This is a genomic window from Streptomyces maremycinicus (assembly GCF_001184025.1).
In the GTDB taxonomy this organism is placed as follows: domain Bacteria; phylum Actinomycetota; class Actinomycetes; order Streptomycetales; family Streptomycetaceae; genus Streptomyces; species Streptomyces maremycinicus.
The window spans coordinates 166,768-280,649 of record NZ_BBYG01000015.1; the positions used below are offsets into that span (position 1 = coordinate 166,768).

A 113,882-nucleotide genomic window follows, 5' to 3' on the forward strand; every position below is an offset into this window, starting at 1 on the left:
GACACCGACCTGTCGCGCTTCTTCGCGACCGACCCGACGGCTCCGCGGAGCGAGGGTCGGAGTCAGGGCCAGGGTGAGGGTCAGTCGAAGTAGTCCGGCTGGGTCTGGACGTTGAGCTCGGGGACGCGGACCCGCTTGGCCGGGTCGGTGCGCCGGTCGCTGAGCTTCAGCACGTCGAAGCCCTTGGCGATGTCGTTGGAGTAGATGTAGCCGTTGTAGTAGTACGCCGACCAGGAGCCGCCGCCCACCAGGGTGCTGGTGGAGATCGGACCGCGCTCGAAGTAGGCGATCTCCTTCGGCTTCGAGGAGTCGGTGAAGTCCCAGACCGAGACGCCGCCCTGGTACCAGGCCTGGACCATGATGTCCTTGCCCTTGACCGGGATCAGCGAGCCGTTGTGGGCGACGCAGTTCTCGGTGTCCGCCTGGTGGCGGGGGATCTTGTAGTAGCTGCGGAAGACCAGCTTGCGCTTGTCCCCCTTGCCGACGATGTCGTAGATGCCGTCGGCGCCCTTGTCGGGTCCGATCGCCGCGTTGCACGTGGCCGCGCCGCCGCCGCCGAGCTCGTCGGTGAACACGACCTTGTTCGCCTTCTGGTTGAAGGTCGCCGAGTGCCAGAACGCGAAGTTCACGTTGTCCTGGACCTGGTCGATGACCTTCGGGTGCTCCGGGTCCTTGATGGAGAACAGGATGCCGTCGCCCATGCAGGCGCCCGCCGCGAGGTCCTCGGAGGGCAGGACCGTGATGTCGTGGCAGCCGGTCGTCTTGGAGACGCCCGGGTTGGTGGGCGAGCCCGGGTTGCCGCCGCCGTCCGGGCCCTCGCCCGGGAAGAGCACGGGGAAGCTCACGATCGCCGCCTTCTCCGGCGACTTGCGCGGCACCTTGATGACCGAGATGCCGTCGTGCGGGGGCTGGCAGTCCGGATAGGCGGCGTTCGGCGAGTACGAGGAGACGTAGATGTAGACGTTCTTGCGCTCGGGCACCAGGGTGTGGGTGTGCGAGCCGCACGCGGTCTCGACGGCGGCGACGTACTTCGGGTTCGCCTTGTCGCTGATGTCGAAGACCTTCATGCCCTCCCAGGAGGACTTCTCGGTCACCGGCTGCGTGGTGCTGTTGCAACTGCTGTCGCTGCGCGAGGAGTCGGTGGACAGGAAGAGCAGGTCACCCGAGACGGAGATGTCGTTCTGCGAACCGGGGCAGAGCACCTGGGCGATGGTCTTCGGCGACTTCGGGTTGCTGATGTCGAAGACGCGGAAGCCGTCGTAGTTGCCGGAGAAGGCGTACTTGCCCTGGAAGGCGAGATCCGAGTTGGTGCCCGGCAGGGCGTCCTTGGGGATGTTCGTCAGGTGCTCGATGTTGTCCGAGTGGACGATCTCGTCCTGCCCGGGTATCTCGCCGTCGGCGATCGCGGCCGCCGCCTCGGCCCGGGCGCCCTGGGACACCTCCTGCTGTACGGCAGGTCCGTCGCCCGGGTCGGGGGTCGCGGCCGCCGGCACGGCCGTCAGGAGTGCGGCCAGCAGTCCGGTACACGCGGCGGCCACTCCCAGCCGTCTGCGGCGCGTTCGAAGGTCGTTCAACAGGGTCACTGCGTCCTCCCTTGTAGCCGTTCACGGGGGAACGGTTCGCGGTGCTCCGAAGTATCGTCTTCATCATGCACATATCAAGGGCTGGCAACGCACTCGTAATGAATCTTTCCGTTGGGTAGGGCGATCCATGGTGCGAAGATCCAGAGGACGACGGCAACCCCGTCCTCAACTCATCTGCCTCAGGAGGTCGTTGTGCTCGTCCGCCGCGTACCCCTCGTCTCAGCCGCGCTGCTGCTCGCCCTGGCCCTCGCGGGGTGCGACTCCGGTCCTGACACCGGGTCGGGTGCGGCGAGCGGCCCTTCGGTGATCGCGCCGGGCAAGCCGGGCGAGACGAACCGGACCCTCTCGGCCCAGGACGCGGCCGAGCAGCGCGCCGACGACGACACGCCCAACTCCGCCGACGTGGCGTACGCGCGGATGATGATCCAGCACCACGGCCAGGCCCTGGAGATGACCGGGCTCGCGGCGAAGCAGGCCGGGTCGGCGGCCGTGAAGGGCCTCGCGTCGCGGATCGGCGCCGCGCAGGGACCGGAGATCGAAGCCATGAAGGGCTGGCTCACGACGTACGGCGAGGACGAGACGGCAGGTGGGCACGAGCACACGGCGATGCCCGGGATGGCCACCGAGGCACAGCTGAACGAACTGCGCGCGGCCCGCGGCAAGGCGTTCGACGCGCTCTTCCTCACCCTGATGATCACCCATCACGGGGGCGCGCTCACCATGGCCGCGGACGTCAAGGCACAGGGCAACAACGTGCGGATCGAGGAGATGGCGGACGATGTGATCGCGCAGCAGACGAGCGAGATCACCCGGATGCGCGGGATGCAGTAGCCCCCCGGGCGGGGCCCCGAGTCGAAGCCCGGGCCCGTAGCCCTGTTCAGCGGCTCTGGGCCTCGGGACTGGACAACAGGACTGCTCAGCGCCGGGTGTGACGTGGCGCCAGGTAACCGGCGTCCCGCGCCTGGGAGATCAGCCGCAGCGATCGGCGGCGGCTGTGCCCCGTCGCGCACATGACCGCGAGGACGGGGTCCGCGCCCTCCTCCTGGGCGGCGCGGTACTCCTGCGCCACCAGCCACCGCCCCTCGACGCCGCGCGGCCAGGCCGGACGGGCCCGCCGGGGGCCGATCGACTCGTCGGCGACTCCGGCGACTCCGGCGACTCCGGCGACTCCGGCGACTCCGGCGACTCCGGCGACTCCGGCGAGGGAGGGATCCCACCCGTCGTCCGCGCCATGTCCGCCGTCCGCGCCGGTGTCACGCCTGCCCTCCGCGCCGTAGACGCCGTACGCGTCCTCCGCGTACTCCATGTCCTCGACGCCCGCCGCCTCGAGCCCGCCGCCCTCGTCGCACCTCTCGAACAGCGGCCCCTCGATCCAGTCCGCGAGCACCGTCAGGTCCACGAGGGACAGGGGTGGCTGGGCACGGACGTCCTCGACCGAGACCCGCCCCTCGCAGACGACGGCCAGCAGCTCGACGCGGGCTCCGTCGACGAACCCCAGCCGCACATGGAACCAGGACGTGGCGCTCCCGGCTTCCTGAACCTGCCACGCGGGCCACACCGACACCGTGCCGTCCTCGGCGGAACGATCAGAAAGATTAAGAAACGATGCTTCTAGCACACACGCAACGTAACCGCATGATCACTTTCCATACGAACGGACACGCACGCGGCAACCGCGCACAGCACCCTGTCAGCGGAGCCGCGCCGGTGCGATGCTGGAGACACCTGCGATCTCCTCCGTCCCCCTGGGTAAGGAGTTCCGCGTGCTGCGTGTCGCCGTCGTCGGCTCGGGGCCGAGTGGGGTCTACACCGCCCAGAGCCTGGTCCAGCAGGACCCCGAGGTGCTGGTCGACGTCCTGGACCGGCTGCCCTGCCCGTTCGGGCTGGTGCGGTACGGCGTCGCTCCGGACCACGAGAAGATCAAGTCGCTCCAGAGCAACCTGCGCACGGTGCTCGAACACGAGCGGGTGCGCTTCCTCGGCGGGATCAGGATCGGGGCGGGCGGGGTGCCGCCGGCCCGGTTGCGCGAGCTGTACCACGCGGTCGTGTACTGCGTGGGGGCCGCGACCGACCGGCACCTCGGGGTACCCGGCGAGGAACTGCCCGGCAGCTGGTCGGCGACGGAGTTCGTGTCCTGGTACAGCGCGCATCCGGACACCGTCGCCGAGGGGTTCCTGTCCGACGTCCGCTCGGCCGTGGTCGTGGGCGTGGGGAACGTGGCGGTGGACGTCACCCGGATCCTGGCCCGGCGGACCGCCGAACTCAGCCCGACCGACATGCCCCAGGCGGCACTGACCGCGCTGGCCGCGAGCGAGGTCGGCGAGATCCACATGGTGGGTCGGCGCGGCCCGTCCCAGGCCCGTTTCACCACCAAGGAGCTGCGCGAACTGGGCGGCCTGCCGGACACCGAGGTGGTCGTGGACGAGGCCGAGCTGGCGCTGGACCCGGCCTACGGCGATCCCTCCGCGCTGCCGGCGGCGCAGCGGCGCAACGTGGAGGTGCTGCGCGACTGGGCGGCCGCCGCGCCGGGACGCGGCGCCCGGCGGCGGATCCGGCTCCGCTTCTTCCTGCGACCCGTCGAACTGCTCGCCCGGCAGGGCCGGTTGGGGGCGGTGCGTTTCGAGCGGACGCTGCCCGACGCGCACGGCGGGGTGACGGGCAGCGGACGGTACGAGGACATCGAGGCACAGTTGGCGCTGCGGTCGGTCGGTTATCGCGGGGTGCCGCTGGAGGGGCTGCCGTTCGATCCGGAGCGGGGCACGGTGCCGCATCTGGCCGGACGGGTCCTGCGCGAGGGCGCGGTGGCACCGGGCGAGTACGTGGCGGGCTGGATCAAGCGGGGCCCCACCGGGGTGATCGGCACCAACCGGCCGTGCGCGAAGGAGACGGCGACCTCGCTGCTGGCGGACGGCCCCGTCCTCGCGCGGCGGGAGCTGCCCCGCGATCCGCTCGAACTCCTGCGGGCCACCGGCGCCGAACCCGTCGGGTGGGCGGGATGGCTGGCGATCGAGCGGGCCGAAGCGGCGCTGGGCGCCTCGCTCGGGCGGGGTGTGGTGAAGCTGCCGGACTGGGCGGCCCTGCGGCTGGCGGCGGGCTCCGCGGAGATCTGTGTACAGGACACACAGCAGCAACATCGATGAAATCAACAAACTGTTCAATTCCCGTACGTTCTCATGCTGTTCAGCCTGCCCCAGCCGCCCAGCCCATTCAGCCCTTTCATCCCGTTCAGCCGATTCGGGCCGTTCATCCTGTTCGACTGATTCAGGCTGTTCAGTCCATTCGACCCATTCGGCCCGTCCGAGTCGCCTGATTCGTCTGAGTCGTCCACCCCTCCGGACTGTCCCGCCTGCCCGTCCAGCATGTCCGGACTCTCCGGCCCTCCGGCCTGTTCGGCCTGTTCCACCGTTCCGCCCGTTCCACCCGTTCGGATTCCCCGCCGCCGCTCTGGAGTGCCCATGACCACGACCGCGTCCGTTCATCCCGTCGACGAGGTGCCACCCGCACGGCAGTTGGCCGCCTTCGGCCTCCAGCACGTGCTCGCGATGTACGCGGGCGCGGTGGCCGTGCCCCTGATCGTGGGCGGTGCGATGAAGCTCTCGCCCGCCGACCTGGCGTATCTGATCACCGCCGACCTGCTGGTGTGCGGGATCGCCACACTGATCCAGTGCGTCGGCTTCTGGCGGTTCGGCGTACGGCTGCCGATCATGCAGGGCTGCACGTTCGCGGCGGTGTCCCCCATGGTGCTGATCGGGACGACGGGCGGCGGACTGCCCGCGATCTACGGGTCGGTGATCGTCGCCGGGCTCGCGATCATGCTGCTGGCGCCCTTGTTCGGCAGACTGCTGCGCTTCTTCCCGCCGCTGGTCACCGGCACCGTCATCCTGATCATCGGGATCTCGCTGCTGCCGGTCGCGGGCAACTGGGTCGCGGGCGGCGCCGGTTCGGCGGACTTCGGGGAGCCGAAGAACATCGGACTGGCCGCGTTCGTCCTCGCCGTGGTGCTCGCCGTGCAGCGGTTCGCACCGGCGTTCCTGAGCCGGATCGCGGTGCTGATCGGCATCGTGGTGGGGCTCGCCGTGTCGGTGCCCCTCGGGTTCACCGACTTCGACGGGGTCGGGGACGCCGACTGGGTCGGGATCAGCACGCCGTTCCACTTCGGCGCGCCGACCTTCGAGGCGTCGGCGATCATCGCGATGCTGGTGGTCGCGCTGGTCACCATGACCGAGACGACCGGTGACCTCATCGCGGTGGGCGAGATGACCGGCCGCAGGGTCGAGCCGCGCAGCCTCTCCGACGGGCTGCGCGCCGACGGTCTCTCGACCGTCCTCGGCGGCGTCTTCAACACCTTCCCCTACACCGCGTACGCGCAGAACGTCGGCCTGGTGGGCATGACCCGGGTGCGCAGCCGCTGGGTCGTCGCCGCCGCGGGCGGCATCCTCGTACTGCTGGGTCTGCTGCCCAAGCTGGGCGCGGTGGTGGCCGCCGTTCCGGCGCCGGTCCTCGGCGGGGCGGGCCTGGTGATGTTCGGGACGGTCGCCGCGAGCGGTCTGCGGACGTTGGCCGAGGTCGACTTCAAGGGGAACCACAACCTGACGGTGGTCGCCGTGTCGGTCGCGATGGGCGTCCTGCCGGTCGGCGTGCCGACGATCTACGAGCAGTTCCCCGACTGGTTCCGGACGGTGATGAACAGCGGTATCAGCGCGGGCTGTCTGACCGCGATCGTCCTGAACCTGCTCTTCAACCACCTGCCCGCGAAGGGCGGTCCGGCGCCGGAGAGCACCACCCTGCCGGTCGGCGGCGGGGAGGAGCCCGTCGGCGCCGTGGCGGAGAAGTCCAAGGAAGAAGCCGTCTGACCTCACGACCGTGGGCGGCCGGCTCACCGGCCGCCCACCCCGCATGCCTCCGACCGGGCACGAGGGGCGTGCCCTTGTCGCACGGCGGCACGCGCACGCTTGCCATGGAAGCCCTGTAAGTCATGGAAGCGCTCCCACACTCTTTTCCAGCAAGCCCTTGCTGGTCGGTCGAGGCCTGGCCGGGTGGCCGAATGTCTTCTGCGCAAAGCGTTGACCAGAAAGCGCTTACCCCCTACGTTCCGTTCAGCAGTGTGACCGAGCCGCTCACATCGACCCCCAAAGGGCCGAACTCGCCGTGTACGCGATTCAGCATGGCGTACGACAATCACATACTCGTCCATCCCCCCTACCGGAAGGAGACGCCGCACCTGCGGCACGGACCCTCGCGTACACAGACGCAACGGTTCGCCCACGTCGCGCCGCAGGGCTCCGGCCGCTCGCCACACCACCCCCATCCCCCACCTGGAAGAAGGCATCGGGACATGACTTCCCCAGCACTGCCGCGTCGGCGGCGCACCCTCACCGGCGCACTCGCCGCCCTCACCCTCTCGGTTGGCATGATCATGACTACCGGGGCACTGACCCCGGCGAACGCGGCCACCTGGCCCAGCGCGACCGGCAGTCAGGCGGTCTCCTCCACCATCGCCGTGTCCGGCACCAAGGACTACGGGATGATCCGCCTCTACGGCACGGGTGACCTGGGCAGCGGCAGCCAGGACGAGGACCAGGGACCCATCCTCGAACTGGCCGCGGGCGCGGTGCTCAAGAACGTCATCATCGGCGCCCCCGCCGCCGACGGCATCCACTGCAAGGGCGCCTGCACCCTTCAGAACGTCTGGTGGGAGGACGTCGGCGAGGACGCGGCGACCTTCCGCGGCTCCTCGTCGTCCAACGTGTACACGGTCTCGGGCGGCGGCGCGCGGTCGGCCAGCGACAAGGTGTTCCAGTTCAACGGCGCCGGCACGCTGAACGTCTCCAACTTCGCCGTGCAGACCTTCGGCACCTTCATCCGCTCCTGCGGCAACTGCTCGACGCAGTACAAGCGGACGATCAACCTCAACACCATCGAGGCGACCTACTCGGGCAGCAAGCTCGTCGGCATCAACACCAACTACGGCGACAGCGCGACCCTGAAGAAGATCACGATCGTCGGGGACAGCAGCAAGAAGATCATCCCGTGCCAGAAGTACATCGGCAACAACACGGGAGCCGAGCCGACCACCAACGGCACCAGTGCGGACGGGACCTACTGCAAGTACGCGTCCTCCGACATCACCTACAAATAGGCCCGGCCGATCCCCCCACGGTAACGAGGCGGCCGTACGAAGCGTCCCCGCACGGCGCTTCGCACGGCCGCCGCACCTATGCGCCGGCCGCCGACACCGCGGCGACGAGCTCGCGTTGGTGGTGACCGTAGGCGGTGCGCAGGGCCTGCCCCGGCCAGTCGGCGGGCAGGAGTCCGGCCGGCAGCACCGGGTCGGCCAGGAGATGCCGTACGACCGCCGCGAGGGCGGTGAACAGGTCGGCGGGCCGTCCGGCGCCCTCGACATGGGCCAGCAGGACCCGGGCAGTCCGCGCCCACGCGTCGAGCGGCCACAACCCCGCGGCCAGGTCCTGGGCGGGCTCCTGGGGGCGGACGGCGAAGTGCTGGAGCACGCCCCCGAGGTCCGCGGGCCAGGGCCGGCCGAGGTTGGCGGGTCGCAGCCAGACCCCCTCGCGGAGTTCGGCGAGCCGCAGGGCGCCCAACCGGCCGCGCAGTTCGGCGCGCTCGGCGGCGCCACGGCCGGTCGCGGTGATGACGGCCATCTCCCACTCGCCGTCCCACGCGCGCGTGTCCGGGTGCACGGCGTCGTCCTGACGGCGCTGGCGCTCCAGCAGTCGGTCGCTGAGCCGGTAGACGCCGTCCGTCCGCCGCAGGTCGCCCGCGGCCACCATCCTGCTGAGCGAGGCCCGTACCGTCGAGCCACCGACACCGAACGGCTCCACGCCGCGCACCAGGTCCTTCGCCGCCATCTCGGGCGGGTGCGTGCCCAGCAGCAGGCTCAGGACCACCGACCGCGCGGACAGCGGCGGCAGGTCGACCTCGCCGGGCTGCGCCGTCACGTTCCTCCGCATGAGGCCGTACTTTACGTCCCGCATCGATGTTGCACTATTGCTACACCCGTAGGGAAAGTGCAACATAGCCGCATGGCCCAGATACTCACCCAGGCACAGGCACAGGCACAGGCAGAGGCACAGGCACAGGTCCCGGCGCCGGATCAGGCACAGGTCCAGGCGCCGGTGCGAGCGCCGAACCGGACGCCGGCGCAGCCGAGGTCGGCGCCGCCCGTCTCGTCGTTCGCCACGCACGAGGTCACCAACCAGCCTCCGCCGCTGGCCCCGTACGACGCCTCCGACGACCTGGCCCTGCTGGAGGGGCTGCGGCGGGAGGGCGCGGGGTGGGCGGAACCGGACGTCCGCCGGATCGGTCTGCTGGCGGGCGGCGTCGAGGCGCAGGAATGGGGCGAGCTGGCCAACCGGCACGAGCCCGTCCTGCGCACCCACGACCGGTACGGCCACCGGGTCGACGAGGTCGACTTCCATCCCGGCTGGCACGAGCTGATGCGGGTCGCGGTCGCGGAGGGGCTGGCCGGCGCGCCCTGGGCGGACGACCGGCCGGGCGCCCATGTGGCGCGCACGGCGGGCGGTCTCGCCTGGGGGCACACGGAGGCCGGGCACGGCTGCCCCACGTCGATGACCTACGCGGCCGTCCCCGCGCTGCGCCACCAGCCGGAACTCGCCGCCGTCTACGAGCCGCTGCTGACCAGCCGGGAGTACGACCCGGGGCTGCGGGTGCCGACGCAGAAGCGCGGGCTGCTCGCGGGCATGGGGATGACCGAGAAGCAGGGCGGTTCCGACGTCCGGACCAACACGACGGCGGCCCGGCCCACGGCGGAGCCCGGTGTGTACACGCTGCGCGGGCACAAGTGGTTCACGTCGGCGCCGATGTGCGACGTCTTCCTGGTGCTGGCGCAGGCGCCCGGCGGGCTCTCGTGCTTCCTGGTGCCGCGCGTGCTGCCCGACGGCACCCGCAACACGTTCCGCGTCCAGCGGTTGAAGGACAAGCTGGGCAACCGCTCCAACGCGTCCTCCGAGCCCGAGTTCGACGGGACCGTGGCGTGGCTGGTGGGGCCCGAGGGGCAGGGCGTCAAGACCATCATCGAGATGGTCAACTGCACCCGCCTGGACTGCGTGATGATGTCGGCGACGCTGATGCGCAAGACGCTCGTCGAGGCGGGACATCACGTGCGGCACCGCAGCGCGTTCGGGGCGCGGCTGCTGGACCAGCCGCTGATGCGCAACGTGCTGGCCGACCTGGCGCTGGAGTCGGAGGCGGCCACCACGCTCACCCTGCGGCTGGCCGGGGCGGCCGACCGGGCGCTGCGCGGGGACGACGACCGAGGGACCGAGCGGGCCTTCCGCCGGATCGCCACCGCCGTCGGCAAGTACTGGGTGACCAAACGCGGGCCGGCCTTCACCGCGGAGGCCCTGGAGTGCCTGGGCGGCAACGGTTACGTGGAGGACTCCGGTATGCCCCGCCACTACCGCGAGGCGCCCCTGCTGTCCATCTGGGAGGGCTCGGGCAACGTCAACGCCCTCGACGTACTGCGGGCGTTGACCCGCGAACCGGCGACCGCGGACGCCCTGTTCGGCGAACTCGACCTGGCGCGAGGGGCGGACGCCCGGCTCGACGCCGCCGTCTCGCGGCTGCGGACGGGACTGGGCCGGACGACGCAGGCCGGCGCCCGGCGGCTGGTGGAGCAGATGGCGCTCACCCTCCAGGCCTCGCTCCTGGTCCGGCACGCCCCGGCCGCCGTCGCCGACGCGTTCTGCGCGACCCGGCTGGGCGGCGACTGGGGGTACGCCTTCGGTACGCTCCCGGACGGCGCCGATCTCGACGGGATCCTGGAGCGGAGCCTTCCCGGCACCGGCTGAGGTTCCCGAATCGACCGCGGGCCGCACGGTGGTACCGGTGCCGCCCGCCCGGCCGTCGGTGTCCGACCCGGGCTGGTCGCCGGCGTCCGACCGGGCTGGTCGCCGGTCTCGGGTCGGGTCAGCCCGTCGGGCGGCCCCAGAGCGCGTCGAAGCGGGCCCAGTCGGTGTCCCACTGCTCCACCCGCCGGCGTTCCAGGCGGCCCCGCAGCACCCGGCCGCCCGCGAGGGGGAGGGCGGCCGCGGCGACTCCCGCGAGACCGCCGACGAGCGAGGCGCGCAGTCTGGCCTGGGCCGCGGAGGCCGGTTTCGTCACCAGGCGGCCCCGCGGGTCCGTCCACACCGTGACGGGGGTGCCCGCGGCGCTGCCGGGGCCGACCCTGACCTGGCCGTTGTGCACGGAGCCGTCCGGACCGGTCCAGCCGACTCTCGCCCACACCCGGTCACCGGCGGACGATCCGTTCACGGCGGCTCTGCCCGGGGCCCGTTCGGTCAGGTGCCCCAGCAGGGGCCGCCACTCGACGCGTTCGCGCGCCAGCCCGTGCTCGACGGACCCCGCGGTCGCCCACCCCGCCAGCACCCCGACGAGGACGGTCAGCGCCCAGACGCCGAGCACGACCCAGGCCTCCACCGTGTCGGCGCGACGCTTGAGCGGGTTGCGCCGCCAGCGCCACAGCCACACCTTCGGACCACGGAACGCCATCGAAGGCTTCCTCCTCATGAGCGCATGAACATCCCGGCCGCCCTCCCATACGGGGCCGGCGGCCCCGATGCTCAGGCCGCTTCCCCCGTCCCGACGGTCCCACGGGCCCGGCGCCCGCGCGGGCGTCCCCGCGAGAATGGCCGATCTCTTGCGCTCCGGGCCACCGTCGCCGCTGTGACCTGCGGCGACGGCGTTTCCGGAGGTGACTGTCAGTGGCGGGGTGCAGACTGGCCGGTGTCTGGGACAAAGACGTCAAGGACACCGCGGAGGTGATCGACATGACCGAGACACTGCTCGCCGTGGGCACGCGCAAGGGTCTGTTCATCGGGCGACGGCGCAGTGGCGCATGGGAGTTCGACGAATCCCCCTACTTCAACGCACAGGCGATCTACTCGGTCGCCATCGACACCCGCGGCGACCGCCCGCGGTTGCTGGCCGGCGGCGACAGCGCGCACTGGGGCCCGTCGGTGTTCCACTCCGACGACCTCGGCCGGACGTGGACCGAACCGGCCTCGCCCGCCGTGCGGTTCCCGCAGGACACGGACGCCTCGCTGGAGCGGGTCTGGCAGTTGCATCCGGCGGCCGCCGAGCCCGACGTGGTGTACGCGGGCACGGAACCGGCCGCGCTGTACCGCTCGCGCGACCGGGGCGAGAGCTTCGAGCTGGTCCGCCCGCTGTGGGAGCACCCCACCCGCTCGAAATGGGTTCCGGGCGGGGGCGGGGAGGGCCTGCACACGGTCCTCACCGACCGCCGCGACCCCCGTTCGGTGACGGTGGCCGTGTCGACGGCCGGGGTGTTCCGCACGAGTGACGGCGGCGCGAGCTGGGCTCCGGCCAACTCCGGTGTCTCCGCGGTGTTCCTGCCGGATCCGAACCCCGAGTTCGGCCAGTGCGTGCACAAGGTGGCGCGGGACGCGGCGGACCCGGACCGCCTCTACCTCCAGAACCACTGGGGGGTCTACCGCAGCGACGACAAGGGCGGGCAGTGGACCGACATCGGCGCGGGCCTGCCCTCCACCTTCGGCTTCGCCGTCGCCGCGCACCAGACGCGCGGGGACACGGCGTACGTGTTCCCGATCAACGCCGACGCGGACCGGGTGCCCGCCGACCACCGGTGCCGGGTCTTCCGCACGTCGGACGCGGGCCGGAGCTGGGAGCCGCTCACTGCGGGCCTGCCGCAGGAGGACCACTACGGCACGGTGCTGCGCGACGCGCTCTGCACGGACGACGGGGACCCGGCGGGCGTGTACTTCGGCAACCGCAACGGCGAGGTGTTCGCCTCGGCCGACGACGGCGACAGCTGGCGGCAGTTGGCCTCGCACCTGCCGGACGTCCTGTGCGTACGGGCCGCGGTGGTGGGATGAGCCGACCCGTGCGCGAGGTCCGGCCGTCCGGCCTCGGCCTCCGGTTGATCAACGCCATGTGTACGGCAGTAGGGTGACGCCGTGGCACCACGACCCTTGCATGAAATCGTCGAACCGGGCTGGGCCGAGGCCCTCGCACCCGTCGCCGGGAAGATCGCCGAGATGGGCGACTTCCTGCGCGCGGAGATCGCCGCGGGACGCACCTATCTCCCTGCCGGACAGAACGTCCTGCGGGCCTTCCAGCAACCGTTCGACGACGTCCGCGTCCTGATCGTCGGACAGGACCCGTATCCGACGCCCGGGCACGCGGTGGGTCTGTCGTTCTCGGTCGCTCCGGAGGTCCGTCCGCTGCCCGGCAGCCTGATCAACATATACCGGGAGCTGAACACCGACCTGGGCCTGTCCCAGCCGTCCAGCGGCGATCTGACGCCGTGGACGCGGCAGGGGGTGCTGCTGCTCAACAGGGCGCTCACCACGGCCCCGCGCAAGCCGGCGGCGCATCGCGGGAAGGGCTGGGAGGAGGTCACCGAGCAGGCGATACGGGCGCTGGCGGCGCGCGGGAAGCCCCTGGTGTCCATCCTGTGGGGGCGGGACGCACGCAACCTGCGTCCGCTGCTCGGGGACCTGCCCTCGGTGGAGTCCGCGCACCCCTCCCCCATGTCGGCGGACCGCGGGTTCTTCGGCTCGCGGCCGTTCAGCAGGGCGAACGACCTGCTGGTCCGGCAGGGAGGTCAGCCGGTGGACTGGCGCCTGCCGTGACCGTCCGCGCCGGTCCGGGCGACGGGGCCGGGACGGGGACCGGCAGCGCGGGCGGCTCCGACGGGGGCATCCTCGCCGTGGACTCGGGCGGTTCCGGTCTCCGGGTCGCGCTCGGGACCGCCGAACGCGGTGCCCTCGCCCGGCGCTCCTCCCGGGTACCCGTACGCACCGGCGCGCGAGGCATCGACCCGCAGCACCTGATGGCCCTACTGGCGCCGCTGGTCCAGGAGTTGTCGGCGGAGACCGGTGTCCTCCGGCCCGCCACGGCGGTGGTCGGCGCGGCGGGCCTGGGCACTCTGGGCGACGCGCTGCGCGCCGAGCTCCCGGGCGCCCTGGCACGGGAGTTCGGCGTCCGGACGACCGCGCTCGCCGCCGACGCCGTCACCGCCTATGTCGGCGCGCTCGGACTCCGGCCGGGCGCCGTGGTGGCCGGGGGCACGGGCCTGATCGCGATCGGCACGGACCTGACGGCCTGGCAGCGGGCGGACGGCTGGGGCCACCTGCTGGGCGACTGCGGCGGCGGTGCGTGGATCGGGCGGGCCGGTCTGGAAGCCGCCCTGCGCGCCCACGACGGCCGCCCCGGCGGGTCGGCCGCGCTGCTGGCCCGGGCCGAGGCGCGGTTCGGGCCGATGACCGGGCTGCCGGGTCTGCTGTACCCGCGCCCCGACCGCCCTGCCGTCCTCGCCTCCTTCGCGCCGGAGGTGGCCACCTGCGCGAAGGACGACCCGATCGCCGCCGGAGTGCTGCGCGACGCGGCCCGGCACATCGCCGAGTCGGCCGCCGCCGTCTGCCCGGCGGGCGGTGCGTCCCGGATCGCCCTCACCGGCGGTCTGGTCAAGCTGGGCGATCCCCTCCTGGTCCCGCTGGAGGGGGAACTCGCGCGGCTGCTGCCGCGCGCCCCGCGGGTGCCCGCCGAGGGCGATCCGCTGGACGGCGCCGTACGCATCGCCACCGGACTGGCGACCGGCACGCTCGCGCCGCCGAGCCAGGAGGGGCTCTTCTCGGTGGAGGGCCCGGCGCATCCCGTCTGATGCATCGTGCGTAGGGAACGTACGTCATGCCCCATAAGGGGGATTACCGCCTTCGAGGGCAAGTCACCCGGAAAACACGCTGATCACTTCTGATCCGTACGTAACTCATCCGACAAAACCGGACGGATACCGCTCACGTGCACCCTCCCCGAACAGGGGAGCCCAGGAAGCCAGTAACATGCGTCGCCATGAGCTCCCCCACTGGGCCCGCGTCCGGCCTGCCAGTACGAATGCCGCGGCCTCGCCAGCCCGGGCGGCACCGCCGACCCGAGCCGCTGGCGGCTCCCGAGGGCGCGCCCGCGCTCGTCCTCGCGGTGCCTGGTCCGCCGAGCGCCGCCACCCGCGGCCTCGCCGAGGAGATCGTGAGCATCGCCCGCTCCGAGCTGCCCGGCCTCGACGCCCGTATCGGTTACCTGGACGGGGACGACACAGATTTCCCCACCCTGCGGTCCGTTCTCGCGCAGGCCGCCGAGGAACGCACCGCGCGCTTCGAGCAGGCCCGTGCCGCCGGACTGGACGTCAAGGAGCCCGACGGCCCGGTGGGTGTCGTCGTGCCCCTGCTGGCCGGCCCCGACGGCGCGCTGCTGCGCCAGGTCCGCCAGGCCGTCATGGAGAGCCGGATCGCGGCCGAGCTGACCGATGTGCTCGGCCCGCACCCGCTGCTCGCCGAGGCCCTGCACGTGCGGCTGTCCGAGGCCGGTCTGGCCCGCGCCGACCGCGCCCGGCTGTTCACCGTGGCGACGGCCGCGGACGGCATCATCCTCGCCTCCGTGGGCGGCGAGGAGGCCGTGCAGGCCGCCGGGATCACCGGCATGCTGCTCGCCGCGCGCCTCGCCGTGCCGGTGATGGCCGCGGCTCTCGACCAGGAGGGTTCCATCGCCTCCGTCGCCGAGCAGCTGCGTTCGTCCGGCTCCCAGCAGCTGGCGCTGGCGCCCTACCTGATCGGCCCGGAGATCGACGCCACGCTGATCGAGGAGGCCGCCCGGGAAGCCGGCTGCGCCGCCGCCGAGGCGCTCGGCCCGTACCCGGCCATCGGCAAGCTCGCGCTGGCCAAGTACACGACCGCCCTCGGTATCGCCCCGCCGCAGCCCCAGGGCGCGCCGGTCCGCTGAACCCCGCACGGACGCCGTACGAACGAAGGGCCCGCTCCGGGTGTGGAGCGGGCCCTTCGCGTCGGCACGGCGGTCCGGCGCGAGGCCGGCACCGGTGGCACGCGACACCGAGCGGTGCGGTCCCGGGGTACGCGCCGGGCCATGGGCCCGTGGCGGGGTACGGGGCTCGAAGTACGCGCCCGGGGCGCGGGTCAGCCGAGGACCACGCAGGAGGCGGCGGGGACCGGGACGGAACCGCCGCGCCGGGGCAGGCCGGTCGCCGGGTCCAGGGAGAACCAGGTCACGTCGCCCGAGCGTTCGTTCGCCACATACAGGAAACCGCCGGCCTCGGCGACGGCCCGCGGCCAGTGTCCGGCGCAGGGCACCGTCCCGACCAGCCGCAGCGCCTCCCCCGCGCCCTCCACGGCGAACACGGAGAGCACGTCCTCGCCGCGCGTGGCGGTCCAGACGAACCGGCCGTCGGGCGAGACGACGAGACCGGACGGGTAGGCGTCCCCGGCCGGGGCGCCGGGCAGCACGGCGGCCTCGGACAACGGCTTCAACGAGCCGTCCGAGGCGTCCCAGCGGCAGACGGTGACCGTCGGGGTGAGTTCGTTGACCACGTAGGCGTAGCCGCCGCCCGGGTGGAAGGCCAGGTGGCGCGGCCCCGAGCCGGGCCGCAGCGCGTGCTCCCCGTGCAGGACGGGAGTGCCGTCGCGCAGGGCGCACACCCGCACGGAATCCGTCCCGAGGTCCACGCTCACCACCCACCGCCCGCTCGGGTCGGGCTGCACCTGGTGGGCGTGCGGCCCCTGCTGGCGTCGTGTGTGCGGGCCCGAGCCGGTGTGCCGCAGGACGCCGGAGGCGACACGGGCGAGGCTGCCGTCGGCGCGCACCGGGACGGCGGAGACGCTGCCGGAGCCGTAATTGGCGGTGAGTACGTGTCCGTCGAACACGCTGAGGTGCGTGGGGCCGCTGCCGCCGACCGGCACGGGCGGTCCGGTCTGCTCCGGCGCGTCGCCCGTCACCCGGTACGCGGCGACCGCGCCGTCCGCCGTCTCGCTGACCGCGTACAGCGTGTCCCCGGTGGCCGACAGCGCCAGGTACGAGGGGTCGGGGACGCCGTTGACGCTGCCCAGGACGGTGAGCGCACCGCTGACCGGGTCCACCGCGGCGGCCACGATCCCGGGCCCTCCAGCCGCCGTGAACGAGCCGATGAACGCCCGCCGTCGCCTTCCGCCGAGGTCTGCCACCGCTGTCCCCTCCCGGGTCGCCGCTGCCGCTCTGACGCTGCTGCTCGGGGTGACGGTAGCAGTCGATCACCAGCGGTCTAGACCAGGCGCGCACACCCGCCCGGTCACCGGGCCCGCCCGGCGGCACGGCGACAGCCCCGGCGGGCGAGACCGACCCTCGGGCCGGGAAGGCCGACGGCGCCCGGCCGAGGGGGCCGACGTGAACGACCGCGGGGGACGTCGCGGACGGTCGGGGGCCGTCGTGGACGGTCGGCCCCGTCGGGGGCGGCCGGGGTTCGGCGCCGTCGTGGCCGGGGCCGACGTGAACGACCGCGGGGCCGTCGCGGACGGTAGGCGCCGTCACGGACGGCCGGGGTTCGGCGCCGTCGCGGACGGTCGGGGCTGCGGAGTCGGCGATCCGGGTGCGTTCAGGCGCCGATTCGGATCCGGGACGCGCCGCGCAGGGGTACCGCGAGTTCGAGAAGGGCCTGCTCCAGGGCGTGGAGGTGGGCCAGCATCGGCTCGGCCGTGGGGCCGGGCGGCGCGGCGGCGGTTTCGGCGGGACGGGGCCGTGCGTCGGCCGGTGACGTGGTGAGCGCCTCGACCGCGGCCTCCACCCGCCAGCAGGCGGCGACGAGGCGGGCGTCGTGCGAGGCCTCGGGGTCGGCGGCGACCGAGGCCAGTCCGCGCACCTCACGGGCGCAGTCGTCGAGCAGCTCCAGCACGTGCCGGGCCCGGCCCCTGCGGGCCCGCAGGGGGCTGAGCGGATGCACCAGCGGGGCCAGGGACAACCGGACCCGGGCGAGGATCTGCTCCAGTTCGGCCACCCGCCGGGCCGGGTCCGCCACCGCGGAACCCGCGAGCCGGGCAGCCGCCTCGGCGGTGCAGAGGTGCACGCAGCGCAGCGCGCGTTCGACCCAGGCGTCGGTGACGGAGTGCGTGGTCACCGGGAGCACCAGCAGCACCGCGAGCACGGCTCCCAGCGCCCCGACGGCCGTCTCGGTCACCCGCAGGGCGAGCAGCGCCGGGTCGAGCAGCCCGAGCAGCCCGTAGAGCGCGCTCGCCATGACGGTGACCGCGAGCATCATCCAGGTGTACGACACGGCGGCGGAGTAGAAGATCCCGAAGACGCCCACCGCGACGACCACTGCGGTCGCCACCGGCTGCCCGTGCAGGGGCAGGGCGACGACCAGTCCGAGCACGATCCCGAGGACGGTCCCGAGGAACCGCCGGAACCCGCGCACGAGGGTCTCGCCGCGCGAGGTGGTGTTCACGAACACCCACCAGGTGGCACCAACGGCCCAGTACCACCGCTGGTCCGACAGGGCCTGCCCGACGACGAGGGCGAGCCCGGCGCCGACGGTCGCCTGCACCGCCTGCCGCGTGGTGATCCGCGCCAGCCCCGTGCCACCGGCCGGCGGGGCGAGGGCGGCGGGGGCCGGCAGCCGTCGCTCGTAGGGCCACACCCCGAACCGCACGGCGGAGGACGCCGCTATGGACAGCAGGACGGCCGCGCAGAGCTCGGGCAACTGACCGGGGACGGTGTGCAGGAACTGGGCGGCGAAGAAGGTCATGAACGCGAACACTCCGAGCGCGTGCCCGCGCGGCCCCCAGCGCCGTGCGTACACCCCGGCCCCGACCACGGCGAGAAAGGCCGCGTCGCGGGCGACGGGCACCTCGTGCAGCAGGGCCGCGAGAGTGAGCACCGGCAGCCCGACGACCGGCAGCAGGGCGGTCGTCACGGCCTGGCCCCGAACCGTCGCGTCCGTCACCGTGAACAGCGCGAGCAGCGCGGCCAGGCCACCGGTGATGGCGGCCACCAGCGAATGCCCGGCGGCCCCGCACAGCGCGACGGCGAGCCCGATGCCGAGTACCGCCCGGGAGGCGAACCGCAGTCGCACCCGTCCGGGATCCGGTGCCACGAACGCCCTCTTCAGCAAGCTGCCCCGCCCTTTCCCCACCCTGACGCACCGCGGACGCACCGCGACATGAGAAAGGCGCCGCGGGGGTCCGCAGCGCCATCGACTCCGCCATTTGAGCATCCGGGTGGCTGGTGGTTCAACAGGGCTCGGATCGACTGGGCCATTGGCTCATCAAAGATGCCATTGACGTGCCATCCGCCTGCCAACGGCACACTTTCGCGGCCGGGCGGCTTCGGCCGTTGATACAGTCGGCGCCGATCACGAACGCGCGAGGAGGTCCGCCGGATGGCCGTGGACGAACTGGACACCCGCATCCTGCGCCTGCTGCTCGAACAGCCGCGGACGAGCGTGCGGGAGTACGCCCGGCTTCTCGGTGTCGCCCGCGGCACCCTCCAGGCCCGTCTCGACCGGCTGGAGCGGGACGGCGTGATCACCGGCGCGGCGCCGTCGCTCTCCCCCGCCGCCCTGGGCCACCCGGTGCTCGCGTTCGTGCACATCGAGGTCACCCAGGGGCACCTCGACGACGTGGGCGACGCGCTGGCCGCCGTGCCGGAGATCGTCGAGGCGTTCTCCATCACCGGCGGCGGCGATCTCGTCACCCGGGTCGTGGCGCGCGACAACGCCCACCTGGAGGACGTGATCCAGAAGCTGATCAGTCTGCCGGGCGTGGTCCGCACCCGCACCGAGGTCGCGCTGCGCGAGCGCGTGCCGTACCGGCTGCTGCCGCTGGTGGAGTCGGTCGGGCGAGCGGCCTCCAAGTAGCGCCGGGTTCCGCGACGTTCCGGCCCGTGAGGGCCGTCGACGCTCCGCCCCCGGTGACGCGTACCGCGCGCGGGGCGACCTCCGCGCCCTGAGGGGCGGGCGGACGCCACGGGCCGGCGACTGCGCGGGCGGACGCCACGGCCGGCGGTTGCGGGGGGCGGACGCTACGGTCGGCGGCGGGGCTTGCCGCCGCCGGTGCCGCGCCGACCGCCGCCGCTCTTCGCGGCACCGCCCTTCGCCGCACCGCCCTTGGCGACCCCGCCCTTGGTGCCGCCGCTGCGGCCGCGCGCGCCGCCGGCGGTGCCCTTGCCCGCACCGGCGCCCGCCTGCGGCTTGCGACGCTCGCGCTCGCCCTTGCGCTCCGCCGCCGGTGCCTGCGCAGCACGGCCCCGCGTGCTGTTCACGGTGCGGCCGCGGACGATGCCGATGAAGTCCTCGACCAGCTCGGTGGTCGCGTCCTCGGGCCAGGCGAGGGCGACATCCGACTGCGGGGCGTCGACGACCGTCCGGTAGGTGAGGTCCTTGCGGTGGTGGAGGCGGGCCAGGGACTGGGGCACGACCAGCACGCCGATGTTCGCGGCGACCAGCTCGACCGCGTCCTCGGTGGTCGCGGGGCGCTCGAAGGCGGCCTCGCCGGGCGGTTCCTCCCAGCCGATGACGTCGTCCAGCGGGTGGAGGACCACCTCGTCGGCGAGGTCGGCCACCGTGACCTCCTCGGCCGCGGTGATCACATGGTCCCTGGGGACCACGACGACGGTGGTCTCGGTGTACAGGGGGATCGCGCTGAACACCGTACGGTCGACCGGAAGGCGGACGAAGGCGGCGTCCGCGGTGCCACCGCGCAGGACGTCGGAGGCCTCCGCCGGGGTCACCTGGAGGAGGCTGAGAGGGGTGTCGGGCAGGCGCTCCGCCCAGATCCGCACCCACTTGGCGGGCGTCACTCCGGGGACGTAGGCGAGCCGGAACGAGGAGGAGTCCGCCGAGTCGGTCATCCCGCCAGGTTACCGGCTGTGGTCGGGGGTCTCCGCCGTGGCCGATACCCTTGACCGTATGAAGTCGCAGCAGAACACCCAGACGATGAAGCCCGCCACCGCGGCGAAGAAGCTGGGTGTGCACCTCCCCGCCACGCCCGCCGAGTTCCAGGAGGGCGTCGTCTCGCGCGCCGAACTGAACGAGCTCCAGGCGAACCCGCCCCAGTGGCTGCTCGAGCTGCGCGAGACCGGCCCGCACCCCCGTCCGGTGGTCGCGGCCAAGCTGGGCGTCTCCATCGCGGGCCTGGCCCGCGGCGGAGTGACCGAGGCGCTCACCACCGAGCAGATCGAGGCCGTCAAGGACGCCCGTCCCGAGTGGCTGGAGAAGGAGCGCGCCACGCAGGCCGAGGTCCGCAAGGAGACCGTCCGCATCAAGAAGCGCAACGCGGAGCGCGCCCGGTCCTGACCCCGGTCAGCGGCGCGGCACCAGCATGCTGAGGGCGTTGGCGCCGACGACCGCGGCGATCGCCGACCAGTCGACCGGGCCGATCCCCTGCCCTAGCCCGAAGCGGCCGACCAGCGCGGCGAGCACCGGGTTGACGCTCATGAACAGGCCGAACGCGGCGGCGGGCACCTGCCGCAGCGTGAACAGATCGGCGAGGTAGGGCACCGCGGAGGACAGCACCCCGGCGGCCACCGCGAAGCCGACGGACTGCCCGGTCGGCGGGTGGCGCAGCACCAGGACCACGCCGACCGGCAGGAACAGCACGGCGGAGACGGCAGCGGCGGCGGCCGCTCCCTGGGCGCCGGGGACTCGTCTGCCGACCGTGCGGTTGAGCAGGATGTACGACGCCCAGCAGACGGCGGCCAGCAGGCCGAGCCCCATCCCCGCGTAGTCGGCGGAGGGCCGCGGACGCATCAGGGCGACCGCGCCCGCAGCCGCTGCCAGCGCGCAGCAGACGTCGATCCGGCGGCGCGTGGCGGCCAGCGCGACGCTCAGCGGCCCGAGGAACTCCAGGGTCACCGCGAGACCGAGGCCGATGCGGTCGATGGCCGTGTAGAGCGACAGGTTCATCGTGCCGAACACCAGCGCCAGCAGCAGGACCGGGCCCCACTGCGCCCGGGTGAAGGAGCGCAGCCGGGGACGGCCCACGGCCAGCAGGACGAGCGCGGCCACGTACTGACGTATCGCGACGACCCCCGCGGGGCCGAGCACGGGGAAGGCGAGGGAGCCGATCGCGGCGCCGGTCTGGTTGGACAGACCGCTGCCGACCATGGTGGCCACCCCGGCGAGCCGCCGCGCGCCACGGGGCTCGGGTGCCGCAACGGCAGCGGGCAGGGCGGCGGTGACCGCCGCGGGGACGGTCGACGAGGGCGTGGGTACGGACGACGCTGCTGGCATACCGGGATCGTCCTCCCGGACATTCCTTGCGCAAAATGCATGACGCGCTCCATCTATACGATGAAGTCATGGACAGACGTGGTGCTGGGCCGGGCGTGGAGCTGCGGCAGCTGCGGTGTCTGGTCGCGATCATCGACGAGGGCGGCTTCACGGACGCCGCGGCCGTGCTCGGGGTCTCCCAGGCGGCGGTGTCCCGGACCCTTGCCTCGCTCGAACAGGCGCTGGGCGTAAGGCTGTTGAGGCGCACCTCCCGAGTGGTGTCGCCGACCGCGACCGGGCTGCGGGTGGCGGCGCACGCGCGCCGGGTGCTCGGCGAGGTGGACGCCCTGGTGCAGGACGCGACCTCCGGACACACCCGGCTGCGGATCGGCTACGCCTGGTCGGCGCTCGGCCGCCACACCCTCGCCTTCCAGCGTCAGTGGACGGCGCAGCGCCCTGAGACGGAGCTCCAGCTGGTCCGGGTGAACTCCCCGAGCGCGGGCCTCGCGGAGGGTGCCTGCGACATGGCGGTGGTGCGCAGGCACCTGGAGGACCGGCGGTTCGACGCGGCGATCGTCGGCCTGGAACGCCGCCTGTGCGCGCTGGCCGCCGACGATCCACTGGCCCGGCGCCGCTCGGTGCGGCTGGCCGACCTCGGCGGACGCACCCTCCTGATCGACCGCCGCACCGGCACCACCACCCCCGAGCTGTGGCCGCCCGACGCGCGTCCCGCCACGGAGGAGACCCACGACGTCGACGACTGGCTGACGGTGATCGCCACCGGCCGCGGGGTCGGGATGACCGCCGAGGCGACCGCCAACCAGTACCCGCGGCCCGGCGTCGTCTACCGGCCGGTGCGCGACGCCGAGCCGGTCGCCGTCCGTCTGGTGTGGTGGCGCGACGACCCGCACCCCGCGACCCAGGCCGTGGTCGAGCTGCTCACCACGCTGTATCGCGCGCCGTGAATCCCGGCTCGCCCGTGGCGCGCCGCTTTGACTACGATCTGGGCAGGTTCACCGACGAGGGTGTTTCGAGGTTGCTGGGGGTTGGGATGGTTGCTGGTCGTGTGGTGCGGTTCGACAGTCAGCGGGGCTACGGCTTCATCGCCCCCGACGACGGCGGGGAGGACGTCTTCCTGCACGTCAACGACATGCTGATGCCCGAGTCGCAGGTGCGCCGGGGCATCGTGGTGGAGTTCGAGATCGAGGACGGCGAGCGCGGTCCGAAGGCGTCCGACGTACGGCTCGCGCGGGGCGCGGACGGCAAGCCCCTGGCCGCCGACGACGACGTGCTGTGCGATGTGCTGAGCACGGAGGAGTTCACCCGGGACGTGACCGAGGCGCTGCTGACGGCGGCGCCCTCGCTCACCGGTGAGCAGATCGTCCAGGTGCGGGCCGGGCTGGCGCAGTTCGCGAAGAACCACGGCTGGGTCGAGGGCTGACACCCCTGGCCGGCCGGGGCGGGCGTGGTCCCGGGCGGGACACCCCTGGCCGGCCGGGGCGGGCGTGGTCCCGGGCGGGACACCCCTGGCCGGCCGGGGCGGGCGTGGTCCCGGGCGCGGCCCCGCTACAGGGCGCTGAACCAGGGTTCCGTCCTGCCGGCCCCCGGCCTGCCGCCCCTGCCTTCGCCCTCCGGATCCCGTTGTCAGTGGCCTGATCTACAGTTCCCGACACTTGATCACTGCGGGTGCGGGAGGCACGCATGGGGTGGGTGTCGGCCGGCGACTACGAAGTCGCCCTCGATGACGGCAAAGTGGTGTGCCGCAACGCGGCGGGGCGGCGGTTGAAGTCCGTGCCGCCCAAGATCGCCGACGAACCGGCGGTGGTGGGCCTGCGCCAGCTCACCGAGTGGCTGGAACGGCACGAACGCCAGTGCCTGGCGGACGTGGAGCGGTGGATGGTGCGCTCGCTGCCGGTGCCGTTCGCCGTCGTCGCCCAGGTGTGGCCCGACCCCGCCTGGCAGGCGGCCCTGCGCGACCTCGTGGTCACCGGGGCCGACGGCGAGGTGGCCGGGTTCCTGCGGGACGCCGACTCCGAGCGCGGACTCGGTCTGGTCGACCTCGACGGCGACACCGTCCGCATCACGCCCGACCTGGTCCGCCTCCCGCACCCCGTACTCCTCGACGACCTGGAGGAACTGCGGGAGTTCGCCGTCGAACTCGGCGTCGAGCAGCGCGCCCAGCAGCTGTTCCGCGAGGTCTGGCGGCGTCCCGCGACGCTCGACGCGGAGGGCACCGCGGTCGAGGAATACGCGGGCGGCGTGTTCAAGGAACAGCGGTTCCTGCACGGCCGGGTCACCCAGCTCGGCTACCGGGTGCGCGGCGGCCACGCCGTCACCTCCGTCCTCGAGGAGAACCGCACCGTCGAGGCCCGGGTGTGGGTCGGCGACTACGAGGGATACGAGCAGGCCGAGACCGGGCCCCTGCTGTTCACCGACCCGGCCGGCCGGGTGCTGAAGCTCGGCGCGATCGGGCCGGTGGCCTGGTCCGAGGGCATGCGCATGGCGTCCGCGCTGTACGCCGGGCGGGACATCGAGGACGAGGAGCGGGCGGCATGACGACCTACGACGAGACCACCGCCGGCGCGCTGCTCGAGGCGGGCGCGGTGCTGCCTCCGGGCAGCACCGCCCGCGAGGACGCCGACACGCTCACCGCCCGCACGTACACCCACCCCGCGCTGGACGACCGGCAGATCGTGCGGCTCGTACCGGGCACCCTGGGCGAGGCCGAGGACCTGGCGCTGGACTTCCTCGGCCTGGTCCGGGACGCGGAGACCCCCGAGGTCGGCCAGGTGCGCCGGGAGACACTCGGATTCCCCGCCTGGGCGCTGGTCAACGACCCGGCCAACGGCCACCACGCGCTGGCGCTGGTCAAGGACGTCGAGCGGCTCGCACGGCAGGCCAAGTCCCGCCCCGGCAACGCCAAGGACGGTTTCGAGGCGCTCGGCACCCGGCTCGGCCGGGCGGTGCCGCACTTCCTGCCCACCTTCTACGAGCAGGCCGCCCGCGTCTTCCTCCAGCACGAGAACACGACGTACGCCTCCGCCTTCTTCGGCAAGGCCCGGGAGGCCGAGCGGGTGCACGCGCTCACGGTGGACGAGGAGCGGCAGCGGGCCGTGTTCCTGGAGTTCGCGTTCGCCGGGGCACTCACCGTCAAGGCGCTCAAGGAGCACGTCAAGGCCCTCGCCGCGCGGCTCGACGCGGCCGAGGCCTGGGCGCAGTTCCGGCAGTTGACGGTGGAGCGCTGCGCGGCCGGGATGCCGCCGTACGCGTCGCTCCCGCAGGACGCGCGCGGGCTGATCAAGGCCGCCGGTCTCGACCGGGTCGCCGAGGAGTGCGCCCTCGTCGCCGATCTGCTCTCCTCGCCCGCCGCGGTGCGGGCCCCCGCCTCCTTCTGGAACGCCTACCGGGGAACCCTCGCCGTCCTCTCCGAGCAGCGGCCGGAGGTGCGCGAGCGGCTGCTGGAGATCATGCCGGCCGGATTGGGGCGCTCCGTCGAGGACGACGAGTTCTGGCTGGCGCTGCTCGTGGAGTGCGGGGCGGACCAGCTCCTCACCGGCGCGGTGGCGGCCGACGCGGACCCGGCGGACTGGCTCGGCCGGTGGGCCCTGCACCGCAAGCACGGCGGCAACGTCAGCGGCCGTTCCCCGGCCACTCTCGCCCTGGTGGAGCGGATGGCGCCGCGGCTGCGTGAGCTGGGCCGTCCCGTCGATCTGTGCTCGGGCCGCTGGCACGCCGGCGCCGATCTCGACCTGCTCGACCTGTGCGCGGCCCACGGCGTGCCGCTGACGCTGCCCGGCCCCGACCAGGTCGTGTACCTGTCCGTGGACCGGTGGCTCCGCGAGTCGGTCCCCGGCCGGCGCGACCTGACCGCGATCGCGGCGGACCCGCGCCTGCGCCGCCTGCTGTACGCCGACATCGGCACCCTGAGCGGCCACCGCCCCGCCCCGGAGGTGCTGGCGGAACTGGCCGCCCACCCGGTGCTCAGCGCGGTGCTGCGCGAGTGGCTGGACGACGCGGCCGGGGAACTGGCGCGCGCGGTCGGCCTGCCCGCCGCCCGGGCGGCCCTGGAGCGGCTGCGGCCCTTCCGCACGGTGGCCGCCCGGGTCAGCCCGGCGGCCGTCGCCGTGGTCGCCGCGCACGCGGTCGCGCCGCTGCTCGGGCACACCCTGCGGGCCGGCCTGCTGGACGAGCTCGGCTGGCCCGCGCTGGACGAGGCGCTGGGCCGGCTCGACACCGAGACCAAGCGCGACCGCGACGACACCCTGAGCGTCAGCGAGGCCTGGCCCGCGCTGATCCTCGCCCGCGCGCACAAGGTGATCGTCGTCGGTCCCGAGGAGATCCTGCTCGAGCACGACCTGCGGCTGCCCGTGACGCTGGACCGCTGGCAGCGCCCGAGCTACCGCTACACCGACGGCGAACTCCTCGTCATGTGGCGGCAGGACGGCAAGCAGCTCGGCTACTGGTCGGCCCGCCCCGCCGACGTCTTCCCTCTCGGCGGCGAGCAACTGCCGCACTGGTACGGAGGAAACGACGCGGGCGACCCCTCGATCCCGCTCCCGGCGGGCGGCCGCGCCACCGGCGGGCGCACGCTGCACGCCGGTGACACCGTCGTGCCGCCGAGCCGCCGCATCCTCGGCGACGGCAGCTCCTACTGGCGTCAGGGCAGGCAGGGCCGGCAGCAGGTGTGGCTGGAGTACGACCCGGCCACCGGCACCCACGGGCGTGCCTCGCTGCCCGCCTTCCTGTCGTCCGGTATCCGGGAGGACGCGACGCTGCTCCAGCAGCACTGCGAGGTGCTGCCGCTCCAACCCGGCTTGGAGGGAAGCCCGTTCGGCACGGACGGCACCGTGCTCGGCCGCTGGGTGCGCGTCGAGGGTGAGGGCGCCGAGGCCCGCACGGTCGCCGGCACCCCGGACGGCCGGACCGTCACCCTGCCGTGGGCCGACGGGCGGGCGCCCGGCGTCCTGCTCGGCGCGCTGCGGCTGCCGGGCGGGGCCGAGCCCGTGGCCGTCGCTCTGCACCGCCAGATCGCCCTCTACGCGGGGGGCGACCCCTCCGCCGCCGAGGAACTGGGCCGGGTCACCCCGATGGAACGCGGCGGCGAGTTCGCCGCCGGCACCAGGTTCGTGCCGCCGGTCGACTTCTGGCACGCGCTCCGCCCGCGCGACGAGCGCGCGTCGGGGGTGCTGCGTGCCCTGACCGACGAGCAGGCCGCCGGCCTGCTGGAGACCGCGAAGGAGGCGCTGACGCGACGGCAGGCGAAGCTGGCGGCGGCCAAGGTCGTCGACGGGACCTCGGAGAGCGCGGCCCTCGTGCCGTCCGCCGACGAGGCGGTCCGGGAGACCGTCTCGCGCTGTCTTCCCGCACTCGGCGACGAGCGCCTCGTGCGGGGTGTCGCCGCGCTGGTGCGCGCGGTCCTGCGGCTCGCGGAGTCGACCGCCGCCTTCGTGGCGCCGCCGGTCGAGCGGCCCCAGGCCGAGCGGCGCCGGATCGACGGCATGTTCGCCGACCTCGTGCCCGAGCACGGCGACGACGCGACGCTGCGCGAGGCCACCACCGGGATCACCGAGATGCACGGATGGTGGGGCAGCGAAACCCGCTGGAGCACCCTGCGCCAGGTCCGCGCGGTGAACCACGTGCTGTCCGGGAAGCCGGCCGACGGCAAGCCCTTGGCCGAGGCCTCCCGGTCCACCGGAACCGCCGACGGATGGCGCAGCGACGAGTTCACCCTGCCGGGTATCGGACTCGTGTGGACGCCGGTGCTCGACGTGCTGCGCCCGCTCGCGTACCGCGCCGCCTCCGCCACGGTGACCGAGGCGCACCGCGAGGCGCTGCTGCTGCTGTGCGAGGCGATCGCGGACGGTCCGCTGGCGGCGCCCGGGGCCGCCCTGCGCGAGGTCGTGCTGAGCGAGCCGCACGACAAGCAGGAGCGCGCCGGCCAGGTGCTGCGCCGGGACGGCCGTACCGTCGTCGTCCTCGGCTGCCGGAACCTGGACCGGCAGGCGGGACGGGTGCACTGGCTCGCCCTGGACCACGATCCGGCCGGTACCTTCGGCGCGATCGCCCACTTCACACTGGAGCGGGAGACCGCGCACCCGGCGGTGTTCCCCGCCGACGCGCTGAGCGCTCTCACCGGGCTCGTCCGGGACAAGGGCCCGGCTCCCTGGCAGCCGGAGGCGCCGGCCGCCCTCGCCGCCGCGACCCGCGGCCGGCTGGGCGTCATGCAGGCGGCGCTGCTGCTCGCCGGCCAGCCGAAGCAGCTCACCGCCGAGGTGATCGCCGCGACCGGCCTGAAGCCGCGTCAGAAGGAGCTGGCCGACGCCCTGCTGTCCTCGGTCGGCGGCGGCGACCGGGCGGCCCTCGTCGGCGCGCTGCTGCCCGCGAACCCCGGTGACCTGTGGACGGCCGGCCCGGACACGGAGGCCGCGGGCGGGGTGTGGAGGGAGCGGCTCGGCGAGGTCGTCCGGCTGCCCGAGGACCTCGCCGGTGAACTGTCGCTCGGCGGTCTGTCCACCGGCTCCGCCGAGGACGTCCTCAACCCGGGACGGACCCCCTGGATCAGCCGCACCACCGTCCAGCGGCCGGACAAGGACGGCAACCTGGTCGCTGCCGACCCGGCGGCGCTGCCCGGCCGGCAGCACCTGACGGGTGCCGTCGCCGCTCTGGCGGGCCTCGCCTACTCCCTGCCGTACGGGCACCCGCTGCGGGCCCTGCTGCCGGAGAGCCTGGCGGCCCTGCGCCGCCGTGTCGCCGACCGGGGCCTGTTGCTGGACCTGGACGTGGCCTGGACGGAGAAGGGCTCCTCGTCCGCCGTCGAACTGCGCAAGGCGTACGGGCTGCCCGCCACCGGCGGCGCCGACGCCCACGGTCTGACGCCCGTGGGCGAGGCGCTGGTGCTGCGCCCCTGGTACGGCGACCAGGAGACCGTCCTGGTCCGGCCCGGCGCGCTCGGCGCTCCCGACGACCCGGTGTTCGGGCTCCTGGACGGGCTGGTCGGACCGGGGCGGGGCGAGGGCATGCGGGCCCTGCGGACCCTGCTCGACGACGAGCTGGCCCGCGCGGTGGCGGCCGGGGTCGATCCCGAGGGACCCTCGGGGCACGCCCAGGACCCGGCCTTCAGCGTGCCCGGTCTGGTCGCCGAGGTCGCCGCGCGGCACGGCCTCGGCGAGGACGCGGCGGCGCTCTACCTCCAGTTGCTGGCGCTCCCGGACCCGACGGACCGCAACTGCGCCCGCTGGACCGGCTGGAAGCCCGCCCGGATGAAGAAGGCCCGCGCCGAACTCGCGGCGAGCGCACTCGTCGTCGAGGCCAAGCGGGCGCGCGCCGGACGCACCCTGTTCCTGCCGTGCGGCTGGCTGGACCTGTCCGCCCCCGCGCTGCCGGTGGAGATCTGGAAGGAGGGCCTCTACCCGGTCCGCGCCTACGGGCGCGTGGTCCCGCTGGTACCGGTGCCCGAACTCTTCGCGCGCGCCTGGGAGCGCGTCCGCTCCGGCGACGCCCCGGCCTACGAGCAGCTCACCACCCGCGCCACCCGTAAGGGCCGCCGCCGATGACCACCGTCCCGCCCCAGCTGGAAGAACCCGCGCCGATGACGACCACCGCCCTGTCCCCCGACTCCGGCTCCACCGCCCCCGTCCGCCAGATCGTCCCGCCCGAGGAGCGGTACGCCGGCGAACTGGCCTTCCTGGCCGCCTACGACGACGGACCGCGCCCGCCCGCCTGGCGGCTCACTCCGCGTGCCGTCGTCACGTTCGTCATGGGCAGCGACGGCCGCGCCCTGAAGCTGCCCGAGGACGCCGTCGCGCCGGACGGCGTGCCGCGCCGGCTGGTGGTGGAGGGGAAGTTCGTCGGCGACCGTGCTCTGGTGGAGCGGTGCGTGGTCACGCTCGCCGGTGAACGCGGGCTGCTGCTCGTCGGCGAGCCCGGTACCGCCAAGTCGATGCTGTCCGAGCTGCTGTCCACCGCCGTGTGCGGTACCAGCGGGCTGGTCGTGCAGGGCACCGCGGGCACGACGGAGGACCAGCTCAAGTACGGCTGGAACTACGCACTGTTGCTGGCGCAGGGGCCGAGCCGGCAGGCGCTGGTGCCCTCGCCGGTGCTCACCGCCATGTCGCGGGGCGCCATCGCCCGGGTCGAGGAGGTCACGCGCTGTCTGCCCGAGGTGCAGGACGCGCTGGTCTCGCTGCTCTCGGAACGGCGCATCGCCGTGCCCGAACTCTCGGGCTCGGCCGACGCGTTGGCGCATGCCGCGCCCGGCTTCAACCTGATCGCCACGGCCAACCTGCGGGACAAGGGCGTCTCGGAGATGTCCGCCGCCCTCAAGCGCCGCTTCAACTTCGAGACGGTGGGCCCCATTCCGGACCTCGACGCGGAGACCGCCCTGGTGCGCAGCCAGGCACGGGCCTCGGTGGAGCGGGCCGGCGCGCCCTTCCAGGTCGACGACGCGGTGCTGGAGGCGCTGGTCACCGCCTTCCGTGATCTGCGCGAGGGCCGGTCGGCGGAGGGCTGGGAGGTGGAGCGGCCTTCCACGGTGATGAGCACCGCGGAAGCCGTGTCCGTCGCCGGTGCGCTGGCGCTCGCGGCGGCGTACTTCCCGGGCGACCGTGATGTGCTCGGGCTGCTGCCGGGCCATCTGCTGGGCGTGGTCCGCAAGGACGACCCGGCCGACGCGGCCCGGCTGCGTGGGTACTGGGACGGGCCCGTCCGGCGCCGCGCCGAGCAGGGGTCCGCCACCTGGCGCACCCTGTGGGACCTGCGCACGGTCCTGGAGGGCTGACGGCCGTGTCCCCGCATCCCACCACCGCGCCGGGCACGCAGGACTCCCCGGCCTCCCCGGACTCCCCGGACTCCCCGGACTCCCCGGACTCCCCGGACTCCCCGGACTCCCCGGACGAGGCTCTCGCGGTTCTCACCGACCCGGGCGCGCCCTACCTCATCGGGGTACGGCACCACGCGCCCTCGCTGGCCGCCGCCGTGCCCGCGCTGCTCGACGAGGCGAAGCCCGACGTGCTGCTCGTCGAGCTGCCGGCCGAGATGCAGGAGTGGCTGCCCTGGCTCGGGCACGAGGAGACCCGGGCCCCGATCGCGCTCGCCGCCGCGCCCGGTGACGGCGGGGGCGGCGGGGGCCCGGCGTTCTACCCCTTCGCCGATTTCTCGCCCGAGCTGGCCGCGGTGCGCTGGGCCGCCCGGCACGGCGTCCCGGTGCTCGCCTGCGATCTGCCCCTCACGGACCGGGCGTGGGGCGAGGGACGCGGCGGCACCGCCCCGGACGGGGCGCCCGGACTCGCCGGTGCGCTGCGTGCCCGGCTCACGGGCCGTCCCGGCGAGGATCTGTGGGACCGGCTCGTCGAGGCCACCGCCCCGGGTTCGCCGCCCGAGGCGCTGCGCCGGGCGGCCCTGCTGACGGGGTGGGCGCTGCGTGCGGACGCGGCCGCCGCCGGCGGGGTGCCCGAGCTGGATCTGCGGCGCGAGGACTGGATGCGGGCCCGGATCGCCGAGGCCACCGCACGGGGCGAGCGCGCCGCGGTGGTCGTCGGCGCCTTCCACGCCCCCGCGTTGACCGGCCCGGGCCCGGCCGGAGGCGGCGGCGTTTGCGCCCCTGCCGTCGGTCAGCGGAACGAAGGCCCCGCCCCCAGCTCGGGCGAACGGGGCGAGAGCAGCATCGGCCCGGCGATCGGCGAGCCTGCCGGAACCACCGCCCCGGCCGGTGGCAAGCAGGAAGCGGGGCCCGTTACGGGCGCCGTCCGGGCGGGCGAAGGGGCCGCGGGACGGGCGGGGTGGATCACCTCGCTGATTCCGTACGCCTACGCCCTGCTGGACGAGCGGTCCGGCTATCCGGCCGGCATCCGGGACCCGGAGTGGCAGGACATGGTGCTGCGCGCCGCGGGCGATCCGGCGGCGCTGGAGGAGGCGCTGACCGGGGCGGCCGTGCGGGTGTGCGCGGCCCTGCGGGACCTCGGTCATCCGTCCGGGCCGGCCGACGCGCGCGAGATCACCCGGCTGGCCTCGGACCTGGCGCGGCTGCGCGGCCTGCCCGCGGCGGGCCGGGGCGAGTTGGTCGAGGCCGTGCAGACGGTCCTCGCGCAGGGTGAGCCGTACGGGCGGGGGCGGGCCGTGGCCAGGGCGATGGAGCGGGTGCTGGTCGGCACCCGCACCGGCCGTCCCGCGCCGGGCGCGCCGCGCAGCGGTCTCGTCCCGGCCGTCGAGGCCGAGGTGGCGGGGCTCGGCCTGCCCGGGCCGGAGAACGCCTCGGGCCCGGCGCGGGATCTGCGGCTCGACCCGCTGCGGTCGGACCTCGACCGGCGCCGCGAACTGCTGCTCCGGCGGCTGACGGTGTGCGGTGTGCCGTACGGGGAGGCGAAGGAGGTGGTCGGCGCGGGCGGGGCCGAGGCACTCACCTCGCGCTGGGAGGTGCGGTGGACGCCGGCGACGGCCGCCATGCTGACCGCCGCCGGAGTGCGCGGGGTCACCGCGGCGCAGGCCGCCGAGGGTGTGCTGCGGGAGCGTCGCCGCGCGGAGGGGGACGCGGGCGGGTCGACCGCCGCGCAGGTGCTCCAAGGCCTCGCGGAAGCCGCGGAGTGCGGACTGCCGACACTGGCGGACGAGCGGCTCGACGATGTCGCCGAGGTGCTGCCGCCGGCCGGTACGCTGCCCGAACTCCTCGCCGGACTGGCCCTGTCGGACCGGCTGCGGGCCGGTCATGTGCCGGGGCTGGCCGCCGACGCGGCCCGTACGGCGCGGGCGGCCGCCGTGGCCGAACTGCTCACCTCCGCGGCGGTGCGACAGGTGGACGGACTGACCGGTTCGGAGGACCCGGCCGACGCCCACGCGCTGCTCGAACTCGCCCACCGGGCCGACCTGGCGGGCGGCATCCGACTCACCGACGCCCTCGCCCGGCTGGCCGCCGACGGCTCCCCGCTGATGCGCGGTGCCGCCGGAGCGGTCCGGGTGCTGCTCGGGCAGGAGAGCGCCCGGGCCTTCGGCGACCGGGTCGCGTCCTGGGTGGACGGCGCCGTCGACGCCGACTCGCGCTCGGCGCTGACGGCCCGGCTGAGCGGGCTGCTGGCCGCCGCCGGTCCGCTGCTGGAAGCCGCGGCTCCCGCTCTGGAGCCGCTCCTCGGCCGGCTGGCGGAACTGCCCGACCGGGAGTTCCTCGACCGGCTGCCCGCGTTGCGCGGCGGCTTCGAGACGCTCAGTCCCGCGGCCCGCGACCGTCTCCTCTCGGCCGTCGAGGAACGTCTCGGCACCGGGCGCGTCGCCGACACCGACGGGCTTGATCCGGCGGCGCTCGCCGCCTGGGCGGGGGCGGACCTCGCGGCCCGCGCCGCCCTGCGGTCGCTGAGGCTGCTGCCCGCCCCGGGCGGCGACGCGCAGGCGCCCGCCGCGGAGACCGAGACCGTCACCGACACCGACACCGACACCGAGACACTTGCGGAGCCCGACACCGACACCGACACCGTCGCGCAGTCCGACACCGACACCGACACGGTCGCGGAGACCGACACCGAGGCCGACACGGTGACCGACGAGGCGGGACCGACAGGAGAGGAGCGGCTCGAGCGTCGGCTCTCCCCGGCCGACCGCTGGCGGCTCCTCCTGGGGCGCCGCAGCGATCGACTCCCTCCCTCCGCACGCGCGTTGGCGACCGCGCTGGACGAGCTGTACGGCAGCGGGCGCGGCGAGGGAAGCCGCGGGGACCTGACCGGTCCGGCGAGCGGCGGGGGCCGGGAAGCGCCGTATCCCGGAGTACGGGAGTGGTCGCAGGAGCTGGCCGCGCTGTTCGGGCCGGGCATCCGGGAGGAGGTGCTGGCGGCGGCCGCCGCGTCGGGTCGCAAGGACGTGCTCACCGAGCTGGACGCGGACAGCGTGCGCCCGTCGGTCGATCTGCTGCGCACCGTGCTGCGGCACGCGGGCGGACTGCCCGAGGCCCGGCTGGCGGCGCTGCGCCCGCTGGTGCGTCGGCTCGTCGAGGCGCTCACCCGGCAGCTGGCCACCCGGCTGCGCCCCGCCCTGCACGGCACGGCGCTGCCGCGCCCCAGCCGCCGTCCGGGCGGCGGGCTCGACCTCCCGCGGACACTGCGCGCCAATCTGTCGACCGCGCGGCGCGGCCCGGACGGCACGGTCCAGGTCGTCCCCGAGCACCCGGTGTTCCGTACCCGGGCGCGGCGCGCCGCCGACTGGCGGCTGATCCTGGTCACGGACGTGTCGGGGTCCATGGAGGCCTCCACCGTGTGGGCCGCGCTGACGGCGTCGGTGCTGGCCGGGGTGCCGACGCTGTCCACGCATTTCCTGGCCTTCTCCACCGAGGTCATCGACCTCACCGGACAGGTCGAAGACCCGTTGTCGCTGCTGCTGGAGGTGAGCGTGGGCGGTGGCACGCACATCGCGGCGGGGCTGCGGCACGCCCGCGAGCTGGTCACCGTGCCGTCGCGGACGCTGGTCGTCGTCGTCAGCGACTTCGAGGAGGGCTATCCGCTCGGCGGGCTGCTCTCCGAGGTGCGTGCGCTGGTCGGCGCGGGCTGTCATGTGCTGGGCTGCGCCAGCCTCGACGACACGGGCAGACCGCGCTACTCCACCGGCGTCGCGGGCCAGCTCGTCGCCGCGGGCATGCCGGTCGCCGCTCTCAGTCCGCTGGAACTCGCCCGCTGGGTAGGGGAGAAGATCGCATGAGCCAGTACCCGCTGCCGCCGGTCGCGCCGTCCGTCACCGCCGAACTCGTCGAGGCGCTCTCCCCCCGGCTGCGCAAGCGGCTGGACGCGGGCGTCGCCAAGCTTGCGGCGCGTCCGGTCGTCAGGGAGGGCGACACCGTGCGGATCGCCGTCGACGACGACACCGATCTCGTCCTCGACGCCACCGGGGGTGCGGTGACCCGTGCGGACGCGATCCGCTGCGGTTGCCTGCTCGCGCCCGACTGTCTGCACCGCGCGGCGGCGGCCTCGGCCGCGCCGGTGGCCGAGGACATCGCCGACAGCGCCCCCGCGCAGCCGACGGCCGAAGCGGCGTCCCCGCCCCCGGACGCCGAGACCACGCGGGCACCCGAGACCGCGGGGACCACGGAGAGCGCCGCCCCGGCCCAACTCGCCGCCGCGCGGACCGTGTACGACGCGGCGGCCGCCGTGCTCGAAGCCGGTGCGGACGGATCCGGTGCCGTGCTCCAGGCGGAGCTGCTGCGTGCCGCGCACACCGCGCGGCTCGCGGGGCTCCCCCGGGTCGCGGCCGCCGCGGTCTCCGTGGTCAACGGGGTCCGCGCGGCACGCTCCGCCGACCCGGCCCACCGGTTGCCCGACCTCGCCGACGCGCTGCGCACCGTCCTCGGCATGGCGTACCGCCTGCCGTTCGCGACCGGCCAGGACCTGGCCGAACTGCGCGCCGGCGTCCGCATGCCGTACACCCCGGACGGCTCGCTGCGGCTGTACGGCCTCTTCTCGGAGCCCGTCCTGACGACGACGGGGTACGCGGGCGCCGTCACCTGGACCGCCGATGCCCAGGGCCGTCTCTACACGGTCTCCGACGTGGCTCCCGGCGGCCCCGGCAGAGCGACCGGCGCCGCCGACCGGGCCGTGCGGATCGGGGACACCGCGCTGACGCACCGTGAGCTGTCGCGCGCGGGCCTGGCGGTCTCCGGCGCCACCGTCTCACCCACGGGCCGGCTGGGCGCCGGGGCCGGGGTGCGGGCGGTGCGGGCGGCCGGTGCCGCCTGGAGCGCCGAGCCGCTCGACCGGCTGTGGGCGGTACCGGTCGGCGAACAGGTCGCCCACGCCCTGGGCGGCGGGCACGGCCTGCTCTTCCTCGACGTCACCCTGGCGGGCACGGTCCGCGAGGCGACGGGTGACCGGCTGCTGGCCGACTGCGCGGGCCTCGCGGTCCGGCTCGTCGTGGCGCACGACGATCCCGCGCTCCCCTACCGCGACAACCTCCGTCTGCTGGCCGCGGCCCGGGGCAGCCGACTGCGGATCGTCGCGCGGCTGGTGCCGGGGCCGCTCCCGCGCGCCCTGCTGCTCGCCGCCGAGCACCCGGCCCGGCCCGGCGACCGGGTGGATCTGGGCCTGGACCGTCTCCAGCACGCGGACCTGCCCACGCAGGCGGCGCCGACGCCGGCCGCGCCCGCTCCCCCGGTGGACGAGGCACCGTTGCACCTGCTGCGCCGCCGGGTGCACCAGGCCGTGTCCGGAGGCCGCCGCGTGCTGGGCTTCCCGGACAGCGGGGCGGGTGACGGCGGGCGGCTGCGTCGCGTCGGTCTCGCCACCGCGGGCGATCTGCTCGACGGACTCGGGGCCGCCGCCGCGGACCGCTCGCGGGACGCCTTCGGCCGGCTGCTCCCGGCGGACACGGACCGGTTCGCCCGCGCCTGGCTGGCCGCCGCCGTCTACACGGGCGAGGTCGAGCGAGCGCTGTGCGCGGCGGCCTGGGGGGCGGACGCGGAGGTGCTCGCGACTCCGCGGTGAACCCGGCGCCTCTAGGACAGGATCTGACCTCTATCGCTCCTAACGTGGTGCTCGCACACGGAACAGCACTCACGGAAGAAGGCGACCATGGGCAACCCCACCTCCCTCGACGAGACCGCCGCGACCTCCGCCGTCCGCGGCGAGCGCGCCGACCTGCTGGAGGCGCTCACCAAGCAGCGGCACTTCCTGCGCTTCACCACCCGTGACCTCACCGACGAGCAGGCCGGGCTGCGCACCACCGCGGGCGAGCTCTGTCTGGGCGGCCTGATCAAGCACGTCACCTCGGTCGAACGGGGCTGGGCGGCCTTCATCCTCGAGGGTCCGTCGACGATGCCCGACTTCACCAAGATGACCGAGGCCGACTTCGCCCGGCGGGCCGACGAGTTCCGGATGCTGCCCGGCGAGACGCTCTCCGGGGTGCTGAAGGAGTACGCCGAGGTGGCGCGGCGCACCGACGAACTGGTCACGTCCCTGCCCGACCTGGACGCGGACCACCCGCTGCCGGCGGCGCCCTGGTTCGAGCCGAACGCGCGCTGGTCGGCCCGCCGGGTCCTGCTGCACATCGTCGCGGAGACCGCCCAGCACGCGGGGCACGCGGACATCATCCGCGAGTCCCTGGACGGGGCGAAGAGCATGGGCTGAGGCCCGTGCGCGCGGGGGCGCTCAGCTCACCTCCAGGACATGCGTCTGCCAGGCGTCCAGGGCCACGAACAGGCCGGGGTCGGTCAGTTCGTGGCCGTCCCGGTCGTACGTCCGTGAGGTCAGCAGATCGGTCAGCCGGTGCTCGCGCCCGGGCAGGTCGTCCCAGGGCAGGGGCAGCCGTGCCTGGGCCGGGCGGTCGGAGTGGTTGACGACGACCAGGTGACGCGCGTCCGGATGCGTCCAGATCCAGGCGAGCAGGCCGCGACGGGTGTCGTTGTCCGGCCGACCCGTCGGGTCGAGCGGCCGCCATTCGCCCCGGCGGACGGCGGCCGCGGCCGTCAGCAGCCGGTGGTGGAAGGCGCGCAGCGGCTCGTCGACCGGCTCCCGCGGTCGGCGGGCGAGGAACACCGGCGGGCGGACCCGGCGCCCCTCGAACTGGCCCTCGTGCCACAGCGTCGCGCCCGGCAGGGTGGCCACGGTCACGGCCGCCGCCCGTTCCCGCGCGCCGGGCAGGGTGGCGGCCGCCCGTGGCTCGTCGTGGTTCTCGAGGAAGCGGACCAGTCCTCGCTGGTGGGCGAGGTCGGCCCGCAGGTGGGCGCGGACCGAGTCGGCGTCCTCGTGCAGCAGACGGTCGTACAGCCGCTTGTCGTAGCAGTGGTCGAAACCCTGCTGGCGAAGGGCGTGTTCGAGGTCCCAGTAGGCCTCCGCGACGAAGAGGAGGCCGGGGTGGCGCGCGCGGACGCGCGGAAGGACGTACGGCCAGAAGTCCTCGGCGGGCGCCGGTCCGGCCCGCTCGCCCCACGTCTTGGCGAAGACGTCGTTCATCAGCAGCATCGCCATGTCGCAGCGCACGCCGTCGGCCTGGTCGCCGATGGACACCAGCGTGTCCACGGTCGCCCTGCGCAGGGCGTCGCCGAAGGCGTTCAGCTGCACGACGTCGGGCCACGGCGGGAAGTACGGGTCGCGCCCCCGGGCGAGGATCCGGCCGCCGGACTCGACGAAGTCGTCCGGGGCGCGCGACAGGTCGTCCGCGGTGCCCTGGATCAGCCGGTCGGGGTAGCCGGTGACCCAGGGGTGGTCGGGGGCGACATGGTTGGGGACGAAGTCGAGGATCAACCGCTTTCCGCGGGCCGCCAGTTGCCTGCGGGCCTCGGCCAGTCCCGCCGGTCCGCCGAACGAGGCGTCGACGACGTAGTCCCGTACGCAGTAGGGGGATCCGATGATGTCCGCCTCGGTGACGTCGGGCAGGGCGGCGCGCCACGATGTCCGCAGGGCCTCGTCGCGCAGCGCGATCCGCAGCCCGGCGGGGCTGCGCTCCCAGACGCCCATCAGCCAGACGGTGTCGACGCCGGGCAGCGCGATCTCGTCCCAGGCCTCGCCCGGAACGTCCCCCAGCGTGACCCGGCGACCGCACCGGCCGCTCAACTCGTCGAGCCACACAGCGGTGTTGACCTCGTAGAGGACCGTCATGACAGGGGTTCCTCGCGGTCGCCGTCGCGCTCGGGCCGCAGTGACTCCCGGCCGCCGCGTTGCCACTGTTCGGCGGTGAGGGTGTGGAACAGCGTCGTGGTGGCCGCCACCAGGCCGGTCCAGCCGGTCTGGTGCGAGGCGCCGAGGCCGGCGCAGTACGTCTCGCCGTGCGCCTCGAAGCGGTACGGGTGCTGGCGTGAGGCGCGGCTGCGCGCCTGGTCATGGGTGAAGTACGACCAGGCGTCGCCGTCGGCGCCGTAGTCCTCCCGGACCGTGCCCCCCTGGCGCTCGCTCAGGTACGGGCCCCAGCGCCGCCAGGGCGCCGTGCCCTCGTCGGCCTCCGCCGGCCGCCGCCGCTCGGCGTCCGCCGCGTCGCCGTCCGTCATCGCCCGTCCTCCTCGCCGCCGCCCGCCCCCTGGCTCCACCCTCGGGCGTCCGGGGACGGGCCGCAATGACCCGGCGCGGGCACGGCCACGACTTGGGCCGAACGACTGACCCACGGCACCGCGCCGTCAAGGACGGCCCGTACGCACCGGCCCCGCGGCGCCGCGGCGGGTCACCGTCAAGAGCACTCGGAGCCGGGACGACCACTGGACGCTGGGCGTCCCCGTCGACATGCGCAAGGGCGCCGACAGCGTGACCTTCCGCAACGCGACGGACCTTGCCCCGCTCAGCGGCTCAGCGGCCGACGCCTATCAGTCCGGTCAGATAGCGCCACAGCGACGAGCGCCGACGGACGTCCGGGTCGGCCTGTCCCGTGTCCTGCCCGGTGTCCGGTACGGCGGCCGGCCCTTCGGCGGGTCCGGCGTCCTGTGCTGTGTTGCGTCCGGGCCCGGCCGGTACTGCGGCCGGGACCCGCGCGGTCGGCGGTTCCGGCGTCGTGGCCAGTTCGTAGCGCACGGGCAGCGAGCGCAGGCCGCGCATGAAGGGCGAGGAGCGCCAGGGCAGTTGATCGACGGGGAGGGCGAGGTCCAGGTGGGTGAACCGCTCGAACAGCCGGCCCACACCGACCGCCGCGACGGTCGACGCGAGTTCACGCGCCGGGCACTGGCGGGGGCCCGCGCCCCAGGCCAGGTGGGCCCGGGTGCTGACGGTGGCCGACTCCACGTGATCGGCGAAGAGGGGATCGGCGTGCGCCGCGGCGGAGGAGACCCACACCGGGTCACCGGCCCGGATCGTGTAGTTGCCGAGCCGGGTGTCGTGGGCCGCGAACCGCGGCACGAAGTTCACCAGCGGCGGCTTGCGCATGACCACCCGGTTCATGCTCTCCCTGACCATCCCGGCGGACAGACTGGCGCGCGCCCCGCCCTCACCCGAGATGACCTCGACCACCGTATTGGATATGAGGATGCCGACATGGTCGGAGGTCATGCCGAGCAGCATGAAGAGCTCGCGGGCGAGCTCGTCGAGCGAGAGCTCCGGATGTGCGGCCAGCAGATACGAGGGGAAGTCCTCGCCCGGCTTCTCCAGCTTGCCCGCCGCCAGTTCGGCCAGGGCCGCCAGCAGCCGTTCGAGGGCGGGCTCCGCGTCCGGGCCCGCGTCCAGGACCCGCCACATGTCCATCAGCGCGTCGTCGCCCTGCGACCCGGGGAAACCGAGCAGATGGCTGGCGACCATGAGCGGCAGCGGCCGGGAGAACTGGGCGGACAGATCCGCCCAGCCCGTGCCGCCGGCCTGCCCCACCAGGCTGATCAGTTCGTCGGCGTAGCCGCCGACGGCCGCCTTCAGCCTCTTGGCCTGCGGCCGGCGCGGGTTCTGGAACGGCTTGAGGGCCGCGTCCCACGCCGTCCGCAGCGGCCGGTAGCCGGGGCCGCCCTGGATCAGCACATGGTTGACCTCCAGGGACGGCCCGAGCGGCCAGTCGGCCGGCACCCTGCCCTCCGAGCGGGCCCGCCAGTTCTCCAGCCCCTTCGGCCATCCCGCGTCGTTCTGGAGCACCTCGAGCGACTCGCGGTAGCCGAGCACCAGCCAGGCGGGCACGCCCAGCAGGTCGACCGGCGCGACCGGACCGTGCCGCTGTCTGAGCCGCTCGTACACGAGCGAGGGGCGCGTCTCGTAGTCCCGGGTCAGCAGCGGTTCCGGAGTCATCGTCTCCAGCCGCGTGCCGTCCAGGTCCACGGCTCCGCCGTCTCCCACCTGCGATCCCATCGCTCTGCCGCCCTCCGACACTCCCCGTACCGGCGCGTCTTCCTTCGGTAGCCGGAACCGGTGGGACCCTATCCCAGGGTCGGCCCGCGGTGAATGACCGGGGCTGAGGCCCTGCGGGCTCCTGGAACCGCCGTCCCCCGGGCGCGAAGCCGCCTCAACTCGGTCGGCTGGGCTCGCGGTTGGCCACGCCGCTGCCGGGCCGGGCGCGCTTGCGGCGCGGACAAGAACCGGTGCCCGCGCCGCCCGGTCAGGCGTCCGTCACGGTCACGGTGACGGGAGTGCCGATCTCGATGGTGCGGCTCACGGTGCACAGCCGGTCGTGGGAGACCGTGACGGCCCGGGGCAGGATCGTGCGGGCCCGGTCGCCGGAGGCGCCTTCGGGGAAACGGACGGAGAAGGTGACCGCGAGATCGGTCATCCGGTTGCCGAAGTCGTCGCTGACCTTCTCGCCGGTCACGGTGACGGTGAACCCGGCGGGTTCGGCGTGCCGCCCGGTGGCGACGTCGACGTCGGCCGCGGAGCAGCCGCCGATCGCCGCGAGCAGGAGTTCGACCGGGGTGAAGTCGGTGCCGCCGTCGGCGCCGGAGCCGGTACCGAAGTCGATCGTGCCACCGCGGACGTTGGTCGCGGTGAACCGGCCGGCGCCGGTCCGCTCGATGGTGACGAGGCGCTGGGAGTCTTCGCTCATGCCGACGACACTAGTGCCGCGTCCCCGACTCGCCACGCGGACGGACCTCCGGTGGAACGCCGACGTGACTCCGTCGCGGTCGCGCGCTCGGCGGCCACGCGCTCGGCGGCCTCGTAAGACCCGCCGCCCCGCCGCCGCCGTCCGCAGGGCAGCGGGCGGCGGCACCGGCCCGCCGTCCGGCCGAGCGTTGCGGAAGCCCGGCTCGACGGCCGGGCGCCGCGGCTAGGCGCCCCGGCGCACGCGGGCCGCCGCGCGGGCCTCGGCGGTCTTGCGGGCCTCGGCGGCCTTGCGCGACTCGCCGCCGCGGCCGGGCCGCCCCGGGCGGGTGCCCATGCCTCGGAAGGGAGCGCCGCCGCGCTGCGCACCCTCCGCGGCGACCGGCTTGCTGCCGCCGAGGGGGACGCCGGAGGGGGCCTGGGCGCCGGTGATGCGGCTCAGCTCGGCCTCGCCGGAGCGGACCTGGGTGATGTGTGCCCTGATGCCCGCCTCGGACAGCAGACGGGCCATGTCGCGGCGCTGGCCGTGCGTGACCAGCGTGACCACGCTGCCGGACTCGCCGGCGCGTGCCGTGCGGCCACCGCGGTGCAGGTAGTCCTTGTGGTCGGCGGGCGGGTCGACGTTGACGACGAGGTCGAGGTCGTCGACGTGGATGCCGCGCGCCGCGACGTTGGTCGCCACCAGGACCGTGACCCGGCCGTCCTTGAACTGGGCCAGGGTGTGGTTGCGCTGCGGCTGCGACTTGCCGCCGTGCAGCGCGGCGGCCCGGACGCCGCTGCCCAGCAGATGGCGGGTGAACTGGTCGACGGCGTGCTTGGTGTCCAGGAACATGAGCACGCGCCCGTCGCGGGCGGCGATCTCGGTGGCGGCGGCGTACTTGTCGGCCCCGTGCACCTGAAGGACGTGATGCTCCATCGTGGTGACCGCGGCCGCCGACGGGTCGACCGAGTGGACCACCGGGTCGTGGAGGTAGCGGCGGACCAGGAGGTCGATGTTGCTGTCGAGCGTGGCCGAGAACAGCATGCGCTGGCCGTCGGGGCGCACCTGGTCCAGCAGTTCGGTGACCTGCGGCATGAAGCCCATGTCGGCCATCTGGTCGGCCTCGTCGAGGACGGTGATGTCCACCCGGTCCAGACGGCAGTCCTTGCGCTCGACGAGATCCGCGAGACGGCCCGGGGTCGCCACGACCACCTCGGCACCGGCCCGGAGCGCCCCGGCCTGCCGGCCGATCGACATGCCGCCGACCACGGTGGCCAGCCGCAGCTTCAGCAGCCCGGCGTAGGGGGTGAGCGCGTCGCTGACCTGCTGGGCCAGCTCGCGGGTGGGGACCAGGACCAGGGCCAGCGGCTTGCGCGGCTCGGCACGCCGGCCGGCCGTGCGCACCAGCAGGGCCAGGCCGAAGGCGAGCGTCTTGCCCGATCCGGTGCGGCCGCGGCCCAGGACGTCACGGCCCGCGAGCGAGTTCGGCAGCGTCGCGGCCTGGATCGGGAACGGCTCGTTCAGGCCTTGCGCGGCGAGCATCTCCAGCAACGCGGCGGGCATGTCCAGTTCACCGAAGGTCGCTGCGGCGGGGAGTGCGGGGGTCACGGTGACCGGGAGTGCGAACTCGGAACGGTCATTCGTGCGAGCTGAACGGTTCAACGGAGAACCTTCCTCGACGGGGCACGCATCGAGGAATTCCCGGCGGAAGCGAGAAGGAGCCGGATGAATTGCAAGCACGAGCCGAAAATGAGACTGAAAGAATTCCATCACTGTCCGAGGAATCCTTGAAAAGCAGCAAGCTGGGGCCCGCACCGAGCGGTGCGGACCCCAGCTGCCTCATACGCTTTCGCGTCAGGCGGGAGTGATGTTCTCCGCCTGCGGGCCCTTCTGGCCCTGCGTGACGTCGAAGTTCACCTTCTGGCCTTCCTGAAGCTCACGGAAGCCCTGGGTGGCGATGTTCGAGTAGTGAGCGAAAACGTCGGGGCCGCCGCCGTCCTGCTCGATGAAACCGAATCCCTTTTCCGAGTTGAACCACTTGACGGTGCCAGTAGCCATGTCACATCTCCTTCGGGGCAGTGCCCAGAGGTCCACACCGTGTGGACCCATGCGTTGCCACAATGAACCCCGTCCGGATAAGCACCGGAGATACAAAAATGCCCGGCGACAGACAGCCGCCGAGGCACTTGAAGTTTCGGGAACCACAACTGCAACTAGCATGAAGCCTAGCACGGTACATACAACCGCACTACCTTTCGCCCACGCGGCACCGGATCGGGCGCGCAAGCCTGTACGAAGTCAAATACACGCGAAAGGTTAATTTTCAGATTACACAAGGTGCGCCCCAGGAGAACTCGACCACGGCCCGAGCGCGTCCCGCCTGCCCCGGCGGGCCGCCGTGGCAGGGCGGCACGACAGCCCCGCGCGAGGGGACGACACGCGGGCGCGGCGCGGGCACCTCCCGGCACGGCGCGGGCACCTCCCGGCACGGCACCGAACCATCGGCGCCGGAAAAACCTCGTCGACAGCGCGCCGCCGCGCCCGGCACAGTAGCCGCTCGTGACGAGCAGCGAACTGTGGACCCGTGCGACCGCCGACCGCTACGACGCCGAGGAGGGCGAGAGATCCTCGGCCGCCGTTCTCGGACCGACCCTCGACTTCCTCGCCGACCTCGCCGGGGACGGCCGGGCACTGGAATTCGCCATCGGAACCGGACGCGTCGGGGTGCCGCTCCGCGAGCGCGGTGTGCCGGTGGTGGGCATCGAACTCTCCGAACACATGGCCGCCGTCCTGCGACGCAAGATCGACGAGGACAGGCTCCCGGTCACCATCGGGGACATGGCCACGACCGTCGTCCCCGGCCGGTTCACCCTGGTGTACCTCGTCTACAACACCATCACGAACCTGCTCACGCAGGACGAGCAGGTCGAGTGCTTCCGCAACGCCGCACGCCACCTGGCGCCCGGCGGCCGCTTCGTCATCGAACTGGGGGTGCCGCCCCTGCGGTTCCTGCCGCCCGGACAGATCGCCGTGCCGTTCGACGTCTCCGAACGGCATCTCGGCTTCGACACCTTCGACCTGGTCGAGCAGATCCTCGTCTCGCACCACTTCACCCGGGACGCCGAGGACGGCCGCTACCGTCGCGGAGCCTCCCGGCACCGGTACGCGTGGCCGGCCGAGCTGGACCTGATGGCACGGATCGCGGGACTCGAACGGGAGCGGCGTGTCGCGGACTGGGACGGCACCCCCTTCACCGAGGACTCCGCCCAGCACATCTCCGTGTGGCGCAAGCCGGCCTGACGCGCCCCCTCCTGCCCCTTGCCCGCGCTCCGCTCCCCTGCCCGCGCTCCGCTCCCCCTGCCTGCGCTCCGCCCCCCCCGGCCTCCGCTCCGCTCCTCGCCTCGGTCGGAGCCGCCCCCGCCGTGCGCGGGGAGGCCGGCCGGTGATTGGCTGTTCCCGGTTCCGGCAGCCAGTCCATCCACAGAAGGGCCCGTCATGAGCAGTCCCCACACACTCGAGTACAAGGTCGTCACCTTCCGCGAGTCCCTGATCGGCGACGCGCTGGACAGCGACAAGCTGGAGAAGGTGCTCAACAAGCACGCCGAGGACGGGTGGGCCCTCAAGGCGATCACGTCCGCCGACGTCAAGGGCCGGATCGGGCCCGGTGCGGTCGAGGGCCTGCTCCTCACCCTGGAGCGTCCGCGCCGCTGACACCCGCGGCCTCTTCCCGCCCAGGGGTGCCGCTCCGCGCGACTGCCGTGGAGCGGCACCGGCCCGGCTCCCGGTCGCCCGGTCCCCGGCGATGACACCTGCGGCCGATCGGCCGTCAATGAACCGGAAAGTCCCGAAGCTCCCTGTTGTATGGCTGCTGTACGGCTGCACGCACAACCGGAGCGAGGGAACATGGCGGACGACACCATCGACGCACGCCCACCCGACGGGTTGAAGGCCGACGCGATCGGGTTCGTCGACGCCCTCGTCATCGGGCTCAACGCCACCTCACCGGCGTACTCCCTGGCAGCCGTCATCGGTCCGATCGTGGCGCTCGTGGGCATCTACGCCCCCGGCGTGCTGGTCGCCTCGTTCGTACCGATGCTGCTGATCGCGTCGGCGTTCTACTACCTCAACAAGGTCGACCAGGACTGCGGCACCACCTTCTCGTGGGTCACCCGCGCGATGGGGCCATGGGCCGGCTGGCTCGGCGGCTGGGCCATCGCCATGACCGGGGTCCTGGTCGTGGGATCACTGGCGGATGTCGCCGTGAGCTTCGCGCTGCTCGCCTTCGGCCTCGACAGCTGGGTCGACAACGACTTCGTGCGCCAGCTGCTCGCGGTGCTGCTCATCCTCGTGATGACCGCCGTGTGCGTCATCGGCACCGAGATCTCCGCCAAGGTACAGAACGTCCTCATCCTGGCCCAGGTCGTCTGTCTGCTCGCCTTCGTCGTCGTGGCGCTCTACCGCGTCTACGCGGACACCAGCACCTTCGACTCCGTCGAGCCGGCGATCGAGTGGCTCAACCCGTTCGGGGCGGGCGGCTCGACCCTGACCGGGGCCCTGCTGCTGGGCGTGTTCATCTACTGGGGGTGGGAGTCCGCGGTCAATCTCACCGAGGAGGTCGAGGACTCAGCCGTCGCGCCCGGCAAGGCGGGCGTCTGGTCGACGGTCGTCCTGCTGGTCACCTACGTCTCGGTCGGCTTCGCCGTCGTGGCCTACGCCGGACCGGCCTACCTGGCCGAGAACGCCGACGAAGAGGAGTTCATCTTCGCCCTGCTCGCAGGGCAGGTGATGGGCGGCTGGGACTGGGTGGTGCTGCTGGCGGTCTCCACCTCCGCGCTGGCCTCGACACAGACGACGATCATCCCGGCGTCCCGTACGGCGCTGTCCATGGCCCGCCGACACGCGCTGCCCGCGCACTTCGCCCACATCCACCCGCGGTTCCGAACGCCCGACGTGAGCACCTGGTGGGTCGCCGGTATCGCCATCGCCTGGTACCTGGCCGTCAACCGGATCAGCGCCAACGCCCTCTTCGACTCGCTCACCGCGCTGTCGTTGCTGATCGCGTTCTACTACGCCCTCACCGGAGTGGCCTGTGCCGTCTACTACCGCCGCCATCTGACGGAGAGCGTCCGCCACTTCGTGCTCATCGGCCTCGGCCCGCTCGTCGGCGCCGGGCTGCTGACCTGGCTCCTCGTGGAATCGGTCTCCGACATGTCCGACCCCGCGAACTCCTACACCGGCACCTCGTGGCTCGGGGTCGGCCCCCCGCTCGTCATCGGCGTCGGCATCGCCGTCGTGGGCGTGGTGCTCATGGTGGTGTGGCGGCTGAGGTCACCCGTCTTCTGGTCGGAGCGCGCGGGCGTGGCCGACCCCGATCTCGTCCACGGCGTCCACGGCACCCCCGGCGCCCCCGGCGCCCCCGGCAAGGAGTCCTGAGATGGCGATCGTCCTCGGATACGACGAGTCCCCCGGCGCGGTCCGCGCCCTGCGTATCGCCATCCAGACGGCGGCCGCGTTCGGCGAACACCTCGTGCTGGTCTACGGCGCCGCGGCCCCGGGATCGGGCGGCGAGGAGTACCGGGCCCACCACGACGCCGTCCGGGAGGCCGGACGCGTCGCCCTCGATCACGCCGTCACGGCGGCCGAGGCGGCGGGCGTGCCCACGACGGTCGAGATCATCGACCAGAAGCCGGCGCAGGCGCTGATCGACGCCGCGGCACGCCATGGGGCGCGGTTCATCGTGGTGGGCAGCTGGGGCGAGAGTCCGATGCGCGGGGCGCTGCTGGGCTCGACCCCGCACAAGCTCCTGCACCTGTCGACCATCCCGGTGCTCTGCGTCCCGACCGAGGTCTGAGCCCCCGGGCCTCGCGCACGCCCCGCTCCGCCCTCGCCGGCTCACCCCCGCACGGCGAACTGGCTCCCGGTCTTCTCCCCGTCCTCCGTCATCGCGGCGGCCACACAACGGAAGACGCGCAGCCCCTTGTCCCATTCCGACGCCGTCGGCGGGAGGATGTCGACGTTCCACTCCGCCGCCATCTCCCGGCCCTCGGCGGCCATGGACGCGTTCATCACCTGCTGCGAGCACAGCGCCTCGACGTCAGGATGCCTGATCAGATCCCGCGCGTTGTTCGTCATGCCGTCCTCCGGCAGAGGGGCGATCGCGAAGGTCTCCCACACATGCCTGGCCTGGCAGTCCGCGCGACTGACGGTGATGATGCCCGAGATGTCAGTGATGCCGCTCCAGCATTCGGGCGTCGCGACGCACCGGCCGCCCACCCCGTCGACGCCGGTCGCGGGGCAGTTCCGCGTCGTGGTGGCCACTCCTCCGAAACCGGAGGCGTCCTTGCCGTCCGCCGCGGCACCGGAGGGAGCCGTCGAGCGGGAGTCCTCGCCGCCGCGGTCCTGTCCGCCGTACTGGTACGTCACCACCGTGACCGCCACGCTCACCGAGACGGCCACGGCCGCCAGTACGGCGATCAGCCGCGTGCGCCGCGCTCCCTTCCGTCCGCCGCCCTCGGCGTCGCCGCCCGGCCCGACGGCCGCGGTCGTGGGACCCGCGTCACGGACGGGCGGCGGCGTGGCACCCCCGTACGGAAGCCCCGCACCCCGTGGCTGCGGGTACGGAGGCTGCGGGTACGCAGGGGGCGGCGCGTCCCGGTACGACGGCTCGGTGGTCGTGCCGCACGCCGGCCCGAAGCCGCCGGCTCCCGCGTGGACGGTGTCCGGACCGTCCGGCCGGCCCGGGTCGTCGAGGTCGACGGCGGCGAGGGCGTCCCGGAAAGCGCCCGCGTCGGACAGACGCCGGGCCGGGTCCGAGGCCATGGCGTGCCGAAGGACCGCGTTGAGGGCCGCCGGTACGCCGGGCAGGTCGGGGTACGGCCAGGTGTGACGCACGATCAGTTCGGCGAGGCTGAGCTGGGTGCCGTCCTCCGGGTGGTGCGGCGGGCGGCCCCGCAGCAGGGCGTACACGGTGGCGGCCAGCGAGTACACGTCACCGGCCGGGGCGGGCTCCGCCATGTGGAAGGCCTCGGGCGGCGCGTACGCGGGGGTCAACGCCTCCCGGGTCACGGACAGTTCCCGCCCCGGCCGGGGCATGGCCGCCAGCCCGAAGTCGGTGAGGGCCACACCGCCGTACCGGTTGACCATGACGTTGCCGGGCTTGATGTCGCGGTGCAGCACCCCCGCCGCGTGCGCGGCCGCCACCGCGTCGGCGAGACCGACGCCGATGTCGCGCGCCTCCTTGAGCGGAAGCGGTCCCCGGCGGTGCAGCCGGTCGCCGAGCGAACCGCCGGGGCACAACTCCAGGACCATGTAGGGGCGGTCGTCGTCGAGCACCCCGGCGTCGTACACCGGTACGACATGCGGGTGTCCGGACAACTGCCCGGCCGCGGTGACCTCCCGCAGGAAACGCTGCCGGTCGCGCGGTGTGGACAGCGTCCTGCTGTCCACCTTCAGCGCGACCTCCCGGCCCACGGCCAGCTGCCTGGCCCGGTACACCGTGGCGAACCCGCCCTGACCCAGGACCTCCTGGATCTCGTAACCGGACAGTTCCATTCGTCCGAGCCCCACGTGCCGTACCCCCAGCGCCCTGTCCCGGGCAGAACATCCGACCGAGGATGAGGCGAGACTCTAGCCCAGCGGGGACCGCCCTTCGGGATCGGGACGTATCAGCCCAGGAAACTCAGCCGCACCTGACGGTCGGGGTTGTCCTTGTTGGTGTCCACCAGGCACACCGACTGCCAGGTGCCCAGTTCCAGCCTGCCGTCGACGACGGGCAGCGTCGCGTGGGGCGGGACGAAGGCCGGCAGGACGTGGTCGCGGCCGTGGCCGGGGCTGCCGTGCCGGTGCTGCCAGCGGTCGTCGGCGGGCAGCAGGGTGTGCAGAGCGGCCAGGAGGTCGTCGTCGCTTCCGGCGCCCGTCTCGATGATCGCGATCCCGGCCGTGGCGTGCGGGACGAAGATGTTCAGCAGGCCGCCACGACCGGCGGCGACTTCGCGCAGGAACGCCTCGCAGTCCCCGGTGAGGTCGACGACCCTCTCCCGGGAGCCTGAGGCGATGTGCAGGACTCGGGTGGTGAACGCATCTGACATGCCTCCCATCCTGACCCATCCGCCGGGTCGCCCGCCCGATCCCACCGTCCGGCCGGGAAGATCCACGCCGACCCCGCCGTTGGTAGAAGCGTGAACAACTTGCGTGAGGTCGAGGTGGTCGTCATCGGCGCGGGCCAGGCGGGTCTGGCCGGCGCCTATCACCTGCGGCGCACCGGTTTCGAGCCGGAGCGCGACTTCGTGGTGCTCGACCACGCCCCCGCCCCCGGCGGCGCCTGGCAGTTCCGGTGGCCCTCGCTCACGTACGGCAAGGTGCACGGGATGCACGCGCTGCCCGGTATGGAGCTGACGGGCGCGGACCCCGACCGTCCGTCGTCCGAGGTCGTCGCCGAGTACTTCGCCGCCTACGAGCAGGCCTTCGACCTGCGGGTACGGCGGCCTGTGGAGGTACGGGCCGTGCGGGAGGGCAGCGCCGGGCGACTGCTCGTCGAGACCTCCGACGGTACGTGGTCGACGCGGGCCCTGATCAACGCCACCGGCACCTGGGACCGGCCGTTCTGGCCGCACTACCCCGGCCAGGAGACCTTCCGCGGCCGGCAGGTGCACACCGCGGGATATCCGGGCCCCGAGGCGTTCGCCGGGCTGCGGGTCGTCGTGGTGGGCGGTGGCGCGTCCGGTACCCAGCATCTGCTGGAGATCGCGCCGTACGCGGCACGGACCACCTGGGTGACACGGCGGCCCCCCGTCTTCCGCGAGGGGCCCTTCGACGAGGACGCGGGCCGCGCGGCCGTCGCCCTCGTGGAGGAGCGGGTGCGGCAGGGGCTGCCGCCGAGGAGTGTGGTGTCCGTGACGGGTCTGCCGCTCAACGACGCGATCCGGCAGGGACTCGCCGACGGGGTGCTGGACCGGCTGCCCATGTTCGACCGGATCACCGCGGACGGCGTGGAGTGGGACGACGGGCGGCGGGTCGACGCCGATGTCATCCTCTGGGCGACCGGGTTCCGGGCCGCCATCGACCATCTCGCGCCGCTGCGGTTGCGTGAGCCGGGCGGCGGGATCCGGGTCGAGGGCACGCGTGCCGTCGCCGATCCGCGCGTCCATCTCGTCGGCTACGGGCCGTCGGCCAGCACCATCGGCGCCAACCGGGCCGGCCGCATGGCCGTACGGGACATCAGGCGGCTGCTCGCGGAGGACGCGGTCGCCGTCTGATGCCCTGCCTCACGCCTGATGCCTGCCCGATGTCCCGCCCGATGCCCAGCCGGGTCATCCGGCGGCCGCCGACCGGCTCTTCGGGCTCTGCTGGTTGCGGTTGAACTCGGCGACGTTGCGCTGGTGTTCCGCGTAGTTCGCCGTGAAGCGTGTGTCGCCGGGCTTGACCGTGACGAAGTACAGCCAGTCGCCCGGGGTCGGACTGAGGACGGCGCGCAGCGCCTCCTCACCGGGGTTGTCGATCGGCGTCGGCGGCAGCCCCATGCGCTGGTAGGAGTTGTAGGGGCTCTCGACCCTGGTGTCGCTCTCCGTCGTCTTCAAGGTGAAGCGGTTCAGCGCGTAGTTGATGGTGGAGTCCATCTGCAACGGCATCCCGCGCTCGAGGCGGTTGAACACGACCCGGGCCACCTTGCCCATGTCCGCCTTGGTGGCGGCCTCGGCCTGTACGAGGCTGGCGATGGTGACCGTCTGATAGACGTTCATGGCGTTGCGCTGGGCGCCGGCCGCCGTCGGGGCCGCGTTGAACTTCTTGTTGGCGGTGTCGACCATGTACGAGAGCAGCGACTGCGGCGTCGCCTTCCCCGTCAGCGGATACGTCGCCGGGAAGAGGTAGCCCTCCGGGTTGCCCTCCGCTTCGCTCGGCAGCTTCAGCCCGGCCTTCGGCAACGCGTTCCCGGTGGTGCCGGGCGGCAGGGCGAGCGCCTTGTCGACGGCTGCGTAGACCTGGCTCGCACGCCAGCCCTCCGGGATGACCAGGGTCGCCGGTTTCGGCTTCTCCTGCGGTCGGTCCAGGCTCAGCAGCGGCACCGCCACGGCGGTGCCGGCCACGAAGGCTCCGGTCGCGATGAGGACGAGACGGCCCCGGCGCGTCAGTCGAATCGTGCTCCGTGGCGGAGTGTTCATCTGCATGCGGGCACGGTAACCCTCATATCATCACAAAGCCGACACGACTTGCCATACTGTCATCTTGTCGGCTCCAGACGGGCGTCCCGTCTCACCAGAGCCGCGTACCGGCCGTTCCGCTCCAATAGCTCCTCGTGCGTACCGCGTTCGGCCACCTGACCGGAGTCGAGGACCACGATCTGGTCGGCACTCCGAATGGTGGACAGCCGGTGGGCGATGGTGAGCGTCGTGCGGTTGGCCGAGAGCGCGTCGATGGCCTCCTGGACGGCCTGTTCGGTGCGGGTGTCGAGGGCACTGGTCGCCTCGTCGAGGATCAGCACCGGCGGGTCGCGCAGGATGGTGCGGGCGATGGCCAGCCGCTGCTTCTCACCCCCGGAGAACCGGTGGCCTCGCTCACCGACCACCGTGTCGTAGCCGTCGGGCAGGGCGGCGATGTGGTCGTGGATCTGCGCCGCGCGCGCGGCCGTGTGCAGTTCCTCGTCGGTGGCGTCCGGCTTGGCGAAGCGCAGGTTGTCGGCGACCGTGGCGTGGAAGAGGTACGTCTCCTGCGAGACGACGCCGACCGCGCGCGCGAGGGTGTCGAAGTCCAGGTCCCGGACGTCGACGCCGTCGAGGGTGACCCGGCCGCCCGTCACGTCGTACAGACGGGGCACGAGGTAGCCCAGGGTGGACTTGCCCGCGCCGGTCGGGCCGACCACCGCGAGGCTGCCGCCCGCGGGGACGACGATGTCGATGCCGTCGAGGACGGGGCCGCCCTTGTCGTCGTACCGGAACGCCACGTCCTCGAAGCGGACCTCGCCCTTGATCTGGTCGAGACGGACCGGGTTCTCCCGCTCGATGATGTCGACGGGCAGGTCGAGGTACTCGAAGATGCGCTGGAAGAGGGCGAGCGAGGTCTGGATCTGCACGCCGGTCGACAGCAGGCTGACCGCAGGGCGGAACAGGCCCTGCTGGAGCGAGACGAAGGCGACGATCGTGCCGAGCGAGACATCGGTGCCGCCGAACTGGAGGGCCAGGCCCGCGGTCCAGTAGATGACCGCCGGCATGGCGGACATGACGATCCCGATGACGGCCATGCGCCAGCGCCCGGCCATGTTCGACCGCACCTCGAGGTCGACCAACTGCTCGGACTCGTCGGCGAAGGACCGCGTGAGGGAGTCGGAGCGGCCCATGGTGCGGCCGAGCAGGATGCCGCTGACCGACAGCGACTCGGTGACCGTGGCGGCCATCGCCGCCATCTGCTTCTGACGCTGGGTGGTGATCTTCTTGCGTTCGTTGCCCACGCGGCGGCTGATCCACACGAACACCGGCAGCAGGAGCAGCGAGACGACGGTCAGCCGCCAGTCGAGGGCGACCATCGCGATGATGGTGGCGACCACGCTGGTGAAGTTGGAGACCAGCGAGGTGGCGGTGGAGGTGACGGTGGCCTGCATGCCGCCGATGTCGTTGGCGATGCGGGACTGCACCTCGCCGGTGCGCGTGCGGGTGAAGAAGGCGAGGGACATCCGCTGGAGGCGGTCGTAGACGGCCGTCCGCAGGTCGTGCATGACGCGCTGGCCGACCGTGGTGGAGATCAGCGTCTGAAGGACACCGAAGACACCGCTCAGGACCGCGCTGAGGATCATGCCGAGGGCGAGGAGGGTGAGCAGGCCGGTGCGCCCCTGGGGAATGGCGACGTCCAGCGTCTCCTTCAGCAGGAACGGGGTGGCGACGGTGACCAGCGAGGCGGCGGCGACCAGCAGGCCGACGACCGCGAGCCGGGCGCGGTAGGGCTTGAAGAGCGTGAGGATGCGGCGCACCTGCCGGGGCTGTTCGGATGAGGCGCCGGGCGAGGGGGTCCATTCGATGTGATCGCGGGGCATGGCTCCTACGGAGGGTGAGACGGTGAGGACTGACGGAGCATAGCTCATTGTTACCTATACTCACAATGAACGGCGTCCTGATATTGTTCCCGTATGACCACCCCCGAATCCGACAGCCTGCTCGCCGAGCAGTTGCTGCGGCTGACGCGCCGGGTGCACCGCATCCAGAAGCACCATCTGGAGCGGAGCGGGCTCGGCGTCACCCCGGCCCAGGCCCGGTTGCTGCGCACGCTGGCGCACTGCGACTCGCCGCCGCGCATGGCCGACCTCGCCGAGCGGCTCGAGGTGGTGCCCCGGGCCGTCACGACCCTGGTCGACGGGCTGGAGGGGAGCGACATGGTGCGGCGGGTGCCGGACCCCACCAACCGGCGGGTGATCCGGATCGAGCTGACGGAGGAGGGCCGCAAGGCCCTGCGCCGGCTCCGGGGCGCGCGGGTGTCCGCCGCCGAGGAGATCCTCGATCCGCTCACGGACCTCGAACGCCAGGTGCTGAGCACGTTGCTGGACGCGCTGGTGGACGGGACAGCGGACCGAACGGCCGAGCACGGACAGAAGCCCGGGCAGCGGCACGGGCACGGACCTGGGCATGGACATGGGGACGGGCATCCGGACCGGCAGGGGGACGGGCATGGGCAGGCGCGGGGGCGTACCTGCTGAACCTGCTTCTCACGGCGGGTGCTCCATGGGGAGTCCGCTCCCCGCGAGGACGCCCCTCCGCCGCGGGCGCTATGCCTTCAGCGCTGTCCTGTCCCCCATGACCACGACAGGATGCCGATCCGGGTCGAGGGTGCGCAGCAGGTACTCCATCGCCGCTCCGGACAGGCTGACGCAGGCCGACGTGCCGCTGCCGTGGTCCATGTGCAGCCAGATCCCGCCACCCTTCGCCTCGCCTTCGGGCCGCGCAGGGTCGTTCGGCGGGACGCCCCTGACACGGTTGTAGTCGATGGCGATGACGTAGTCGAAGTCGTGCCGGTGCGACCTCGCCCACCAGCGCGGCGCCGCGAAGGAGGCGGACCGTGTGTACGGCAATCGGGTGCCGGGATCGGCCAGGACACCGCCCGCGTCGGTGAGCGTGAACACGCCGATCGGACTGCGCTTGTCCCCGGCGCGGTGCTCGGTGGTCCAGCCCTTCCTGCCGTTGTGTCCCCGCCAGCTGCGGACCCGCTTCCAGTCCGCTCCCCTTCCGGCGTAGAACACGACGGTGGCCTCCGCGGAGTCCTTCCCGTCGCCGTACACCGCCACGACCTGGCGTGAGGCAGCGGGGATCCGCCGTTGCCACCGGTCGCCGACACCCGGGAGGCCGGTCGCCGCGACCTTGCTGGACGAGGTCCCGCCGCTCCCGGCGGCCACCCCCGACGTACCGTCAGTCCCGTTTCGCGCGGCCGCACCACCGCACGCGGACAGGGCGGCGAGGAGAAGGCCGCAGATCACCGGTGCGACTCCCACGCGCCGCACAGAGCCAGGTCGCATCGGCCCATGCTCGCACCGCTTTCCGGGCGTCAGCGCCATGTTCCGGACATCCGGGCCGTGTCGGACGGCTGCCGGATCCCGCCGTCGCCACCGAAAACCGGTTGATTCTGACCACGCTGCGACGCGAACCTTGCACGGTTTGTTGCCGCTCGCCGCGCACCTTTTCGTCCGTCCGCCGCCCCTGCCCACCCGCCGCCTTCCCCTGCCCCTCTCCTGCCCCTCCCCTCTCCTCCCCTCCCCCTCCCCCTCGTCTCCTTCTCCTCCTCCCCCTGACTCGAGCCACTGGGACGTCATGCAGATCCAAGACCTTCCGTACCCCGACCCCGGCGTGCCGGACGCCCGCTCGGGGCCGCGCTTCCTGTGGTGGCTCGGCCGCAACCAGCTGGGCGGCCAGCTCAAGTCCCTGGCCTGGGGCCTGCTGCACTTCGTCGCCGTCTCGGCGCAGCCGTTCTGCGTCGGGTTCGCCATCGAGGCCGTCGTCGACCGTTCCGGTACCCGGCTCGCCCTCACCGGCGGGGTGATGGCCCTGTGCGGCGCGGCCACCGCGATCGGGGACACCTTCCTGCACCGCGCCGCCGTCACCAACTGGATCACCGCCGCCGCCCGGGTGCAGCAACTGCTCGCCCGCAAGGCCTCGCAGCTCGGCTCGGCACTGACCCGGCGGGTCGCTGCCGGCGAGGTCGTGGCCGTCTCCACGGGCGATGTCGAGAAGATCGGCTGGCTCGTGGAGGCCGTGTCCCGCTTCACCGCCGCCGCCCTCACGGTCCTGCTGGTCTGCGTGGGCCTGGTCGTCTACCAGCCCGCGCTCGGCGTCGTGGTCGCCGTGGGCCTGCCCGTCCTCGCGCTCGCGGTGCTGCCCCTGCTGCCCGCGGCGACGCGGCGCGCCGACGTCCAGCGCGAGAAGGCCGGACGCGCCACCGAACTCGCCTCGGACACCGTGGCGGGCCTGCGGGTGCTGCGCGGGATCGGCGGCGAGGAACTGTTCCTCGACCGCTACCGCAGCGCCTCGCAGGAGGTCCGGCACGCGGCCGTGCGCAGCGCTCGCATGTGGTCGCTGATCAGCGCCATCCAGGTGCTGCTGCCCGGGCTGCTGCTGATCACGGTCGTCTGTTACGGCGTCCATCTGGCCCACGAGGGCCGCATCAGCGTCGGTGAACTGGTCACGGTCTACAGCTCCGTCCTGGTCCTGGCCTATCCTCTCCGGCACTTCGAGGAGATCGCGATGGCGTACTCCTTCTCGCGCCCGTCGGCCAGACGCGCCGCCCGGGTGCTGTCCCTGGAGCGCGCCACCGACATCGGCGGCTCCCGCGCGGCCGACGTACCCTCGGGCGATCTGTACGACCCCGCCACCGGGCTGCTCGCCCCGACCGCCCGGCTCACCGCCGTGGTGTGCGGCGACCCGGACGCGGCCGGAAGGCTCGCGGAGCGGCTGGGCGGGCATCCCCCGGAGGCGAGCCCTTCGGTCCTGCTCGGCGGGGTCCCGCTGAACGAGCTGCCGCTGGACTCCGCGCGCACCTCGGTCCTCGTCCAGGACAAGGACCCGGTGCTGCTGTCCGGTTCCCTGCGGAACCTGCTCGACGTGCCGGCCTCGGGTGCGGTAACCGCGGGTACGGCGCTGGCCGCCGCCCAGTGCGGGGACGTCCTCGACGCGCTCGTGCAGGGATCGTTGGACGCCGACGACCCGATGGACGCCCGTATCACCGAGCGCGGCCGGTCCCTCTCCGGCGGCCAGCGGCAACGGCTGGCGCTGGCCCGCTCGCTGTACACGGACCCCGAGGTCCTCGTCCTGGACGAGCCCACCTCCGCCGTCGACTCGCACACCGAGGCGCGGATCGCCGACGGCCTGCGTGAACTGCGGGCGGGGCGCACGACGGTGGTGTTCACCTCGTCCCCCCTGCTGCTCGACCGCGCCGACCGGGTCGTGCTCGTGCACGAGGGCGAGGCCGTCGCGGCGGGCGTGCACCGTGAACTGCTGCGCTCCGAACCCCGGTACCGGGCCGTGGTCACCAGGGAGACCGACGAGGAAGCCGCGTCGGCCGAGGCCTCGAAGGAAGAAAAGGCCTCCCTGAGCGGTGTGTCGGAGGGCCTGGAAGACGACCGGCTCGAAGAGATCGAACGCGAAGAGATCGAGGAGACCGCATGATCGGCGTGGCGCCGCCCGCCTACGACCCGGCGGCACCGACGACGGCGAACACGCTGCCCGTCGGCGCCCCCGCGACCGTACGCGCCTACGTGGCCGAACTCCTGCGTCGGCACCGCCGCGCCTTTCTCCTCCTCCTGCTCGTGAACACCGTCGCCACCGTCGCCTCGATGGTGGGTCCGTGGCTGCTCGGCGACCTCGTGGAGCGGCTGTCGGACGGCGCGCGCGAGGTCCACCTCGGGCTCGTCGCCACGCTGTTCGTGCTCGCCCTGGTCGTCCAGGCCGCCTTCGTACGGCAGGTGCGGCTGCGCGGCGCGATGCTGGGTGAGCGGATGCTGGCCGACCTGCGCGAGGACTTCCTCGTACGTTCGGTGCGGCTGCCGCCGGGGGTGCTGGAGCGAGCCGGTACGGGTGACCTGCTGTCCCGCATCACCACCGACATCGACCGGCTGGCCAACGCGATGCGCGAGGCGGTGCCCCAGCTGACGATCGGCGTGATGTGGGCCCTGCTGCTGCTCGGCGGGCTCGTCGTCACGGCGCCGCCGCTGGCTCCCGCCGTGCTGGTCGCGGTCCCGCTGCTGGTGGCCGGGTGCCGCTGGTACTTCAAGCGGGCTCCGGCCGGCTACCGCTCGGAGGCCGCCGGATACGCCGCCGTGGCCGCGGCCCTCGCCGAGACCGTGGACGCCGGCCACACCGTGGAGGCCCACCGGCTGGGCGACCGCCGCGTCGAGCTCTCCGAGCGGCGCATCCGGCAGTGGACCGCCTGGGAGCGCTACACGCTGTGGCTGCGGTCGGTGCTGTTCCCGGTCATCAACATGGTGCATGTCACGGTGCTCGGCTCGGTCCTCATGCTCGGCGGAGCGTTCGTGCTGAAGGGCTGGATCGACGTCGGTCAGCTGACGACGGGCGCGCTGCTGGCGCAGATGCTCGTCGACCCGGTGAACCTCATCCTGCGCTGGTACGACGAGCTCCAGGTGGCCCAGGTGTCGCTGGCCCGCCTGGTCGGAGTGCGGGACATCGAGCCGGACGGCGGGGACTCCGGGCTCGTGCCGGACGGCCACGACGTGCACGCGGACCGGGTCCACTTCGGCTACCGGGAGGGCGTCGACGTGCTGCGCCAGGTGACCCTGGAGGTCTCCCCCGGCACCCGGCTGGCCCTGGTCGGACCCTCGGGGGCCGGGAAGTCCACGCTGGGGCGGCTGCTGGCCGGGATCTACGCGCCGCGCGACGGCCGGATCACCCTCGGCGGCGCCGAGCTGTCGCGGATGACGGCGGAACGGGTCCGCTCCCATGTGGCGCTCGTGAACCAGGAGCACCACGTCTTCGTGGGTTCCCTGCGCGACAACCTCCGGCTCGCGCTCCCCGACGCGCGACTGCGCCAGGGCCAGGGCCGGGATGCCCCGACGGCCCCGACGGCCCCGAGGGCCGAGGAGGGCGCCGTGAACGCCGAGGAGGCCGAGCTCTGGGCGGCACTGGGCGCGGTCGACGCGGACGGCTGGGCCCTGGCCCTGGACGACGGCCTCGACACCGAGGTCGGCTCCGGCGGCGTCACGCTCACCCCGGCGCAGGCCCAGCAGATCGCCCTGGCCCGGCTGGTCCTGGCCGACCCGCACACGCTGGTGCTGGACGAGGCGACCTCGCTGCTCGACCCGCGTGCCGCCCGCCATCTGGAACGGTCCCTCGCCCGTGTCCTGGACGGCCGCACCGTCGTCGCGATCGCCCATCGTCTGCACACCGCCCACGACGCCGACGTCATCGCCGTCGTCGAGAACGGCCGCATCAGCGAGCTGGGCAGCCACACCGAGCTCGTCGCGGCCGACGGAGCGTACGCGGCACTCTGGCGGTCCTGGCACGGCTGACGCGCGAGGAGTCGGCGACGCGACGCCGCCGGCCCGGGCTCGTGCTCGGGCCGGCCCGGGTTCGGAGGCACTCTCGGCTGCCTCCGCACGGGGTGGCGGACCGCCTGCCACGGGGGCGGGGGCGACCTCCGGTCCGGGCCTTCGCGACCGCTCGCGGACGGCCCGACCCCGCCTTCGAGCGCGCTCTGGCGTTGCGCGGTCCCGAAGCGGAGTGGAACGCTGGAGAGCGGCACCCGCGCGGAAGGCAGTCGGGATCCCTCCGGAACACACCGCGCCCGACCGGTGCCCCGTGCGACGGCACCCCGCCGCCGACCGCGATGAGAACGGGGCCGACACCCCCTGGAGGTACCCGTGAACAGTGCCGACGGATGGGGGGACGACGTCTACCAGCCCGACGCGTCCGACATCCAGGAGGACTCGGGACTGCTCGACACCGAGGACACGCTCGAGAACGACGGCGTCGAGGACCCCCTCGACCGCGGCTGGTCCCCTCCAGAACGCCCCTGGGCGGTCGAGCACGACGGTGTGACCGCCGCGGAGCGCCGACGGGGCGAGACCCTGGACCAGCGGCTCGCGGAGGAGAACCCCGAGCTCGGCGCGCCGGACGGCGACGGCCTCGGCGACTGCGACGGCACCGACGGGGAACTCCTCGACAACGAGGTCGGCTCCGCCCGCTCCGGCAGGCTCGTGGCACCGGACGAGGGAGCCCACGAGGACGAGGAGAGCGCACTGGTCGCCACCGACGTGGGCATCGACGGCGCGGCGGCCTCCGCCGAGGAGGCCGCGATGCACATCGTCGACGAGGACGCCCTGTCCGGCTGACCCGGCCCGGGCCGCCACGGCCGCCAGGGCGGTTCCCGGCGCATCGGCGTCATCGGCGCCGTCAGTGCGACCCGCGCCGTCCGCGCCGCTCGAACGGCCACCACCGCCACCACCGCCACTGCCCCCACCACTGCCAACGCCGCCATCGCCACCGCCAGCGCACGAGGAGTCCTCATGCAGCAGGACAAGCAGCCCGACTACCACGCGGTCGTGTTCCGCGACCGGACCGCCGGCTACGCCTTCCTGACCCGGTCCACCGCCACCAGCGAGCAGACCATCGAGTGGGACGACGGCGAGACCTACCCGGTGGTGGACGTGGAGATCTCCTCCGAGAGCCACCCCTTCTACACCGGCAAGGCGCGCACCGTGGACGCGGAGGGCCGGGTCGCCCGCTTCGAGCGGCGCTACGGCGACGGCGGGGCGATGACCTGACCCGGTGCGGTCACCACCGCCAACGCGACCACCGCCACTACCACCACCGCCACCGTCGGCCGCATCCGTCGTGTCGTCGTTCGTCAGATGTAGTTGAGCGCGGCCGCGCCGCCCACTCCCCCGAGCACCATGAAGACGGGCATCAGCACCTTCAGCTCGACCCAGCTGCCGGCCCGGAACCGCATAGCCTTGGGCGGACCGATCGGGTACCAGCGCTTGCGCCCGATCGGGATGGGCCACAGGACCGGGCAGCCCGAGACGGTCAGGGCGTCGCCGATGTCGTGCACCAGGGCGCCCAGCACGATCGGCAGCCCCAGCCACAGGTACTGCTGGCCCGGGTCCGTGAACAGCCAGTGCGAACCCTGGCCGGGCTTGTCCAGGACACCGGCGAGGATCCAGGCGCTGGTCGCGGCCAGCAGCCACACCAGCACATCGCTGCTCGATCCCCGGGCCGCCCGCCACAGCAGCCCCTCGATCGCCAGCACCATGTGCACGAAGAGCAGCCCGAGGACAGCCCAGCGGCCACCGGTGATCGCCAGTGCCGAGGAGCCCGCGCCGATCATGACGGCCCACAGCCAGGTGTGCGTCAGGGTGCGGTGACCTCCGGAGCGGCGCGGGTCGCCCTGCTTCCGCGTGCCCTTGTAGACGGCGTAGGAGAGCTTGTCGACGATCTCGCACAGCCAGCGCGAGACGGGTCCGAAGGCGCGCGAGATGGTGGCGGCCTTGTGGTCGAGATCCGGGGCGAGCGCTGCTCCGGCGCAGATCAGCGCACCCGCGAGCAGGACGGGCCAGGGCATCGTGTGCCCGGCGGCGGCCGCGGCCGCACCGACGCCGAGCCAGGCGGCCGCGCCCGACAGTGAGTGTGCTGGTCCCATCATGGCCGGTGCCCGCCCTGTTCCTCGTTTGCCGCTGTCCAGTTGACCGGGTGCGTTGACGCTCCGTCGGCGACACAGCGTAGCGGTCGTGATCTTCGGGCCGGCAGCCGATTCCCCCATCGGAGGCGAGGGCAGGCAAGATGGGGGCGTGACCCTCATCGATCAGTTGCCCCCGACCGCAGATCCCGACGCCCTGTACGAAGCCTTCGAGTCCTGGGCGCAGGAGCGTGGTCTGACGCTCTACCCCCACCAGGAGGAGGCGCTGATCGAGGTGGTCTCCGGGGCGAACGTGATCGTGTCCACGCCCACCGGCTCCGGCAAGAGCATGATCGCGGCCGCCGCGCACTTCGCGGCGCTGGCCCGTGACGAGGTCACCTTCTACACGGCTCCGATCAAGGCGCTGGTGTCGGAGAAGTTCTTCGAGCTGTGCAAGATCTTCGGCACGGAGAACGTCGGCATGCTGACCGGCGACGCGTCCGTGAACTCCGACGCCCCGGTCATCTGCTGCACGGCCGAGGTGCTCGCCTCGATCGCCCTGCGCGACGGCCGGAACGCGGACGTCGGCCAGGTCGTCATGGACGAGTTCCACTTCTACGCGGAGGGCGACCGCGGCTGGGCGTGGCAGATCCCCATCCTGGAGCTGCCGCAGGCGCAGTTCGTGCTGATGTCGGCCACGCTCGGCGACGTGTCGTTCTTCGAGAAGGACCTGGCCCGGCGCACCGGCCGTCCGACGTCGGTGGTCCGCTCGGCGACCCGGCCGGTGCCGCTGTCCTACGAGTACCGGTACACCCCGATGACGGAGACGCTCAGCGATCTGCTGGTCACTAGGCAGGCGCCCGTCTACATCGTGCACTTCACGCAGGCGCAGGCGGTGGAACGGGCGCAGGCGCTGATGAGCATCAACATGTGCTCGCGCGAGGAGAAGGAACGGATCGCCGACCTGATCGGCAACTTCCGCTTCACCACGAAGTTCGGCCAGAACCTCTCGCGCTACGTGCGGCACGGCATCGGCGTCCACCACGCCGGCATGCTGCCCAAGTACCGGCGCCTGGTGGAGAAGCTCGCCCAGGCCGGTCTGCTGAAGGTGATCTGCGGTACGGACACGCTCGGCGTGGGCGTCAACGTGCCCATCCGCACCGTGCTGTTCACGGCGCTGACCAAGTACGACGGCAACCGGGTGCGTACCCTGCGGGCCCGTGAGTTCCACCAGATCGCGGGCCGGGCCGGCCGGGCCGGCTACGACACGGCGGGTCTGGTGGTGGCGCAGGCTCCCGAGCACGTGATCGAGAACGAGAAGGCCCTCAACAAGGCCGGTGACGACCCGAAGAAGCGCCGCAAGGTGGTACGCAAGAAGGCGCCCGAAGGTTTCGTGGGCTGGACGGAGAACACGTTCGACAAGCTCATCGAGTCCGACCCGGAGCCGCTGACGTCCCGCTTCCGGGTCACGCACACCATGCTGCTCTCGGTGATCGCCCGGCCGGGCAACGCCTTCGAGGCGATGCGGCACCTGCTCGAGGACAACCACGAGCCGCGCAGGCAGCAGCTTCGGCACATCCGGCGCGCGATCGCGATCTACCGCTCGCTGCTGGACGGCGGGGTCGTCGAGAAGCTCGACGAACCGGACGCCACCGGCCGCGTCGTCCGCCTCACCGTCGACCTCCAGCAGGACTTCGCGCTGAACCAGCCGCTGTCCACCTTCGCGCTGGCGGCGTTCGAGCTCCTCGACCCGGAATCGCCCTCCTACGCTCTCGACATGGTCTCCGTCGTGGAATCCACGTTGGACGACCCGCGCCAGATCCTCGCCGCGCAGCAGAACAAGGCGCGCGGTGAGGCGGTGGCCGCGATGAAGGCGGACGGCGTCGAGTACGAGGAGCGGATGGAGCGCCTCCAGGACGTCACGTACCCGAAGCCCCTGGAGGAGCTGCTCTTCCACGCGTACGACACCTACCGCAAGAGCCACCCGTGGGTCGGCGACCATCCGCTGTCGCCGAAGTCCGTCATCCGTGACATGTACGAGCGGGCGATGTCCTTCACCGAGCTGGTGTCCCACTACGAACTGGCCCGCACCGAGGGCATCGTGCTGCGGTACCTGGCCGGCGCCTACAAGGCCCTGGACCACACCGTCCCGGACGACCTCAAGTCGGAGGATCTCCAGGACCTGGTGCAGTGGCTGGGCGAGATGGTGCGCCAGGTGGACTCCAGCCTCCTGGACGAGTGGGAGCAGCTCGCCAACCCGGCGGAGATGACCGCCGAGGAGGCCCAGGAGAAGGCCGACGAGGTCAAGCCGGTCACGGCCAACGCGCGTGCCTTCCGGGTCCTGGTCCGCAACGCGATGTTCCGCCGTGTCGAACTCGCGGCCCTCGACCACGTCGACGAACTCGGCGAGCTGGACGGCGAGTCCGGCTGGGACGCCGACGCCTGGGGCGAGGCGATGGACAAGTACTGGGACGAGTACGACGACCTCGGCACCGGCCCGGACGCCCGAGGCCCCAAGCTGCTCATCATCCAGGAGGAGCCGCAGAACGCCCTGTGGCGGGTGCGGCAGATCTTCGACGACCCGAACGACGACCACGACTGGGGCATCAGCGCGGAGGTCGACCTCACGGCCTCCGACGCCGAGGGCCGCGCGGTCGTCCGCGTCACCACCGTCGGCCAGTTGTGAGTACCGAAGAGGGCACAGGAGAAGCGCACCGATGACGAATCCGGCCGAGAGGCTCGTCGATCTGCTCGACCTCGAGCAGATCGAGGTCAACATCTTCCGCGGCCGCAGCCCGCAGGAGTCCCTCCAGCGGGTCTTCGGCGGCCAGGTGGCGGGCCAGGCGCTGGTCGCCGCCGGCCGCACCACCGAAGGGGACCGGCCCGTGCACTCGTTGCACGCGTACTTCCTGCGGCCGGGCCGGCCGGGTGTGCCCATCGTGTACCAGGTCGAACGGGTGCGGGACGGGCGGTCCTTCACGACCCGCCGGGTCACCGCCGTGCAGCAGGGGCGCACGATCTTCAATCTCACCGCCTCCTTTCACAAGCCTGAGGAAGGTCCCTTCGAGCACCAGCTGCCGCCGGCCCGCGAGGTGCCGGACCCGGAGTCGCTGCCGACGGTCGTCGAGGAGATCCGCGAGCATCTGGGCGCGTTGCCGGAGCAGTTGGAGCGGATGGCGCGCCGCCAGCCCTTCGACATCCGGTACGCGGAGCCGTTGCGCTGGAGCGCCGAGGACGTCAAGGGGGCGGAGCCCCGCAGCGCGGTGTGGATGCGCGCGGTCGGACCGCTGGGTGACGACCCGCTCGTCCACACCTGCGCGCTCACCTACGCCAGTGACATGACCCTCCTGGACGCCGTCCGTCTCCCGGTCGAGCCCTTGTGGGGTCCGCGCAACTTCGACATGGCGTCGCTGGACCACGCGATGTGGTTCCACCGTCCGTTCCGCGCGGACGAGTGGTTCCTGTACGACCAGGAGTCGCCGATCGCGACCGGGGGGCGCGGGCTGGCCCGTGGCCGGATCTACGACCTGGAGGGGCGCCTGCTGGTGTCCGTCGTCCAGGAGGGGTTGTTCCGGGCGCTGTAGGGCGCTGTGGATCCGGCGCGTCACCCGCCGCGGCGGCGCAGCCAGGTCAGCAGCCCGCGATTCGGCCGGTCGGGCTCACCGGGTGAGCCGGGCGGGCCGGGTGAGCCGGGCGGTTCCGACGGCGCGGCCGACCGCTTCGGGGCCGGTTTCGGGGAGGGCCGTGGCGCGGGCTGCTCGGCTCGCGCCTCGTCGACGGTGCGTTCCAGGTCGTACCGCAGCCAGTCGATCTCGTCGGGGGCGTCGGCTGTCGTGATCTTCTCGATGAGCTGCGCGGCCGGTGTGCCGGGGGTGGCGTGGGCCGGGGGTCCGGGCCGGAACCTGTTCAGGTGGGAGCGTTCGTAGGGGTCCCTGACGATCTCCGCGACCTGGAGCGGGTCGAGGAACGCGGCCAGCGCTCCGGCGCGTTGCCAGGGGCCGTCGGCCTGCCGGTGCAGGAAGCCCAGGTGGCGTCCCCGCCAGTTGCGGGGCCGCAGGTCGACGCCGGCGGCCAGCTGACTGCGCAGCACCTCGGGTGTGCGACCGGTCAGCAGGAAGGCGTTGGTCCCTTCGGTGGCGAACTGCCTCAGCTCGTCGGCGAGATAGAGCCAGACGACGACCCGGTAGCGGTTCAGGTAGAACCTGACGGGCACCACCAGTCCCAGGCGCGCGAGGCGGGTGAACCGGGCCGGGGGCACGCCCAGGATCGCGGCGGCCTCGCCGGTCCCCACGGCCAGCACGCCCGCGCGCAGCGTTTCGGGGAAACGGGGGTCCGCCCGCAGACGTTCGATCTCCGCCCGCGGCACCCGGCGGCCCCCTCCGCCGTCGTCGGGCACGGTCCTGACCCGCCCGAGGTGCACGGCGAGGTCGAACTCGCTTCGTTTCAGCTCCAGTTCCCGCGCTGCCCGGCTCGGGGCGAAGGAAGCTGAGTGTGGTCGTGTGACGGTGTTGCCGGACATGGTCGTCTCCCCCGTGGAGCGAATCGGAGTACAGCGGGCCCGCACGGTCGCGGTGGCCTCGGAAAAAACCGTAGCCGGAACCGCCGACAGCGGTGCGAGCCTGTGGACAACTCCACGGGGAGAGACAGAACCGCAGGTCAGAGATCTTCCAGTGGTGCGCGGTCGGGTTGCCTGGCGTCCACGGTCAGGTGCTCTCCGACCCGGTTGACGAGCAGGGTCATCTCGTAGGCGATCTGCCCCATGTCGGCCTCCGCCTCGCTGAGGACGCACAGACAACTGCCGGTGCCAGCGGCGGTGACGAACAGCACCGCGTCGTCGAACTCGATCATCGTCTGGCGTACCCGGCCCGCGCCGAAGTGCCGCCCTGATCCCTTCGCCAGGCTGTGCAGTCCGGACGAGACAGCGGCGAGATGCTCCGCGTCCTCCTGGAGCAGACCCGTGCTCGCCCCCGCCACCAGCCCGTCGTTGGACAGGACGAGCGCGTGCCGGACGTGTTCGACGCGCTCGGTCAGGTCGTCCAACAGCCAGGCCAGTCCCTGCTTCTGCGCCATGTCCCGCTCCCCGTGTGACGGTCCCCGTGCGATCCCCGGCCTCGCCGGAGAATCTGCCCGCCAGCCTTCCCCAGGAGCGGCCGCGGGAGCAAGGAGGATGGCGGCATGGCACAGAAGATGACCGATGAGGAATGGCGGGCCTTCGTCGCGCACGGAACCCGCACCGGCAAGCTGTCCACCGTCCGGGCCGACGGCAGTCCGCACGTGGCACCGGTGTGGTTCCTGCTCGACGGGGACGAGGTGGTGTTCAACACCGGCAGGGACACGGTGAAGGGGCGCAATCTGGCGCGGGACGGCCGGGTCGCCCTGTGCGTGGACGACGACCGGCCGCCCTTCGACTACGTGGTGCTGCGGGGCCGGGCCCGTATCTCGGAGGACCCGGACGAGCTCCGGCGGTGGGCGACCCGGATCGCCGCGCGGTACATGGGTGACGAGCGCGCCGAGGAGTTCGGTGCCCGCAACGGGGTTCCGGGCGAACTGCTCGTGCGGGTCACCGTCGACAAGGTCCTGGCGCAGAAGCGCATCGCGGACTGACCGGACCGGCGGGGGCGCGTCAGCCCACCGAGTCGAGCAGCCGGGCGGTGTGCATCCGCCCGGCGTACTCGACGAGCCGGATCAGCACCTCCTTCCCCGAGGCGCGGTCCCGGGCGTCGCACAGGACGACGGGCGTGCCGCTGTCGAGGTCGAGGGCGCGCGAGACGTCCTGGGCGCCGTAGGTCCGGCTGCCCACGAAGCAGTTGACGGCCACCACGAACGGGATGTGCCGGTGCTCGAAGTAGTCGACGGCGGGGAAGCAGTCCTCCAGACGCCGGGTGTCGGCGAGGACCACGGCGCCCAGGGCCCCCTGTGACAGCTCGTCCCACAGGAACCAGAAGCGGTCCTGGCCGGGGGTGCCGAACAGATAGAGGGAGAGGCCGGAACGGATGGTGATCCGGCCGAAGTCCATGGCCACGGTCGTCGTGACCTTCTGGTCCACGCCGTCGGTGTCGTCGACGGTCTGTCCGGCCGCGCTGAGCAGTTCCTCGGTGCGCAGCGGCTTGATCTCGCTGACCGCGCCCACCATGGTGGTCTTGCCCACGCCGAACCCGCCGGCGACCAGTATCTTCAGCGCCAGGGGAGCCGTGTCGCCGCCCGTGGTGTCGGATTGTTCGGAGACCATGGATCACTTCTCTCGGGAGTGTCGGCAACGGTCGAGGTCGGTTGCGGGAGGCCGTGGCCGGGCGCGGCGGTCGCGCGGGGTCTCGGCGCCGGGTGCGAAGTCAGCATCATGACAACTGCGGTCCCTTTACGAGGGGTTCGACCGCTATCTGCCCGATGTGACCGAGTCTTGTGCGTTCGGTGTCCGAAGGCGCGCACGAGTCGGCGGGCGGGGGTCGGTACGCGTCCAGGTCCGTCCCGGGGTTCGTCTAGAGCGCGCGAAGGCCCTCGATCACCTCGCGCAGAATCCGTTCGTCGGGCAGCTGGGCGGGCGGGACCGGGCGGCTGACGGTGACGCAGCCGAGTTCCAGCAGGTCGCCGAGGAGCACCCGGACCACGCCCACCGGGAGATCCGCGCCCGCCGAGAGTTCGGCGACGGACTGGGTCTCCGTGCGGCAGAGGCCGAGGAGGGCGCGGTGTTCCGGTCCGAGCGCCATGCCGTCCGTGCCCGGCGCGGCCGGGTCCAGGGTGACGAGCGCTATCAGGTCGAAGCGCACTCCGGTGGGACCCGGCTTCGTCCGCCCGCCCGTCATGGCGTACGGACGGACGAGCGGGCCGGCTTCGCTGTCGTACCACTGGCTGCCCGGCTCTCGCGGGGTGCCGGTCATGTCCTCGGTCATCTGCACGCGTCGCTCTCCGGCCTCATCCGGCGGCGGGCGGGCGGGCGGAGAGCCGTGGCGCCGTGTAGAGGTGCTCGCCGACCCGCTTGACCAGCCGTGCCATCTCGTACGCCACGAGGCCGATGTCGGCGGTCACGGCGGTGAGGAGGGCCAGGCAGGATCCGTCGCCCGCGGCGGCCACGAACAGGAAGCCTTCGTCCATCTCCACCATGGTCTGGCGCACTCCACCGGCGCCGAAGTGGCGGCCCGCGCCCTTGGCGAGGCTGTGGAAGCCGGAGGCGACGGCGGCGAGGTGCTCGGCGTCCTCCCTTCTCAGGTCGGTCGAGGCACCGACGGCGAGTCCGTCGTTGGACAGCACCACGGCGTGCCGTACCTCGCTCACGCGCATCACCAAGTCGTCCAGCAGCCAGTCGAGTTCGCCGGACCGCTGGGCGGACCTGGGGCTCGGGTCCTGGATCATCTGGGGTCTCCTTCGCTGCTGTCGCCGCCCGCTTCGGGTTCTGGGACGGTTCCGTGGCCGGGCTGCCTGCCGCCGCCGCGCGCCCAGCCCTCCCGGTAGGCGGACATGCGGTTCCGTATGAGCTCGGGGGTGCGCTCCTCGTCGCCGCGCGGGCCGGGCGGCCGGGCCGGTTCCTCGGCGAGCGGCCTGCGCAGCTGGGGGGCGAGGCTGGCCTGCCGTACCCGGCGCGGGAGGTCGTCGGATCCTTCGGCGTCGTCCGGGGGGCGGTGCAGGCGCAAGGCGGTGACTCCGGGGGGCGGCGGTTCGGCGGCCGCCGGCTCGGCGGCCGCCCGTACGGGGGCGGCGCGTACCGGGGCCACCAGCGCGGGGCGGTCGGCGGAGGCGGGGACGGCTTCCTGCCGCCGGTCGGCGCTGTGCCGGTCCTCCGCGGCGGACACGCGCGCGTACACGCGTTCCTCGGGCCGCTGCCCGGTGTCCGGCACCTCCTGGGCGGAACGTTCCGGCTTGCCGCTGTGCAGCAGCGCCGTCGGCAGCAGGACCACCGCGGTGGTGCCGCCGTAGGGCGAGGTCCGCAGGTGGACCTTGATGCCGTGGCGTGCGGCGAGCCGGCTGACCACGAACAGGCCGAGCCGGTCGCTGTCGAACAGGTCGAGCGTCTCCGACTGCGCGATGCGCCGGTTGGCCTCGGTGAAGGTCTCCTTGCCCATCCCCAGGCCACGGTCCTCGACCTCGACGGCGTAGCCGTTGCCCACGGGTTCGCCGGTGACCCGCACACGCGTGTGCGGGGGCGAGAACTGGGCGGCGTTCTCGACGAGTTCGGCGAGCAGGTGGGTCAGGTCTGCTACGGCGGTGCCGATGACGGCTGCCTGAGGGAGCTGCCGTACTTCCACGCGCGCGTAGTCCTCGACCTCGGAGACGGCGGCACGGACGACGTCGGTCAGGGAGACCGGCATCCGCCAGGCCCGGCCGGGTGCCGCCCCGGAGAGGATGATCAGGCTCTCCGCGTGGCGCCGCATGCGGGTGGTGAGGTGGTCGAGCCGGAAGAGGTCGCTCAGCTCGTTCGGATCGTCGGAGCGGCGCTCCATGCTGTCCAGGAGGCTCAGCTGACGGTGGACGAGGATCTGGCTGCGGCGGGCGAGGTTGACGAACACCCCGGAGATGCCGCTGGCGAGTTCGGCGCGTTCCATGGCGGCCCGCAGTGCCGCGCGGTGCACGGTGCCCAGGGCCTGGGCGACCTGGCCGGTCTCGTCCTCCGAGGGGGGTCCCGGCGGCGCTTCGGCCCGGATGTCGATCTCCTCCCCCGCGCGCAGTTTCCGCATGGCCTCCGGGAGTTTGCGCCGGGCGATCTCCAGGGCGCTGTTGCGCAGGCTGACCAGTTCCACGACGAGTCCGCGGCCGATGCGCACGGAGATGACGAGGGAGGCGACGACGGCCGCGAGACCCAGCAGGACGGCGGCTCCGGCCGAGGTGAGCATTCCTCGGCCGAACGGGTCGGCGCGGTCGGCGACCCCGCGTCCGGCGTCCGCCTCGATCGTCCGCATGCCGTTCTGCACGCGCGCGTGGGCCTTGTCCCAGACGCTCGCGGGGGCGGCGGCGATCGCCTTCGTGCCCGGCCCCTGGGCGAGGGCCTTGTCCTCGGCGGCGTACAGGGCCGCGTAGGCGCTGCCGGCGGCGAGACGCTGCCAGGCGGTGCGTTCTGACCCGCGCAGGTCCGCGACGGCCGCCTGCGTCAGGGCGCGGCGGGTGTCCACGGCGCCGGTGAACAGCCGGAGGCGTTCCCCTTCGAGGCGTCCGGCGAGGCGCGCGCCGTCGAGCACGACGCCCTCCTGGGCCAGCGCCTCTCCCGCGCGGGAGAACTCGAGCAGCACCCGCGCGTCCGAGCCGAGTTCGGCGTCCTGCACTCCGGAGAGGGCGCCGCCGACCGAGAAGGCCGCCGAGATCGTGCTCGTGTAGCGGCCGTACGTCTCCTCCCAGCCGGCGCTGCCGTCGAGGACGGCGGTCCGCAGCGAGGAGAGCTCCTCCGCCCCGGAGACGAACGCCTCGAGCCGCTGGGCCACTCCCGCGGGCAGTTCCTGGGCGTCGGCGACCGTGCTGTCGTCGCCGAGCCGCAGCCGGCCGACCGCCTGGTCCGTGCGTTCCGCGAGCGCCTTCAGCTCACCGCCCTGCCCTGCGGCGGGCTCGGTCGCGTAGCGTACGGCGGCCGCCCGCTCGGTCTGGAGGGCGGCCACCGCGGTGGCCACGGGGGCGCGCACCTGGGAGTCGACGCGCTGCAATTGGCGCAGCCCGGAGACGTCCTGTGCGGTGGTGACCGTGGCGTACGCCCACAGGGCGAGCAGGGAGACGACCGGCACCATCAGCAGGCAGACGATCTTGGCGCGTACGGTGCGCGGCCTGAGGTGCCAGCGCTCCGCGCGCGCGGGTATCGCGTCCGGGGACGGGTCGTCCTGGTCGTTCCGCTCGTCCGGGCCCTCGTCGGCGGGAGGTCCGGCGTGGGCGCGGCGCCCGCGGGTGGGGGGCGGCGCGTCGGCGCCTGCCGTGGGGGTCCTACGGGGTGTACGCATGGCCTCCTCGCTCGGAAGGGGTTCGGGGGCGGGCCGGTCGCGTCAGACGGGCCGGGCCTGTTGTCGGACGTTGAGGGTGTCCCCCGGCCGCTGGGCCGAGGCGGACGCCTCGCGCTCTCCGGTGGTGGGCGACAGCGCGACGAAGGCCGAGGTCAGGAAGAGATAGGAGCCGAGGCCGACGGCGAGGGGGAAGATGAACTGCATCGCCGTGGCCCCGGGCAGTGCCTCGCCGGACGGTGTGACGTGGACGCTCACCGCGAACATCGCGGTGTAGTGCATGCTGCTCACGGCCGCGCCCATGACGAGGGAGGCGAGGGTGACCGCGATCGGCGACCTGATGTTGAGCGCCGCCCAGAGGGCCGCGGTCGCCGCGACGACGGCGATCACGACGGACAGTGCGACACGTACGGGGTCGTAGGTCACGTCGGCGTGCAGCCGGACGGCGGCCATCCCCAGGTAGTGCATGCTGGCCACCCCCAGCCCCGTGGTGAGGCCGCCGATCAGCAACGCGCGCGTGCGGTCACGGCTGTAGCCGACGGCGAAGACGCCGGCGCAGACGACGACCATGGCGACGAGAAGGCTCAGCACGGTCAGCGGAACGTCGTAGCGGATGTCGGTGCCGCTGACGGCGAAGCCGAGCATGGCCACGAAGTGCATGGTCCAGATTCCGGTGCCGATCGCCGAGGCGGCGGTGATCAGCCAGTTGCGGCGCGAGCGTCCGGTGGCGCCGAGCGCGCGCATCGTGCAGCGCAGTCCGAGGGCGGCGCCGACGCAGGCCATCACGTACGACAGCGCGGGGGTCAGCCAGCCGAAGGCGGCGTGGTCCAGGTGTCCCATGGCCACGGGACGCTAGTGGGGGCACAGGAGCACAAAGGGGGCGCATTTCGAAAGGTGTTGAAATGTGGCGCAGTAGTGCGTCGGAACGATCGGGTCACGCTCGAACGTGTGCACCGAGGCGTCGTCCGTGTCAGTGAGGGATCATGCGGAGCATGAGCGACGACCACACACACGTTCAGGAGTTCTTCGGCGCACGGGCCGCGCACTGGGACAGCCGCTTCCCGGACGACGGTCCCGCCTACGCCGCCGCGGTCGGCGAACTCGGCCTGCGCCGGGGAGACCGCGTACTGGACGCGGGCTGCGGCACCGGGAGGGCCCTGACGCCGCTGCGTGCGGCCGTGGGCCCGTCGGGAGTGGTCGTCGGGGCGGATCTGACCCCGGCCATGCTGACGGCCGCCGTACGGGCCGGCCGCGACCGCGCCGGGCGACTGCTGCTCGCCGACGTCACCGCGCTTCCCCTGCGCTCCGCATCGCTCGACGCCGTGTTCGCGGCGGGCCTCGTCGCCCATCTGCCCCGGCCGCAGGAGAACCTGCGGGAACTGGCACGGGTGGTGCGCTCCGGCGGCACGCTGGCGCTGTTCCACCCGATCGGCAGGGCAGCACTCGCGGCCCGTCAGGGACGGCAACTCACCCCGGAGGACCTGCGCGCGGAACCCAATCTGCGCCCGTTGCTGGCCGGTTCGGGCTGGCGGATGACGTCGTACGCCGACGAGGACGACCGCTTCCTGGCCCTCGCCGTCCGGGAGAACTGAGGGCTCACGCCTCGCCTGACGACCGCCCTCCCAGCGCACTAACGCGCCGGCGCCGGTGCGTGTCTTCTGGCGAGGGCGACCGGCCGCTGCGGGCGGAGGATCGGGCGGAAACGTTTCGGAACGGTGTGCGGACCGTCGCGCGGGCCACGTCCGGGCCGAACTCGCCCGGCCGCGCGACACGCTCACCTCACTCGGTGGCCGACCCTCCCGTGTGCCGGACGGGGCAGCCGCCGACGCCGGGCACCGGGCGGGTGCCCAGCTCCTCCAGCCGGAAGCCGTTCGGGTACCCCTTGATCTCCCGGTTCTGTCGCGCGTGGTGGGGTGCGCGACGGGGCGGCAGCAGCCGTACCGCGCGTCCACGCGCGCGTACCGCCGCCCGCACCAGCACCCGGGTCGCGCGGCCCGGCGGGGTGTAGCGGAACGCCGTCAGCAGGTGGTCGTCCAGCAGGGCGAGGGTGGCTCTGCGCAGCAGGGGCGCCAGCGGCCCCGGGTACCAGGAGGCCATCAGGGCGAGGGTCGCGTCCGAGACCCGCCGCGCCCCCTCGTCCCAGGCGAAGTGAGCCTTTTCGTAGGCGTCGAGACAGGCCTCGAACTCCTCATAGGTCCCGGGGATGTCCTTGATGCCCATGCGCTCGCCCAGGGTGCGGTAGTGCACGGTGCAGGCGACGATCTCGTGGCGCGACAGCCTGCGCCATCCATAGGCGTCGATCCATCGCTTCGGCATCACGACGAAGGTGCAGAGCACGTACCGCATGTCGTCGTCGCTGATGTCGTAGGAGCGGTGCATCCGGTTGATGCGCCGGACGGCCGTCCGGCCCTGCTCGCTGTCGAAACCGTGCTCGACGACGGCGTCGAGCAGGAGCGAGGTGTCGTCGTAGCGTTTCTGGGCGCGGTCCGTGAGCTCCGCCGTCTCGGCGAGCAGACGCCCGATGCTCGGTATGGCGTAGGTGCGGTAGAGGGCCAGTTCCAGTGCGCGCGTGACGTCCCAGGGGAACTCGTACGCCGCGGTGAGTCGGTAGATCTCGAACGCGTCCTCGTACGGGTCCATCCGCAGGATCTGCCGCAGCCGCTCGTAGCGCTTCACCGCACTGCCCCCTTCTGCCGCCGGAACTCCAACTCTAGGTTGAACAGAAGGAGATGAACGATCGGTCGGGGCAACCACGCCGGGGGAAGGCGGTCGGCATGTTCGACAGGATCAACAAGGCCTACGGAACGCTCCGCGACGCGGTGCGCGCGCGGTCGCGCCCGGGTGGGGAGGGTCGTTCCGAGAAGGAGTCCCGGGGCGGCACGAAGCGCACGCACAATCTGTTCGAGGCGGCCGCCGCCTACGTGTCGGCGTGCGCGGAGGACGATCAGGAGGGGATCGACGAGGCGGCGGGCTGGGTGTCGCCGGAGGCGCTGTCCTTCGGGGTCAACGAACTGGCCTGTCGCGCGGTCATCGCGCTCGCCCGGGAGCGCGACGAGTCGCCCCGTACCGTGGCTCGTGCGCTCCTCGGGCTGCCGTCGGCGTGACCCGTCCGGCCTCCGCGGGCGGTCGATTCGCCCCGTCCGACCGGAAAGCCGCAGCTCCGGGTATGTCGGGGAGTCGTGACAAGGGCCTTCCCGCCGCACTAGGGTGCGCGCCGTTGGACAAACCTATGGGGAGGCTGGGATGGCTGGGACGGACGAGGACGCCGTCGCCGCCGCGGACGACGCGCTCTATGTGCTCACGGCGGTGCTGCTGACGCCGGCGAAGTTCCCGAGCGCGTTGGGCGACGACTACCCGGAGGCCTGTGCGGCGCTCGGCCTCCCGCCGCTCGCCGACGGGTACGGGCTGGTGCTGGGCCAGGACGGCGAGGGCGCGCGGTGGACGGTCGTCATCGACGACGTGTCGCTGGTGGCCGTCGCCATCGCGTCGTGGGACTGCGGCATGGAGTACGACCTGTCGCCCGGCGAGCGGACGGTCGTCGCCGCACTGCCCGGCTGGCCGCTGGCGGTCGCCGTCGCGGCTCCCGGGGTGCCCGCGCCGCACGATCCCGCCGCCGAGATCACGGACGGCCCCGCGCTGTCACCGCCGGACACGACCACCTGGGGTCCGGCCCAGCGGCGGCTGGGGGCCGACGAGATCGCGCTCCAGTGGGCCCTGTGGCGCGAGCAGATCGACGACGCGGACTTCGCCCGGCCCCCGGAGGGCAACGCCGCGGACTCCGACTCCGACGCCGACGAAGGAGCACGGGGCGACGGGTCCGGCGCGCCCGACCGGGCCGCCGCAGCCGACGAGGCCGACCGGCACCGGGGTGGGGCGGGTACGGCGAAGGGCCACAGCGGCATCCGACGCGTCCTGGCAGAGGTACGCGCCTATGTGGACGCCCCGCCTCCGCTCGGTCGCGTCCGCTCGTCGTTCGCCCCCGGTGACGCCCGCACCCTGCGCGCCGACGGTCCCGGCTGGTCGCTGGTGGCCAGGACCGACGACATCGCGTTCGTCCTGCTCGACGAAGAGCCCGGCGAGGTGCTGCCGGTCGGCCGCGGACCGGAACTGCCCGGACTCCTCGAAGCGCTCGACAAGATGGCCGTACGACCGCTCTGAGGGTGCCCCGGCCGCCAAGTGACCGGGGCGAGGCCCACACCGCGGGCGCCGACGCTCGGCCGGGACGGGAAGGCGGGGACCGCGACGCGGTCCCCGCCGCTCAGCGCCCGAGCTCCTTGCGCGTGACACGGCGCAGCCTGCGCCGCTGAGCGGGATCCAGGGTGAGGTAGGCCGCCGCCGGAACCCCCAGCACGATCAGCAGGGCCGCCCACCAGGGCAGCCAGATCAACAACAGCAGTCCGACCGCCACACCCCCCGCGGCGATCTTCGCGTTTCTCGCCATCTGCGTCGCCTCCTTCGCGGCCACTGCCGCTCTCTGCCATGAAAACGGCTCCCCGCCGCCCGCGGTTCCGAGCCTGACCCTGAGACACCCCTGAGGTACAGCCCCGAGACACCCCTGAGAACCCCCGCCCGAGGTCGGCGTCCCGGATCCGGGCCCTTCCAGGTGCGCGTTTCCCGCTCGGGTGCTGTACCCTCGGCGACCCCACCTCGGGTAGTCAAGTTTGAGGAGTAGTTTCATCGCCGTGCAGAGGGTTCCCGTGGACACACCGCTCGAAATCTTCGAACCGGCACATTGCGCGGCCGTGTTCGTGCCCGGCTCCCCCGCCCGGACCGGCCGCGTCGCCTTCTGGCGACCCGACGACGACGCGCTTCCCGCCCTGACCGGCCGCCGCCAGGGAGAGGATCTGGTGGAGGACCTTTCCGTCGTGCGGCCCACCGGCACCGGTGTGGCACTCGTGCGCGTTCCCGCCGTCCTGCTCGCGGTGGAGGACGCCCTTCCCCTGCTGACACGCGCGCGTGCCGTGTCGGACCCGCACCGGGCGACCGCGTTCTGGGGTGCGGCCGCTCTGCTGGCCCTGCGGTGTGTCGCGCGCGGTCTGCTGCTGCCCGGGCTGTCACCGGAGGACCACGACGCCTGGCGGATCGGTCCGCTCGCGCCGGAGGACGTCGAGCGGGTACGCCGACTCGCCGCCTCGATGCCGCCGGAAGCCCACGCCGTACCCGTGGACGCACAGGCGCCGCTGCGCCTGCCCGATCCCGAACGACTGCTGCGCGCCTTCCTGGACGCCGTGGCGGACACGCTGCCCCGTACGCCTGCCGCGCCGCTCCTGACCGGAGGCCCGGCCTACGCGGCGCCGCGGCCCCAGCACCTGCCGGAGCTGCGCGCGTGGGCGGCCGACATCGCCGCGGGCCACGACGCCGGCGTACGGATCTCGCTGCGGATCGAGGTCTCGGGGCTCGACCTGCCCGAGATCGACCTGGCCGAGATCGGCCGGCCCGGCGCGGAGGGGCCCACGGACGTCAGGCATACGGCTGACGGGCCCACGGGAGACGGTCGGACGGCGGACGGGCCCACGGCGGGCGGAGAGGGAACGGACGACCACGGGGCCGACCGGGTGGCGCCCAGGTTCCGGGTCGTACCGCAGGTCCACAGTGTGAGTGATCCCGCGCTCGTCGCGGACGCCGCCGACGTCTGGGCCGACTCCGGGGTCACGCGCGGGGCGTTCGGCCCCCGCGCGCGGATGGACACCCTGCTCGCCCTGCGCCGTGCGGCCCGTGTCTGGACCGCCCTGACACCCCTGCTGTCGGCCACCGTGCCGGACGCCGTCGAACTCCTCGACGAGGAGGTCGCCGAGCTGCTGGGCGAGGGTTCGCGCGCGCTGGCGGGCGCCGGGATCGAGGTGCACTGGCCGAGGGAGCTGGCCCGCACCCTGACCGCCCGCGCGGTCGTGGGGCCCCCGGAGGACGAAGGCGGGTCCGGCCGGCTCGGTGCGGACACCCCGTCCTTCCTGTCGGCGGACTCGCTCCTGACGTTCACCTGGTGGTTCGGGCTGGGCGACCAGCAGCTGACGCGCGAGGAACTGGACCGGCTGGCGGAGGCCGGCCGCCCCCTGGTGCGGCTGCGCGACCAGTGGGTCCTGATCGACCCGCGGGAACTGCGCCGTGCCCGCGCACAGCAGGACCGCAGGATGACGCCCGTGGACGCGCTGGGCGCGGCGCTGACGGGCTCGACGGAGGTGGACGGCCGCCGGGTCGACGTACGGCCCACGGGGTGGCTGGCGGCCCTGCGGGAGCGGCTCACCCACCCCGAGGCGCGGGAGCCCATGGAGCAGCCCGCGGCTCTCGACGCCACGCTGCGCGACTACCAGCGGCGCGGGCTGGACTGGCTGGCCCGGACCACCGCCCTGGGGCTGGGGTGCTGTCTCGCGGACGACATGGGGCTCGGCAAGACCGTCACGCTGATCGCCCTGCATCTGCACCGGCAGACGGACCCCTCGGCGGCGGGTCCCACCCTCGTCGTCTGTCCGACGTCCCTGATGGGCAACTGGCAGCGCGAGATCGAGAGGTTCGCGCCGGGCACGCCTGTCCGCCGCTTCCACGGGACACGCCGCGACCTGGAGACCCTCGCCGACGGTGAGTTCGTCCTCACCACCTACGGCACCCTGCGCCTGGACACCGCGCGGCTGCGTGAGGTGCCGTGGGGTCTCGTCGTGGCGGACGAGGCGCAGCACGTGAAGAACCCGTACTCGGCGACCGCGCGGGCGCTGCGCACCCTCGACGCACGCGCGCGTGTGGCGCTCACGGGCACTCCGGTGGAGAACAACCTGTCGGAGCTGTGGGCGATCCTGGACTGGACGACCCCCGGCCTGCTGGGCCGGCTCGGCGCCTTCCGTACCCGGTACGCGCGAGCCGTCGAGAGCGGCGGGGACCCGGCCGCGGCGGAGCGGCTCGGCCGGCTCGTGGGACCGTTCCTGCTGCGCCGCCGCAAGTCGGACCCGGGGATCGCCCCCGAGCTGCCGCCCAAGACCGAGACCGATCGGCCCGTGGCCCTCACGCGGGAGCAGACCGGCCTGTACGAGGCCGTGGTGCGCGAGACGCTCGCGGCGATCGCCGAGGCCGACGACATGGCGCGCCGGGGGCTGATCGTGAAGCTCCTGACGGGCCTCAAGCAGATCTGCAACCATCCCGCGCAGTACCTCAGGGAGGAGCGGCCGACGACCGCCGGGCGCTCCGGGAAACTCGAGCTCCTGGACGAGTTGCTCGACACCCTCCTCGCCGAGGGGGCGAGTGTGCTGGTCTTCACCCAGTACGTGCGCCTGGCCCGGCTCCTCGAACAGCACCTCGCGGCGCGGGGCGTGCCCGCCCTGTTCCTGCACGGCGGTACGCCTGTTCCCGTGCGCGAGGACATGGTCCGGCGCTTCCAGGACGGTGAGGTCCCCGTGTTCCTGCTGTCGCTCAGGGCGGCGGGCACGGGCCTCAACCTCACGCGCGCGGAGCACGTCGTGCACTACGACCGCTGGTGGAACCCGGCCGTCGAGGCGCAGGCCACCGACCGGGCGTACCGCATCGGCCAGACCCGGCCCGTGCAGGTGCACCGGCTGATCGCCGAGGGCACGATCGAGGACCGCATCGCCGACATGCTGCGCCGCAAGCAGGATCTCGCGGACGCCGTTCTCGGGGCCGGTGAGGCGGCGCTCACGGAACTGACGGACGCCGAGCTGGCCGAGCTGGTGGAACTGCGGGGGGATGCGCGATGAACGGGCACGACGGCGTCGAGGAGCGGACCTTCGCCGCGCTGCCTCCCGCGCGCGGGAGGGCGTTCGCTCAGACATGGTGGGGACGGGCCTGGCTGGCCGCCCTGGAGGACGGCGCGCTGGACGGGGAGCAGGTGCGCACGGGCCGTCGGCTCGCGCGCGCGGGCGCAGTGGGCGCGGTGTCGGTGCGGCCGGGGCGCATCACTGCCGTCGTCCAGGATCGCGATCACACGCGCCACCGGGCGGACGTGCTGCTCGACAGGCTCTCGGACGACCGGTGGGACCGTCTCCTGGACCTCGTGGTGGAGCGGGCGGGGTATGTCGCCGCGCTGCTCGACCGGGAGATGCCGTACCGACTGGTCGAGGACGCCGAGTCGGCCGGCGTCGACCTGCTGCCGGGGCTAGGCGATCTCGAGGCGCGGTGCGACTGCGGGGCGTGGGACCACTGCGGTCACACGGCGGCGGTCTGCTACCAGCTGGCGAGGCTGCTCGACCAGGATCCGTTCATCCTCCTGCTGCTGCGGGGACGTGCCGAACACAGCCTGCTGGACGACCTCCAGGCGCGCGGCCGCGCCGCTCGGTCCGCCGTGGAGCCGCCGCGGGCCGACGGCGTGGACGCGGCGGAGGCGTACGCGACCGGGGACATCCTGCCGCCGCTGCCCGCCGTGCCCGGCCTGCCGCCGGAGCCGGGTGTGCCGCCCTCACTGGACACGGACGCACCGGCGCCGGCCGGGGTCGACCCCGCGGCGCTGGAGTCGCTGGCCGCCCGGACGGCCGTCGCGGCGCACCTGCTGCTCGCCGAGGCGCTCCGCGAGGGGACGGAACGGCGGTCGCCGGCCGCCCCGCTGACCGTGGGTCAGGACGCGGTGCGGCTGGCCGAGGGTGTTCTCGGCGAGGCCGGTGCGGCGGACCGACCCGGCGAGGCCGCGGTGGGCCGTCTCGCCGCCGCGTCGGGGCGCGACCGGGCGGAACTGGCCGCTGCCGTCCGGGCCTGGCGGCACGGCGGTGCGGCCGCCCTGTCCGTGCTGGAGGAGGAGTGGGCCGTGGAGGGTGCGGCGCTCGCACGCGCGCGTGCCGCGCTGGAGTCGGCCTGGGAGGAGGACGAGCGGCCGATGCTGCGGGCGCGGGGCAACCGGTGGACGGTCGTGGGAACGCCCTGCCAGTTGCGACTCGGCCGGGACGGCGCATGGTGGCCGTATCGGGAGGAGGGCGGCCGCTGGATGCCGGCCGGGGAGCCGGCGCGCGACCCGGCGACGGCCCTGGTGATGGCCCGGACCGACGCGGAGTAAGCGCTCTCCCCGTCCCGGGCCCCCGCGGTGGCACCTGGGCCGCCGGTCCGACGGGCGGCCGACGCCCGGTGTTCACCCGGAGGTCGTGCGGCGTTCGGCGCGTGCCCCAACTCTTGCCGCTGTCACCGAACTTGTCACATCTTCTCCTCAGGAGGCCGAATGTCCCCGCACGCCACCGGTCGGCGCCGCGTCCACCGTTCCGTCGCGGCGGGCGTACCGCTCGCCGTGCTGGCCGCGCTCGCCACCGCCGGGCCGGCCACCGCGGGCACCCCGGACCGGGCGGCGCACGTCACGCGGACCGCGACGCTCGGCGACATCCCGCTCGGGACCTTCAGCGACACGCTGCTGCCCGGCACGGTGGCCGACGACCGGGGCGTGGACCTCGGCGGCATCGGCAGCGACATCTATCCGACGGGCCGCAAGGACGAGTTCTGGACGGTGACCGACCGCGGGCCGAACGGGCAGATCAAGGTGGACGGCACCAAGCGCCGTACGTTCGCCGTGCCCGGGTTCGACCCGGCGATCGTGCGGATCCGGGTGTCCGGGGACACCGTGAAGGTGCTCCAGGCGATCCCGGTCACCACGACGTCGGGCAAGCCCGTGACGGGTCTGTCGAACCAGGCGGGGCGCGACGAGGCGCCGTACTCCTACGACGCGCGGACGCCGTTGTCGTTCAACCCGAACGGGCTGGACACCGAGGGCATCGTGCGGGCGGCGGACGGGAGTTTCTGGCTCGTCGACGAGTACGGGCCCTCGCTGGTGCACGTCTCAGCGCGCGGGCGGGTGCTGACGCGCTACGTGCCCGAGGGGCTGAAGCTCACGGGAACGGACTACCCCGTGGTGGAGGCGCTGCCGGCGGTCCTGCTGCACCGGAAGATCAACCGCGGTTTCGAGGGTCTTGCGCAGCTCCCGGGCGGTGACCTCGTGCTGGCGGTGCAGAGCCCGCTGTCGATCCCGGACACGGACGCGGGAGAGGGTTCGCGGACCGCGCGGCTGCTGCGTTTCTCGCCGAAGAAGAAGGCCGTCACCGCCGAGTACGCCTACCGCTTCGACCCGGTGGACGTGGTCGACCCGAGCGAGGACGACACCTCCGAGCTCAAGATCTCCTCGGTGGTCGCCGTGGGCGGTGACCGGCTGCTCGTGGAGGAGCGCACCGACAAGGCCGCGCGGCTGCACCTGGTGCGGCTGAGCCGGTCGGCGAACATCCTGGGCAGCCGCTGGGACGACGACACGACCTCCCCGTCGCTGGAGCAGCTGGAAGACCCCGCCGCCTCGGGGGTGCCGGTGCTGGCGAAGCGGCTCGCCGTCGACCTCGGCACGGTCGCCGGGGTGCCCGGGAAGATCGAGGGTGTCGCCCTCGTGGACCACTCCACGCTGGCCCTCGTCAACGACAACGACTTCGGGATGACGGACGGCACCGGCGCGTTCGACGCGCAGGGCCGGCTCGTCGACAGCGGTATCGAGACGAAGGTCGTCTATGTGCGGCTGCCGCGGGGCGTGTGAGCGACGCAACCTCGGCACGCGCGCGCGGCGGTGTGGGGCCGCCACGCGCGCGTGCCCGTTAGGGCAGCAGTTCCTCCAGCGAGGGCAGCAGCGACTGGAGGTCGCTCGGCAGCTCGGTCGGCAAGGTGCTCGGCAGGCTGGTCGGGAGGCTGGTCGGGAGGTCGCTGGGGAAGTTCGAGGGCAGTCCGCTCGGCAGGCCGCTGGGCAGCTCGACCGGCAGGCTGAAGGACGGGGTGGGAGCGGAGCCGCTGCTGTTGCCGGCGGTCGGCTCACCGTCCGGTGAGTCGTCGCCTCCGCGGGCCATCAGCACGACGGCGACGACGGCCGCGGCGACGACGAGCAGCGCCAGGACGACGAAGAGGGGGTTCCTGCGCCGTCCGGGGCCGCCCGGCGGGCCCGGCGGCGGGGGCGACCAGCCGCCCCCGCCCGTCCCGTCGTCGGGGCCGTAGCCGGAGTGGGGTGGTCCGAAGCCGCCCGGAGGCGGCGTGTCGCCCGGCGGTCCGGGCGGTTGGGGCGGTACGGGCGGCATGGCCATGGCGTCCAGCGTCGCGGTGAACCGCCCGCGGCGCGAGCCCCGCAGTCAAGTTGATACCGACCCAGGTCATGGACCGCATGATTCCGGCGCATTCGGCTCGCGAACCGCTCACAGATCGCCGGATCCCGCCCCGAAGGACTCACGGGCCGCTCACGGACCGAGGGAGGACCGGTCGTCCGACGGCCCGCGTGTGCGCACGCCCCGCGCGTGCGCACACGCGTGCGGGCGGGTTCAGCCCCGGGCGCCGAGGAGGTGGTCCATGGCGAGCTGGTCGAGGTGCTCGAAAGCCATGCCGCGGGCGGCGGCCGACTCGGGGTCGAACTCCTCGAAGGCGGTGCGGTCGGCGAGCAGGCTCTCCAGGCCGTCGGCCGCCGTGGCCTGGGCGAGCTCGTCCAGGCGGGAGGCGCGCAGGGCCTCCTGGACCTCCGGGTCGTCGCGGAACGCGAGGGCACGCTCCTTGAGGATCAGGTAGTTGCGCATGCAGCCCGCGGCCGAGGCCCACACACCGTCGAGGTCCTCGGTGCGCGGCGGCTTGAAGTCGAAGTGCTTCGGGCCCGCGTAGCCTGCGCTCTCCAGCAGGTCGACCAGCCAGAACGCGGAGCGCAGATCGCCCGCGCCGAAGCGCAGGTCCTGGTCGTACTTGATGCCGGACTGGCCGTTGAGGTCGATGTGGAAGAGCTTGCCCGCCCACAGCGCCTGGGCGATGCCGTGCGGGAAGTTCAGCCCGGCCATCTGCTCGTGGCCGACCTCGGGGTTGACGCCGTAGAGCTCCGGGCGCTCCAGGCGCTCGATGAAGGCCAGGGCGTGGCCGACGGTGGGGAGCAGGATGTCGCCGCGCGGCTCGTTCGGCTTGGGCTCGATGGCGAACTTCAGGTCGTAACCCTGGGAGGTCACGTACTCACCGAGGAGGTCGAAGGCCTCCTTCATGCGGTCGAGGGCCACCCGTACGTCCTTGGCGGCACCGGACTCCGCGCCCTCACGGCCGCCCCAGGCGACGTAGGTCTTCGCGCCGAGCTCGACGGCCAGGTCGATGTTGCGGATGGTCTTGCGCAGGGCGTAGCGCCGCACGTCACGGTCGTTCGCCGTGAACGCGCCGTCCTTGAAGACGGGGTGCGTGAAGAGGTTGGTGGTGGCCATCGGCACGGTCAGGCCGGTGGTATCCAGGGCCTGGCGGAAGCGCTTGATGTGCTCCTCGCGCTCGCTCTCGGAGGACCCGAAGGGGATCAGGTCGTCGTCGTGGAAGGTCACGCCGTAGGCGCCGAGCTCGGCCAGGCGCTGCACCGATTCGACCGGGTCCAGGGCACGCCGGGTGGCGTCGCCGAACGGGTCCCGTCCCTGCCAGCCGACGGTCCAGAGGCCGAAGGTGAACCTGTCGTCGGGGGTGGGCTGGTAGCTCATACCGCGGCTCCTTGCTTGAAGTCTGTGTCGCCGAATGTCTCGCGGACTGTGTCGCGAGCTATTTCGTCATGGCAGTTTACAAATTAGTATGCGGACGCATCTCTGGGAAGACAGATCCCGTGGAGCCGTGGAAAAACTTGAGGGAGAGCCCGATGTCAGCAGCCGAGGGTCCGCTCGTCGTCGGCGTGGACACGTCCACCCAGTCCACCAAGGCGCTGGTCGTCGACGCCGCCACCGGGCAGGTCGTCGCGAGCGGCCAGGCGCCGCACACGGTGTCCTCCGGGGCCGGCCGCGAGAGCGACCCGCGCCAGTGGTGGGACGCCCTGCGCGAGGCCCTGCACCAGTGCGGTGACGCGGCCCGCGAGGCCGCCGCGGTGTCGGTCGGCGGTCAGCAGCACGGGCTCGTCACCCTGGACGAGCGCGGTGAGCCGGTCCGCCCGGCGCTGCTGTGGAACGACGTGCGCTCCGCCCCGCAGGCCCGTCGGCTGACCGAGGAACTCGGCGGAGCGAAGTTCTGGGCGGAGCGCACCGGGTCCGTCCCGGCCGCTTCCTTCACGGTCACGAAGTGGGCCTGGCTGGCCGAGCACGAGCCGCAGGCCCTGCGCGCCACGAAGGCCGTACGTCTCCCCCACGACTACCTCACCGAGCGCCTCACGGGCGAGGGCACGACCGACCGCGGTGACGCCTCCGGCACCGGCTGGTGGGCGTCGGCGACCGAGTCGTACGACGCGGAGATCCTCGCCCACGTGGGTCTCGACCCCGCCCTGCTGCCCCGCGTGGTGCGGCCCGGGGAAGTGGCGGGCACCGTACGCGACAGCCACGACCTGCCCTTCGCCAAGGGCACCCTGGTCGCCCCGGGCACCGGTGACAACGCGGCGGCGGCCCTGGGCCTCGGGCTGCGCCCCGGCACCCCCGTGCTCAGCCTCGGGACCTCGGGCACGGTGTACGCGGTGGCCAAGCGCCGCCCGACCGACCCCACCGGCACCGTGGCGGGCTTCGCCGACGCGCACGGCGACTGGCTGCCCCTGGCCTGCACCCTGAACTGCACGCTCGCCGTCGACCGCGTGGCCGCCCTGCTGGGCCTGGACCGCGAGGCCGTGGAACCCGCCGCGGGCCTCACGCTGCTGCCCTTCCTGGACGGCGAACGCACCCCGAACCTGCCGAACGCCTCGGGCCTCCTGCACGGTCTGCGCCACGACACGACCGGCGGTCAGCTGCTCCAGGCCGCCTACGACGGCGCGGTGTACTCCCTGCTCGGCGCGCTCGACCTGGTCCTCGACGAGGACGCGGACCGCTCGGCGCCGCTGCTGCTGATCGGCGGCGGCGCCCGGGGCACGGCCTGGCAGCAGACCGTGCGCCGACTGTCCGGACGCCCGGTCCAGGTGCCCGAGGCCAAGGAGCTCGTCGCGCTGGGTGCCGCGGCGCAGGCGGCGGGTCTGCTGACCGGCGAGGACCCGGCGGCCGTCGCCCGCCGCTGGAACACCACCCGGGGGCCGGTGCTCGACGCCGTCGAACGGGACGAGGCGGCGCTCGCCAGGATCGCCGGGGTACTCTCCGACGCGGCCCCGCTGCTGGACCGGAGCGCGGACGCCCACTGAACCCCGACGAATCGACGGAGGCATGACCGCACCGCTGCACGAGGCCCGGCCTACCGGCCCGGGGCGCGCACTGCCCGACACCCAGCAGGGCATGCGCCGCCGCAACCTGGCCCGGGTGATGCACGCCGTCAGCGCCGAGGGACCGCTCTCGCGCGCGGCGGTCGCCTCACGCATCGGCCTGACCCGGGCAGCGGTGTCGACCCTCGTCGACGAACTCATACGCACCGGACTCATCGAGGAACTGGGCCCCGAGCGGCCCGGCCGGGTCGGCCGCCCCGGGTCGGCGCTGGCGGTCAGCGGGCGCGGCCCGTCGGGCATAGGCGCCGAGATCGGTGTCGACCACCTGGCGGTCTGCGCCGTCGACCTGCGCGGCGAGGTACGGGCGCGGGCCGTGCGGCACGGCACCAACCGGGGCCGCTCCCCCGCACCGGTGGTGGAGGAACTGACCGCGCTGGTGCGCCGGGTGATCGCCGAGGCCGAGCCCGCCGGACTGTGGCCGGCCGGACTCGCCGTGGCCGTCCCCGGCCTGGTCGCCCGCGACGGCCGTACGGTCGTCCGCGCGCCGAACCTCGACTGGCAGGACGTCGACCTCGGCGCGCTGCTGCCCGGGGAGTTCCCGCTCACCGTGGACAACGAGGCCAACTTCGGCGGACTGGCCGAACTCTGGCTCGGCGCGGACACCCCGAGGGACTTCCTGCACGTGTCGGCCGAGATCGGCATCGGCGCCGCGCTGGTGGTGGACGGCAGCCTGCTACGCGGGACCCGCGGCTTCGCCGGTGAGCTGGGCCATGTGCCGGTACACCCCGACGGGCCACGGTGCGTGTGCGGCGGGCGCGGATGTCTGGAGCAGTACGCCGGTGAGGAGGCGGTGCTGCGCGCGGCCGGGCTGGCACCGGGCGAGGACCGCGTCGGACTCCTCGCGGGACGCGCCGCGGACGGCGACCCGGACGTACGGCGGGCGCTGCGCGAGGCGGGAACGGCCCTGGGCATCGCCCTCACCGGGGCGCTCAACCTGCTGGACCCGGAGGGCGTCGTGCTCGGTGGCGCCCTGGCCGGGCTCGCGCCGTGGCTGCTCCCGTCGCTCGAGACCGAGCTCTCCCGGCGCACGGCGGGCCCCGCCCGTCCCGTGTCCGTCTCCCGGCTGGGCCCCGAGGGCCCGTTGCTGGGGGCCGCGCACTCGGTGGTGCGGGCCGTGCTGGACGATCCCGCCGCCGTGGCGGAGCGGGCCTGAGCAGGACGGGCCGTGGACGGGCCTGAGCAGGACGGGCCGTGGACGGGCCTGCCACGGGCCGCCTCAACCGCCCCGCTCCTGGGCCGCCGTCCGCCCTCGTGTCGCCGGCCGAGCCTGCCGACCGGACCCGGAACTCCCCGTTCGGGTGAGCGAGTTGTCCACAATCCCGTACACGTCCACCGAACCCCGGCGCGTCCCCCTGCCCGGCCCCTCGGCGCCGTAGCGTGATGCGGGCGGGACACAGCCGGACGCCGACCCGTGACGGCGGTGGCCGGCCGGTACGGGAGCACGGATTCGGCGAGGGCCGGACACGTCACCGGATCGACCGGCGCCCGCACGCGCTCCGGTACCGCCCGCCGGACGTCCGAGACCCCGAAAGGCAGCACCCCGTGGAACGAACGAAACCCCTCCCCGGCCGACGGATCCTCCTCAAGGGCGCCGCCCTCGCCGCCGTTCCGTACACACTGCTGCCCGACACGCGGGCCGGCGCCCGGCCCCGGGACGTCGACCACCCGCTCGCCGAGTGGCAGCCCGCGGCCGCCGCCAACCGCACCCCGGCCGACCGCCCGACGAGCCATCCCGTCGACCGTGTCGTCATCCATGTCACGCAGACCCTGTACGCCCAGGCCCTGACCGTCTTTCAGAACCCGCGCAAGAAAGTGTCCGCCCACTATGTCGTGCGCTCCGTGGACGGTCATGTGGCGCAGTGTGTGCGCGAGTCCGACATCGCCTGGCACGCGGGCAACTGGGACCACAACACGCGCAGCATCGGTATCGAGCACGAGGGGTGGGTGGACAGACCGGACTACTTCACCGACGCCCTCTACCTGGGGTCCGCCCGGCTGACGGCCTCGGTCTGCGACCGGTACGGCATCCCGAAGGACCGGGCGCACATCATCGGCCACTACGAGGTGCCGGGCACCGACCACACCGATCCCGGTCCGAACTGGGACTGGGACCGCTACCTGAGACTCGTGAGCCGCGCCTGGTGACGCCGTCCGAACTGTTGTCGGTCGGCGCTCCCGGAGTGACGATGTCTCCAGCCGTATCGCCTTCCGGGAGGACGAGTTGACCGATCCCTGGGTGGCCCTGGAACCGGGTGCCGACCCTGCCGAGCGGGTGCGGATCCTGCGGCGGGCGCATGAGACGTTCACCGAGGCGGGAACCATGCCCCGGCCGGTGCGCGCCGTCGTGGCGGATTCCTGGCGGCGTTCCGCGCGGGCCGGTGTCGGTCCCGACGGCACGGCGAGCGTCGAGCTGACCGACGGCGATCTCGGTGCCTACCGGTCCGAGCACCCGTTGGCGCGGGTGATGCCGTTGTTCCGTGAACTGATGGGCACGTTCGCCGCCGACGGGGAGCATCTGCTGGCGGTGTGCGACGCGCGCGGCAGGCTGCTGTGGGTCGAGGGCCACGCGGCGACCCGGCGCCAGGCGGACCGGATGAACTTCGTGCCGGGCGCGCGATGGGCGGAGAGCGCGGTCGGGACGAACGCGCCGGGCACGGCGGTCGCCCTGGACCGGCCGGTGCAGGTGTTCGCCGCCGAGCACTTCATCCGGCGGGTGCAGCCGTGGACCTGCGCCGCGGCGCCCGTTCACGATCCGCGGACCGGGCGGGTGCTGGGTGCCGTGGACATCACGGGCGGGGACGGACTGGCGCATCCGCACAGCCTGGGCTTCGTGCGGGCGGTCGCGCGGGCCGCCGAGGCGCACCTGGCGCTGCTCGCCCCGGAGCGGCCCGCCACCGACACGCCCCGGCTTTCCGTGCTGGGCCGTGACGAGGCGCGTCTGGTCGCCGGCGGCCGCGAGATCAGGCTGAGCCGCCGGCACAGCGAGATCCTGGTGCTGCTGGCCCGTCATCCCGAGGGGCTGACGGGTGACGAGCTGCTGTGCGCGCTGTACGAGGACGAGTCGGTCACCCCGGTGACGCTGCGGGCCGAACTCACCCGGCTGCGCGGGGTGCTCGGCCCCGGGCTGCTGACCTCGCGCCCCTACCGGCTCACCGCCGAGTGCGAGTCAGACGTCGCCGTCGTCGAACGCAGGCTGGCCGCCGGCGCGGTCACGGCGGCGGTGACCGCGTACACCGGGCCGCCGTTGCCGTCGTCCCGGGCCCCGGCGGTGGCCCGGCTCAGGCGCCGGCTCGCCGAGGGGCTGCGCGCCGCGCTGATCGCCTGCGGCGACCCCGATCTGCTCGCGGACTGGGCGCACGCGCCGTGGGGCGAGGACGACCTCGCCGTGTGGCGGGCGCTCGCGACCGCCCGTCCCACGGCGGCGATACGGGCGCGCCTCGCGTCCCTGGAGTGGGAGCTGACGGCACCGTCCGGACGGCCACCCCCGTAGGCCGCCCCCGTAGGCCGCCCCCGTAGGCCGGGCGGCCCGGCCGGGGGCGGGGCAGCCGCCCCCGCGCGTCGAGGCCCCGCACGTCCGGGTGTCGCAGGTCGAGTCCCCGCACATCGGGGTGTCGCAGGTCGAGGTGACGCACGTCGAGGCGTCGGGGTGGGCGTCGCAACGTGGATGCAACGTCCGCTTCCCTAGCCTCCCGCGCAGAGCTGCCCAACGGCGGGCAGCGCTGCTGAGGGAGGCAGAGCAGGATGACCCGTTACGCGGCGCCCGGAACCGAGGGCGCGATCGTCTCCTACCAGGCCCGATACGACCACTACATCGGCGGCGAGTACGTGCCCCCGGCCCGGGGGCAGTACTTCGACAACCCGTCTCCGGTGAACGGCGAGACGTTCACCGAGGTGGCGCGCGGCACGGCGGAGGACGTGGAGCGGGCGCTCGACGCGGCGCACGCGGCCGCGCCCGGCTGGGGCCGCACCTCGGCGACCGAACGCTCCGACATCCTGCTGAAGATCGCCGACCGGATGGAGGCGCATCTGGAGCCCCTCGCGGTCGCGGAGAGCTGGGAGAACGGCAAACCCGTCCGCGAGACGCTGGCCGCGGACATCCCGTTGGCCATCGACCACTTCCGCTACTTCGCCGGTGCGGTCCGGGCCCAGGAGGGTGCGCTCAGCGAGGTCGACGACGACACGGTGGCCTACCACTTCCACGAGCCGCTCGGCGTCGTCGCGCAGATCATCCCCTGGAACTTCCCCATCCTGATGGCCACCTGGAAGCTCGCGCCGGCCCTCGCCGCGGGCAACGCGGTGGTGATCAAGCCCGCCGAGCAGACGCCCGTGTCGCTCCACTACTGGATGAGCCTGGTCGCCGATCTGCTGCCGCCGGGTGTGGTGAACATCGTCAACGGCTTCGGCGAGGAGGCGGGCAAGCCCCTCGCGTCCAGCCCGCGCGTCGCGAAGATCGCCTTCACGGGCGAGACGTCGACGGGGCGGCTGATCATGCAGTACGCCTCGCAGAACCTGAAGCCCGTCACGCTGGAGCTGGGCGGCAAGTCGCCGAACATCTTCTTCGACGACGTGTGGGAGAAGGACGACGACCTGAGGGACAAGGCCCTCGAAGGCTTCACCATGTTCGCGCTGAACCAGGGCGAGGTGTGCACCTGCCCGTCCCGCGGGCTGATCCAGCGCGGCAACTACGGCGACTTCCTCCAGGCGGCCGTCGCCCGTACCGAGCTGATCAAGCCCGGCCATCCGCTGGACACCGACACGATGATCGGGGCGCAGGCGTCCAGCGACCAGCTCGCCAAGATCCTCTCGTACATCGACATCGGCCGGGAGGAGGGCGCCAAGATCCTCACCGGAGGCGAACGCGCCGAGTACGACGGAGACTTGAAGGGGGGTTACTACGTCCGCCCGACGATCTTCGAGGGCGACAACCGGATGCGGATCTTCCAGGAGGAGATCTTCGGGCCGGTGGTCTCGGTGGCCTCGTTCGACGACTTCGACGACGCCATCAAGATCGCGAACGACACGCTGTACGGCCTCGGGGCGGGCGTGTGGACGCGGGACATCAACACGGCGTACCGCGCGGGCCGGGCGATCCAGGCCGGTCGCGTCTGGACGAACTGCTATCACGCGTACCCGGCGCACGCCGCCTTCGGCGGGTACAAGCAGTCGGGCATCGGCCGCGAGACGCACAAGATGATGCTGGAGCACTACCAGCAGACGAAGAACCTCCTCGTGTCGTACTCGCCGAAGAAGCTGGGCTTCTTCTAGACGCCGAAAAAGGGCGCCTGATGAGGCATTTCACCTGACAGGCGCCCTTCCCGGCGTGCATCCAAGCCACGGGGTGAAGCGCAGAGTAACTCCTGATATGTCTCACTGCCATCCCACCTCTGACCAGCTGTTCCGGGGCATTTCCGGGCCAAGGCCCGGTTCATGCGTCCTCTGCACTGCCGTCCTGCCCCTCCCGCCTTCGCATCGACTCCTCGATCAGGGTGTTGGCATGGTTCCGCGCCTCGGCCAGAAACTTGGCGTAGTAGCGGAAGCGAACCCGGATGCTTTGTCCGGCGCGGCGCGCACACTCTGCCGGGTAGGCGTACAGGTGTGGGCCTCGACCGGGCAGCGCCCTGACCGCAGCAAGCAGGCGGCCCACCTGCGCCGGATTGGGCACGCAGTCCGGATCGACTTCGTCGGCAACTTCCGGCGCAGACCACCGCAAGCCGCTCAGCGGGTTCTGGGTGAAGTACCCACGCGACCGGACCGCCCGGCACGGGGAAGAGCGAGGTCGTCACGGCGGTCGTCACCACCTGTGCCGACGCGGGGCTACCGGTACTGGTCACTTCCACGAACAGCTGGAACGGCCGGGGCGTGCGTTCCGGCTTGTGACGGATCGCTCGCGAGGCGTCCCGTGGGCCGATTCCGCCGGGTCAGCGGGGCGTGGGGTGGTGCGCCCGAGCGAACTCTTCCACGATGGCGGCGCAGAAGGCGGGCAGGTCGGCCGGGCTGCGGCTGGTGACCAGCTGCCCGTCGACGACCACCTCCTGGTCGACGACCTCCGCGCCGGCGTTGCGCAGATCGGTGCGGATGCTGGGCCAGGACGTCAGACGGCGGCCACGCATGGCGTCGGCTTCCACCAGGGTCCACGGACCGTGGCAGAGCGATGCGACCGGTTTCCCACTGGCCATGAAGTCCTTGACGAACTGCACCGCGTCGCGGTCCATCCGCAACTGGTCGGGGTTCATGGTGCCGCCGGGCAGGAGCAGAGCGTGGTAGTCGTCAACGGAGGCGTCGGCGACCAGGCGGTCTACGGGGAAAGTTCCGGCCGCGTTCAAGTCGAACTGGCGGGCCTGGATCTCGCCGGGGTGAAGCGAGACAATCTCGGTCTTCGCGCCTGCGCCCTGCAGCGCACCACGCGGTTGGTCGAGTTCCACGCGCTCGACGCCGTCGGTGGCCAAAATCCCCACCAGCATCCCCCGGAGTTCCTGTGCCATGGTGCGGCTCCTTTCACGAGTTGCCGGTTGTGATGTGAGCGACGGGTGCCCGAAGAGCCGGCAGCTTTCCTGGCTTGCCTCCAGGTCAGGTCAACGCGCGACGAGACGGACCTCGAAACGAGGTTCCGAGTCGGCCGGTAGTGAGGCAAGGGTCGCGACTGTTACAGCAGCCGGTCGAACACCGCGGTCACACCGTCCCAGTGCCTGGTCTGAGGGTTCTTGACATCCGGATACATGATTTTGAACGTTTCGGCGAGGGCGACGCTGAGACCGCCGATGATCTCGGGGTACCGCTCTTCGGCCGCCGGGGTGGGTGTCCTGTCGAGGGGAGGATGCGCGGCGAGCTGTTCCAGGATCGGCTTCAGCTCGACCTCCTCGTCGAATCGCCGGAACCTGTGGATGCACTCCTGGAGGCCCTTGGTGACCGGCAGGTCCCACGGTTCGACGGTATCCCTGCCGTTGGCCTTGGCCGACGCCTGGCCGACAACCAAGAAATCGTAGAGCTTGGCGTCAACGAACTCGCCGTACCGCTTCAGGTCGTTCTTGTCCACGTCGAGGCTTGCGACCACGCGAAAGAACCACTCGAACTTCGACACTCCCATCACGGTCATGCCTCTCGCCTCCTCACCGGGAACGGACGGCATCGTTCGCTCTCGCTCGCGCCGCCATGGGCTGTTACCCGGTCGAGATTGGCAGAGCCCTCTGCTGAGCGCCTCCGTACCCCAGGCCGAAAAGGGCCACCCATGCTTCTCCTGGCAGGGCAGCATGAATTGCGCGCACATCCCTTGGCCAGCCGTCCGTCCACACAGGCTGCACGGCATGGCAATGCCTCGGACGAGAGTTGCCGACCGAACAGCACGACCAGCTTGGGGAAGCGGGACTGTAGGGGGCACCGCATCAGGGCGCCCCGCCTGGATGGCAGCAGGGCCGGGCCCGGTGTGGTGGCCGGGCTGAGCGGGGGCGCGCCGTCCTGTCACCGCTTCAGAGCATCTCCAGGGACGTGGGGCCGTCGGGCGGCGGGAACGCCCTGTCGAGAGCGTCGAGCGCCTCGGGCGGAAGGTGGAGGTCCACCGCGCCGCGGATCTCCCGAATGTGGTCGGGTGATCCGGAACGCGGGATTGCGACCGCCCCTCGTGCCAGCACCCAGGCGAGTGCCACCTGGGCCGGCGTAGCTCCCAGGGATCGGGCCACGGCACCCAGACCTTCGGCCTTCAGCAGCCGGCCCTGCTCGATCGGGGAGTAGGCCATGACCGCCACCCCGGCCTCGCGGCACCAGGGGAGCAGATCCCACTCGACGCCGCGCCGGGAGAGGTTGTACAGCACCTGGTCGGCGGCGACCGCGTCGCCGCCGGGGAGGGCGGTCAGCTCGACCATGTCGGCGGCGTCCAGATTACTCACGCCCCAGTAACGGATCTTCCCCGCCTCCATCAGGTCGGTGAAGCCCGCAAGGGTTTCCTCGAGTGGCCACCGTCCCCGCCAGTGCAGCAGGTAGAGGTCCAGTTGTTCCGTCTGGAGCCGGCGCAGGCTGTCCTCGCAGGCGGCGACGGTACCCTGCCGGTCGGCGTGGCCGGGCAGCACCTTGCTGACGAGGAAGACCTCCTCCCGACGTCCCCGAAGGGCCTCCCCGACGAGCTCCTCGGCTGCGCCGTCGCCGTACATCTCCGCCGTGTCCACGACGGTCATGCCCAGGTCCACGCCCAGCCGCAGTGCGGCGATCTCCTGTTGACGCCGGGCCGGTTCCTCGCCCAGGTACCAGGTGCCCTGCCCGAGCGTCGGGATCTCCTCACCGGAGGGGAGCGCGAGGGTTCTGGCCGGTTCCGCAGACATCTTCGGCCTCCCGTCTGCCGCGGGTCCGTGTGTCACGCGCCCAAGGCGAGTACCCAGGTCCGCCTCCCAGACAACCGGTGTCCCATGCGCCGCAGGGAGGTCAGGAGGGGCGAGCGGACTGCGCCGAGGGCGTGCCGGGACCGGGTGCGGGCGCAGGTGAGGGCGGTCAGGCAGGAGGAGTAGAGGGTGCGGCGCTGGTCCGTGTTCTGGTGGCCGCGCTCTCGTCTCCACCGGCGTTGGTACAGTCGCCGACCCACGCGGTAGCGATGCCCCCATGACGGTGCTGAAGGCGATCCATTCCGCCTCTCACCGAAGTCGATGGGGATGCTGTGTTCCCGCGGGCATCCCCGCCCGGCGTGCGGGACTCAGGCGGGAATGAGGCCGTGTGGGTCGATGATGAACTTCTCGGGCACTCCCGTGTCGAAGGTCGCGTAGGCGTCGGGGGCGTCGTCGAGGCTGATCACCTTCGTGTTGAGCATGGCGCTCAGGTAGGGCATGCGGTCCCACAGGATCGCCATCATCAGCTCGCGGTTGTAGTGCATGATCGGTGCTTGCCCGGCGGCGATCCGCGGCGACTTGATCCAGGCCTTGCCGAAGTCGATCGGGTACGTTCCTTCTTGCTCGGCCTTCGACTTCGCGAGCGGGTCGGGGCCGTAGACGCCGATGACGCCGGTGGCTCCGCCCGCGCGGGTGGCGTCGATCACCTGGTTGAGGGCGTAGGCCGGGTCCATGTCCTCGGCCTGGCGGCCGATGCCGTGCGCCTCGGTGCCGACGTAGTCGACTGCGCAGTCGACCATGGGTTCGCCCAGGATGGCCTCGATCTGGTCGGTGAGCGCTGCGTCCTGGCTCAGGTCGATCGTTTCGCAACCGTTGTTCTTCATCAGTTCCAGGCGGTCCTTGTGGTGGTCGCCGACGATGATGCAGGACGCCCCGAGGAGGCGCGCCGCTGCTGCGCCGCAGCGGCCGACCGGACCGGCACCGGCGAGGTACACGGTCGAGCCCGGCTTGGCACCGGCCTCCATGAGACCGTGGAACGCGGTGGGCAGGATGTCCGAGAGCAGCGCCAGGTCACGGATCTTCGCCATGGCCTGGTCCCTGTCCGGGAAGCGCAGGAGTTGGAAGTCGGCGTACGGGACGAACAGGTACTCGGCCTGGCCGCCGGTCCAGTCGCCCAGGTTGAAGCCGTACGCTCCGCAGGACACCTTGGGGTTCGTGGTCTCGCACACGTCGGTCCGGCGCGCCCTGCAGTTGCGGCATCGCCCGCAGGCCACGTTGAACGGGACGGAGACGAGGTCGCCCTCACCGAGGAACTCGACGTCGGGGCCGACCTCGATGACCTCCCCGGTCATCTCGTGCCCCATCACCATGCCCTGGGGCACAGGGAAGGACCCGCGGTAGATGTGCAGATCGCTCCCGCAGATGTTGGTGGCGACGATCCTGAGGACGACGCCGTGCGGGGCCTTCTTCCCGTTCGGCATCTGAAGCTTCGGGAAGTCCAGGGACTCGACGCGCATGTCTTTCGTGTTCTGGAAGGTGACGGCGCGGTTGCTGCTTGCCATGACGATCTCCTCTGCTGATCCACGATCCACGGGGACTCGGCCGTGGGAGTGCCGGATGTCATTTCGGTGGCTTGGGACTCCTCCCGGTCAGGCGGGTTGCAGCGCGGCGGCGAAGCATTCGATGATCGCCTTGCAGAAGGGGGGAGGTCCTGCGGGCCGCGGCCGGAGATCAGCCGGCGGTCGATCACGACCTCCTCATCGATGACCTCGGCGCCCGCGTTGCGCAGGTCAGTACGAATGCTGGGCCAAGAGGTGAGGCGGCTGTGCCGGTACCAAGCGTCGTGTATACGAACCTGGTAGTGATCCAGCCCGGTTTGTCCTGGCGAACCGGAAAGTTTCCAACGAGCGGCCGCGCCGAGGCTCCGCTGATCACGGCATGGCGGGGCCAGTCGTCAGAGGGCCGTCGCCGCAGCCTCGGCCACGGTCTGGTCCTGCTCACCGCTGCCGCCGCTGACGCCCACGGCGCCGACGATCCGGTCGCCCAGCCGCAGCGGGACACCGCCCGCGAAGATCATGACGCGTCCGTTGTTGGATGCGTCGATCCCGAAGAACTGCTCACCGGGGCCCGCGTTGGCGGCCAGGTCGGCGGTACTGATGTCGAAGGCCCGGGACGTGAAGGCCTTGCTGACGGAGATGTCGACGCTCCCGATCCAAGCCTCGTCCATCCGGATGTGCGCGACGAGGTTGCCGCCGACATCGACGACAGCAATGTTGCTCGGCGAGCCGATCTCGTCGGCCTTGGCCTCCCCCGCAGCGACGACTCGCCGGGCGTCCTCCAGGGACACGGACTCCGTCTTGATGGTCATGGCAAGGTTCTTTCTGTTGTGGGTAGGCGGCTGTGTACCCACAACCTGGTGTATTCCGACCCCGCGCGCCTCCGCCTACCGGGCTGAACCTCGCGTGCTCCGATGCGCACGGCAGGCCCACCCCGAGGACCGACCCAAGCACCCGTGGCTGGGAAACGGATCCCCGGCCCCGGGTGGCCTGGCAGGGCCCCGGGAAGGTTTCGGAGTGGACGACCGCGAGCTACCGCTCCGCACCCTGCGCGATGTGGACTTCGCAGTGGATCGCGAGGGAATCTGCGGTCTCGTCGTAGTTGCCGCCGCAGCTGAAGTACTGGGACAGGGTCTCCACTCGGACGCCACCCGCCCGACGGCGCCTGTCGTCACAGGATTCCTACGCCTCCAGGTCGGCGCGGCTACGGCGCCTCTGCTCTTCGGGCAGCCCCCTGGAAAGCGCGGTCCGGAGCGCGTTTCGCCTGTGGGTTCCGCATGAGCCGTACGTCTGACCCGCACGTCGGGGTACTGCGGCGCGGTGAGGGTGATTCGGCCAGCCTGCGTGAGGCGAATATGCGCAATTCCCTATTCATCCGCCCATAATGGGGCCGTTCTATGCCAACCGGTCACGGCAGTGCCCGGGCGCTCGCGGGCGGCCGAGCACCGAAAAGGAGTCCCCTCATGGCAGACGTCAACGTCGGGCTGTACGTACGCATGGAGGCCAAGCCCGGCAAGGAGGAAGAAGTCGCCGCTTTTCTCCGCAGCGGCCGTGACATCGTGCAGGAGGAGCCCGGCACCATCGCCTGGTTCGCGGTGCGCCTGAGCCCGACCACCTTCGCGATCTTCGACGTCTTCCCCGACGGCTCCGCACGCCAGGACCACCTCGCAGGCCGACTGGGCTCAGCTCTGATGGAACGAGCCCCCGAGCTGCTCTCCGAGCCGCCTTCCATCGAGCAACTCGACGTTCTCGCGCACAAGCTGCCCTGAAACCGGACGCGGCGTGGCGGCCCCGCGGGGCCGCCGCCCCCGACGCCCGCGCTCCCGACCCCGCTCGGCACCTGCCGCAAGACGTCGACGGGCAGGTCAGGTCCGCGCCGATCACCTGCTGCGGCTCGGAGCCGGACGGTAATCGTCCTCGTGGCCTCCGGCGATCCGCGCCGCGCGCGGATCGCCGGTCGCTGGACTGCGGTTACGGCTTTGGCGTGATCATCGCGAACCGGACGCCCCATCTCCAGCGCCTCCGACCCGCTGACTCACCTATCTGTCCGCCAGGGCGAACTCGCCGCCCTCCTGCACCTGCTCGAGTACGCCGATAGCAGCAACCCGAGTGCCCTCACCGGGCAACTGGCAGCCGACCTCACCACCCGCGCAGACCGACAGACCCGAACGACGGCATTGATGTGTTCGCTCTGCCCCCGCCGAGCGGCACGGGATCCGAGGTCTGCCAGCCGGGCACTTCCATGATCCGGACCATATTCGGGCCAACATCGGCCGACAAGCCTCCCCATGACGCATCGACCCTGGTCAAAGCGGGTGCGTCGCGTGTACCACCAGCAGACGAAGAACCTGCTGGTGTCGTACTCGCCGAAGAAGCTGGGCTTCTTCTAGAGCGTGCGGTCGATCGCCCGGGAGGCAGCCGAGATCACCGCCACCTGAAATAGCCCCCTCCGTTCTTCTGTCCGGGACTCTTCTGTCCGGGACGGACATCGACGGCGGTGGAGCCAGGATCATCCTGGCTCCACCCCGAGGTGCGGCTGTGGCAGGTCTTCTCAGGTGCGGGTCCAGAGCTGGTTGCTGCCGTTCGAGCAGGAGTAGAGCTGGATCAGGGTGCCGTTGGCGGTACCGGCTCCGACGGCGTCGAGGCAGAGGCCGGACTGGACGCCGACGATGGATCCGTCGGAGTTGAGGCGCCATTTCTGGTTGTCGTTGCCCCAGCAGCTGTAGATCTGGACTTTGGTGCCGTTGCCGGTGCCGCCGGCGTCCAGGCACTTGTTGCCGTAGACCCTGAGCTCGCCCGCGGCGGTGGGCGTCCACTGCTGATGGGTGCCGCCGGCGCAGTCCCACAGCTGGACCTGGGTGCCGTCGGCGGTGCCGGCGTTCGGCACGTCCAGGCAGCGGCCCGAACCGACGCCCTTGATCTGTCCGGAATCCCGGGGGGCGTGGAGGAGCCGCCGTTGAGGGCGTTGAGGACGGCTGTGTAGGCGGGCTTCTTGCTGCCGTCGGAGTTGAACAGCAGCGGCGTGTGCTGCGGTCGCCAGGAGTCGCTGTCGCGCACACCCCAGACGGTGATGCCGAGGCAGCGCGGTACGGCCAGGCAGTCGTTGGTCACGTCGGCGTAGGTCGTGGGCGAGGCGCCCTGGATGTCGAGTTCGGTGACGGCCACGTCGACGCCGAGGGCCGCGAAGCTCTGAAGGGTGGTGCGGAAGTTGCTGTTGTAGGGGCTGTCACTGTTGAAGTGCGACTGGAAGCCGACGCAGTCGATCGGCACGCCACGCTGCTTGAAGTCCCGGACCATGGCGTACATGGCCTGGGTCTTGGCCCAGGTCCAGTTCTCGACGTTGTAGTCGTTGTAGCAGAGCTTGGCGGCGGGGTCGGCGGCGCGCGCGGTGCGGAAGGCGACCTCGATCCAGTCGTTGCCGGTGCGCTGTAAGTTGGAGTCGCGCCGGGCTCCTGAACTGCCGTCGGCGAAGGCCTCGTTCACGACGTCCCACTGGGCGATCTTGCCCTTGTAGTGGGTCATCACGCCCTTGATGTGGTCGATCATCGCCTGGCGCAGGTTGCTGCCGCTGAGACTCTGCATCCAGCCGGGCTGCTGGGAGTGCCAGGCCAGGGTGTGGCCGCGCACCTGCTTCCCGTTCTGCACGGCCCAGTTGTGGACGCGGTCACCGGCGGTGAAGTTGAACTGGCCTCGCTGGGGCTCGGTGGCGTCGATCTTCATCTCGTTCTCGGCCGTCACCGAGTTGAATTCGCGGCTCGCGATCGACGTGTACGCCGATTCGCCCAGCCTGCCCGAGGCGATGGCGGTGCCGAAGTAGCGGCCGTTCTGCGCCGCCGCGGCGCCGAGCGTGCTCTCCGCGGCGTGTGCGGTCGGCGGTGCGGCCAGCGTGGCGGCCGCCCCGAGGACGCCGACGACCAGCGCCAACGGCAGGCCACGCATCCTCCGGCGGACAGCGGATCCGGGATGGGCGTACGAGCTCATGGCTGTGCCTCCAAGGCAGAGATCACGGAAGGACTGAAGCGAAGGGGAATGCGCCGACCGTTGCCACGGGGCGAAGACGGACGGGGCGAGCCGAAACCCAGGCAGATCTGGTTCGAAATGTCGAACTGCGGCCGGTTTCTCAGACACGGATGATCGAGGGTACGGGCGAGGGGCGTCAATACTCCGCACAGAACAAGTTTCGGTCTCTCCTCCGAAACTTCCGGAACCCGGTGAGCCGAAAGGCGACACATCCGGTGCGCCTCGGCGCATGCCCCAGAGCCGGGCCGGGAAGAGCAGGCGGACGCCGCCCACTCGGCTTCTCCCCAGCGTGGACGCCTTGACCTGGCGAGCCGCGTCGCGGACTCCGGACGTTTCCGCGGTCGTTGCGACAGCTTCTCCAGGGCGAAAGGGAAGCGCTGTTTGTGGACACATCGGTGACAGGCCTTGACCGGCCGGCCCCGCATTCCTAGCTTGTGGCGTCGAAGCATCGGGAGATAGTTCGAAACTTTCGAGATGCCCTGCTCCCCGGCACGTCCGCTCCGCGGTTCATCGGGGTCACCCCGCCCCCGCCCCGAAGGAGGTCTTCTGATGTTGTTCCGCCGCCTGTCACCGGTCCGTCCAAGACGCCTGCTCGCCGTCCTCGCACCCTTGCTGCTCCTGGCCACCTTCCTCGGCGCGCAACCCGCCGGCGCGGCGACCGTGGACCCCGACGCCTCGTACGTGCTGGTCAATCGCAACAGCGGCAAGGCCCTGGACGTCTACAACAGGGCGACCGACGACGGCGCCCGCATCGCCCAGTGGACCAGGAACGATCAGAGCCAGCAGCAGTGGCGGTTCGTCGACTCCGGCGGCGGTTACTACCGCATCAAGTCCCTCCATTCCGGCAAGGTTCTGGACGTCCACAACTTCGCCACGGCCAACGGCGGCTCGATCGTCCAGTGGGCCGACCTGAACGGCACGAACCAGCAGTGGCGGCCGGTCGACAGCTCCGACGGCTACGTGAGGTTCGTCGCGCGCCACAGCAACAAGGCCCTCGAAGTGCAGGGCGCCTCCACCGCCGACAACGCGAACATCGTCCAGTACGACGACTGGGGCGGCGCCAACCAGCAGTGGCAGCTCGTCAAGGTCGGCGGCGCCGATCCCGGCCCGTGCGATCTTCCGTCGAGCTACCGCTGGACATCGACGGGTGCGCTGGCGCAGCCCAAGGCGGGCTGGGCCTCACTGAAGGACTTCACCGTCGCGCCCTACAACGGCAGGCAACTCGTCTACGCGACGACGCACGACACGGGGACCACGTGGGGCTCTATGAACTTCGGCCTCTTCACCGACTGGTCGGAGATGGCCTCGGCCGGCCAGAACACGATGTCGACCTCCACCGTCGCGCCCACGCTCTTCTACTTCGCGCCGAAGAACATCTGGGTGCTCGCCTACCAGTGGGGCGGGACCGCCTTCTCCTACCGGACGTCGAGCAACCCCACCGACCCGAACGGCTGGTCGTCCCAGCAGGTGCTGTTCTCCGGAAGTATCACCGGCTCCGGAACCGGACCCATCGACCAGACGATCATCGGCGACGGGACGAACATGTACCTGTTCTTCGCCGGTGACAACGGCAAGATCTACCGGGCCGGCATGCCGATCGGGAACTTCCCGGGCAGCTTCGGCGCGACCTCGACCGTGGTCATGAGCGATACGACCGACAACCTGTTCGAAGCCCCGCAGGTCTACAGGCTTCAGGGCCAGAACCGCTACCTCATGATCGTCGAGGCGATCGGCTCGCAGGGCCGCTACTTCCGCTCGTTCACGGCTACCGCTCTGAACGGCTCATGGACACCCCAGGCCGCGACCGAGAGCAATCCCTTCGCCGGTAAGACCAACAGTGGCGCCACCTGGACGAACGACATCAGCCATGGCGAACTGATCCGCACCGGCCCCGATCAGACCATGACCGTCGACCCCTGCCGTCTCCAACTGCTCTACCAGGGGCGCAGCCCCGCCTCCGGAGGCGACTACGGCCTCCTGCCCTACCGTCCCGGTCTGCTGACACAGCAGCGCTGAGGCGTGACACGGGTCGCGGCGTGACACGGGTCGCGCCGGACAGGCTCTACGTGAACAGGGCTGTGATCAGGGCGATGTCGTCGTCCTTGTGCTGTCCGAAACGCTCCAGGAGCAGATCGCACATCTCCTCGAGATCGTCCGGGCCCTCGGCCACGGCCTCGCGGAATTCGGCGAGGGTGGCGTCGAGGGAGGCGGTCCGTACCTCGACCAGGCCGTCGGTCACCATGAGCAGGCGGGTGCCGTCGGGGACCTCCAGGACGGAGGGCGGCGGATGCGGGAGCCCCAGTCCGAGGAGCGGACCGTGCGGAGTGTGGAACCGCGGTCCCTCCCGGGCGTCGACCACGAGCGGGGGGATGTGCCCGGCGTTGGCGATGTGCAGCCGGCGCACACGGTGTTCGTCCCGCGTGACGAGGACGAGGCAGAGGGTGACGGTGATGCCGGGCTGGGACTGGCCGAGCAGGGTCTCCAGCCGTTCCAGGATGAGATGGGGCGGGTGGCCCTCGATGGCGTAGGCGCGCAGCGCGTGGCGCACCTCGCCCATGACGGTCGCGGCGGTCACGGAGTGCCCGACGACGTCACCGATGGCGAGCAGCAGGCCGTTGACCGTCTGGACCGCTTCGTAGAAGTCCCCGCCGATCTCCGCGTGTTCGGAAGCGGGAAGATAGCGGAAGGCCAGCTCCGTGCCGGGGACGACCGGCAGTTCCTTGGGGAGGAAGGAGCGCTGGAGCGCCAGGCCCAGGGCGTGTTCCTCGTTGTAGGTCCGCAGGGCTTCGAGTGCCAGGGCGCTGGCGTTGGCCAGTTGCTGGAAGAGCTGTTCGTCGTCGGCGCTCTGGAGGGCCGTGGCGGGGACGGCCAGGCAGACGGGGGGACGGTCACGCTTGGTGCGGGAGACGGCGACGGCGACGTCTCCGGTGAGGTGGTCGCTCGGCAGCAGGGTGTTCCACTGGTCGCCGGTGACGCGGACGACGGTGACCCCGGTGCCCTGACGCAGGCCGTGGGCGGCCAGTCGGTCCAGGAGGCCCGGCTGCGCGGGATGGATGCGTACGGGGGTCCGCGGGCCGTCGATCATGCTGTGGACCGCCTGGGCCTGGGGTGAGAGGAACACCGCGCTCGCCGGGCCCGCGAGGAGTGCGGCGGCTCCGCCGGTGGCCGCCGACGCGAAGGAGTGGAAGCCGACGGCACTGTAGACGTCCAAGGTCGCCTTGTTCAGGGCCATGAGGCGTTGCGCCAGCCGCTCGGCGCGTTGGCGGGCCCTGGCGTAGCGCAGGGTCGCGGTGACGGTGGCGAGGAGCTCGCCGGGGTCGACGGGCTGGTCGAGATAGGCGTCCGCGCCTCGCCTCAGGCCCTCCGCGTGATCGTTCGGACTGATCGCGGCGGCGGAGATCTGGATGACGGGCAGGTGCGCGGTCCGCGGGTCGTCCTTGATGCGTTCGCTGACCTCGAAGCCGCTCATGTCGGGAAGGCGGACATCGATGATCGCGATGTCGGGGAGTGCTTCCGGTGCGGTGTCGAGGTGGGCGAGGCCCTCCTCGCCCGTGGCGGCGCCGATGACGGTGTGTCCCGCGCGCCTGAGCCAGGTGGTGAGGACGTAGCGGTTCGTATCGTTGTCGTCGATGACCAGGACGGTCGCGGGCGCGGGATCCTGAGCTCTATCGGTCACGGCATGCCCCTTCGACGTCCGGTTCCTTCGTACGGGCGGAGCCGAGGTCCGGCAGCCGTACCTGTACCCGGGTACCGACACCCGCGGTGCTGGTGAGAGTGAGGCTTCCGCCGAGCAGCTCGGCGAGCGTCCGGGCGTAGGGCAGGCCGAGGCCGGTACCGGAGCGTCCGCTCCGGTGGGGGCCGCGCACCTGGTAGAACGCCTCGAAGACGCGGTCGATCTCCTCGGCGGGGATGCCCACCCCCGTGTCGGTGACGGTGAACAGCACGGCGGGCGCGGACGGTTCGGGGTCGGCGGCGATGTCCAGGCGTACCTCGCCCCGCTCGGTGAACTTCAGGGCGTTGGAGAGAAGGTTGCGCAGAATGCGCACCAGCAGCGTCTCGTCGGTCACCAGGGCCGGCTGGTCTTCCGGGCCGGGGGTGACGAGGGTGACCTGGCCGTGGCCGTGCCCGCTCAGGAGGAGGCCACTGAGGTGGGCGACGAGCAGCCGCAGATCGACCGGTTCCGGATGGATCACGAGGTGGCCGGCTTCGGCCTTCGCGACGTCCAGGAGGTCGCTCACGAGCGAGAGCAGGGTACGGCCGGAGGACGCGATGAGTTCGGCCTGTTCCTGCTGCTCGTCGGTGAGCGGCGGGGAGCCGGGGGCCAGCAGCAGTGCGGAGAGCCCGACCACGGAGTTGACCGGGGTGCGCAGTTCGTGGCTGATGTTCGTCCAGAACCGGGTCTTGGCCTCGCTCGCCTCTTGCAGCTGGTGCCGCTTCTCCTCCAGCTCGGAGTGGAGGGCCAGCACGCCGCTGTTGGTCGTCTCCAGTTCCAGCGTCAGTTCGGAGTAGAGGGCGAGCACTCCCCGGTTGGTCTCCTCCAGCTCCTCGTTGAGCCGGCGGAGTTCCTCGCGCTGGGCGCGGGTCTCCTCCAGGGTGGCGATGAGGTCGCGGGTCTGGGCGCGCAGATCGTCCGCCTCGGTGGACCGGGCGCCGCCTTTGAGCAGTTCGGCCAGGCGGCTGCGCCGAGCGGCCCCCTGCGGCCCGTCCGCGGGCAGCGGCTGGGTGATGACGACGCGGCCGGCAGCCGGGCCGGTCTCGTGGTCGACGTGGACGAGTTTGGCGGCCAGGTCGAGTGTGTCCTGGGCCGGCGACGGCCCGCCGGCCCAGCTGAAGGTGACGAGGAGAGACGACCGGGGCCCGGAGGTGAGGCCGAAGGAGACCTCCAGCTCGCGGCATCCGAGCCGGTCCCGTCCGACCTCGCTCAGCGCGGTCGCGAGACGGACCTGGTCCTGCCGGTCCAACTCCAGTGCCGCCGCGGCCTGCTGGGCTCTGCGCCGCAGGCCGAACACGTCCTGGGCCGACGACAGGGCGAAGGAGGCCACCGTGTCGACAGGCCCGGCGGCGGGCGACCGACCGGCGGAGGGCGCACCCCCCGGCAGGCCCGGTTCAGAGGGGCTGGTCGACACGTTCATCCTGCTCCTCGCCGATCACCAGGCCTCCTTGAGGACGACGACGCTGGCGTCGTCCCGGCGCACCCCTGCCTCGCGGAGCAGCTGCCCGGCCATGACGAGCGGCGAGTGGTGCAGCAGACCCGGCAGCGATCGCTGCTCCCAGCGCTCGGTCAGCCCGTCGGAGTGCATGACCAGGGCGCCGTGCGCGGGAAGGGGTTCCTCGAAGGTCCGCAGCCGCCGCATGTGCGCGCCGACGATCCCGGGAGCCGACAGCAGTGCCCGGCGTCCGTCGTCACCCACCAGGAAGCCGCTGACGTTGCCCACACCGCAGTACAGCAGCCGTCCCGCCGCGGGCTCGATCCGTGCCACGGCGACGGCCCCTCCGCGCGTCCCCTTCAACGCCAGGTGAACGGCGTTCAGGGCGCCCTCCGGGCTGAGGTCGCGCGTGGCGTGGAAGGCCTTGACCGCCGCCTGACTCGCGCGCTGGGCGAGGGGTCCGTGTCCCAGACCGTCGCAGAGCATGAGCAGGAGTTCGGGTCGGCGTCCGCCCTCGCCCGGGACCGCGGTGCGCACCGCCCACGCGTCGCCGCACACGGTCTCGCCGCTGATGGGTCTGGTCACGCCCGCGACCGGGGAGGCGCCCGGGGCGGCGGTCGTGCCGTCCGCGCCGCGTGGCCAGAACCGCGCGGCCATCACGGTGCCGCGGCCGGGGACGGAGTGCACGTCGAAGTGGTCGGCGAGTCGGGAGACCGCGCCCAGGCCGATGCCGAGGGTCCCGGCGCTGGACACGCCGTCGGCCAGGGCGGCACGGACGTCCGGCATCCCGGGCCCCGAGTCGACGGTGAGGAACTCCACTCCCGCTTCGTCCCCGGACCGCACCACCCGCAGCAGCAGTGCTCCGTCCACGGCGTGCCGCTGCACGTTCGTGGCGGCCTCGGTGACCGCGAGGGCGACCTCGGCCGACCGGTGGCCGCTGAGGCCGACGCGCCGGGCCAGCGCGGCGGCCGCGCCCCGGGCGGCCACCGCCAGCGACGCACCGTCGCGGAACCAGGCCACGTCCTCGCTGTCGAGGACCGTGTCGGTGTTCACCGCGCCCACTTGATGATGGTCACGGTCGTGCCCTCGCCCGGCACGGTGTGCAGCCGGAAGTCGTCGACGAGGCGCCGGGCACCGCTGAGGCCCAGCCCGAGGCCGCCGCCCGAGGTCCAGCCGTCCGTCATCGCCTGGTCGACGTCGGCGATCCCGGGGCCGGAGTCCTCGAACACGGCGGCCACGCCGCGCTTGCTCGCGTCGCTGACGACACCGGCGCTGACCGTGCCCCCGCCGCCGTAGGTGAGCGTGTTGCGGGCCAGTTCACTCGCCGCGGTGATCATCTTCGTCTGGTCGACCAGGGAGAGCCGGCACTGCTGCGCCAGCGCCCGGATGACCTGGCGGATCTGTACGACATCGGCGCTGCGTGCGACGGAATAGACCTGGGGATCGTCCCCAGCCGCCCAGGGCGCGGTCACTGCGATGCCGAACTGGCGGGCCGGCGCAGTTTCGCGAGCCCCTTCTCCAAGTCCAGGGCGGTGCTGACGCCACCGAGCGAGAGGCCGAGTTCCACCAGGGTGATCGCGACAGCGGGACGCATCCCGACGACCACCGTGCGGGCGTCGAGGACACGCGAGATGGCGGCCACCGTCGCGAGCATGCGCCCCACGAAGGAGTCGACGATCTCCAGCGCGCTGATGTCGATGACGACACCCTGGGCGGACTTGGCCACGATCTGTTCGGCCAGGTCCTCCTGGAGGTTCAGAACCGTCTGGTCCTCCAGATCGAACTGGACGGACACGAGCAGGATGTCCCCGATCCGCAGGATCGGAATACGGTCGCTCATCGCTGCACGCCCGCGTGAGCGACCATGTCGACGCCGGAGCGGCGCAGGGCCAGCTTGAGGGCGTCGGCGAGGCTGGCCTTCGTCACGATGCCGTCGAACTCGATGCCCAGCGCGACGATGGTCTGCGCGATCTGTGGACTGATGCCGGACACGGTGCACTCGGCGCCCATCAGTCTGGCGGCGACGATGGTCTTCAGCAGGTGCTGGGCGACCTGCGTGTCCACCGCCGGAACACCGGTGATGTCGATGATCGCCTGCTCCGAGCCGGTGTCCACGAGGGCCTGGAGGAGCTTCTCCATCACCACCTGTGTCCGCGCCGAGTCCAGGGTGCCGACCAGCGGCACGGCGATGACCCCGTCCCACAGCCGGACCACCGGCGTGGACAGTTCCAGCAGCTGCTCCGCCTGCGCGGTGATGAGCTCGTCCCGCGTCTGCGTGTAGGTCTCGATGGTGAAAAGGCCCAGCCCGTCGAGGATGCGGCCGAGCTGGAGGTAGGCACGGACCGTGTCGGCGGAGCCGTCCCGCAGCGCGGGCTCGAGAACGGTCTTCAGGGCGAAGACGCTGATGGCGGTCTCGCTCGGCGAGAATCCCTGCCGGGCCCTGTTCCTCGAGAGTTCCGTCAGCAGGGCGCGGACCTCGGACATCTGCTCCGCGTGGACATCCTGGGCACCCTGCCGCAGGGCCTCCACCAGTGCTTCGTACAGTTCTCGCAGCTCGCGGTCCAGCTCTGCCGCACCGACGCGGCGACCCAGCGATTCCTGCACCTCACGCACCCATGAGGCGGCCAGGTCCTGCTTCTCGGCCGCCAGGAGCCCCACCAGGTCCACGGCGTTGTCCTGCTTCGCCATTGCGGCACTCCTTCGATATTCATATTTTCTTGTGCGGAACTGACCCGCGAAGCCTACGGCACCCGTATCGCCGACCGGCCCGGTCGCGCGCGGCGGCCGGCCCGGCCCCGCGGTCACCCAGCGTGTCCACGATCCACGAGCACACACCGGAACTCACCGGTACCCCACATATGCCAGAGGCATGTATGACGGCATGGCCGCCCGCGTGCATGTGAGCGGAACTGCGGGGCAGGATCATCCCTGCACGCCCTGACCCGGGGCGCGCGCCCTGATCCGGGGCACCCCCCGAGCACAGTCGAGGAGACGGTGACCGACACCGAGCAAGCGGACCGGCCGGACCGGTTCTCCGCCGAACACCGCATGATCGGCGGCGTGCGCGTCGTGACCGTGCGCGGTGAGATCGACCACGAGGTCGGAGAGCTGCTCAGCGCGGCCCTGCTGTCCGGGTACGGCGAGGCGGCGCCGTCGCGGATCGTGGTGGACCTCAGCGGTGTGACCTTCATGGACTCCAGCGGCATCAACGTCTTCGTCACCGCGCACCAGGCCGTCAGCGGCGGCGCGGGCTGGCTGCGCATCGCCGCCGCCCGGAAACCCGTCCTGCGCGTCCTGGGGCTGACCGGCATCGACGCTCTCGTCACCTGTCACCCGACCCTCGAGCAGGCCCTGGAGCCCTGACCGTCGCCCTGCGGCCGGTTCAGGGCTCGGAGGCCGAGGCGCCCGGCCGCGGGGCTCGGCGGCCGAGGTGCCCGGCCGCGGATCTGCGCGGCCGGTCTCCGGCCCGGGTTGAAGGCGTCCTGGACATCCGGGTTGGCTCGCGGGCGGCGCCCGAGGCCGCGGTGAACTGCCGTGCATTCACATGGGTGTCGCCTTGCGGGAGTGCCTGTCGACGCGGCGCTCCCGCGGACGTCACCCCGTCCGACTCTTTTCCCGGCCATGATCCAGCCGTCGTCGCCGAGAAGGCCGAGGAAGCCGAGAAGGGCGTGGGAAGGGCGAAGGCGGAGGAAGGCGAGAAGGCCGAGAAAGAGGGTGCCTGACCGCCCCGGCGACCGTCGGAGACCCGCGCACCGAACGAAATCCGTCATCTTCCGGGAGTCGGACTCCGCCGCGTGCCGTTGTCCGGTGGCCATACGGCGGTCACGTGGTGAACAAAACCCGTTGCCCGCGTCGTCACCGCGCACCTGCCCGGCGCCGTCCCCGCGCACGGTGCGGGCGCCCTTCGGCGCGACGGCCGGCCCGAGCCGCGCCGGCGGCTCACGGCACCCGAGCCCCGGCCCCTGCCGCGTCCCCGACCTCGGCTTATGACCGAACAAGCGGTCGCAGAACAGCTGTTGGCGGAGCGGGCACCGTGGATGCCCCGGCTGCCGCTCGCGCCTCACCGCCGTACAGAAGTCACACCCCCGACCGGGTCGGGTGCATGGGCGGACGGCGGCCTCCACCCGCCCGGGGACGGTCACCGATCAGTGCATCGGGCCGCAAAGCTTGAGCACAAATTACTCACACACCCTCTCTTCATACTGACCCTGATGGTCTAGATTGACCGTGCTTCAGCTGATTGGGCAGAAGGCGACCGTCAATTGATCCAGGTCCGGCGCTACCGAAATGCCAGCAGTCGCGTCCCCGGCGCCGGACGTGGGGTGATCGATTCGCGGAGCCCGAGAGGGTCCCGGGTGCGGGGAGCACCCGAGGTTCCGACGGTTCCCGCGCGCACCCCGAGCATCTGTCAGGGCACGTAAGCCGGCATGCAAGTCCACGGCTGTCAGGTCGGGTTGTTCAAGCACCTCTCGAACAGCCGGATCGTCATGCGCGGGAGGCGGGGGCCTCCCGGGGGAGGAACAGCGCGGGAGGCGGGGGCCTCCCGAGGGGGGACAGTGCGGGAGGCGGGGGCCTCCCGGGGGCGGGACATTACGGGGGGCGGGGGCCTCCCGGGGGGAGGAACAGTGTTGCGCGAACACGTCGAGCCACTGGGGACCTGGGGGGTTCTGTGCGGCAAGGGGGACTAGTCAGCACGTTTCCGTCGGCACGCGGACGTCCGGCGGACGGCGCGATCGGACAGCCCGCGATCGACTGGGAACAGCGGTACCGCCGTGCCGTGATCACCAGCGACACGGTGGCCACCGCCTTCGTGGTGGCGGGGATCGGCAACTTCTTCGGGGCCCGGGACGCGGCCAACTGGCATGAGAAATGGGGGATTCTCGCCTTCGGCACCGAGCTGCTGGTGCTGGGGGCGCTGGCGGTGAGCCGGTCGTGGGCTCCGGCCGTTCTCGGCCAGGGCGCCGAGGAATTCCGCCGGCTCGGGCGCTCGCTGTTCACGGCGACCGTTGTCCTGGCACTGGGCGGGATCGCCCTCACCTCACGCAACATCAAGCTCTGGATCTTCGTCGCGATCCCCGCGATCGCGCTCGTCACCATGACCTCGCGGTATCTGCTGCGTCTGTGGCTGCACAAACAGCGCAAGGACGGACACTGCCTCAGACCGGTGCTCGCTGCCGGGAGCCCGGCCACCGTGAGCGACCTGATCAGCCGGACCCGCAAGTTCCCGCACCTGGGCTGGCGGGTGGACGCGGTGTGCACGACGGACGGTCCCGGCATCGACGGCGACCTGCTGGACGAGGTGCCGGTCGTCGGGCGGCTGGCGGACGTCGCCAAGCACGTCCACGGCGACGGCTACCGCGTCGTCGCGGTCACCCCGGACCCGCACTGGTCGCCGCACCGGTTACAGCGGCTGGCCTGGAACCTCGAGGGCACGGACACCGAGATGGTCGTGGCACCCGTGCTGATGGAGGTGGCCGGACCGCGGCTGCACGTGGACGCGGTGCTCGGGATCCCGCTGCTGCGGGTCAGCATGCCGGCCTTCACCGGGGGCCGCCGGGCGGTCAAAGCGGTCGTCGACCGGATAGGCGCAACGATTCTGCTGATGGTGTTCGCGCCCCTCATGGCGTTCGTCGGGCTGCTCGTGCTGGTGGACAGCCGGGGCGGGGTGTTCTACCGCCAGCGCAGGGTCGGCAAGGACGGCCGCGAGTTCACCATCCTCAAGTTCCGCACCATGGTCGCCGGGGCCGACGGGGCACGTGCCGAGCTGGCCGACCGCAACGAGGGCGCCGGACCGCTCTTCAAACTCCGCCGGGATCCGCGGGTGACCCGGGTGGGAGCGGTGCTGCGCCGGTACTCCATCGACGAGCTCCCGCAGCTCTTCAACGTGCTCACCGGCTCGATGTCGCTGGTCGGCCCGCGGCCTCCGTTACCGGAGGAGTCCGCCGCGTACGGTCCGGACATCCGACGGCGGCTGCTGGTCAAGCCCGGACTCACCGGCCTGTGGCAGATCAGCGGACGCAGCGACCTGTCGTGGGAGGAGGCGGTACGGCTGGACCTGCGGTACGTGGAGGACTGGTCGCTCGCCCTGGACACGGTGATCTTGTGGAAGACGCTGCGTGCGGTGCTGTACGGGCAGGGGGCCTACTGATGCGCGCGATGTCGCAGCTCGACGGTCCCGCAGGCATACGGACCGCAGGCCGGGACGGCCTGCCCGGGGGGAGGAACGAGTCATGAGGGTCAGCGTTTTCGGGCTCGGCTACGTGGGCTGCGTGTCGGCCGCGTGCCTGGCCGGCATGGGGCACGACGTCATCGGGGTGGACGTCAACCAGGTGAAGGTCGACCTGGTCAACGACGGCAAGGCCCCGGTGGTCGAGGAGCGGATCGGTGAGCTCATCGCCGACGTGGTGCGGACCGGGGCCCTGAGAGCCACCGGCGACGTCCGTGAGGCGATCATGGACAGCGATATCTCGCTGGTCTGCGTGGGTACGCCCTCGGAGCCCAACGGCAGCCTGTGCACCACCTACTTGGAGCGGGTGACCGAGGAGATCGGCGCCGCGCTCGCCGAGCGGGGCGGGCGGCACACCGTGGTGTTCCGCAGCACCATGCTGCCGGGCACCTGCCTGAACCTGCTGGTGCCGATCCTGGAGAAGTACGTCGGCGGGACGGCCGGGGTGGACATCGGGGTCGCGGTCAACCCCGAGTTCCTGCGCGAGGGCACGAGCGTGCGGGACTTCTTCGACCCGCCCAAGACCGTCATCGGTGAGCTGGACCCGGCGAGCGGTGACGCGGTGCTGGCGCTGTACGAGGGCCTGCCCGGCGAGGTGTTCCGGGTGCCGATCCCGACCGCCGAGGCGATCAAGTACGCCGACAACGCGTTCCACGGCCTCAAGATCGGCTTCGCGAACGAGCTGGGCGCGGTGTACCGGGCGCTCGGGGTGGACTCGCACCAGGTGATGGACGTGTTCCTGGCCGACCGCAAGCTGAACATCAGCCCCGCCTATCTGCGGCCGGGCTTCGCCTTCGGCGGCTCGTGCCTGCCCAAGGACCTGCGCAGCCTGGTCCACGCGGCGCAGCGGGCCGATGTCTCGGTGCCCATCCTCTCCCACGTGCTGCCGTCCAACTCCGACCACCTCCAGCGCGCGGTGGAGCTGGTCGAGCGCACCGGCAAGCGCCGGGTGGGCCTGTTCGGGCTGTCCTTCAAACCCGGCACCGACGACCTCCGCGAGAGCCCGCTCGTCGAGCTGGCGGAGCGGCTCTTCGGCAAGGGGTACGACCTGAGGATCCACGACGCCAACGTGAGCCTCTCCCGGCTGCTCGGCGCGAACCGCGAGTACATCGAGACCCGGCTGCCGCATCTGGGGCAGCTCCTCGCGGACTCCGTCGAGGAGGTGCTCGAGCACGCCGAGGTGTGCCTGGTCGGGACCAGGGACCCGGCCGTGCTGTCGGCGCTGCCGCACGGCGAGGGCCCCGTGATCGTCGATCTCATCCACCTTCCCGACGCCGAGGCGCGGCGGGCCGAACCGGGGTACGTGGGCCTTGCTTGGTGACACATCGGCCGGTGACACGGCCAGGGACGCACGGCCGGGCCGGCGCGCGCTGATCCTCGTGGAGAACCTGTCGGTGCCGTTCGACCGTCGGGTGTGGCAGGAGTGCACGACGCTGCGCGACGCCGGCTGGGAAGTGCACGTCATCTGCCCCCGGGGCAGCAAGCGGGACACCGAGGCGGAGGCGGAGATCGACGGGGTGCGGATCCACCGCTACCCGTTGCGCGCCGCCACCGGCGGTCCGGCAGGCTACCTGCGGGAGTACGGATCGGCGCTGTGGCACACGGTCCGGCTGGCCCGCAAGGTCGGCCCCGTCGACGTGGTCCACGCCTGCAACCCGCCGGACCTGCTGTTCCTGCCGGCCCGGTGGCTGAAGCGGCGTGGCGCGCGGTTCGTCTTCGACCAGCACGACCTGGTGCCCGAGCTGTACCTCTCCCGGTTCGGCCGGGGCGAGGACCTGCTCTACCGCGCCGTGTGCGCGCTGGAGCGGATGACGTACCGGGCCGCGGACGTCGTGCTCGCCACGAACGAGAGCTACCGGGACGTCGCGGTGCGCCGCGGTGGCCGACGGCCGGAGGACGTCTTCGTGGTGCGCAGCGCGCCCGACATCGAGCGGTTCCATCCCGTGCCGCCCGAGCCGGAGTTGAAGCGCGGAAAGCCTCATCTGCTGTGCTATCTCGGCGTCATGGGCCCGCAGGACGGCGTCGACTACGCGTTGCGGGCGCTCGCGAAGCTGCGCGACGAGCTCGGGCGGACCGACTGGCACGCGGTGTTCGTCGGCGCCGGGGACACCTTCGACGCGATGGTGGAGCTGTCCCGGCGGCTCGGGCTCTCCGAGCAAGTGCAGTTCACCGGGCGCATTCCGGACGCCGATCTGGTGCGCTACCTGTCCACCGCGGACGTGTGCCTCTCCCCCGACCCGCACAATCCGCTCAACGACGTGTCGACCATGAACAAGGTCCTGGAGTACATGGTGATGGGCCGGCCGATCGTCTCGTTCGACCTCCGGGAGGCGCGCGTCTCCGCGGGTGACGCCGCCGTCTACGCGCCCGCCGACGACGAGTCGGCGTTCGCCAAACTGGTCGCGCTGCTGCTGGACGATCCCGAGAAGCGGGCCCGGATGGGCGAGATCGGCCAGGAGCGGATCGGCGGGGCGCTCTCCTGGCGGAACTCCCAGCGGGCGCTGCTGGCCGCCTACACCGCTGCCTGCCGTGACCGCGCTCCGGTGTCGGCGGACGGCCCGGACCGGGCAGGCAGGAGGTCGCGCCGTTGAGCGATGACACGATACGCCTGGTCACGATCGGGCGGATCCTCCGTCGGCGTTGGCGGCTCCTGGCCGCCCTCGCCGTGGTGGGCGCCCTCGTCGGGTACGGCGCCTCGCTGGTGTTCCCGCCGCGCTACACGACGTCGGCATCGGTACTGCTGCCGGGCGCCTGGGAGGAACGCGAGCTGCTGACCCAGGCGGAGATCGCGACCAGTTCGGTGGTCCTCGACCGCACGGCCGCCACGCTCGGCTGGGACGGGGTCGGCGGCGGCGAGCTGCGGGACCGGGTGAGCGCCAAGACCGCCGACGGCAACATCATCAAGATCTCGGGCACGGCCGAGACCCCTAAGCGCGCACAGCAGCTCGCCGACCGGTCGGCCCAGCAGTTCGTCGCCTTCGCCGCGCAGATCGCCGGCGACGGCACCGACCCCGAAGCGGCGGAGCCCGAGGCGCTGCGGCAGATGGTGGTGCAGACCAGCCGCCGCATCACCGAGCTGGCCGACGCGGCCGATCCGGGGCAGACCGTGGAGAGCGTGCAGACCCGCACCGAGCTGGCGAAGCTGCGCACCGCGCTGCAAGAGGCCATCACGAAGCTGGACCAGGCCGACCCGGCCGCCAACCAGACCAACATGGTCGTCATGGGACCGGCTGCCCGGCCGGCCGGAGAGGCACCGCCGACGAGGACACAGCTCGTCGCCGCCGGGGCGCTGCTGTTCTTCCTGCTCGCGGTCATCGGCCATCTCACCGCCGCCCGCATGAGCCGCCGGCTGCGCACCGAACCGGAGATCGCGGCGGCGATCGGCGCGGAGCTGCTGGGCACCGTCGACGTGCCGGGTGAACAGCCCGCGCACCGGCCGCGGGACCTGGGCCCGCGGGCCCGGATCCGCCGGCTGCTGGGCACCGACGTCCGGTGGGACGTGCCGCCCCCGCAGGCGTCCGGTGACGAGGCCGGCCGGCAGATCCGCTACCGGCGGCTGTGTGCCCGCCTCCGGGAGCGGCTGCCGGCGCCCCGGCGGCTCCTGGTCGTCGTCGCGGACGGCGACGACGTCGCCCGCCGGGCCGCCGAGCGGCTCGTCGCCGAGGCCGGGGGCGATCCGCTGCTGCGGGTGGCGGAGGTCCCCGTGTCCCGGCCGCTGGTGCCGGACCGCGACGACGAGGCCGGTGCCCTGGTCGTGGTCAGCGCGGGCAGCTGGACCGCGGGGGACCTCGCCGGCATCGCCGAGGCGTGCGAGGACGCCAAGCACGAGGTCGTCGGCATCGTCCTGGCCGGCACGGCCGGGGCCCGTCCGGCGCGGTCCGCCGGCCGGCCTCGGGACGACGCCACGCCGGTGCTCGCGGTCGGCGACGACGTGACGGGAGGTTCGAGGTGACGACGAGAACGACTGCGGAGCCGTCGGCCGCCGCTCCGCTGCTGGACCTCCAGGCGCTGGTGGTCGCGGTGCGCAGACGGCGCAGGCTCT

General features: G+C 72.6%; 95 protein-coding genes and 3 pseudogenes (2 of these 98 only partly in view). 52 read left to right on the forward strand and 46 right to left on the reverse strand.

The genetic code is table 11. The features are described 5' to 3' along the window. On the forward strand, nt 1–93 hold the 3' portion of the coding sequence (locus AOQ37_RS21540) for a TetR/AcrR family transcriptional regulator (protein WP_062646232.1). 615 nt of this gene lie to the left of the window's left edge; 93 of the gene's 708 nt are visible here — the last part of the coding sequence; its start codon lies beyond the left edge, outside the window; the stop codon is at nt 91–93. On the opposite strand, the gene AOQ37_RS21545 is transcribed toward AOQ37_RS21540, so the two are convergent. Then, nucleotides 81–1,583 carry an LVIVD repeat-containing protein gene (locus tag AOQ37_RS21545; RefSeq protein ID WP_062646233.1) on the reverse strand — a complete coding sequence of 501 codons (1,503 nt, stop codon included), beginning with the start codon at nt 1,581–1,583 and terminating at the stop codon, nt 81–83. The two genes, AOQ37_RS21540 and AOQ37_RS21545, sit on opposite strands and share 13 nt — an antisense overlap. A 192-nt stretch (nt 1,584–1,775) precedes the next feature. Here AOQ37_RS21545 and AOQ37_RS21550 point away from each other — a divergent pair, with 192 nt between their 5' ends. Then, nucleotides 1,776–2,414: a DUF305 domain-containing protein gene (locus AOQ37_RS21550; protein WP_062646234.1), complete on the forward strand. Its 639-nt coding sequence runs from the start codon at nt 1,776–1,778 to the stop codon at nt 2,412–2,414. An 85-nt stretch (nt 2,415–2,499) separates the two neighbouring features. Here the strand turns inward: AOQ37_RS21550 and AOQ37_RS21555 are convergent, their stop codons facing one another. Beyond that, nucleotides 2,500–3,147, reverse strand: a complete 648-nt coding sequence (locus AOQ37_RS21555) for a DUF6214 family protein (protein WP_199825067.1) — start codon at nt 3,145–3,147, stop codon at nt 2,500–2,502. A 199-nt stretch (nt 3,148–3,346) separates the two neighbouring features. Here AOQ37_RS21555 and AOQ37_RS21560 point away from each other — a divergent pair, with 199 nt between their 5' ends. The 3 genes from AOQ37_RS21560 to AOQ37_RS21570 all read left to right on the forward strand — a co-directional run bounded on the left by AOQ37_RS21560 (nt 3,347) and on the right by AOQ37_RS21570 (nt 7,722). Then, a complete protein-coding gene (locus AOQ37_RS21560) occupies nt 3,347–4,723 on the forward strand; it encodes an FAD-dependent oxidoreductase (RefSeq protein WP_062646566.1) in 1,377 nt (458 codons plus the stop codon). 315 nt (nt 4,724–5,038) lie between these two features. Further along, on the forward strand, nt 5,039–6,436 hold the full coding sequence (locus AOQ37_RS21565) for a nucleobase:cation symporter-2 family protein (protein WP_062646235.1): 1,398 nt from the start codon (nt 5,039–5,041) through the stop codon (nt 6,434–6,436). 482 nt (nt 6,437–6,918) lie between these two features. Further along, the gene (locus AOQ37_RS21570; RefSeq protein ID WP_062646236.1) at nt 6,919–7,722 is read left to right on the forward strand and encodes a pectate lyase; all 804 of its coding nucleotides are present in this window, start codon (nt 6,919–6,921) and stop codon (nt 7,720–7,722) included. 76 nt (nt 7,723–7,798) lie between these two features. On the opposite strand, the gene AOQ37_RS21575 is transcribed toward AOQ37_RS21570, so the two are convergent. Continuing rightward, nucleotides 7,799–8,551 (reverse strand): PaaX family transcriptional regulator C-terminal domain-containing protein, encoded by a 753-nt coding sequence (locus AOQ37_RS21575; RefSeq protein WP_062646567.1) that lies wholly within the window; start codon nt 8,549–8,551, stop codon nt 7,799–7,801. A gap of 72 nt (nt 8,552–8,623) precedes the next feature. Here AOQ37_RS21575 and AOQ37_RS21580 point away from each other — a divergent pair, with 72 nt between their 5' ends. Then, the gene (locus tag AOQ37_RS21580; protein ID WP_234436975.1) at nt 8,624–10,411 is read left to right on the forward strand and encodes an acyl-CoA dehydrogenase family protein; all 1,788 of its coding nucleotides are present in this window, start codon (nt 8,624–8,626) and stop codon (nt 10,409–10,411) included. A gap of 118 nt (nt 10,412–10,529) precedes the next feature. Here the strand turns inward: AOQ37_RS21580 and AOQ37_RS21585 are convergent, their stop codons facing one another. Beyond that, nucleotides 10,530–11,111: an Rv1733c family protein gene (locus tag AOQ37_RS21585; protein ID WP_062646237.1), complete on the reverse strand. Its 582-nt coding sequence runs from the start codon at nt 11,109–11,111 to the stop codon at nt 10,530–10,532. Between the two features lie 212 nt (nt 11,112–11,323). On the opposite strand from AOQ37_RS21585, the gene AOQ37_RS21590 reads away from it, so the two are divergent. The 4 genes from AOQ37_RS21590 to AOQ37_RS21605 all read left to right on the forward strand — a co-directional run bounded on the left by AOQ37_RS21590 (nt 11,324) and on the right by AOQ37_RS21605 (nt 15,377). Continuing rightward, nucleotides 11,324–12,475 carry a WD40/YVTN/BNR-like repeat-containing protein gene (locus AOQ37_RS21590; protein ID WP_062646238.1) on the forward strand — a complete coding sequence of 384 codons (1,152 nt, stop codon included), beginning with the start codon at nt 11,324–11,326 and terminating at the stop codon, nt 12,473–12,475. Nucleotides 12,476–12,556: 81 nt separating this feature from the next. Then, nucleotides 12,557–13,234: a uracil-DNA glycosylase gene (locus tag AOQ37_RS21595; protein WP_062646239.1), complete on the forward strand. Its 678-nt coding sequence runs from the start codon at nt 12,557–12,559 to the stop codon at nt 13,232–13,234. Beyond that, on the forward strand, nt 13,231–14,265 hold the full coding sequence (locus tag AOQ37_RS21600; protein ID WP_078890299.1) for an N-acetylglucosamine kinase: 1,035 nt from the start codon (nt 13,231–13,233) through the stop codon (nt 14,263–14,265). Before AOQ37_RS21595 ends, AOQ37_RS21600 begins: the two co-directional genes overlap by 4 nt. Nucleotides 14,266–14,453: 188 nt before the next feature. After that, nucleotides 14,454–15,377, forward strand: a complete 924-nt coding sequence (locus AOQ37_RS21605) for a sirohydrochlorin chelatase (protein ID WP_078890300.1) — start codon at nt 14,454–14,456, stop codon at nt 15,375–15,377. A gap of 191 nt (nt 15,378–15,568) precedes the next feature. Here the strand turns inward: AOQ37_RS21605 and AOQ37_RS21610 are convergent, their stop codons facing one another. Next, the gene (locus AOQ37_RS21610) at nt 15,569–16,609 is read right to left on the reverse strand and encodes a lactonase family protein (protein ID WP_062646241.1); all 1,041 of its coding nucleotides are present in this window, start codon (nt 16,607–16,609) and stop codon (nt 15,569–15,571) included. 407 nt (nt 16,610–17,016) lie between these two features. Further along, complete coding sequence (locus tag AOQ37_RS21615; RefSeq protein ID WP_062646242.1) at nt 17,017–18,528, reverse strand: FUSC family protein; 1,512 nt, start codon at nt 18,526–18,528, stop codon at nt 17,017–17,019. 267 nt (nt 18,529–18,795) lie between these two features. On the opposite strand from AOQ37_RS21615, the gene AOQ37_RS21620 reads away from it, so the two are divergent. Continuing rightward, on the forward strand, nt 18,796–19,272 hold the full coding sequence (locus AOQ37_RS21620) for an Lrp/AsnC family transcriptional regulator (protein WP_062646243.1): 477 nt from the start codon (nt 18,796–18,798) through the stop codon (nt 19,270–19,272). 164 nt (nt 19,273–19,436) lie between these two features. Here AOQ37_RS21620 and AOQ37_RS21625 read toward each other — a convergent pair whose 3' ends face one another. Then, nucleotides 19,437–20,264 (reverse strand): LysR family substrate-binding domain-containing protein, encoded by an 828-nt coding sequence (locus AOQ37_RS21625; RefSeq protein ID WP_062646244.1) that lies wholly within the window; start codon nt 20,262–20,264, stop codon nt 19,437–19,439. Between the two features lie 58 nt (nt 20,265–20,322). On the opposite strand from AOQ37_RS21625, the gene AOQ37_RS21630 reads away from it, so the two are divergent. Continuing rightward, nucleotides 20,323–20,709: a DUF5997 family protein gene (locus AOQ37_RS21630; protein WP_062646245.1), complete on the forward strand. Its 387-nt coding sequence runs from the start codon at nt 20,323–20,325 to the stop codon at nt 20,707–20,709. A gap of 6 nt (nt 20,710–20,715) precedes the next feature. Here the strand turns inward: AOQ37_RS21630 and AOQ37_RS21635 are convergent, their stop codons facing one another. Continuing rightward, nucleotides 20,716–21,645 carry an EamA family transporter gene (locus AOQ37_RS21635; protein WP_234436976.1) on the reverse strand — a complete coding sequence of 310 codons (930 nt, stop codon included), beginning with the start codon at nt 21,643–21,645 and terminating at the stop codon, nt 20,716–20,718. Nucleotides 21,646–21,713: 68 nt separating this feature from the next. Here AOQ37_RS21635 and AOQ37_RS21640 point away from each other — a divergent pair, with 68 nt between their 5' ends. From AOQ37_RS21640 to AOQ37_RS21675, 8 genes are all read left to right on the forward strand, one after another. Next, nucleotides 21,714–22,589, forward strand: coding sequence for a LysR family transcriptional regulator (locus AOQ37_RS21640; protein ID WP_062646247.1), 876 nt, complete (start codon nt 21,714–21,716; stop codon nt 22,587–22,589). 86 nt (nt 22,590–22,675) lie between these two features. Then, nucleotides 22,676–23,065 carry a cold-shock protein gene (locus tag AOQ37_RS21645; protein ID WP_028806173.1) on the forward strand — a complete coding sequence of 130 codons (390 nt, stop codon included), beginning with the start codon at nt 22,676–22,678 and terminating at the stop codon, nt 23,063–23,065. Nucleotides 23,066–23,325: 260 nt separating this feature from the next. After that, nucleotides 23,326–24,180 (forward strand): DUF4132 domain-containing protein, encoded by an 855-nt coding sequence (locus AOQ37_RS21650; protein ID WP_062646248.1) that lies wholly within the window; start codon nt 23,326–23,328, stop codon nt 24,178–24,180. Continuing rightward, nucleotides 24,177–29,177: a hypothetical protein gene (locus tag AOQ37_RS21655; protein WP_062646249.1), complete on the forward strand. Its 5,001-nt coding sequence runs from the start codon at nt 24,177–24,179 to the stop codon at nt 29,175–29,177. The genes AOQ37_RS21650 and AOQ37_RS21655 overlap by 4 nt, the downstream gene beginning before the upstream one ends. Before the next feature lie 35 nt (nt 29,178–29,212). After that, on the forward strand, nt 29,213–30,400 hold the full coding sequence (locus AOQ37_RS21660; RefSeq protein ID WP_062646250.1) for an ATP-binding protein: 1,188 nt from the start codon (nt 29,213–29,215) through the stop codon (nt 30,398–30,400). A 5-nt stretch (nt 30,401–30,405) separates the two neighbouring features. Beyond that, nucleotides 30,406–34,293, forward strand: coding sequence for a vWA domain-containing protein (locus AOQ37_RS21665; RefSeq protein ID WP_062646251.1), 3,888 nt, complete (start codon nt 30,406–30,408; stop codon nt 34,291–34,293). Next, on the forward strand, nt 34,290–36,068 hold the full coding sequence (locus AOQ37_RS21670; RefSeq protein ID WP_062646252.1) for an SWIM zinc finger family protein: 1,779 nt from the start codon (nt 34,290–34,292) through the stop codon (nt 36,066–36,068). Before AOQ37_RS21665 ends, AOQ37_RS21670 begins: the two co-directional genes overlap by 4 nt. Nucleotides 36,069–36,155: 87 nt before the next feature. Further along, nucleotides 36,156–36,710: a DinB family protein gene (locus tag AOQ37_RS21675; RefSeq protein ID WP_062646253.1), complete on the forward strand. Its 555-nt coding sequence runs from the start codon at nt 36,156–36,158 to the stop codon at nt 36,708–36,710. A gap of 21 nt (nt 36,711–36,731) precedes the next feature. Here the strand turns inward: AOQ37_RS21675 and AOQ37_RS21680 are convergent, their stop codons facing one another. The 6 genes and pseudogenes from AOQ37_RS21680 to AOQ37_RS21705 form a co-directional block, all read right to left on the reverse strand. After that, nucleotides 36,732–38,180: an alpha-amylase family protein gene (locus AOQ37_RS21680; protein ID WP_062646254.1), complete on the reverse strand. Its 1,449-nt coding sequence runs from the start codon at nt 38,178–38,180 to the stop codon at nt 36,732–36,734. 194 nt (nt 38,181–38,374) lie between these two features. Then, nucleotides 38,375–38,566 (reverse strand): annotated as a pseudogene (locus AOQ37_RS38920) (hypothetical protein); the annotation flags it as partial. Nucleotides 38,567–38,858: 292 nt separating this feature from the next. Next, nucleotides 38,859–40,328 (reverse strand): cytochrome P450, encoded by a 1,470-nt coding sequence (locus AOQ37_RS21690; protein WP_062646570.1) that lies wholly within the window; start codon nt 40,326–40,328, stop codon nt 38,859–38,861. A gap of 247 nt (nt 40,329–40,575) precedes the next feature. After that, nucleotides 40,576–41,016, reverse strand: a complete 441-nt coding sequence (locus AOQ37_RS21695) for an OsmC family protein (RefSeq protein ID WP_062646256.1) — start codon at nt 41,014–41,016, stop codon at nt 40,576–40,578. A gap of 222 nt (nt 41,017–41,238) precedes the next feature. Continuing rightward, nucleotides 41,239–42,654, reverse strand: a complete 1,416-nt coding sequence (locus AOQ37_RS21700; RefSeq protein WP_062646257.1) for a DEAD/DEAH box helicase — start codon at nt 42,652–42,654, stop codon at nt 41,239–41,241. A 192-nt stretch (nt 42,655–42,846) separates the two neighbouring features. Then, the gene (locus tag AOQ37_RS21705; protein ID WP_020125862.1) at nt 42,847–43,050 is read right to left on the reverse strand and encodes a cold-shock protein; all 204 of its coding nucleotides are present in this window, start codon (nt 43,048–43,050) and stop codon (nt 42,847–42,849) included. A gap of 501 nt (nt 43,051–43,551) precedes the next feature. Between AOQ37_RS21705 and AOQ37_RS21710 the strand changes: the two genes are divergently transcribed. From AOQ37_RS21710 to AOQ37_RS21725, 4 genes are all read left to right on the forward strand, one after another. Beyond that, a complete protein-coding gene (locus AOQ37_RS21710) occupies nt 43,552–44,292 on the forward strand; it encodes a class I SAM-dependent DNA methyltransferase (protein ID WP_062646258.1) in 741 nt (246 codons plus the stop codon). Between the two features lie 195 nt (nt 44,293–44,487). After that, entirely contained in the window at nt 44,488–44,703 is a 216-nt protein-coding gene (locus tag AOQ37_RS21715) for a DUF4177 domain-containing protein (RefSeq protein WP_062646259.1), read from the forward strand. A gap of 192 nt (nt 44,704–44,895) precedes the next feature. Beyond that, nucleotides 44,896–46,425 (forward strand): APC family permease, encoded by a 1,530-nt coding sequence (locus AOQ37_RS21720; protein ID WP_062646260.1) that lies wholly within the window; start codon nt 44,896–44,898, stop codon nt 46,423–46,425. A gap of 1 nt (nt 46,426) precedes the next feature. Further along, nucleotides 46,427–46,843: a universal stress protein gene (locus tag AOQ37_RS21725; protein ID WP_062646261.1), complete on the forward strand. Its 417-nt coding sequence runs from the start codon at nt 46,427–46,429 to the stop codon at nt 46,841–46,843. A 41-nt stretch (nt 46,844–46,884) separates the two neighbouring features. Here the strand turns inward: AOQ37_RS21725 and AOQ37_RS21730 are convergent, their stop codons facing one another. Then, nucleotides 46,885–48,558 carry a serine/threonine-protein kinase gene (locus tag AOQ37_RS21730; RefSeq protein WP_234436977.1) on the reverse strand — a complete coding sequence of 558 codons (1,674 nt, stop codon included), beginning with the start codon at nt 48,556–48,558 and terminating at the stop codon, nt 46,885–46,887. Nucleotides 48,559–48,656: 98 nt separating this feature from the next. Next, nucleotides 48,657–49,079, reverse strand: a complete 423-nt coding sequence (locus AOQ37_RS21735) for a YjbQ family protein (RefSeq protein WP_062646263.1) — start codon at nt 49,077–49,079, stop codon at nt 48,657–48,659. Nucleotides 49,080–49,169: 90 nt separating this feature from the next. Here AOQ37_RS21735 and AOQ37_RS21740 point away from each other — a divergent pair, with 90 nt between their 5' ends. After that, a complete protein-coding gene (locus AOQ37_RS21740; protein ID WP_062646264.1) occupies nt 49,170–50,246 on the forward strand; it encodes an NAD(P)-binding domain-containing protein in 1,077 nt (358 codons plus the stop codon). Between the two features lie 54 nt (nt 50,247–50,300). Here the strand turns inward: AOQ37_RS21740 and mltG are convergent, their stop codons facing one another. Further along, nucleotides 50,301–51,155, reverse strand: coding sequence for an endolytic transglycosylase MltG (gene mltG / locus AOQ37_RS21745; RefSeq protein ID WP_062646265.1), 855 nt, complete (start codon nt 51,153–51,155; stop codon nt 50,301–50,303). 53 nt (nt 51,156–51,208) lie between these two features. Continuing rightward, nucleotides 51,209–53,011 (reverse strand): ABC transporter ATP-binding protein, encoded by a 1,803-nt coding sequence (locus AOQ37_RS21750; protein ID WP_062646266.1) that lies wholly within the window; start codon nt 53,009–53,011, stop codon nt 51,209–51,211. A gap of 93 nt (nt 53,012–53,104) precedes the next feature. Here AOQ37_RS21750 and AOQ37_RS21755 point away from each other — a divergent pair, with 93 nt between their 5' ends. Beyond that, nucleotides 53,105–53,668, forward strand: a complete 564-nt coding sequence (locus AOQ37_RS21755) for a MarR family winged helix-turn-helix transcriptional regulator (RefSeq protein ID WP_062646267.1) — start codon at nt 53,105–53,107, stop codon at nt 53,666–53,668. Nucleotides 53,669–53,737: 69 nt separating this feature from the next. Here AOQ37_RS21755 and AOQ37_RS21760 read toward each other — a convergent pair whose 3' ends face one another. Continuing rightward, nucleotides 53,738–54,481 carry a L,D-transpeptidase family protein gene (locus tag AOQ37_RS21760; protein WP_062646268.1) on the reverse strand — a complete coding sequence of 248 codons (744 nt, stop codon included), beginning with the start codon at nt 54,479–54,481 and terminating at the stop codon, nt 53,738–53,740. A 292-nt stretch (nt 54,482–54,773) separates the two neighbouring features. Here AOQ37_RS21760 and AOQ37_RS21765 point away from each other — a divergent pair, with 292 nt between their 5' ends. From AOQ37_RS21765 to AOQ37_RS21780, 4 genes are all read left to right on the forward strand, one after another. Continuing rightward, nucleotides 54,774–56,624 carry an ABC transporter transmembrane domain-containing protein gene (locus tag AOQ37_RS21765; RefSeq protein WP_062646269.1) on the forward strand — a complete coding sequence of 617 codons (1,851 nt, stop codon included), beginning with the start codon at nt 54,774–54,776 and terminating at the stop codon, nt 56,622–56,624. Continuing rightward, nucleotides 56,621–58,480: an ABC transporter ATP-binding protein gene (locus AOQ37_RS21770; protein WP_062646270.1), complete on the forward strand. Its 1,860-nt coding sequence runs from the start codon at nt 56,621–56,623 to the stop codon at nt 58,478–58,480. The genes AOQ37_RS21765 and AOQ37_RS21770 overlap by 4 nt, the downstream gene beginning before the upstream one ends. A 351-nt stretch (nt 58,481–58,831) precedes the next feature. Beyond that, the gene (locus AOQ37_RS21775) at nt 58,832–59,302 is read left to right on the forward strand and encodes a DUF5709 domain-containing protein (protein ID WP_062646271.1); all 471 of its coding nucleotides are present in this window, start codon (nt 58,832–58,834) and stop codon (nt 59,300–59,302) included. A gap of 174 nt (nt 59,303–59,476) precedes the next feature. Next, nucleotides 59,477–59,734 carry a type B 50S ribosomal protein L31 gene (locus AOQ37_RS21780; protein WP_062646272.1) on the forward strand — a complete coding sequence of 86 codons (258 nt, stop codon included), beginning with the start codon at nt 59,477–59,479 and terminating at the stop codon, nt 59,732–59,734. 83 nt (nt 59,735–59,817) lie between these two features. Here AOQ37_RS21780 and AOQ37_RS21785 read toward each other — a convergent pair whose 3' ends face one another. Then, nucleotides 59,818–60,612 carry a metal-dependent hydrolase gene (locus tag AOQ37_RS21785; protein WP_062646273.1) on the reverse strand — a complete coding sequence of 265 codons (795 nt, stop codon included), beginning with the start codon at nt 60,610–60,612 and terminating at the stop codon, nt 59,818–59,820. Nucleotides 60,613–60,757: 145 nt separating this feature from the next. On the opposite strand from AOQ37_RS21785, the gene AOQ37_RS21790 reads away from it, so the two are divergent. Both AOQ37_RS21790 and AOQ37_RS21795 read left to right on the forward strand, forming a co-directional pair. After that, nucleotides 60,758–63,271: a DEAD/DEAH box helicase gene (locus tag AOQ37_RS21790; protein ID WP_062646274.1), complete on the forward strand. Its 2,514-nt coding sequence runs from the start codon at nt 60,758–60,760 to the stop codon at nt 63,269–63,271. Between the two features lie 31 nt (nt 63,272–63,302). Beyond that, complete coding sequence (locus tag AOQ37_RS21795) at nt 63,303–64,169, forward strand: acyl-CoA thioesterase (RefSeq protein ID WP_062646275.1); 867 nt, start codon at nt 63,303–63,305, stop codon at nt 64,167–64,169. 20 nt (nt 64,170–64,189) lie between these two features. Here AOQ37_RS21795 and AOQ37_RS21800 read toward each other — a convergent pair whose 3' ends face one another. Beyond that, a complete protein-coding gene (locus AOQ37_RS21800) occupies nt 64,190–65,104 on the reverse strand; it encodes a DUF6397 family protein (protein WP_062646276.1) in 915 nt (304 codons plus the stop codon). A gap of 137 nt (nt 65,105–65,241) precedes the next feature. Further along, on the reverse strand, nt 65,242–65,655 hold the full coding sequence (locus tag AOQ37_RS21805; protein ID WP_062646277.1) for a roadblock/LC7 domain-containing protein: 414 nt from the start codon (nt 65,653–65,655) through the stop codon (nt 65,242–65,244). Nucleotides 65,656–65,760: 105 nt separating this feature from the next. On the opposite strand from AOQ37_RS21805, the gene AOQ37_RS21810 reads away from it, so the two are divergent. After that, entirely contained in the window at nt 65,761–66,189 is a 429-nt protein-coding gene (locus AOQ37_RS21810; protein ID WP_062646278.1) for a PPOX class F420-dependent oxidoreductase, read from the forward strand. A gap of 19 nt (nt 66,190–66,208) precedes the next feature. On the opposite strand, the gene AOQ37_RS21815 is transcribed toward AOQ37_RS21810, so the two are convergent. From AOQ37_RS21815 to AOQ37_RS21835, 5 genes are all read right to left on the reverse strand, one after another. Then, nucleotides 66,209–66,814 (reverse strand): GTP-binding protein, encoded by a 606-nt coding sequence (locus tag AOQ37_RS21815; protein ID WP_062646279.1) that lies wholly within the window; start codon nt 66,812–66,814, stop codon nt 66,209–66,211. 247 nt (nt 66,815–67,061) lie between these two features. Then, nucleotides 67,062–67,472 (reverse strand): DUF742 domain-containing protein, encoded by a 411-nt coding sequence (locus AOQ37_RS21820; RefSeq protein ID WP_062646571.1) that lies wholly within the window; start codon nt 67,470–67,472, stop codon nt 67,062–67,064. Between the two features lie 22 nt (nt 67,473–67,494). Next, a complete protein-coding gene (locus AOQ37_RS21825; RefSeq protein WP_062646280.1) occupies nt 67,495–67,932 on the reverse strand; it encodes a roadblock/LC7 domain-containing protein in 438 nt (145 codons plus the stop codon). Further along, on the reverse strand, nt 67,929–70,493 hold the full coding sequence (locus AOQ37_RS21830) for a sensor histidine kinase (RefSeq protein ID WP_062646281.1): 2,565 nt from the start codon (nt 70,491–70,493) through the stop codon (nt 67,929–67,931). The genes AOQ37_RS21825 and AOQ37_RS21830 overlap by 4 nt, the downstream gene beginning before the upstream one ends. Nucleotides 70,494–70,535: 42 nt before the next feature. Then, complete coding sequence (locus tag AOQ37_RS21835) at nt 70,536–71,330, reverse strand: MHYT domain-containing protein (RefSeq protein ID WP_062646282.1); 795 nt, start codon at nt 71,328–71,330, stop codon at nt 70,536–70,538. A 152-nt stretch (nt 71,331–71,482) separates the two neighbouring features. On the opposite strand from AOQ37_RS21835, the gene AOQ37_RS21840 reads away from it, so the two are divergent. After that, complete coding sequence (locus AOQ37_RS21840) at nt 71,483–72,082, forward strand: class I SAM-dependent methyltransferase (protein ID WP_062646283.1); 600 nt, start codon at nt 71,483–71,485, stop codon at nt 72,080–72,082. A 187-nt stretch (nt 72,083–72,269) separates the two neighbouring features. On the opposite strand, the gene AOQ37_RS21845 is transcribed toward AOQ37_RS21840, so the two are convergent. Further along, nucleotides 72,270–73,166, reverse strand: a complete 897-nt coding sequence (locus AOQ37_RS21845; protein WP_062646284.1) for an oxygenase MpaB family protein — start codon at nt 73,164–73,166, stop codon at nt 72,270–72,272. A 98-nt stretch (nt 73,167–73,264) separates the two neighbouring features. Here AOQ37_RS21845 and AOQ37_RS21850 point away from each other — a divergent pair, with 98 nt between their 5' ends. Next, a complete protein-coding gene (locus AOQ37_RS21850; protein ID WP_062646285.1) occupies nt 73,265–73,594 on the forward strand; it encodes a hypothetical protein in 330 nt (109 codons plus the stop codon). A gap of 139 nt (nt 73,595–73,733) precedes the next feature. After that, entirely contained in the window at nt 73,734–74,648 is a 915-nt protein-coding gene (locus AOQ37_RS21855) for a hypothetical protein (RefSeq protein ID WP_062646286.1), read from the forward strand. Nucleotides 74,649–74,748: 100 nt separating this feature from the next. On the opposite strand, the gene AOQ37_RS21860 is transcribed toward AOQ37_RS21855, so the two are convergent. Then, nucleotides 74,749–74,931 (reverse strand): tail-anchor membrane protein, encoded by a 183-nt coding sequence (locus AOQ37_RS21860; protein WP_062646287.1) that lies wholly within the window; start codon nt 74,929–74,931, stop codon nt 74,749–74,751. 241 nt (nt 74,932–75,172) lie between these two features. Between AOQ37_RS21860 and AOQ37_RS21865 the strand changes: the two genes are divergently transcribed. The 3 genes from AOQ37_RS21865 (at nt 75,173) to AOQ37_RS21875 (ending at nt 80,976) form a co-directional block, all read left to right on the forward strand. Further along, a complete protein-coding gene (locus AOQ37_RS21865; protein ID WP_062646288.1) occupies nt 75,173–78,187 on the forward strand; it encodes an SCO1167/SCO6262 family helicase in 3,015 nt (1,004 codons plus the stop codon). Beyond that, nucleotides 78,184–79,473 carry an SWIM zinc finger family protein gene (locus AOQ37_RS21870; RefSeq protein ID WP_062646289.1) on the forward strand — a complete coding sequence of 430 codons (1,290 nt, stop codon included), beginning with the start codon at nt 78,184–78,186 and terminating at the stop codon, nt 79,471–79,473. The genes AOQ37_RS21865 and AOQ37_RS21870 overlap by 4 nt, the downstream gene beginning before the upstream one ends. Before the next feature lie 159 nt (nt 79,474–79,632). Next, nucleotides 79,633–80,976 carry an esterase-like activity of phytase family protein gene (locus AOQ37_RS21875; protein ID WP_062646290.1) on the forward strand — a complete coding sequence of 448 codons (1,344 nt, stop codon included), beginning with the start codon at nt 79,633–79,635 and terminating at the stop codon, nt 80,974–80,976. A 58-nt stretch (nt 80,977–81,034) separates the two neighbouring features. Here the strand turns inward: AOQ37_RS21875 and AOQ37_RS21880 are convergent, their stop codons facing one another. Together AOQ37_RS21880 and xylA are read right to left on the reverse strand one after the other, a co-directional pair. After that, nucleotides 81,035–81,511 carry a hypothetical protein gene (locus AOQ37_RS21880; RefSeq protein WP_062646291.1) on the reverse strand — a complete coding sequence of 159 codons (477 nt, stop codon included), beginning with the start codon at nt 81,509–81,511 and terminating at the stop codon, nt 81,035–81,037. Between the two features lie 231 nt (nt 81,512–81,742). Beyond that, nucleotides 81,743–82,909, reverse strand: coding sequence for a xylose isomerase (gene xylA / locus AOQ37_RS21885; protein ID WP_062646292.1), 1,167 nt, complete (start codon nt 82,907–82,909; stop codon nt 81,743–81,745). Between the two features lie 152 nt (nt 82,910–83,061). Here xylA and xylB point away from each other — a divergent pair, with 152 nt between their 5' ends. From xylB to exaC, 5 genes are all read left to right on the forward strand, one after another. Next, the gene (gene xylB, locus AOQ37_RS21890) at nt 83,062–84,507 is read left to right on the forward strand and encodes a xylulokinase (protein ID WP_062646293.1); all 1,446 of its coding nucleotides are present in this window, start codon (nt 83,062–83,064) and stop codon (nt 84,505–84,507) included. Between the two features lie 22 nt (nt 84,508–84,529). Then, entirely contained in the window at nt 84,530–85,738 is a 1,209-nt protein-coding gene (locus tag AOQ37_RS21895; RefSeq protein WP_062646294.1) for an ROK family transcriptional regulator, read from the forward strand. Nucleotides 85,739–86,127: 389 nt separating this feature from the next. Continuing rightward, the gene (locus AOQ37_RS21900; RefSeq protein ID WP_062646295.1) at nt 86,128–86,730 is read left to right on the forward strand and encodes an N-acetylmuramoyl-L-alanine amidase; all 603 of its coding nucleotides are present in this window, start codon (nt 86,128–86,130) and stop codon (nt 86,728–86,730) included. Nucleotides 86,731–86,806: 76 nt separating this feature from the next. Next, entirely contained in the window at nt 86,807–88,075 is a 1,269-nt protein-coding gene (locus tag AOQ37_RS21905) for a helix-turn-helix domain-containing protein (RefSeq protein ID WP_062646296.1), read from the forward strand. Nucleotides 88,076–88,326: 251 nt separating this feature from the next. After that, nucleotides 88,327–89,850 carry an acetaldehyde dehydrogenase ExaC gene (gene exaC, locus AOQ37_RS21910; RefSeq protein ID WP_062646297.1) on the forward strand — a complete coding sequence of 508 codons (1,524 nt, stop codon included), beginning with the start codon at nt 88,327–88,329 and terminating at the stop codon, nt 89,848–89,850. A 160-nt stretch (nt 89,851–90,010) separates the two neighbouring features. On the opposite strand, the gene AOQ37_RS41445 is transcribed toward exaC, so the two are convergent. The 8 genes and pseudogenes from AOQ37_RS41445 to AOQ37_RS41450 all read right to left on the reverse strand — a co-directional run bounded on the left by AOQ37_RS41445 (nt 90,011) and on the right by AOQ37_RS41450 (nt 95,587). Next, nucleotides 90,011–90,295 (reverse strand): hypothetical protein, encoded by a 285-nt coding sequence (locus tag AOQ37_RS41445; protein ID WP_234436978.1) that lies wholly within the window; start codon nt 90,293–90,295, stop codon nt 90,011–90,013. Between the two features lie 208 nt (nt 90,296–90,503). Continuing rightward, entirely contained in the window at nt 90,504–91,067 is a 564-nt protein-coding gene (locus tag AOQ37_RS21915) for a type 1 glutamine amidotransferase domain-containing protein (RefSeq protein WP_062646298.1), read from the reverse strand. A gap of 161 nt (nt 91,068–91,228) precedes the next feature. Then, entirely contained in the window at nt 91,229–91,678 is a 450-nt protein-coding gene (locus AOQ37_RS21920; protein ID WP_062646299.1) for a DUF1931 family protein, read from the reverse strand. Between the two features lie 370 nt (nt 91,679–92,048). Continuing rightward, the gene (locus AOQ37_RS21925) at nt 92,049–92,894 is read right to left on the reverse strand and encodes an aldo/keto reductase (RefSeq protein ID WP_062646300.1); all 846 of its coding nucleotides are present in this window, start codon (nt 92,892–92,894) and stop codon (nt 92,049–92,051) included. A gap of 365 nt (nt 92,895–93,259) precedes the next feature. Further along, nucleotides 93,260–94,453: an alcohol dehydrogenase catalytic domain-containing protein gene (locus tag AOQ37_RS21930; protein WP_062646301.1), complete on the reverse strand. Its 1,194-nt coding sequence runs from the start codon at nt 94,451–94,453 to the stop codon at nt 93,260–93,262. Nucleotides 94,454–94,540: 87 nt separating this feature from the next. Continuing rightward, nucleotides 94,541–94,713, reverse strand: a pseudogene (locus tag AOQ37_RS39975) (DJ-1/PfpI family protein); the annotation flags it as partial. A 132-nt stretch (nt 94,714–94,845) separates the two neighbouring features. Then, nucleotides 94,846–95,259: a GlcG/HbpS family heme-binding protein gene (locus AOQ37_RS21935; protein WP_062646302.1), complete on the reverse strand. Its 414-nt coding sequence runs from the start codon at nt 95,257–95,259 to the stop codon at nt 94,846–94,848. A 220-nt stretch (nt 95,260–95,479) separates the two neighbouring features. Further along, nucleotides 95,480–95,587, reverse strand: coding sequence for a helix-turn-helix domain-containing protein (locus AOQ37_RS41450; protein ID WP_234436979.1), 108 nt, complete (start codon nt 95,585–95,587; stop codon nt 95,480–95,482). Between the two features lie 323 nt (nt 95,588–95,910). On the opposite strand from AOQ37_RS41450, the gene AOQ37_RS21940 reads away from it, so the two are divergent. Continuing rightward, nucleotides 95,911–96,216, forward strand: coding sequence for a putative quinol monooxygenase (locus tag AOQ37_RS21940; RefSeq protein ID WP_062646303.1), 306 nt, complete (start codon nt 95,911–95,913; stop codon nt 96,214–96,216). Between the two features lie 782 nt (nt 96,217–96,998). Here the strand turns inward: AOQ37_RS21940 and AOQ37_RS21945 are convergent. Continuing rightward, a pseudogene (locus AOQ37_RS21945) lies at nt 96,999–98,428 on the reverse strand (endo-1,4-beta-xylanase). A gap of 588 nt (nt 98,429–99,016) precedes the next feature. Between AOQ37_RS21945 and AOQ37_RS21950 the strand changes: the two are divergent. Continuing rightward, on the forward strand, nt 99,017–100,483 hold the full coding sequence (locus AOQ37_RS21950) for a non-reducing end alpha-L-arabinofuranosidase family hydrolase (RefSeq protein WP_062646304.1): 1,467 nt from the start codon (nt 99,017–99,019) through the stop codon (nt 100,481–100,483). Between the two features lie 46 nt (nt 100,484–100,529). On the opposite strand, the gene AOQ37_RS21955 is transcribed toward AOQ37_RS21950, so the two are convergent. The 6 genes from AOQ37_RS21955 to AOQ37_RS21980 are packed head-to-tail and all read right to left on the reverse strand — an operon-like array spanning nt 100,530 to nt 106,302. Further along, on the reverse strand, nt 100,530–102,143 hold the full coding sequence (locus AOQ37_RS21955; protein WP_062646305.1) for a fused response regulator/phosphatase: 1,614 nt from the start codon (nt 102,141–102,143) through the stop codon (nt 100,530–100,532). Next, a complete protein-coding gene (locus AOQ37_RS21960; RefSeq protein ID WP_062646572.1) occupies nt 102,133–103,566 on the reverse strand; it encodes a sensor histidine kinase in 1,434 nt (477 codons plus the stop codon). Before AOQ37_RS21960 ends, AOQ37_RS21955 begins: the two co-directional genes overlap by 11 nt. Before the next feature lie 48 nt (nt 103,567–103,614). Continuing rightward, a complete protein-coding gene (locus tag AOQ37_RS21965) occupies nt 103,615–104,676 on the reverse strand; it encodes an ATP-binding SpoIIE family protein phosphatase (RefSeq protein WP_062646306.1) in 1,062 nt (353 codons plus the stop codon). Continuing rightward, the gene (locus AOQ37_RS21970) at nt 104,664–105,086 is read right to left on the reverse strand and encodes an anti-sigma regulatory factor (protein WP_062646307.1); all 423 of its coding nucleotides are present in this window, start codon (nt 105,084–105,086) and stop codon (nt 104,664–104,666) included. Before AOQ37_RS21970 ends, AOQ37_RS21965 begins: the two co-directional genes overlap by 13 nt. Next, a complete protein-coding gene (locus tag AOQ37_RS21975; protein ID WP_062646308.1) occupies nt 105,083–105,454 on the reverse strand; it encodes an STAS domain-containing protein in 372 nt (123 codons plus the stop codon). Before AOQ37_RS21975 ends, AOQ37_RS21970 begins: the two co-directional genes overlap by 4 nt. Next, nucleotides 105,451–106,302, reverse strand: coding sequence for an STAS domain-containing protein (locus tag AOQ37_RS21980; RefSeq protein WP_062646309.1), 852 nt, complete (start codon nt 106,300–106,302; stop codon nt 105,451–105,453). Before AOQ37_RS21980 ends, AOQ37_RS21975 begins: the two co-directional genes overlap by 4 nt. Before the next feature lie 306 nt (nt 106,303–106,608). Here AOQ37_RS21980 and AOQ37_RS21985 point away from each other — a divergent pair, with 306 nt between their 5' ends. The 6 genes from AOQ37_RS21985 to AOQ37_RS22010 form a co-directional block, all read left to right on the forward strand. After that, nucleotides 106,609–106,977: an STAS domain-containing protein gene (locus AOQ37_RS21985; protein WP_062646310.1), complete on the forward strand. Its 369-nt coding sequence runs from the start codon at nt 106,609–106,611 to the stop codon at nt 106,975–106,977. 1,306 nt (nt 106,978–108,283) lie between these two features. Continuing rightward, entirely contained in the window at nt 108,284–109,762 is a 1,479-nt protein-coding gene (locus AOQ37_RS21990) for a sugar transferase (RefSeq protein WP_062646311.1), read from the forward strand. An 82-nt stretch (nt 109,763–109,844) separates the two neighbouring features. Further along, a complete protein-coding gene (locus AOQ37_RS21995; RefSeq protein ID WP_062646312.1) occupies nt 109,845–111,161 on the forward strand; it encodes a nucleotide sugar dehydrogenase in 1,317 nt (438 codons plus the stop codon). After that, nucleotides 111,151–112,431, forward strand: a complete 1,281-nt coding sequence (locus AOQ37_RS22000) for a glycosyltransferase family 4 protein (RefSeq protein ID WP_062646313.1) — start codon at nt 111,151–111,153, stop codon at nt 112,429–112,431. Before AOQ37_RS21995 ends, AOQ37_RS22000 begins: the two co-directional genes overlap by 11 nt. Continuing rightward, complete coding sequence (locus AOQ37_RS22005; protein WP_062646314.1) at nt 112,428–113,792, forward strand: Wzz/FepE/Etk N-terminal domain-containing protein; 1,365 nt, start codon at nt 112,428–112,430, stop codon at nt 113,790–113,792. The genes AOQ37_RS22000 and AOQ37_RS22005 overlap by 4 nt, the downstream gene beginning before the upstream one ends. Further along, nucleotides 113,789–113,882, forward strand: the start of a protein-coding gene (locus tag AOQ37_RS22010) for a Wzz/FepE/Etk N-terminal domain-containing protein (RefSeq protein WP_062646315.1). It continues 1,457 nt past the right edge of the window; 94 of the gene's 1,551 nt are visible here — the first part of the coding sequence; it begins with the start codon at nt 113,789–113,791; the stop codon falls past the right edge of the window. Before AOQ37_RS22005 ends, AOQ37_RS22010 begins: the two co-directional genes overlap by 4 nt.

What these genes read in the sequence shown, in the direction of transcription:
- AOQ37_RS21565 (WP_062646235.1), top strand. Translation starts at nt 5,039, where the DNA reads ATGACCACGACCGCGTCCGTTCATCCCGTCGACGAGGTGCCACCCGCA.
- AOQ37_RS21570 (WP_062646236.1), top strand. Translation starts at nt 6,919, where the DNA reads ATGACTTCCCCAGCACTGCCGCGTCGGCGGCGCACCCTCACCGGCGCA.
- AOQ37_RS21575 (WP_062646567.1), bottom strand. Translation starts at nt 8,551, where the DNA reads ATGCGGAGGAACGTGACGGCGCAGCCCGGCGAGGTCGACCTGCCGCCG.
- AOQ37_RS21580 (WP_234436975.1), top strand. Translation starts at nt 8,624, where the DNA reads ATGGCCCAGATACTCACCCAGGCACAGGCACAGGCACAGGCAGAGGCA.
- AOQ37_RS21585 (WP_062646237.1), bottom strand. Translation starts at nt 11,111, where the DNA reads ATGGCGTTCCGTGGTCCGAAGGTGTGGCTGTGGCGCTGGCGGCGCAAC.
- AOQ37_RS21605 (WP_078890300.1), top strand. Translation starts at nt 14,454, where the DNA reads ATGAGCTCCCCCACTGGGCCCGCGTCCGGCCTGCCAGTACGAATGCCG.
- AOQ37_RS21620 (WP_062646243.1), top strand. Translation starts at nt 18,796, where the DNA reads ATGGCCGTGGACGAACTGGACACCCGCATCCTGCGCCTGCTGCTCGAA.
- AOQ37_RS21625 (WP_062646244.1), bottom strand. Translation starts at nt 20,264, where the DNA reads ATGACCGACTCGGCGGACTCCTCCTCGTTCCGGCTCGCCTACGTCCCC.
- AOQ37_RS21630 (WP_062646245.1), top strand. Translation starts at nt 20,323, where the DNA reads ATGAAGTCGCAGCAGAACACCCAGACGATGAAGCCCGCCACCGCGGCG.
- AOQ37_RS21635 (WP_234436976.1), bottom strand. Translation starts at nt 21,645, where the DNA reads ATGCCAGCAGCGTCGTCCGTACCCACGCCCTCGTCGACCGTCCCCGCG.
- AOQ37_RS21640 (WP_062646247.1), top strand. Translation starts at nt 21,714, where the DNA reads ATGGACAGACGTGGTGCTGGGCCGGGCGTGGAGCTGCGGCAGCTGCGG.
- AOQ37_RS21645 (WP_028806173.1), top strand. Translation starts at nt 22,676, where the DNA reads ATGGTTGCTGGTCGTGTGGTGCGGTTCGACAGTCAGCGGGGCTACGGC.
- AOQ37_RS21650 (WP_062646248.1), top strand. Translation starts at nt 23,326, where the DNA reads ATGGGGTGGGTGTCGGCCGGCGACTACGAAGTCGCCCTCGATGACGGC.
- AOQ37_RS21655 (WP_062646249.1), top strand. Translation starts at nt 24,177, where the DNA reads ATGACGACCTACGACGAGACCACCGCCGGCGCGCTGCTCGAGGCGGGC.
- AOQ37_RS21660 (WP_062646250.1), top strand. Translation starts at nt 29,213, where the DNA reads ATGACGACCACCGCCCTGTCCCCCGACTCCGGCTCCACCGCCCCCGTC.
- AOQ37_RS21670 (WP_062646252.1), top strand. Translation starts at nt 34,290, where the DNA reads ATGAGCCAGTACCCGCTGCCGCCGGTCGCGCCGTCCGTCACCGCCGAA.
- AOQ37_RS21675 (WP_062646253.1), top strand. Translation starts at nt 36,156, where the DNA reads ATGGGCAACCCCACCTCCCTCGACGAGACCGCCGCGACCTCCGCCGTC.
- AOQ37_RS21680 (WP_062646254.1), bottom strand. Translation starts at nt 38,180, where the DNA reads ATGACGGTCCTCTACGAGGTCAACACCGCTGTGTGGCTCGACGAGTTG.
- AOQ37_RS21690 (WP_062646570.1), bottom strand. Translation starts at nt 40,328, where the DNA reads ATGGGATCGCAGGTGGGAGACGGCGGAGCCGTGGACCTGGACGGCACG.
- AOQ37_RS21695 (WP_062646256.1), bottom strand. Translation starts at nt 41,016, where the DNA reads ATGAGCGAAGACTCCCAGCGCCTCGTCACCATCGAGCGGACCGGCGCC.
- AOQ37_RS21705 (WP_020125862.1), bottom strand. Translation starts at nt 43,050, where the DNA reads ATGGCTACTGGCACCGTCAAGTGGTTCAACTCGGAAAAGGGATTCGGT.
- AOQ37_RS21715 (WP_062646259.1), top strand. Translation starts at nt 44,488, where the DNA reads ATGAGCAGTCCCCACACACTCGAGTACAAGGTCGTCACCTTCCGCGAG.
- AOQ37_RS21720 (WP_062646260.1), top strand. Translation starts at nt 44,896, where the DNA reads ATGGCGGACGACACCATCGACGCACGCCCACCCGACGGGTTGAAGGCC.
- AOQ37_RS21725 (WP_062646261.1), top strand. Translation starts at nt 46,427, where the DNA reads ATGGCGATCGTCCTCGGATACGACGAGTCCCCCGGCGCGGTCCGCGCC.
- AOQ37_RS21735 (WP_062646263.1), bottom strand. Translation starts at nt 49,079, where the DNA reads ATGTCAGATGCGTTCACCACCCGAGTCCTGCACATCGCCTCAGGCTCC.
- mltG (WP_062646265.1), bottom strand. Translation starts at nt 51,155, where the DNA reads ATGCAGATGAACACTCCGCCACGGAGCACGATTCGACTGACGCGCCGG.
- AOQ37_RS21750 (WP_062646266.1), bottom strand. Translation starts at nt 53,011, where the DNA reads ATGCCCCGCGATCACATCGAATGGACCCCCTCGCCCGGCGCCTCATCC.
- AOQ37_RS21755 (WP_062646267.1), top strand. Translation starts at nt 53,105, where the DNA reads ATGACCACCCCCGAATCCGACAGCCTGCTCGCCGAGCAGTTGCTGCGG.
- AOQ37_RS21760 (WP_062646268.1), bottom strand. Translation starts at nt 54,481, where the DNA reads ATGCGACCTGGCTCTGTGCGGCGCGTGGGAGTCGCACCGGTGATCTGC.
- AOQ37_RS21765 (WP_062646269.1), top strand. Translation starts at nt 54,774, where the DNA reads ATGCAGATCCAAGACCTTCCGTACCCCGACCCCGGCGTGCCGGACGCC.
- AOQ37_RS21770 (WP_062646270.1), top strand. Translation starts at nt 56,621, where the DNA reads ATGATCGGCGTGGCGCCGCCCGCCTACGACCCGGCGGCACCGACGACG.
- AOQ37_RS21780 (WP_062646272.1), top strand. Translation starts at nt 59,477, where the DNA reads ATGCAGCAGGACAAGCAGCCCGACTACCACGCGGTCGTGTTCCGCGAC.
- AOQ37_RS21785 (WP_062646273.1), bottom strand. Translation starts at nt 60,612, where the DNA reads ATGATGGGACCAGCACACTCACTGTCGGGCGCGGCCGCCTGGCTCGGC.
- AOQ37_RS21795 (WP_062646275.1), top strand. Translation starts at nt 63,303, where the DNA reads ATGACGAATCCGGCCGAGAGGCTCGTCGATCTGCTCGACCTCGAGCAG.
- AOQ37_RS21800 (WP_062646276.1), bottom strand. Translation starts at nt 65,104, where the DNA reads ATGTCCGGCAACACCGTCACACGACCACACTCAGCTTCCTTCGCCCCG.
- AOQ37_RS21805 (WP_062646277.1), bottom strand. Translation starts at nt 65,655, where the DNA reads ATGGCGCAGAAGCAGGGACTGGCCTGGCTGTTGGACGACCTGACCGAG.
- AOQ37_RS21810 (WP_062646278.1), top strand. Translation starts at nt 65,761, where the DNA reads ATGGCACAGAAGATGACCGATGAGGAATGGCGGGCCTTCGTCGCGCAC.
- AOQ37_RS21815 (WP_062646279.1), bottom strand. Translation starts at nt 66,814, where the DNA reads ATGGTCTCCGAACAATCCGACACCACGGGCGGCGACACGGCTCCCCTG.
- AOQ37_RS21820 (WP_062646571.1), bottom strand. Translation starts at nt 67,472, where the DNA reads ATGACCGAGGACATGACCGGCACCCCGCGAGAGCCGGGCAGCCAGTGG.
- AOQ37_RS21825 (WP_062646280.1), bottom strand. Translation starts at nt 67,932, where the DNA reads ATGATCCAGGACCCGAGCCCCAGGTCCGCCCAGCGGTCCGGCGAACTC.
- AOQ37_RS21830 (WP_062646281.1), bottom strand. Translation starts at nt 70,493, where the DNA reads ATGCGTACACCCCGTAGGACCCCCACGGCAGGCGCCGACGCGCCGCCC.
- AOQ37_RS21835 (WP_062646282.1), bottom strand. Translation starts at nt 71,330, where the DNA reads ATGGGACACCTGGACCACGCCGCCTTCGGCTGGCTGACCCCCGCGCTG.
- AOQ37_RS21840 (WP_062646283.1), top strand. Translation starts at nt 71,483, where the DNA reads ATGAGCGACGACCACACACACGTTCAGGAGTTCTTCGGCGCACGGGCC.
- AOQ37_RS21850 (WP_062646285.1), top strand. Translation starts at nt 73,265, where the DNA reads ATGTTCGACAGGATCAACAAGGCCTACGGAACGCTCCGCGACGCGGTG.
- AOQ37_RS21855 (WP_062646286.1), top strand. Translation starts at nt 73,734, where the DNA reads ATGGCTGGGACGGACGAGGACGCCGTCGCCGCCGCGGACGACGCGCTC.
- AOQ37_RS21860 (WP_062646287.1), bottom strand. Translation starts at nt 74,931, where the DNA reads ATGGCGAGAAACGCGAAGATCGCCGCGGGGGGTGTGGCGGTCGGACTG.
- AOQ37_RS21870 (WP_062646289.1), top strand. Translation starts at nt 78,184, where the DNA reads ATGAACGGGCACGACGGCGTCGAGGAGCGGACCTTCGCCGCGCTGCCT.
- AOQ37_RS21875 (WP_062646290.1), top strand. Translation starts at nt 79,633, where the DNA reads ATGTCCCCGCACGCCACCGGTCGGCGCCGCGTCCACCGTTCCGTCGCG.
- AOQ37_RS21880 (WP_062646291.1), bottom strand. Translation starts at nt 81,511, where the DNA reads ATGGCCATGCCGCCCGTACCGCCCCAACCGCCCGGACCGCCGGGCGAC.
- xylA (WP_062646292.1), bottom strand. Translation starts at nt 82,909, where the DNA reads ATGAGCTACCAGCCCACCCCCGACGACAGGTTCACCTTCGGCCTCTGG.
- xylB (WP_062646293.1), top strand. Translation starts at nt 83,062, where the DNA reads ATGTCAGCAGCCGAGGGTCCGCTCGTCGTCGGCGTGGACACGTCCACC.
- AOQ37_RS21895 (WP_062646294.1), top strand. Translation starts at nt 84,530, where the DNA reads ATGACCGCACCGCTGCACGAGGCCCGGCCTACCGGCCCGGGGCGCGCA.
- exaC (WP_062646297.1), top strand. Translation starts at nt 88,327, where the DNA reads ATGACCCGTTACGCGGCGCCCGGAACCGAGGGCGCGATCGTCTCCTAC.
- AOQ37_RS21915 (WP_062646298.1), bottom strand. Translation starts at nt 91,067, where the DNA reads ATGGCACAGGAACTCCGGGGGATGCTGGTGGGGATTTTGGCCACCGAC.
- AOQ37_RS21920 (WP_062646299.1), bottom strand. Translation starts at nt 91,678, where the DNA reads ATGACCGTGATGGGAGTGTCGAAGTTCGAGTGGTTCTTTCGCGTGGTC.
- AOQ37_RS21925 (WP_062646300.1), bottom strand. Translation starts at nt 92,894, where the DNA reads ATGTCTGCGGAACCGGCCAGAACCCTCGCGCTCCCCTCCGGTGAGGAG.
- AOQ37_RS21930 (WP_062646301.1), bottom strand. Translation starts at nt 94,453, where the DNA reads ATGGCAAGCAGCAACCGCGCCGTCACCTTCCAGAACACGAAAGACATG.
- AOQ37_RS21935 (WP_062646302.1), bottom strand. Translation starts at nt 95,259, where the DNA reads ATGACCATCAAGACGGAGTCCGTGTCCCTGGAGGACGCCCGGCGAGTC.
- AOQ37_RS21940 (WP_062646303.1), top strand. Translation starts at nt 95,911, where the DNA reads ATGGCAGACGTCAACGTCGGGCTGTACGTACGCATGGAGGCCAAGCCC.
- AOQ37_RS21950 (WP_062646304.1), top strand. Translation starts at nt 99,017, where the DNA reads ATGTTGTTCCGCCGCCTGTCACCGGTCCGTCCAAGACGCCTGCTCGCC.
- AOQ37_RS21975 (WP_062646308.1), bottom strand. Translation starts at nt 105,454, where the DNA reads ATGAGCGACCGTATTCCGATCCTGCGGATCGGGGACATCCTGCTCGTG.
- AOQ37_RS21980 (WP_062646309.1), bottom strand. Translation starts at nt 106,302, where the DNA reads ATGGCGAAGCAGGACAACGCCGTGGACCTGGTGGGGCTCCTGGCGGCC.
- AOQ37_RS21995 (WP_062646312.1), top strand. Translation starts at nt 109,845, where the DNA reads ATGAGGGTCAGCGTTTTCGGGCTCGGCTACGTGGGCTGCGTGTCGGCC.